The organism is Bradyrhizobium sp. 44, assembly GCF_023073095.1.
In the GTDB taxonomy this organism is placed as follows: Bacteria; Pseudomonadota; Alphaproteobacteria; order Rhizobiales; family Xanthobacteraceae; genus Bradyrhizobium.
Genome location: NZ_JADPIY010000043.1, coordinates 1 through 112,731 on the forward strand (window position 1 = coordinate 1; position 112,731 = coordinate 112,731).

Annotated in this window: 106 protein-coding genes, 1 tRNA gene and 3 pseudogenes (1 of these 110 only partly in view); 47 read left to right on the forward strand and 63 right to left on the reverse strand. The window is 64.7% G+C overall.

The window, feature by feature from the left end:
- From IVB41_RS34975 to sdhC, 11 genes and pseudogenes are all read right to left on the reverse strand, one after another.
- A pseudogene (locus IVB41_RS34975) lies at nt 1-273 on the reverse strand (OmpA family protein); the annotation flags it as partial.
- A gap of 185 nt (nt 274-458) precedes the next feature.
- Entirely contained in the window at nt 459-701 is a 243-nt protein-coding gene (locus IVB41_RS34980; protein ID WP_007604217.1) for a hypothetical protein, read from the reverse strand.
- The gene (locus tag IVB41_RS34985) at nt 701-1,186 is read right to left on the reverse strand and encodes a pyridoxamine 5'-phosphate oxidase family protein (RefSeq protein ID WP_247284959.1); all 486 of its coding nucleotides are present in this window, start codon (nt 1,184-1,186) and stop codon (nt 701-703) included. Before IVB41_RS34985 ends, IVB41_RS34980 begins: the two co-directional genes overlap by 1 nt.
- A 72-nt stretch (nt 1,187-1,258) precedes the next feature.
- Nucleotides 1,259-1,645, reverse strand: coding sequence for a VOC family protein (locus tag IVB41_RS34990; RefSeq protein WP_247439340.1), 387 nt, complete (start codon nt 1,643-1,645; stop codon nt 1,259-1,261).
- A 21-nt stretch (nt 1,646-1,666) separates the two neighbouring features.
- Nucleotides 1,667-2,491 carry an FkbM family methyltransferase gene (locus IVB41_RS34995; protein WP_247439343.1) on the reverse strand — a complete coding sequence of 275 codons (825 nt, stop codon included), beginning with the start codon at nt 2,489-2,491 and terminating at the stop codon, nt 1,667-1,669.
- A gap of 106 nt (nt 2,492-2,597) precedes the next feature.
- Entirely contained in the window at nt 2,598-4,553 is a 1,956-nt protein-coding gene (locus tag IVB41_RS35000) for an ABC transporter ATP-binding protein/permease (protein ID WP_247439345.1), read from the reverse strand.
- A gap of 53 nt (nt 4,554-4,606) precedes the next feature.
- Nucleotides 4,607-6,780 (reverse strand): annotated as a pseudogene (locus IVB41_RS35005) (ATP-binding protein).
- A 189-nt stretch (nt 6,781-6,969) separates the two neighbouring features.
- A complete protein-coding gene (locus IVB41_RS35010; RefSeq protein ID WP_027566351.1) occupies nt 6,970-7,752 on the reverse strand; it encodes a succinate dehydrogenase iron-sulfur subunit in 783 nt (260 codons plus the stop codon).
- A 42-nt stretch (nt 7,753-7,794) separates the two neighbouring features.
- Nucleotides 7,795-9,630, reverse strand: coding sequence for a succinate dehydrogenase flavoprotein subunit (sdhA, locus tag IVB41_RS35015; RefSeq protein WP_247400591.1), 1,836 nt, complete (start codon nt 9,628-9,630; stop codon nt 7,795-7,797).
- A 3-nt stretch (nt 9,631-9,633) separates the two neighbouring features.
- Nucleotides 9,634-10,050 carry a succinate dehydrogenase, hydrophobic membrane anchor protein gene (gene sdhD, locus IVB41_RS35020; RefSeq protein WP_007598776.1) on the reverse strand — a complete coding sequence of 139 codons (417 nt, stop codon included), beginning with the start codon at nt 10,048-10,050 and terminating at the stop codon, nt 9,634-9,636.
- A complete protein-coding gene (gene sdhC / locus IVB41_RS35025) occupies nt 10,047-10,445 on the reverse strand; it encodes a succinate dehydrogenase, cytochrome b556 subunit (protein WP_027566353.1) in 399 nt (132 codons plus the stop codon). The genes sdhD and sdhC overlap by 4 nt, the downstream gene beginning before the upstream one ends.
- Before the next feature lie 517 nt (nt 10,446-10,962).
- On the opposite strand from sdhC, the gene IVB41_RS35030 reads away from it, so the two are divergent.
- Entirely contained in the window at nt 10,963-11,823 is an 861-nt protein-coding gene (locus tag IVB41_RS35030; RefSeq protein WP_027566354.1) for a sulfite exporter TauE/SafE family protein, read from the forward strand.
- 126 nt (nt 11,824-11,949) lie between these two features.
- Here the strand turns inward: IVB41_RS35030 and IVB41_RS35035 are convergent, their stop codons facing one another.
- A complete protein-coding gene (locus IVB41_RS35035; protein ID WP_247439347.1) occupies nt 11,950-13,479 on the reverse strand; it encodes a malonyl-CoA synthase in 1,530 nt (509 codons plus the stop codon).
- Between the two features lie 113 nt (nt 13,480-13,592).
- Between IVB41_RS35035 and IVB41_RS35040 the strand changes: the two genes are divergently transcribed.
- The 4 genes from IVB41_RS35040 (at nt 13,593) to IVB41_RS35055 (ending at nt 16,820) form a co-directional block, all read left to right on the forward strand.
- Nucleotides 13,593-14,354, forward strand: coding sequence for an SDR family oxidoreductase (locus IVB41_RS35040; RefSeq protein WP_247439349.1), 762 nt, complete (start codon nt 13,593-13,595; stop codon nt 14,352-14,354).
- Between the two features lie 301 nt (nt 14,355-14,655).
- Nucleotides 14,656-15,210: a fasciclin domain-containing protein gene (locus IVB41_RS35045; RefSeq protein WP_027566357.1), complete on the forward strand. Its 555-nt coding sequence runs from the start codon at nt 14,656-14,658 to the stop codon at nt 15,208-15,210.
- A gap of 182 nt (nt 15,211-15,392) precedes the next feature.
- Nucleotides 15,393-16,022, forward strand: coding sequence for a cytochrome b/b6 domain-containing protein (locus IVB41_RS35050; RefSeq protein WP_247358199.1), 630 nt, complete (start codon nt 15,393-15,395; stop codon nt 16,020-16,022).
- A gap of 15 nt (nt 16,023-16,037) precedes the next feature.
- Entirely contained in the window at nt 16,038-16,820 is a 783-nt protein-coding gene (locus IVB41_RS35055; protein WP_247439351.1) for a molybdopterin-dependent oxidoreductase, read from the forward strand.
- A 137-nt stretch (nt 16,821-16,957) separates the two neighbouring features.
- Here the strand turns inward: IVB41_RS35055 and IVB41_RS35060 are convergent, their stop codons facing one another.
- Nucleotides 16,958-18,148: a YbfB/YjiJ family MFS transporter gene (locus tag IVB41_RS35060; protein WP_247439354.1), complete on the reverse strand. Its 1,191-nt coding sequence runs from the start codon at nt 18,146-18,148 to the stop codon at nt 16,958-16,960.
- Between the two features lie 131 nt (nt 18,149-18,279).
- On the opposite strand from IVB41_RS35060, the gene leuB reads away from it, so the two are divergent.
- Nucleotides 18,280-19,392 carry a 3-isopropylmalate dehydrogenase gene (gene leuB / locus IVB41_RS35065; RefSeq protein ID WP_247358197.1) on the forward strand — a complete coding sequence of 371 codons (1,113 nt, stop codon included), beginning with the start codon at nt 18,280-18,282 and terminating at the stop codon, nt 19,390-19,392.
- A gap of 119 nt (nt 19,393-19,511) precedes the next feature.
- On the opposite strand, the gene IVB41_RS35070 is transcribed toward leuB, so the two are convergent.
- Nucleotides 19,512-19,898, reverse strand: a complete 387-nt coding sequence (locus IVB41_RS35070; protein WP_027566362.1) for a hypothetical protein — start codon at nt 19,896-19,898, stop codon at nt 19,512-19,514.
- A 156-nt stretch (nt 19,899-20,054) separates the two neighbouring features.
- Entirely contained in the window at nt 20,055-20,843 is a 789-nt protein-coding gene (locus IVB41_RS35075; RefSeq protein WP_247439356.1) for a hypothetical protein, read from the reverse strand.
- A gap of 116 nt (nt 20,844-20,959) precedes the next feature.
- Between IVB41_RS35075 and IVB41_RS35080 the strand changes: the two genes are divergently transcribed.
- Nucleotides 20,960-21,994 carry an aspartate-semialdehyde dehydrogenase gene (locus IVB41_RS35080; RefSeq protein ID WP_247284948.1) on the forward strand — a complete coding sequence of 345 codons (1,035 nt, stop codon included), beginning with the start codon at nt 20,960-20,962 and terminating at the stop codon, nt 21,992-21,994.
- 115 nt (nt 21,995-22,109) lie between these two features.
- Here the strand turns inward: IVB41_RS35080 and IVB41_RS35085 are convergent, their stop codons facing one another.
- Nucleotides 22,110-22,754, reverse strand: a complete 645-nt coding sequence (locus IVB41_RS35085; protein ID WP_247439359.1) for a carbonic anhydrase — start codon at nt 22,752-22,754, stop codon at nt 22,110-22,112.
- Between the two features lie 110 nt (nt 22,755-22,864).
- Here IVB41_RS35085 and IVB41_RS35090 point away from each other — a divergent pair, with 110 nt between their 5' ends.
- Entirely contained in the window at nt 22,865-23,746 is an 882-nt protein-coding gene (locus tag IVB41_RS35090; RefSeq protein WP_247439361.1) for a CoA ester lyase, read from the forward strand.
- Between the two features lie 89 nt (nt 23,747-23,835).
- Here IVB41_RS35090 and IVB41_RS35095 read toward each other — a convergent pair whose 3' ends face one another.
- Nucleotides 23,836-24,807 carry an AraC family transcriptional regulator gene (locus IVB41_RS35095; RefSeq protein ID WP_247439363.1) on the reverse strand — a complete coding sequence of 324 codons (972 nt, stop codon included), beginning with the start codon at nt 24,805-24,807 and terminating at the stop codon, nt 23,836-23,838.
- Nucleotides 24,808-25,331: 524 nt separating this feature from the next.
- Between IVB41_RS35095 and IVB41_RS35750 the strand changes: the two are divergent.
- Nucleotides 25,332-27,007: pseudogene (locus IVB41_RS35750) on the forward strand (PAS domain S-box protein).
- Between the two features lie 129 nt (nt 27,008-27,136).
- Here the strand turns inward: IVB41_RS35750 and IVB41_RS35110 are convergent.
- The 4 genes from IVB41_RS35110 to IVB41_RS35125 form a co-directional block, all read right to left on the reverse strand.
- A complete protein-coding gene (locus IVB41_RS35110; protein ID WP_027566369.1) occupies nt 27,137-27,556 on the reverse strand; it encodes a hypothetical protein in 420 nt (139 codons plus the stop codon).
- A 271-nt stretch (nt 27,557-27,827) separates the two neighbouring features.
- Nucleotides 27,828-28,613, reverse strand: a complete 786-nt coding sequence (locus tag IVB41_RS35115) for a hypothetical protein (RefSeq protein WP_247284942.1) — start codon at nt 28,611-28,613, stop codon at nt 27,828-27,830.
- Between the two features lie 81 nt (nt 28,614-28,694).
- Entirely contained in the window at nt 28,695-29,300 is a 606-nt protein-coding gene (gene leuD / locus IVB41_RS35120; protein WP_247439366.1) for a 3-isopropylmalate dehydratase small subunit, read from the reverse strand.
- A 107-nt stretch (nt 29,301-29,407) separates the two neighbouring features.
- Nucleotides 29,408-29,809, reverse strand: coding sequence for a metallopeptidase family protein (locus tag IVB41_RS35125; protein WP_007598813.1), 402 nt, complete (start codon nt 29,807-29,809; stop codon nt 29,408-29,410).
- A 155-nt stretch (nt 29,810-29,964) separates the two neighbouring features.
- On the opposite strand from IVB41_RS35125, the gene IVB41_RS35130 reads away from it, so the two are divergent.
- The 3 genes from IVB41_RS35130 to IVB41_RS35140 all read left to right on the forward strand — a co-directional run bounded on the left by IVB41_RS35130 (nt 29,965) and on the right by IVB41_RS35140 (nt 31,258).
- Complete coding sequence (locus tag IVB41_RS35130; protein WP_247439474.1) at nt 29,965-30,246, forward strand: hypothetical protein; 282 nt, start codon at nt 29,965-29,967, stop codon at nt 30,244-30,246.
- A gap of 41 nt (nt 30,247-30,287) precedes the next feature.
- Nucleotides 30,288-30,545: a hypothetical protein gene (locus IVB41_RS35135; RefSeq protein WP_247439369.1), complete on the forward strand. Its 258-nt coding sequence runs from the start codon at nt 30,288-30,290 to the stop codon at nt 30,543-30,545.
- A gap of 155 nt (nt 30,546-30,700) precedes the next feature.
- Nucleotides 30,701-31,258: a hypothetical protein gene (locus tag IVB41_RS35140; protein WP_247439371.1), complete on the forward strand. Its 558-nt coding sequence runs from the start codon at nt 30,701-30,703 to the stop codon at nt 31,256-31,258.
- Nucleotides 31,259-31,380: 122 nt separating this feature from the next.
- Here the strand turns inward: IVB41_RS35140 and IVB41_RS35145 are convergent, their stop codons facing one another.
- The 7 genes from IVB41_RS35145 to ffh all read right to left on the reverse strand — a co-directional run bounded on the left by IVB41_RS35145 (nt 31,381) and on the right by ffh (nt 37,320).
- Nucleotides 31,381-31,590: a hypothetical protein gene (locus IVB41_RS35145; protein WP_247439373.1), complete on the reverse strand. Its 210-nt coding sequence runs from the start codon at nt 31,588-31,590 to the stop codon at nt 31,381-31,383.
- A gap of 95 nt (nt 31,591-31,685) precedes the next feature.
- Nucleotides 31,686-33,092 (reverse strand): 3-isopropylmalate dehydratase large subunit, encoded by a 1,407-nt coding sequence (gene leuC, locus IVB41_RS35150; protein WP_247439375.1) that lies wholly within the window; start codon nt 33,090-33,092, stop codon nt 31,686-31,688.
- 325 nt (nt 33,093-33,417) lie between these two features.
- A complete protein-coding gene (gene rplS, locus IVB41_RS35155; RefSeq protein ID WP_007598824.1) occupies nt 33,418-33,804 on the reverse strand; it encodes a 50S ribosomal protein L19 in 387 nt (128 codons plus the stop codon).
- A gap of 110 nt (nt 33,805-33,914) precedes the next feature.
- Nucleotides 33,915-34,670 carry a tRNA (guanosine(37)-N1)-methyltransferase TrmD gene (trmD, locus tag IVB41_RS35160; RefSeq protein WP_247439377.1) on the reverse strand — a complete coding sequence of 252 codons (756 nt, stop codon included), beginning with the start codon at nt 34,668-34,670 and terminating at the stop codon, nt 33,915-33,917.
- 117 nt (nt 34,671-34,787) lie between these two features.
- Nucleotides 34,788-35,345, reverse strand: a complete 558-nt coding sequence (gene rimM / locus IVB41_RS35165; RefSeq protein WP_247439381.1) for a ribosome maturation factor RimM — start codon at nt 35,343-35,345, stop codon at nt 34,788-34,790.
- Between the two features lie 9 nt (nt 35,346-35,354).
- A complete protein-coding gene (gene rpsP, locus IVB41_RS35170; protein ID WP_007598827.1) occupies nt 35,355-35,687 on the reverse strand; it encodes a 30S ribosomal protein S16 in 333 nt (110 codons plus the stop codon).
- Between the two features lie 85 nt (nt 35,688-35,772).
- On the reverse strand, nt 35,773-37,320 hold the full coding sequence (ffh, locus tag IVB41_RS35175) for a signal recognition particle protein (RefSeq protein ID WP_027514978.1): 1,548 nt from the start codon (nt 37,318-37,320) through the stop codon (nt 35,773-35,775).
- Nucleotides 37,321-37,652: 332 nt separating this feature from the next.
- On the opposite strand from ffh, the gene IVB41_RS35180 reads away from it, so the two are divergent.
- On the forward strand, nt 37,653-38,717 hold the full coding sequence (locus tag IVB41_RS35180; protein ID WP_247439383.1) for an MBL fold metallo-hydrolase: 1,065 nt from the start codon (nt 37,653-37,655) through the stop codon (nt 38,715-38,717).
- Between the two features lie 41 nt (nt 38,718-38,758).
- Here the strand turns inward: IVB41_RS35180 and IVB41_RS35185 are convergent, their stop codons facing one another.
- Together IVB41_RS35185 and IVB41_RS35190 are read right to left on the reverse strand one after the other, a co-directional pair.
- Nucleotides 38,759-39,478 (reverse strand): SIMPL domain-containing protein, encoded by a 720-nt coding sequence (locus tag IVB41_RS35185; RefSeq protein WP_247400614.1) that lies wholly within the window; start codon nt 39,476-39,478, stop codon nt 38,759-38,761.
- A gap of 5 nt (nt 39,479-39,483) precedes the next feature.
- Complete coding sequence (locus IVB41_RS35190) at nt 39,484-40,266, reverse strand: GyrI-like domain-containing protein (protein ID WP_247439385.1); 783 nt, start codon at nt 40,264-40,266, stop codon at nt 39,484-39,486.
- A gap of 219 nt (nt 40,267-40,485) precedes the next feature.
- Between IVB41_RS35190 and dapF the strand changes: the two genes are divergently transcribed.
- Nucleotides 40,486-41,361, forward strand: a complete 876-nt coding sequence (gene dapF, locus IVB41_RS35195) for a diaminopimelate epimerase (protein ID WP_247439387.1) — start codon at nt 40,486-40,488, stop codon at nt 41,359-41,361.
- Nucleotides 41,361-42,614: a tRNA (N(6)-L-threonylcarbamoyladenosine(37)-C(2))-methylthiotransferase MtaB gene (mtaB, locus tag IVB41_RS35200; protein WP_247439389.1), complete on the forward strand. Its 1,254-nt coding sequence runs from the start codon at nt 41,361-41,363 to the stop codon at nt 42,612-42,614. Before dapF ends, mtaB begins: the two co-directional genes overlap by 1 nt.
- A 211-nt stretch (nt 42,615-42,825) precedes the next feature.
- Here the strand turns inward: mtaB and IVB41_RS35205 are convergent, their stop codons facing one another.
- The gene (locus IVB41_RS35205; protein WP_247439391.1) at nt 42,826-43,935 is read right to left on the reverse strand and encodes a DUF2336 domain-containing protein; all 1,110 of its coding nucleotides are present in this window, start codon (nt 43,933-43,935) and stop codon (nt 42,826-42,828) included.
- Between the two features lie 136 nt (nt 43,936-44,071).
- Entirely contained in the window at nt 44,072-44,773 is a 702-nt protein-coding gene (locus tag IVB41_RS35210) for an RluA family pseudouridine synthase (protein WP_247439401.1), read from the reverse strand.
- Nucleotides 44,774-44,833: 60 nt separating this feature from the next.
- On the opposite strand from IVB41_RS35210, the gene ftsY reads away from it, so the two are divergent.
- A complete protein-coding gene (gene ftsY / locus IVB41_RS35215; RefSeq protein ID WP_247358180.1) occupies nt 44,834-45,781 on the forward strand; it encodes a signal recognition particle-docking protein FtsY in 948 nt (315 codons plus the stop codon).
- Between the two features lie 3 nt (nt 45,782-45,784).
- Nucleotides 45,785-46,387 (forward strand): septation protein A, encoded by a 603-nt coding sequence (locus tag IVB41_RS35220; protein ID WP_007598838.1) that lies wholly within the window; start codon nt 45,785-45,787, stop codon nt 46,385-46,387.
- Between the two features lie 192 nt (nt 46,388-46,579).
- On the opposite strand, the gene IVB41_RS35225 is transcribed toward IVB41_RS35220, so the two are convergent.
- The 5 genes from IVB41_RS35225 to ccmA all read right to left on the reverse strand — a co-directional run bounded on the left by IVB41_RS35225 (nt 46,580) and on the right by ccmA (nt 49,766).
- Nucleotides 46,580-47,176, reverse strand: coding sequence for a DsbE family thiol:disulfide interchange protein (locus tag IVB41_RS35225; protein WP_247439402.1), 597 nt, complete (start codon nt 47,174-47,176; stop codon nt 46,580-46,582).
- 24 nt (nt 47,177-47,200) lie between these two features.
- Nucleotides 47,201-47,386: a heme exporter protein CcmD gene (ccmD, locus tag IVB41_RS35230; protein ID WP_247439404.1), complete on the reverse strand. Its 186-nt coding sequence runs from the start codon at nt 47,384-47,386 to the stop codon at nt 47,201-47,203.
- A complete protein-coding gene (locus IVB41_RS35235) occupies nt 47,383-48,171 on the reverse strand; it encodes a heme ABC transporter permease (RefSeq protein WP_247439406.1) in 789 nt (262 codons plus the stop codon). The genes ccmD and IVB41_RS35235 overlap by 4 nt, the downstream gene beginning before the upstream one ends.
- A 91-nt stretch (nt 48,172-48,262) precedes the next feature.
- Nucleotides 48,263-48,931 carry a heme exporter protein CcmB gene (ccmB, locus tag IVB41_RS35240; RefSeq protein ID WP_007598845.1) on the reverse strand — a complete coding sequence of 223 codons (669 nt, stop codon included), beginning with the start codon at nt 48,929-48,931 and terminating at the stop codon, nt 48,263-48,265.
- Nucleotides 48,932-49,163: 232 nt separating this feature from the next.
- The gene (ccmA, locus tag IVB41_RS35245; protein WP_027566390.1) at nt 49,164-49,766 is read right to left on the reverse strand and encodes a heme ABC exporter ATP-binding protein CcmA; all 603 of its coding nucleotides are present in this window, start codon (nt 49,764-49,766) and stop codon (nt 49,164-49,166) included.
- A gap of 242 nt (nt 49,767-50,008) precedes the next feature.
- Between ccmA and acnA the strand changes: the two genes are divergently transcribed.
- The 3 genes from acnA to IVB41_RS35260 all read left to right on the forward strand — a co-directional run bounded on the left by acnA (nt 50,009) and on the right by IVB41_RS35260 (nt 54,705).
- Nucleotides 50,009-52,729, forward strand: coding sequence for an aconitate hydratase AcnA (acnA, locus tag IVB41_RS35250; protein WP_247439408.1), 2,721 nt, complete (start codon nt 50,009-50,011; stop codon nt 52,727-52,729).
- A gap of 233 nt (nt 52,730-52,962) precedes the next feature.
- Entirely contained in the window at nt 52,963-53,739 is a 777-nt protein-coding gene (locus IVB41_RS35255) for a thioredoxin family protein (RefSeq protein WP_027566392.1), read from the forward strand.
- A 597-nt stretch (nt 53,740-54,336) separates the two neighbouring features.
- Nucleotides 54,337-54,705, forward strand: coding sequence for a DUF2794 domain-containing protein (locus tag IVB41_RS35260; protein WP_027566393.1), 369 nt, complete (start codon nt 54,337-54,339; stop codon nt 54,703-54,705).
- A gap of 112 nt (nt 54,706-54,817) precedes the next feature.
- On the opposite strand, the gene IVB41_RS35265 is transcribed toward IVB41_RS35260, so the two are convergent.
- The 4 genes from IVB41_RS35265 to IVB41_RS35280 all read right to left on the reverse strand — a co-directional run bounded on the left by IVB41_RS35265 (nt 54,818) and on the right by IVB41_RS35280 (nt 59,923).
- A complete protein-coding gene (locus IVB41_RS35265; protein ID WP_247439410.1) occupies nt 54,818-55,348 on the reverse strand; it encodes a GNAT family N-acetyltransferase in 531 nt (176 codons plus the stop codon).
- Nucleotides 55,349-55,571: 223 nt separating this feature from the next.
- Nucleotides 55,572-56,363, reverse strand: coding sequence for a Bax inhibitor-1/YccA family protein (locus IVB41_RS35270; RefSeq protein ID WP_007598855.1), 792 nt, complete (start codon nt 56,361-56,363; stop codon nt 55,572-55,574).
- A 270-nt stretch (nt 56,364-56,633) separates the two neighbouring features.
- Complete coding sequence (locus IVB41_RS35275; protein ID WP_247439412.1) at nt 56,634-59,204, reverse strand: ABC transporter permease; 2,571 nt, start codon at nt 59,202-59,204, stop codon at nt 56,634-56,636.
- Nucleotides 59,201-59,923, reverse strand: coding sequence for an ABC transporter ATP-binding protein (locus IVB41_RS35280; protein WP_027566396.1), 723 nt, complete (start codon nt 59,921-59,923; stop codon nt 59,201-59,203). Before IVB41_RS35280 ends, IVB41_RS35275 begins: the two co-directional genes overlap by 4 nt.
- Before the next feature lie 55 nt (nt 59,924-59,978).
- On the opposite strand from IVB41_RS35280, the gene IVB41_RS35285 reads away from it, so the two are divergent.
- From IVB41_RS35285 to IVB41_RS35340, 12 genes are all read left to right on the forward strand, one after another.
- Nucleotides 59,979-60,626: an arylesterase gene (locus IVB41_RS35285; protein WP_247439475.1), complete on the forward strand. Its 648-nt coding sequence runs from the start codon at nt 59,979-59,981 to the stop codon at nt 60,624-60,626.
- Nucleotides 60,627-60,800: 174 nt separating this feature from the next.
- Nucleotides 60,801-61,337, forward strand: coding sequence for an RNA 2',3'-cyclic phosphodiesterase (gene thpR / locus IVB41_RS35290; protein ID WP_007598862.1), 537 nt, complete (start codon nt 60,801-60,803; stop codon nt 61,335-61,337).
- A gap of 207 nt (nt 61,338-61,544) precedes the next feature.
- Complete coding sequence (zapE, locus tag IVB41_RS35295) at nt 61,545-62,729, forward strand: cell division protein ZapE (protein ID WP_247439414.1); 1,185 nt, start codon at nt 61,545-61,547, stop codon at nt 62,727-62,729.
- Between the two features lie 201 nt (nt 62,730-62,930).
- On the forward strand, nt 62,931-63,899 hold the full coding sequence (mdh, locus tag IVB41_RS35300; RefSeq protein ID WP_007598869.1) for a malate dehydrogenase: 969 nt from the start codon (nt 62,931-62,933) through the stop codon (nt 63,897-63,899).
- 217 nt (nt 63,900-64,116) lie between these two features.
- Nucleotides 64,117-65,313: an ADP-forming succinate--CoA ligase subunit beta gene (sucC, locus tag IVB41_RS35305; RefSeq protein WP_247439416.1), complete on the forward strand. Its 1,197-nt coding sequence runs from the start codon at nt 64,117-64,119 to the stop codon at nt 65,311-65,313.
- Nucleotides 65,314-65,317: 4 nt separating this feature from the next.
- On the forward strand, nt 65,318-65,797 hold the full coding sequence (locus tag IVB41_RS35310) for a DUF1579 family protein (RefSeq protein WP_247439418.1): 480 nt from the start codon (nt 65,318-65,320) through the stop codon (nt 65,795-65,797).
- A 34-nt stretch (nt 65,798-65,831) separates the two neighbouring features.
- Entirely contained in the window at nt 65,832-66,716 is an 885-nt protein-coding gene (gene sucD, locus IVB41_RS35315; RefSeq protein WP_247439420.1) for a succinate--CoA ligase subunit alpha, read from the forward strand.
- A 137-nt stretch (nt 66,717-66,853) separates the two neighbouring features.
- Nucleotides 66,854-69,823, forward strand: a complete 2,970-nt coding sequence (locus tag IVB41_RS35320) for a 2-oxoglutarate dehydrogenase E1 component (RefSeq protein WP_247439422.1) — start codon at nt 66,854-66,856, stop codon at nt 69,821-69,823.
- Between the two features lie 165 nt (nt 69,824-69,988).
- Entirely contained in the window at nt 69,989-71,233 is a 1,245-nt protein-coding gene (odhB, locus tag IVB41_RS35325; RefSeq protein ID WP_247439424.1) for a 2-oxoglutarate dehydrogenase complex dihydrolipoyllysine-residue succinyltransferase, read from the forward strand.
- Nucleotides 71,234-71,285: 52 nt separating this feature from the next.
- Nucleotides 71,286-72,047 carry an SDR family oxidoreductase gene (locus IVB41_RS35330; protein ID WP_249802903.1) on the forward strand — a complete coding sequence of 254 codons (762 nt, stop codon included), beginning with the start codon at nt 71,286-71,288 and terminating at the stop codon, nt 72,045-72,047.
- A 56-nt stretch (nt 72,048-72,103) separates the two neighbouring features.
- Nucleotides 72,104-73,501: a dihydrolipoyl dehydrogenase gene (gene lpdA / locus IVB41_RS35335; protein ID WP_247439429.1), complete on the forward strand. Its 1,398-nt coding sequence runs from the start codon at nt 72,104-72,106 to the stop codon at nt 73,499-73,501.
- A gap of 33 nt (nt 73,502-73,534) precedes the next feature.
- Entirely contained in the window at nt 73,535-74,065 is a 531-nt protein-coding gene (locus tag IVB41_RS35340; RefSeq protein WP_027566406.1) for a hypothetical protein, read from the forward strand.
- A gap of 144 nt (nt 74,066-74,209) precedes the next feature.
- On the opposite strand, the gene IVB41_RS35345 is transcribed toward IVB41_RS35340, so the two are convergent.
- Together IVB41_RS35345 and IVB41_RS35350 are read right to left on the reverse strand one after the other, a co-directional pair.
- The gene (locus tag IVB41_RS35345; protein ID WP_247284916.1) at nt 74,210-74,800 is read right to left on the reverse strand and encodes a DUF4337 domain-containing protein; all 591 of its coding nucleotides are present in this window, start codon (nt 74,798-74,800) and stop codon (nt 74,210-74,212) included.
- A gap of 99 nt (nt 74,801-74,899) precedes the next feature.
- Nucleotides 74,900-75,865 carry a tyrosine recombinase XerC gene (locus tag IVB41_RS35350; protein WP_247439430.1) on the reverse strand — a complete coding sequence of 322 codons (966 nt, stop codon included), beginning with the start codon at nt 75,863-75,865 and terminating at the stop codon, nt 74,900-74,902.
- Between the two features lie 111 nt (nt 75,866-75,976).
- Here IVB41_RS35350 and IVB41_RS35355 point away from each other — a divergent pair, with 111 nt between their 5' ends.
- Nucleotides 75,977-78,187, forward strand: a complete 2,211-nt coding sequence (locus tag IVB41_RS35355; protein WP_247439432.1) for a primosomal protein N' — start codon at nt 75,977-75,979, stop codon at nt 78,185-78,187.
- 164 nt (nt 78,188-78,351) lie between these two features.
- Here the strand turns inward: IVB41_RS35355 and IVB41_RS35360 are convergent, their stop codons facing one another.
- Entirely contained in the window at nt 78,352-78,861 is a 510-nt protein-coding gene (locus tag IVB41_RS35360) for a septal ring lytic transglycosylase RlpA family protein (RefSeq protein ID WP_247439434.1), read from the reverse strand.
- A 646-nt stretch (nt 78,862-79,507) separates the two neighbouring features.
- Here IVB41_RS35360 and IVB41_RS35365 point away from each other — a divergent pair.
- The 6 genes from IVB41_RS35365 (at nt 79,508) to IVB41_RS35390 (ending at nt 86,398) form a co-directional block, all read left to right on the forward strand.
- Entirely contained in the window at nt 79,508-80,068 is a 561-nt protein-coding gene (locus IVB41_RS35365; RefSeq protein WP_027566412.1) for a F0F1 ATP synthase subunit delta, read from the forward strand.
- Complete coding sequence (atpA, locus tag IVB41_RS35370) at nt 80,068-81,597, forward strand: F0F1 ATP synthase subunit alpha (protein WP_247439437.1); 1,530 nt, start codon at nt 80,068-80,070, stop codon at nt 81,595-81,597. The genes IVB41_RS35365 and atpA overlap by 1 nt, the downstream gene beginning before the upstream one ends.
- 153 nt (nt 81,598-81,750) lie before the next feature.
- Complete coding sequence (locus IVB41_RS35375) at nt 81,751-82,626, forward strand: F0F1 ATP synthase subunit gamma (protein ID WP_027515012.1); 876 nt, start codon at nt 81,751-81,753, stop codon at nt 82,624-82,626.
- 52 nt (nt 82,627-82,678) lie between these two features.
- On the forward strand, nt 82,679-84,121 hold the full coding sequence (gene atpD, locus IVB41_RS35380; RefSeq protein WP_027566414.1) for a F0F1 ATP synthase subunit beta: 1,443 nt from the start codon (nt 82,679-82,681) through the stop codon (nt 84,119-84,121).
- Between the two features lie 86 nt (nt 84,122-84,207).
- Nucleotides 84,208-84,615, forward strand: coding sequence for a F0F1 ATP synthase subunit epsilon (locus tag IVB41_RS35385; protein WP_027566415.1), 408 nt, complete (start codon nt 84,208-84,210; stop codon nt 84,613-84,615).
- A gap of 151 nt (nt 84,616-84,766) precedes the next feature.
- Nucleotides 84,767-86,398 (forward strand): adenylate/guanylate cyclase domain-containing protein, encoded by a 1,632-nt coding sequence (locus IVB41_RS35390; protein WP_247439438.1) that lies wholly within the window; start codon nt 84,767-84,769, stop codon nt 86,396-86,398.
- A 76-nt stretch (nt 86,399-86,474) separates the two neighbouring features.
- Here the strand turns inward: IVB41_RS35390 and IVB41_RS35395 are convergent, their stop codons facing one another.
- The 10 genes from IVB41_RS35395 to proB form a co-directional block, all read right to left on the reverse strand.
- Entirely contained in the window at nt 86,475-86,975 is a 501-nt protein-coding gene (locus IVB41_RS35395; RefSeq protein WP_027566417.1) for an RNA pyrophosphohydrolase, read from the reverse strand.
- A 64-nt stretch (nt 86,976-87,039) separates the two neighbouring features.
- The gene (locus IVB41_RS35400) at nt 87,040-87,543 is read right to left on the reverse strand and encodes an RNA pyrophosphohydrolase (RefSeq protein WP_027566418.1); all 504 of its coding nucleotides are present in this window, start codon (nt 87,541-87,543) and stop codon (nt 87,040-87,042) included.
- Nucleotides 87,544-87,618: 75 nt separating this feature from the next.
- On the reverse strand, nt 87,619-88,851 hold the full coding sequence (locus IVB41_RS35405; RefSeq protein WP_247439440.1) for a divergent polysaccharide deacetylase family protein: 1,233 nt from the start codon (nt 88,849-88,851) through the stop codon (nt 87,619-87,621).
- Between the two features lie 145 nt (nt 88,852-88,996).
- Nucleotides 88,997-90,352, reverse strand: a complete 1,356-nt coding sequence (locus IVB41_RS35410; RefSeq protein WP_018459850.1) for a S41 family peptidase — start codon at nt 90,350-90,352, stop codon at nt 88,997-88,999.
- Nucleotides 90,349-91,695: a murein hydrolase activator EnvC gene (locus IVB41_RS35415; RefSeq protein WP_247439442.1), complete on the reverse strand. Its 1,347-nt coding sequence runs from the start codon at nt 91,693-91,695 to the stop codon at nt 90,349-90,351. Before IVB41_RS35415 ends, IVB41_RS35410 begins: the two co-directional genes overlap by 4 nt.
- Nucleotides 91,696-91,728: 33 nt before the next feature.
- The gene (rlmH, locus tag IVB41_RS35420; protein WP_027566421.1) at nt 91,729-92,211 is read right to left on the reverse strand and encodes a 23S rRNA (pseudouridine(1915)-N(3))-methyltransferase RlmH; all 483 of its coding nucleotides are present in this window, start codon (nt 92,209-92,211) and stop codon (nt 91,729-91,731) included.
- Between the two features lie 96 nt (nt 92,212-92,307).
- On the reverse strand, nt 92,308-92,664 hold the full coding sequence (gene rsfS, locus IVB41_RS35425; RefSeq protein ID WP_007604366.1) for a ribosome silencing factor: 357 nt from the start codon (nt 92,662-92,664) through the stop codon (nt 92,308-92,310).
- A gap of 237 nt (nt 92,665-92,901) precedes the next feature.
- Nucleotides 92,902-93,546, reverse strand: coding sequence for a nicotinate-nucleotide adenylyltransferase (locus tag IVB41_RS35430; RefSeq protein WP_247358160.1), 645 nt, complete (start codon nt 93,544-93,546; stop codon nt 92,902-92,904).
- A 20-nt stretch (nt 93,547-93,566) separates the two neighbouring features.
- Nucleotides 93,567-94,862 (reverse strand): glutamate-5-semialdehyde dehydrogenase, encoded by a 1,296-nt coding sequence (locus IVB41_RS35435; RefSeq protein WP_247439445.1) that lies wholly within the window; start codon nt 94,860-94,862, stop codon nt 93,567-93,569.
- A 227-nt stretch (nt 94,863-95,089) separates the two neighbouring features.
- A complete protein-coding gene (gene proB / locus IVB41_RS35440) occupies nt 95,090-96,211 on the reverse strand; it encodes a glutamate 5-kinase (RefSeq protein ID WP_247439447.1) in 1,122 nt (373 codons plus the stop codon).
- 165 nt (nt 96,212-96,376) lie between these two features.
- On the opposite strand from proB, the gene IVB41_RS35445 reads away from it, so the two are divergent.
- A complete protein-coding gene (locus tag IVB41_RS35445; RefSeq protein WP_247439449.1) occupies nt 96,377-97,342 on the forward strand; it encodes a Bug family tripartite tricarboxylate transporter substrate binding protein in 966 nt (321 codons plus the stop codon).
- Nucleotides 97,343-97,475: 133 nt separating this feature from the next.
- On the opposite strand, the gene IVB41_RS35450 is transcribed toward IVB41_RS35445, so the two are convergent.
- The 3 genes from IVB41_RS35450 to IVB41_RS35460 all read right to left on the reverse strand — a co-directional run bounded on the left by IVB41_RS35450 (nt 97,476) and on the right by IVB41_RS35460 (nt 100,926).
- Complete coding sequence (locus tag IVB41_RS35450) at nt 97,476-99,110, reverse strand: alkaline phosphatase family protein (protein WP_247439451.1); 1,635 nt, start codon at nt 99,108-99,110, stop codon at nt 97,476-97,478.
- A gap of 194 nt (nt 99,111-99,304) precedes the next feature.
- On the reverse strand, nt 99,305-100,345 hold the full coding sequence (obgE, locus tag IVB41_RS35455; protein ID WP_027566428.1) for a GTPase ObgE: 1,041 nt from the start codon (nt 100,343-100,345) through the stop codon (nt 99,305-99,307).
- 101 nt (nt 100,346-100,446) lie between these two features.
- On the reverse strand, nt 100,447-100,926 hold the full coding sequence (locus IVB41_RS35460; RefSeq protein WP_027566429.1) for a MaoC family dehydratase: 480 nt from the start codon (nt 100,924-100,926) through the stop codon (nt 100,447-100,449).
- 272 nt (nt 100,927-101,198) lie between these two features.
- On the opposite strand from IVB41_RS35460, the gene IVB41_RS35465 reads away from it, so the two are divergent.
- Nucleotides 101,199-102,113: a DMT family transporter gene (locus IVB41_RS35465; RefSeq protein ID WP_247439453.1), complete on the forward strand. Its 915-nt coding sequence runs from the start codon at nt 101,199-101,201 to the stop codon at nt 102,111-102,113.
- A 59-nt stretch (nt 102,114-102,172) separates the two neighbouring features.
- Here IVB41_RS35465 and IVB41_RS35470 read toward each other — a convergent pair whose 3' ends face one another.
- The 3 genes from IVB41_RS35470 to rplU all read right to left on the reverse strand — a co-directional run bounded on the left by IVB41_RS35470 (nt 102,173) and on the right by rplU (nt 103,682).
- Entirely contained in the window at nt 102,173-102,766 is a 594-nt protein-coding gene (locus IVB41_RS35470) for a GNAT family N-acetyltransferase (RefSeq protein WP_247400646.1), read from the reverse strand.
- Nucleotides 102,767-102,922: 156 nt separating this feature from the next.
- Nucleotides 102,923-103,192, reverse strand: a complete 270-nt coding sequence (gene rpmA, locus IVB41_RS35475; protein ID WP_018459863.1) for a 50S ribosomal protein L27 — start codon at nt 103,190-103,192, stop codon at nt 102,923-102,925.
- Nucleotides 103,193-103,289: 97 nt separating this feature from the next.
- On the reverse strand, nt 103,290-103,682 hold the full coding sequence (rplU, locus tag IVB41_RS35480; RefSeq protein WP_027566432.1) for a 50S ribosomal protein L21: 393 nt from the start codon (nt 103,680-103,682) through the stop codon (nt 103,290-103,292).
- A gap of 333 nt (nt 103,683-104,015) precedes the next feature.
- On the opposite strand from rplU, the gene IVB41_RS35485 reads away from it, so the two are divergent.
- Together IVB41_RS35485 and IVB41_RS35490 are read left to right on the forward strand one after the other, a co-directional pair.
- Nucleotides 104,016-105,161 carry an ROK family protein gene (locus IVB41_RS35485; RefSeq protein WP_247439456.1) on the forward strand — a complete coding sequence of 382 codons (1,146 nt, stop codon included), beginning with the start codon at nt 104,016-104,018 and terminating at the stop codon, nt 105,159-105,161.
- 451 nt (nt 105,162-105,612) lie between these two features.
- Nucleotides 105,613-105,702, forward strand: a tRNA-Ser gene (locus IVB41_RS35490).
- Between the two features lie 44 nt (nt 105,703-105,746).
- On the opposite strand, the gene IVB41_RS35495 is transcribed toward IVB41_RS35490, so the two are convergent.
- On the reverse strand, nt 105,747-106,658 hold the full coding sequence (locus IVB41_RS35495; RefSeq protein WP_247439459.1) for a LysR family transcriptional regulator: 912 nt from the start codon (nt 106,656-106,658) through the stop codon (nt 105,747-105,749).
- 113 nt (nt 106,659-106,771) lie between these two features.
- Between IVB41_RS35495 and IVB41_RS35500 the strand changes: the two genes are divergently transcribed.
- The 3 genes from IVB41_RS35500 to IVB41_RS35510 all read left to right on the forward strand — a co-directional run bounded on the left by IVB41_RS35500 (nt 106,772) and on the right by IVB41_RS35510 (nt 110,528).
- Nucleotides 106,772-108,412 carry an FAD-dependent oxidoreductase gene (locus IVB41_RS35500; protein WP_247439461.1) on the forward strand — a complete coding sequence of 547 codons (1,641 nt, stop codon included), beginning with the start codon at nt 106,772-106,774 and terminating at the stop codon, nt 108,410-108,412.
- 94 nt (nt 108,413-108,506) lie between these two features.
- Nucleotides 108,507-109,487, forward strand: a complete 981-nt coding sequence (locus IVB41_RS35505; protein ID WP_247439463.1) for a tripartite tricarboxylate transporter substrate binding protein — start codon at nt 108,507-108,509, stop codon at nt 109,485-109,487.
- Between the two features lie 180 nt (nt 109,488-109,667).
- Nucleotides 109,668-110,528: a DMT family transporter gene (locus tag IVB41_RS35510; RefSeq protein WP_247439465.1), complete on the forward strand. Its 861-nt coding sequence runs from the start codon at nt 109,668-109,670 to the stop codon at nt 110,526-110,528.
- 7 nt (nt 110,529-110,535) lie between these two features.
- Here IVB41_RS35510 and IVB41_RS35515 read toward each other — a convergent pair whose 3' ends face one another.
- Nucleotides 110,536-111,750, reverse strand: coding sequence for an EAL domain-containing protein (locus IVB41_RS35515; protein ID WP_247439471.1), 1,215 nt, complete (start codon nt 111,748-111,750; stop codon nt 110,536-110,538).
- 365 nt (nt 111,751-112,115) lie between these two features.
- Between IVB41_RS35515 and IVB41_RS35520 the strand changes: the two genes are divergently transcribed.
- Nucleotides 112,116-112,340, forward strand: a complete 225-nt coding sequence (locus IVB41_RS35520; RefSeq protein ID WP_247358148.1) for a hypothetical protein — start codon at nt 112,116-112,118, stop codon at nt 112,338-112,340.
- Between the two features lie 37 nt (nt 112,341-112,377).
- On the opposite strand, the gene IVB41_RS35525 is transcribed toward IVB41_RS35520, so the two are convergent.
- Nucleotides 112,378-112,731, reverse strand: partial view of a hypothetical protein gene (locus tag IVB41_RS35525; RefSeq protein ID WP_247358147.1) — the 3' end only. Its footprint extends 810 nt past the window's final position; 354 of the gene's 1,164 nt are visible here — the last part of the coding sequence; the start codon falls outside the window, past its right edge; the stop codon is at nt 112,378-112,380.

Consider the following 112,731-nt stretch of genomic DNA (forward strand, 5'->3'; position numbering starts at 1 on the left):
GCGCGGCGGTGCGGCAGCCGGCGGAGGTGCCGCGGGCGGATGGGGCGGTGCAGCTGCGGGCGGCGGTGCGGCCGGGCGCGCGGGCGCCGCAGGCGGCGCGGCCGCTGGCGGTCCCTTCGGCGGCTGCTTCGGTTTTCCGTCAGGGCCGGTCTCTTGTGGCTGCGCCTGCGCGACGACGAGCGGCGGCGCGCCTTGTGCATGCGATGCGGAGCTTGCGAATTGCATCGCGGTCAGAGCCGTGGTGGCAAGCAGCACGAAACGAAGGTTGGTCATGTGGTGAACTTCCCCGGAAGGTTCTTTGACGAAGTGTTGGGATGAACAGCTACGCGTTAGGCCGGATTGTGGCGGACGAAGCGGGCGCGGCCCGATTTATTTCTGCACGCAAATCACCTCACTATGGTGACGTTCATTGCGCATTCAGACGCAGGTTGCAATTGCCTCGGATGTGATGCGTCGCCTCATGCGCGATCCCGCGGCGGACTTGCATCCGTCGCGGGATTCGGCGTGAGCGGTCCGTTCGGTCCGCGTGATGGAATCTCTTCAGGCATGCGGCCCGGCAATTCGTCGGGCGGCGCTGGCGAGCCGGGCTCGCGCACTGGCGGCGCGATTTCAGGCTGCGGATTGCCCGGCGGAATCCCCGGCGGCGGCTCGGTGGGTGTGCCCGGCGTCGACGGCGGAATCTCGGGCGGTTCAATCGGCATTACATCGAGACCTTGCGGTTGTCGCCGAGATCGGGCCGCGTGTTGGTCACTGCCGCGGCCGCCATCTTCACATAGGAGATCACGGTGCCGGGCGAGTCCCAGAACTCGGCATCGTCGGGCGTGACCTTGAGCACGCGGATGTTGGGATCTTCCGCAGAGTCCCACCACGCCTTGGCCGGCGTCGAGAACAGCTCCTTGATCTTCGCACGGTCGTTGGAGACGACGGCAGTGCCGGTCAGCGACACGTATTTCTGGCTGCTCGCATCCGCGAACGACAGGTTGATGGACGGATTGCGCGCGATCTCCTCGTCCTTGTGACGCCGCGCGTCGGTGAGGAAATATATCGTGTCCGCGTTGCGATCGAGATAGGCGCTCATCGGCCGCGCGCGGAGCTTGTCGCCATCGCGCGTCACCAGCATCGCAAATCCGATCGTCTTCATCAGATCCCATACGCGATCGACGTCGCGGGCATTGTCGTTGGCCATGTCGTGCTCCTTCTTGCAAGGGACGACAACGGCGCGCGCGGAACGAGGTTCCGGCCGGAAGATGGAACTTATCTATTCCGGCGCGTGGCAAACCGCCTCGATGTTGTGGCCGTCAGGGTCGAGCACGAAGGCGCCGTAATAGGTCGGGTGATAATGCGCCCGAATGCCGGGCGGCCCGTTGTCGCGCCCGCCCGCCGCGATCGCCGCCTTGTAGAACGCGTCCACCGTGGCGCGGTCCTTTGCCAGGATCGCGACATGCACCGGCTTGTTCAGCGCGCCCTCGCCGCCGATCCAGAAATCCGGCTTGCCATCGGCGCCGAAGCCGGCGGCCGGATCGTGTCCGGTCTGCTCCTGCGTGACCTCCATGATCAGGCTGTAGCCGAGCGGGGCCAATGCCTCGGCGTAGAACGCCTTGGCGCGCTCATAGTCGGAGACCGGGAAGCCCATATGGTCGATCATCGTCACCTCCGTCGTTCGTCGTCAACGCGACAGGAACGTATTGCTCCGCGTCTTGCGCGCAACCACAAAACCGCGCGCGACCATGTCAGCGATACAATCTTCCCGCCAATCCTTTTGTGATAAATGCTCGATCACCACCGCGCGCGGCCATAGCGATTGCGGCGCGTCGCGGAAGAAGCCGATCAGCACGCGATCCTCGAAGCCCTCGACGTCGATCTTCAACGCGTCCACCTTGGTGACGCCGGCTTCGTCGAGAATGCGCGTCAACCGAAGCGAGGACACTTTGATCGCCTCCGTGCTGGCCGTGCCGGTGACGACATGCGTAGCGCCGAGATTGCCGCCCCCGCTCTCGATCATCAGCTCGCCGTCGCTGTCGCCGGCGGCCGCCTGCACCAGGCGCACCTGCGTCGCTTTCGACGCGGCCTGGTTGAACGAGAGCCGTCCAAACGTCATCGGATGCGGCTCGACGGCGACCACTTTCCCCGATGGCCCGACCTGTCGCGCCATCACTAGTGCAAAGGTGCCGACATTGGCGCCAACGTCGACGAATACGCCGCCCGCGGGGGTGTGCTGGCGCAGGAAGTCGAGCTCGTCGAGATTGTAATCGGGATTGAACAGCGCACCGCGCTCGGTCGCGCTGCCCTGATGATAGAAGCGGAACGATGCGCCCTGGTACTGCACGTCGACGGGGCCACCGCCCAGCAGGTTCACCAATCGCGACAGCCAGGGCCGGAACGCGCCGCGCTTCAGCCGCGATTGTGTCGCGAGGCGAATGATCGCGGCCTGCGCCGCGTTCGGCGCAAACGCGCCGAACGGCGCGGACGAAGGGGCATTGTCGGTCGCCAAGTCAAAGTCCTCATTGCAAGCGGCGCATGCATAGCCGGTTTTGCCGAGGACTCCAACGCTCGATCCGGACACAATCGCCGGGACAACGAAGAAAAGAGACCGAACCTCACGCCGCCTTTTTCGGCGGCTTGCGCTGCCTCAGGAAGCGGCCGAGCAGCTTGCGCTTGCCCTTGCGCGGGATCAGCTCGATGTCGCTGACGAGCTTTGCGCCGCCCTTGCGGCGCTCCAGCACGATCTTGCGGCTGTGGAAGGCTTCCAGCTCGACGCGATGCGCGACACTGACGATGGTCGCCTTCGGCAGCTCGTCGGTGATCATCTTCATCATCTTGTCCTGGCTCTTCTCGTCGAGCGCCGAGGTCGCCTCGTCGAGCACGACGATGTCAGGGCTGTGCAGCAACAGTCGCGCGAAGGCCAGGCGCTGCTTCTCGCCGCCGGACAGCGTCTGGTCCCACGGTGCCTCTTCCTCGATCTTCTCCTTGAGATGGTCGAGACCGACCTTGTGCAGGGCCTCGCCGATCTCCTCCACGGTCCAGTCGTCTTCCGCGCCGGGATAGGCGACCGCGCGGCGCAAGGAGCCTGACGGCACGTAGGGTCGCTGCGGCAGCATGAACAGCCGCCGGTCGGGATGGAAATTGACGCTGCCGCCGCCCCACGGCCAGAGCCCGGCGATGGCGCGCACCAGCGTGCTCTTGCCGGTGCCGGATTCGCCGGCCACCAGCAGCCGCTCGCCAGCCTCGACCACCACCTCGGTCTCGCCGACCACGGCGGTGCCGTCGTCGAGCGTGACGGAGAGATCGTTCAGCTCCAGCATGGCGTCGTTGCTGGTCTCGCCGCGCTTGATGCGGCCGATTCCGTCGCCCTGCTCGGCGCGCTCGAGACCGTCGAGCGACATCATCAGCGATGCGATGCGGCGAGCGCAGGCATTCCAGTCGGCGAGCCGCGGATAATTGTCGACCAGCCAACCGAACGCGCTCTGCACGATGGTGAAGGCGGAAGCCGCCTGCATCACCTGACCCAGCGTCATGCTGCCGTCGAGGAATTTTGGCGCGCAGAGCAGAAGAGGGACCACGGGAGCAACGAGGCTCGATCCCTGCGACACCAGCGTGGTGCGCATGTGCTGACCCGCCAGCCGCGCCCATTGCCGAAGCACGTTCGTGAAATTGCGGTCGATGCCGTCGCGCTCTTCCTCCTCGCCGCCGAGCAGCGCGATGCTCTCGCCGTTCTCGCGCACGCGGGTCAGCGTGTAGCGGAAATCGGCCTCGGCCTGGTTCTTGTCCTCGGAGACCTGCACGAATTGGCGGCCGATCACCAGGATCGAGCCCGAGGCGATTCCCGCATAAAGCATCGCGGCGATCACCAGGAAGCCGGGAATGGTCACCGACGATCCCGCAAGCGTGACGGTGAGCGCACCGCCGATGGTCCAGAGCACGACGATGAAGGTCACGGCCGACAGCAGCGCGGACGTCACGCCGGCGAGAAAATCCACCGGCGAATCGGTCGCGACGCGCAGATCCTCCGCGATCCGGTATTCCGGATTCTTGTGGTCGCCGCTGACGAGATTGAGCTGGTAATAGCGGCCATTGCCGAGCCAGCGCGTCAGCACGCTTGCCGTCAGCCAGGCTCGCCAGCGCCGCTGGATGCCCATGCGCGCGAACACTTGTGCCACGCCGAGCAAGATGCTGCCGATCGCGAGCGGGAAGAACACCGCGGTGAGATGGAAGACGGTGGACGCCTCGCGCTTCTCGATCGCGTCGAAGATCGCCCGATTCCAGACGTTGATGCCGTATTGGAAACCGACAGTCAGGACGATCAGCACGCCGAGGCCGATGGAGTAGAGCCATGCCAGCCGGTCGCCGTTGCGGCCCCAGAAGCCGCGCGCGCTGATCCAGAAGCGGGTGAGGAGATAGTCCTTGCGGGCCTGCTCGGCCTCTTCGGGCGACAGCGCCGGGTCGGGCTCGACCAGCTCGGGCGGCGGCGGAGCCACTTCCTCGCCGGTCTCGCCGACGATTTCAACAATGGGCAGCTTCTTGCCCGATTCGCGCTTTCCGGCCGGCTTTTGCATGACCGGATAACGCGAGCTAAATCAAAAGGTTCCCGCGAGTTCCGGGTGTCGGTTCATTCGGCGGCGCCGTTGCGGACCCGGCGGCGCCGCGCGAGGCGGTGCAGCACGCGCGATAGCTGATCGATCGCGTAGGGCTTTTGCACGAGCTCGAAATCGACCTTCCCGTCCTGGGACAGCGCCTCGCTGTAGCCGGTGGTCAGCACCACCGGCACGCCAATGCCGCGGTCGCGGACCGCCTGCGCGAGATCGAGCCCGGTCATGCCGGGCATCACGATGTCCGAGAAGACGACATCGAAGCGATCGGCATCCATGACCAGCTCGGCGAGTGCGTCGGTTGCATTGTCGACCAGCGTGATGCTGTAGCCGAGCTCAGTGAGGCCGTCGGCCGCGAAATTGGCGAGCTCGATATTGTCCTCGACCAGCAGCACCGATATGCCGCTGCCGGCCACGGCCGGAGCCGTGTTCGGTGCCTGCCGCTGCGGCAGCAAATGCGGCGCCACGCGCGGCAGATAGAGCGAGAAGGTGCTGCCGTGGCCCACCTCGCTGGTGACTGTCACCTCGCCGCCGGACTGGCGGGCGAAGCCGAACACCTGCGACAGGCCGAGACCGGTGCCGTGGCCGACCTGCTTGGTGGTGAAGAACGGCTCGAAGATGCGCTCGAGCCGCGCAGCCGGAATGCCGATGCCGGTGTCACTGACGGCAATACCGACGAAGCCATGTTTGCCAGGAAGCTCATGGTGACCTGAAAGATCAGGGTTGCCCGAGACGGGAGCCCGCGTGTCCGCAATTGTCTCCGCGGCCTCGACCTCGAAAACGATCCTGCCCTTGCCGTGCATCGCATCGCGCGCATTGGTCGCCATGTTGATCAACGCCGTCTCGAACTGGCTTGCATCGGCATTGACGAGACAGGGCTCGGCCGGCAGCCGCATCGCGATTTCGATCGCGGGCCCGAGCAGCGTCGCGAGCATGTCGTGCAGTGACTGCAGTCGCGCGCCGACGTCGAACACTTCCGGCTTCAAGGTCTGGCGCCGCGCGAAGGCGAGCAGCTGCGAGGTTAGCTTGGCCGCGCGCCCGACCGCGTCCGCGATGGCGGTGATGTAGCGCTGGCGCCGCTCCTCGCTCAGTTGCGGCCGGTTCAGCAGATCGACCGAGGCGCGAATCACGGTCAGGAGGTTGTTGAAGTCGTGCGCGACGCCGCCGGTGAGCTGGCCGAGCGCCTCCAGGCGCTGGCTGTGCTTGAGCGCCTCCTCGGCTTCGCGCCGCGCGGCGGCCTCGGCCTGGAGATGCTGGGTGCGCCGGAACGCGAACGCCAGCAGCAGAAACAGCAGCGCGGTGGCGGGAATGCCGAACACCAGATGCTGGCCCATGGTGGCGAACCAGCGTGCGCGGATTGCCGAGGTCTCCAATCCCGCGCTGACATAGATCGGATATTCGGCGATGCGTCGGTAGCCGATGCGCCGCTCGACCTCGTCCGATGGCCAGGCGATGGTGATGAGGCCATGCTCGGGATGAGCTGCGATGCTCCGGCCGACCGGCCCGTTAGGATCGAGCCTGAGGTCGCGGTCCAGCCGTGGAAGATGCGCCAGCACCACGCCGTCAGTGCGTCCCATGGCGACGAAGCTGCCGGCATCGGAGCCGATCCTGGCGTAAAAGCTCTCGAAATATTCCGGCAGGACGGAGGCCTGGATCACGCCGATGAAGCTGCCGTCGTCGGAGCCGCGGCGGCGGCTGACCCCGAAGAAGCGCGCGCCCTGATAGGGCTGACGCGGCGTCAGGGGAACACCGATGTAGCTGCCGATGCTCTGATCGACATGGGCCGCAAAATAGTCGCGGTCCGCAAAGCTCTGTGCCGGCGGCGGCGAGGCCAGGCTGTTGACCAGCGACTTTCCGTCCGCATCGAATATCCATGCCGATTTCAGCTGCGGCAGCGAATCGGTCAGCTGCTTCAGGCGGCGGTGCAGGGCCGGCTCGCGCGAGCGGATGATGTCGTCGGGCATGCCGCGCACCACCTCGTTGATCTCGGCGAGGCTGCGGTGATCGTCTCGAACACCTTGAGCGCGTGCTCATGCGCGACATCGAGGGTGCGCTCGATCTCGCGGTCGGCGATGTCTTTGGTCGAGGTGTAGGAGATCGAGGCGGCGATCGCGAACAGCGCAATCGGCAGCGCCAGGGACGCAGCCATCATCCACTGCAGCAATCTCAGCGAATTGCGTTGTGCGCCCTGCACGGTCGCTCCGGTCCCACGCCGGAGAGCTTACTTGAATTTCGCGCCGGGAAGGAAGCGGCTTGTAGCGGGAACCAGAGGTTGCAACCTGCCGGCCTGCTCGTGCAGGGGCGGAGGCAAAATCTGCTCGAATACGCGCCCGCCGTAGAATGCCCCGGCCATTCCGGCCGGGGATCGCAGCATAAGTGACGCCTAGATCTGGCGCTCGACCATCTTGAGCTTGAGCTCGGCGATGGCTTCCGCCGGGTTGAGACCCTTCGGGCAGGCTTTGGCGCAGTTCATGATGGTGTGGCAGCGATAGAGGCGGAACGGATCCTCGAGATTGTCGAGCCGCTCGCCGGTGGCTTCATCCCGCGAATCCGACACCCAGCGGTTGGCCTGCAGCAGCGCGGCAGGACCGAGATAGCGCTCGCTGTTCCACCAATAGCTCGGGCAAGAGGTCGAGCAGCAGGCGCAGAGGATGCACTCGTAGAGCCCGTCGAGCTTCTCGCGGTCCTCGTGGCTTTGCTTCCATTCCTTCTGCGGCGTCGGCGAGGTCGTCTTCAGCCACGGCTCGACCGAAGCGTACTGCGCGTAGAAATTGGTGAGGTCGGGGATGAGGTCCTTCACGACAGGCTGGTGCGGCAGCGGATTGATCTTCACCGCGCCGTCCTTCACGTCGTGCATCGAGCGGGTGCAGGCCAGTGTGTTCTGGCCGTCGATGTTCATCGCGCAGGAGCCGCAGACGCCTTCGCGGCAGGAGCGGCGGAAGGTCAGCGACGGGTCGATGTTGTTCTTGATCCAGATCAGGCCGTCCAGCACCATCGGCCCGCAATCATGGGTGTCGACGTAATAGGTGTCGACGCTCGGATTCTTGCCGTCGTCCGGGTTCCAGCGATAGACGCGGAATTCGCGAGTTTCAGTCGCGCCCGCGGGCTTCGGCCAGGTCTTGCCGCCTGAAATCTTGGAGTTCTTCGGAAGTGCGAATTCAACCATTTCGATAAAGCTTTCGCTGTTCGTTCAGTACACGCGCGCCGTTTAGTAAACGCGAGCTTTCGGCGGGATGTACTGGACGTCGTTGGTCATGGTGTAGTCGTGAACCGGGCGGTACTCGATCTTGACCTTGCCGGAATCTTCCAGCCAGGCGAGCGTGTGCTTCATCCAGTTCTTGTCGTCGCGCTCGGAGAAGTCCTCGCGGGCATGCGCGCCGCGGCTCTCGGTGCGGTTGGCGGCCGAGTTCATCGTCACCACCGCCTGCGCGATCAGATTGTCGAATTCGAGCGTCTCGATCAGGTCGGAATTCCACACCAGCGAGCGGTCGGACACGGCGATGTCGGTGATGCCGCTATGGACCTTCTCGATCAGATTCTGGCCTTCGCTCAGGATGTCGCCGGTGCGGAACACCGCGCAATTGTTCTGCATCACGTGCTGCATGCCTTCGCGCAGCTTCGCGGTCGGCGTGCCGCCGGAGGCGTAGCGGTAGTGGTCGAGCCGGCCGAGCGCCAGATCCGACGAGTTCGCCGGCAATTCCGGCTGGCTGGCGTTTGGCGTGAGCTTCTCGGCGAGGCGCAGCGCAGCGGCGCGGCCGAACACGACGAGGTCGATCAGCGAGTTGGAGCCGAGGCGGTTGGCGCCGTGCACGGAGACGCAGGCGGCCTCGCCGATCGCCATCAGGCCCGGGATGATGGCGTTGTCGTCGCCGTCCTTCTTGGTCAGGACCTCGCCGTGATAGTTCGTCGGGATACCGCCCATGTTGTAGTGCACGGTCGGCACGATCGGGATCGGTTCGCGCGTCACGTCGACATTGGCGAAGATCTTTGCGGATTCCGAGATGCCCGGCAGGCGTTCGGCCAGCACCGCGGGATCGAGATGGTCGAGATGAAGGAAGATGTGGTCCTTCTTCTTGCCGACGCCGCGCCCCTCCCGAATCTCGATGGTCATCGCGCGCGAGACGACGTCACGCGAAGCCAGATCCTTGGCGGAGGGCGCATAGCGCTCCATGAAGCGCTCGCCCTCGGAGTTGACGAGATAGCCGCCTTCGCCGCGCGCGCCTTCGGTGACGAGACAGCCCGAGCCGTAGATGCCGGTCGGGTGGAATTGCACGAACTCCATGTCCTGCATCGGCAGGCCGGCGCGCAGCACCATGCCGCCGCCATCGCCGGTGCAGGTGTGCGCCGAGGTGCAGGACGCATAGGCGCGGCCATAGCCGCCGGTCGCCAGGATAACGGTCTGGGCGCGGAAGCGGTGCAGCGTGCCGTCGTCGAGCTTGAGCGCGATGACGCCGCGGCAGGTGCCCTGGTCGTCCATGATCAGGTCGATGGCGAAGAACTCGATGAAGAACTCGGCCGCGTGGCGCAGCGACTGGCCGTACATCGTGTGCAGCATGGCGTGGCCGGTGCGGTCGGCGGCGGCGCAGGTGCGTTGCGCCTGGCCCTTGCCGTAGTCCATCGTCATGCCGCCGAACGGGCGCTGGTAGATCTTGCCGTCTTCGGTGCGCGAGAACGGCACGCCCCAGTGCTCGAGTTCGTAGACCGCCTCGGGCGCGTTGCGCACCATGTATTCGATCGCGTCCTGGTCGCCCAGCCAGTCCGACCCCTTCACGGTGTCGTACATGTGCCAGCGCCAGTCGTCCTTGTGCATGTTGCCAAGCGACGCCGAGATGCCGCCCTGCGCCGCGACGGTGTGCGAGCGGGTCGGAAACACTTTGGTGATGCAGGCGGTCCGAAGACCGGCTTCGCTGCAGCCGACCACGGCGCGCAGGCCCGCGCCGCCGGCGCCGACCACGACGACATCATAGGTGTGGTCTTCAATCGGATAGGCTTTGCCGTTGGTGGCGGGAGCGCCGTTGCCCTTGCCATTGGTCTCTGTGGCCATGGGTTAGACTCCGGAGGAAAGTTTCAGGATCGCGTAGGTCGAGGCGAGCGCCACGGCGAACGAGAAGAAGTTGTTGAGCATGATCGAGATGAGCTTGAGCTTCTCGTTATGGATGTAGTCCTCGATCACGACCTGCATGCCGATCTTCATGTGCCAGGCACTGGCGAAGATGAAGAGCAGCAGGATCACCGCGATCGGCAGCGAGCCGAGGATCTGCGCGGCGCCGGCCTGGTTGCGGCCGAGCAGCATCATCACGATCACGATCACGGGGATCATCAGCAGCGTCATGGCGACGCCGGTGATGCGCTGGCGCCAGAAATCGGACGTGCCCGAATGCGCAGCGCCAAGATTGCGCACGCGGCCGAGCGGGGTGCGCATGGAGGAGCCCTTCGGAGCGCCGTGGGATTCGTCGAAACTCATCGGCCGCCTCCGATCGCGTAGGCGATGATCCAGACGAGGACCGTGAGCACGATGCCGCCGATCAACGCGCCCCAGGTCAACGCTTCGCGCTCATTGGCCTTGAAGCCGTAGCCGAGGTCCCAGACGAAATGCCGGATGCCGCTGAGCATGTGGTGCATCAGCGCCCAGGTGTAGCCGAACACGATCAGCCGGCCGATGATGCTGCCGGTGAAGGCCTGGACGTGGCCATAGGCGGCAGGGCCGGAGGCCGCCGCAATCAGCCACCAGGCCAGCAGCAGCGTTCCGGCGTAGAGGGCAATTCCGGTGGCGCGATGGACGATGGAAAGCGCCATCGTCAGCGTCCAGCGGTAGACTTGCATGTGCGGCGAAAGCGGTCGTTCGATCCGTGCGGTCATGGGCTTCGATTGCTTTATTGCGGCCCAGCATGGGCGCGCGGGGATCGCGAAAGGTCGGCTCTATTTACGGAGTCGATTTCACCTGCGCAATCACCAAATCGCCATAGATCGAACTTCGGTTCAGCTCTAGGCCCTTGATGTAACAAGGCCAATCGGCGGCTTGGTATACCAGGGCCATGGCGCACCGGCTAAAGAACGAACACAAATTCATGTCTTGCCGCAGAGCTGCGGCGCATTGAAATTACTATTGGAACGGCTCTAAGCCGCCGCAGGCCAACCAGGGTTCGAACCAGTCATCCAAGACATTCGAACCGGCAGGGATGATCGGCGAGCAATCTTCAATTTCCGCGAAGCGCACCGATTTTTCGCGAGACGGGCGGATATGCGCAACCCGCATCCCACCCCAGACCGCCGATGCGGCGGTCGACCCGGCAAATCAGATCGCCTAGAGCATTGCGGGCAGCTGTCCGAGCGATGCATCGGAGAAGCTGCGACCCACCGCCGGGGCAGGTCAGGGGTGATTGCAGGACTCGATATCAAGGAGATCGTCGAGCTCGCGCTGTTGCTGATCGCAACCGGCGCGCTCTCCGGATTTCTGGCCGGCGTGTTCGGCATCGGCGGCGGCGCAATTCTGGTGCCGGTGTTCTACGAGTGCTTCCGCATCGCCGGTGTGCCGCTCGAGGTGCGCATGCCGCTCTGCATCGGCACTTCGCTCGCCGTGATCATCCCGACCTCGATCCGTTCGTTCCAGGCGCACTACAGACGCGGCGCCGTCGATCTTGCGATCCTTCGGGTCTGGTGGCTGCCGATCCTGGTCGGCGTCGTCGCCGGCAGCGTGGTCGCGCGCTACGCACCGGAGCGGCTGTTCAAGATCGTGTTCGTCGCCGTCGCCTGGTCGGCCGCGGTACGGCTGATCTTCGCGCGCGAGAGCTGGAAGCTCGGCGATGATTTGCCGAAGGGGCCGCTGATGCGATTCTACGGCTTCTGCGTCGGCATTTTGTCGACGCTGATGGGCATCGGCGGTGGATTGTTTTCGAATCTGCTGATGACGTTCTACGGCCGCCCGATCCATCAGGCCGTGGCGACATCGTCGGCGCTCGCGGTGCTGATCTCGATCCCCGGCGCGCTCGGCTACATCTATGCCGGCTGGCCTGCGGCCGCGCACTATCCCGACGTTGCAGCCCTGCAAGTCCCATTCGCGCTTGGCTACGTCTCCCTGATCGGCGCCGTGCTGGTGATGCCGATGAGCCTTGTGACAGCACCGCTCGGTGTGAAGGCTGCGCATGCAATGTCGAAGCGGACGCTGGAGGTCGCGTTCGGGTGCTATCTGTTCATCGTCGGCAGCAGGTTTGTGATGAGTTTGTTAGGCGGACAGTGACCGCCCCAAACTCCGTCATTGCGAGCGAAGCGAAGCAATCCAGGGGTCTTTCCGCGGCGGCACTCTGGATTGCTTCGTCGCAAGAGCTCCTCGCAATGACGACGAGAGTGCTGCGAACCACAGCCCCTATTTCTTCGCGTAAAGATCCTTGTACGTATCGCGCAGCACGTTCTTCTGCACCTTGCCCATGGTGTTGCGCGGCAGTTCGTCGACGACGAAGACGCGCTTGGGCATCTTGAACTTCGCCAGCCGGCCGTCGAGCGCTTTCAGCACCGCGGCCTCTGTCACATCCGCGCCCTTGTTGCAGACCAGCACGGCCGTGACGCCCTCGCCGAAATCGGCGTGGGGCACGCCGATCACGGCGGATTCGATCACGCCGGGCATGGCGTCGATCTCGCTCTCGATTTCCTTCGGGTAGACGTTGAAGCCACCGGAGATGACGAGATCCTTGCCGCGGCCGAGAATGTGGACGTAACCCTTGGCGTCGATCTTGCCGAGGTCGCCGGTGATGAAGAAGCCGTCATCGCGGAATTCCGCCTTGGTCTTCTCCGGCATGCGCCAATAGCCCTTGAACACGTTGGGACCTTTGACCTCGATCATGCCGATTTCGTCACGCGGCAGTTCCTTGGCCGTCTCGGGGTCGGTGACGCGCACGGAGACGCCGGGGAGCGGAAAGCCGACTGCGCCGGGCACGCGCTCGCCGTCATAGGGATTCGACGTGTTCATGTTGGTCTCGGTCATGCCGTAGCGCTCGAGCACGGCATGACCCGTGCGCGCCGACCATTCGCGATGGGTTTCGGCGAGCAGCGGCGCCGAGCCCGAGATGAACAGCCGCATGTGCTTTGTGGTTTCGCGCGATAGCGCGGCGTTCTGGAGCAGGCGGGTATAGAACGTCGGCACGCCCATCAGCACCGTGGCGCGCGCCATCAGCTTGATGATCAGATCGGGGTCGAGCTTCGGCAGGAAGATCATCGACGCGCGCGCGAACAGCGTCACGTTGGTCGCCACGAACAGGCCGTGGGTGTGGTAGATCGGCAGCGCGTGGATCAGCACGTCCTTGTCGGTGAAGCGCCAGAAGCCGACGAGCGAGAGCGAGTTCGACGCCAGATTGTCGTGGGTCAGCATCGCGCCCTTGGAGCGGCCGGTGGTGCCCGACGTGTAGAGGATCGCGGCGAGATCGTCGTTTGCGCGCGACACCGTGGCGAATTCGCTGCTCGCCTTGTCGGCGGCGTCCGTCAGCGAGCCCTTGCCGTCAGGCCCGAGCGTCTCGATTTTCGCCTTCACCTTGGCGGCGATGGGGGCGAGGCCCTCCGCCTTGGAGGGATCGCAGACCACCAGCGAGGGTTCGGCATCGCCGATGAAATAGTCGAGCTCGTTCAGCGTATAGGCGGTGTTGAGCGGCAGGTAGACTGCGCCGGCCCGCACGGTGGCCAGATACAGCACGATGTTGGCCACGGATTTCTCGACCTGAACCGCAACGCGGTCGCCGGGCTTCACGCCGCGCGCGACCAGCACATTGGCCATTTGCCCGGCCCGGGCGATCAGATCGCCATAGCTGATGCGCCCTCCGTCATGCGTCTCGATGGCGAGGCGCCTCGGATCGTCCAGGCCGTCGAACAGGCGGGAAAACAAATTGGCGTTGGCAGCTTGGTTCATGCAAGATTTCCTCGACCGCAAGGCTTGACCACAAGGCTCGTCAGACAAGGCCGGTCAAAACCGAGGGCTGGATTAGCAAAAACCGCCCCGATGAAGCAACGGAGACAGTTTGCATGACCAAAAACGGGAAACGCGTGGCCTGGGTGACAGGCGGGGGCAGCGGGATCGGGGAGGCCGGCGCCGAGGCGCTGGCGGCCGACGGCTGGACGGTGGTGGTCTCGGGCCGGCGCAAGGACGCCCTGGATACCGTGGTCGCGAAAATCACTGGGGCGGGCGGAGCCGCTGAAGCCATCGCGCTGGACGTGTCGGTTGCCGCCGAAGCCCAGAAGGCGGCCGATCAAATCGTCGCGAAGCACGGCCGGATCGATCTGCTGGTGAACAATGCCGGCATCAATGTCCCCAAGCGGAGCTGGAAGGACATGGAGCTGGAGGGCTGGGACCAACTGGTCCAGGTCAATCTCAACGGCGTGCTCTATTGCATGCGCGCGGTGCTGCCGACGATGCGCAAGCAGCAGGACGGCTCCATCATCAACGTCTCGTCCTGGGCCGGCCGCCACGTCTCGAAAATGCCGGGCCCGGCCTACACCACGACCAAGCATGCGGTGCTGGCGCTGACCCATTCCTTCAACATGGACGAATGCGTCAACGGCCTGCGCGCCTGCTGCCTGATGCCGGGCGAGGTGGCGACCCCGATCCTGAAGCTGCGCCCGGTGGTGCCAAGCGAGGAGGAGCAGGCCAGGATGCTGCAATCCGAAGATCTCGGCCGCACCATCGCGTTCATCGCGAGCATGCCGGCGCGAGTGTGCATCAACGAACTGCTGATCAGCCCGACGCATAATCGCGGGTTCATTCAGACGCCGCACAACAGGGATTGAGCGGCAGGTAGATCGTCGAGGCTCGTCATTGCGAGCAAAGCGAAGCAATCCAGCGGTGCATCCGCGGTGGCGGCCTGGATTGCTTCGTCGCTTCGCTCCTCGCAATGACGCCCCCTCACGAACACACCCGCACTTAGTTTCACCCATCACAAAGAAGTTTTGTTCGAAACCGCTTCGCAAAACCTCCCGTAATTCGAGCCAACGACGTCGCTGCTGCTTCACGCTCACAGGTCGCAGCCACCGTTGTTGCCCAACTCGAACGCCGGCAATCGCCGGTCACAATCCAATCGGGAGACCCTCCATGTCGAAGCGTATTGCCTATCTCACCGCTGCAGCTTTCAGCGCGCTGGCCATCACCGCGACCGTCGTCGCGCCCGCCCGCGCCGAGGAAAAGACCGTCATGGTCGGCGGCGCCGCGATGTTCCCGTCCAAGAACATCGTCCAGAACGCCGTCAACTCGAAGGACCACACCACGCTGGTGGCGGCGGTGAAGGCAGCCGGCCTGGTGCCGACGCTGGAAGGCAAGGGCCCGTTCACGGTGTTCGCGCCGACCAACGCCGCCTTCGGCAAGCTGCCGGCCGGCACCGTCGATACCCTGGTCAAGCCTGAGAACAAGGCGACGCTGACCAAGATCCTCACCTATCATGTGGTGCCCGGCAAGCTCGAGGCTTCCGACCTCACCGACGGCAAGAAGATGAAGACCGCCGAAGGCGAGGAGCTGACGGTCAAGAAGCAGGACGGCAAGGTCTGGATCGTCGACGCCAAGGGCGGCACCTCGATGGTCACGATCTCCAACGTCAACCAGTCGAACGGCGTGATCCATGTGGTCGACACCGTGCTGATGCCGGCGACCTAACACCGCGCGGCCCGGCTTCATCCCCGAACCGGATGCGACGAAATGGCGAGCCGGGGGTCCCCGGCTCGCTTTATTGTGACCATGATAGCCCGCCGGTATCGATTCGATGCCGGGCAGGGCGTAACGAAAGCGGAAGCATCGGCGTATAATTGCTGTCAGACGACGTTCAGGACGGAACCGCCATGTCGAGCCTCACAGTCACCGACGAGCAGGTCAGCACCACCCCGGCCAAAGTGATCCAACCGGCCTGGGTCCGGGTCATGCACTGGGTCAACGCCCTCGCCATGATCCTGATGATCCTGTCGGGCTGGCAAATCTACAACGCCTCGCCGCTGTTCGGTTTCAGCTTTCCGCGCGACTACACGCTCGGCGGCTGGCTCGGTGGCGGCCTGCTCTGGCACTTTGCGGCGATGTGGCTGTTGATGATCAACGGCCTTGCCTATCTCGTCACCGGTTTTGCCACCGGCCGCTTCCGGAAAAAACTGCTGCCGATCACCCCGTCCGGCGTGCTCCACGATGTCAGGGCTGCGCTGACCTTCAAGCTCGGCCATGCCGATCTCACCGTCTACAATTACGTGCAGCGCGTGCTCTATGCCGGCATCATCCTGGTCGGCGTGATCATCGTGCTGTCGGGCCTTGGGATGTGGAAGCCGGTGCAATTGCACTGGCTCGTGAGCCTGTTCGGCGACTATCCGACCGCGCGCTACATCCATTTCTTCTGCATGGCCGCGATCTGCGCGTTCCTCGTCATTCACGTCTTACTCGCGCTGCTGGTGCCGAAGAGCCTGCGCGCGATGATCATCGGCCGCTAGAGCGGAGTAAGAACCATGGCCAAGCGCTCATTCCTGATTCCCGGCGTCGACAAGCGGCTGCTGATCAAGGATTCCATCAAGACGATGCCCGAGGTCAGCCGCCGCCGCTTCATCGCGGGCGGCGCCAGCCTCGGCGCACTGACGCTGCTCACCGGCTGCAACGTGATCGACTCGTCCTCCGCCGAGGAGATGCTGAAGTCGGTTTCGAAATTCAACGATGCCGTGCAGGCTTTCATCTTCAATCCCGACGCGCTGGCGCCGACGTTTCCCGAGAGCGCGATCACAAAACCGTTTCCGTTCAACGCCTATTACGATCTCGACGACGCGCCTGACGTCGATGGTGCCGACTGGAAGCTCGAAGTCCGCGGCCTTGTCGACAACAAGAAGTCGTGGACGCTTCCGGAATTGTACAAGCTCCCGCAGGTCACGCAGATCACCCGTCACATCTGCGTCGAGGGCTGGAGCGCGATCGGCAGCTGGACCGGCACGCCGATGCGCGACTTCCTCAAGCTGATCGGCGCCGACACCCGTGCAAAGTACGTCTGGTTCCAGTGCGCCGACAAGGACGGCTACAATTCACCGCTCGACATGCGCACCGCGCTGCATCCGCAGACCCAGATGACGTTCAAATACGCCGGCGAAATCCTGCCGCGCGCGTATGGGTTTCCAATGAAGATCCGCGTGCCGACAAAACTCGGCTTCAAGAACCCGAAATACGTGGTGTCGATGGAAGTCACCAACGACTACAAGGGCGGCTATTGGGAAGACCAGGGGTACAATTCGTTCAGCGGGAGCTAGCTGTTGTCGCCCCTGCGAAGGCCGGGACCCATATCGCGAGGTCTATCGATTTTCGCTAGATGCCAATTCCGAACGACCAGTCTTCGCCAAATGCTCCCTGTGGTTATGGGTCCCGGCCTGCGCCGGGACGACACTTGTTATGAGGCCGGCCCCACCTTCCGCTGGCACAGCGCCGCAACCGCGCCCAGCGCCAGCAGCGCCGCCGAGACGTTCAGCGCGTAACTCAAGCTCCCCAGTGCGTCCGTGATCGCGCCGACCACGATCGGGCCGAGCGTCTGGCCGACGCCGAACGAGATCGTCATCGCCGCGATCGCGGTCGGCCACGCCTCGGGCGGATAGTTGAAGCGGACGAAGGCGGTGGTCGAGCCGACCACGGCGAAGAACGCGACGCCGAACACGACGGCCGACACCGCGAGCCATGCCGGCGAATGCCCGAGCATCGGCAGGGCGGCGCCGAGCGCGTTGGTGCCGAGGATGATGGCGGTGGCCAATCCGCCGCGATCGAGCGCGAGCACGCGGCGCCAGGCCCACGGCGTGACGAAGGCGCTCAAGCCGATCAGGCTCCAGAACGCGGCCTGCGCCGCGGCCCCGCCGCCGCCGTCGCGCACATAGGCGATCATGAAAGTCATGTAGGCGATGTAGCCCGCGCCAAAGAGGAAGTAGCCGGCGAGATAGATCAGCACCGGAAAAATGGAGAAGGCGCCGTGGCTGCCTTGCGAGAAACGCACGCCGCTCTCGATGCGGACCAGGAACAGCGGCACGGTCATGACGAGGGACAGCAGTGTCATCGCCCACCACACTATCCACCACGAGCCCGGCCCGAAATATTGCAGCGTGAACGGGGCGATCAGGCCCGATGCGAGAATGCCGATGCCGGGCCCGGCATAGAACAGGCTGAGCAGGAAATTCGCCCGCTCCGGGCGCGACTGCGCGATGGATGCGGCCAGCGCGCCGCCGGCGACGAAACCGGCCGCGGCGCCAACGCCCAGCACGAGACGCGCCAGGCTCAGCGCAACGAAATTCCCGGTCAGCGCGCAAGTCGCGAGCGCGGCGACGCAGGCCAGGGTTCCGCCGCGGATCGCGGCCGACCAGCCGACGCGCTGGATCAGCCGGGACGCCACAAGGGCGCCCGCGAGGTAGCCGACGGCGTTGATGGTGTTCATGAAACCGGCCGCCGAGTAGGACCAGCCGAGGTCCTCCCGCATGTCGGGGAGCACCAGCGAATAGGCGAAGCGGCCGATACCCAGCCCAACTGTCGCAGCCAGCGACAGGGTCAGGATCAACCGTGCGGGGTGGGCATCGGGTGGAGGGCGGTCAGGTGCGTGCAAGGCGTACTCCGGCATGCGCAGTGTGGCAGGCCCTGCCCGCCTTGCACAGAACCGAAGCGGCAATGGTGTCTTGCCAAGCACGCATCGCCGCTCTAGCACTCCGGCCGAAATCGACCTCAGAGGAAACGACCATGGCGACCCACAAACTGCTGCTGCTTCCCGGCGACGGTATCGGCCCCGAGGTGATGGGCGAGGTGAAGCGGCTGATCGACTGGCTCAGTTCGGCGGGGATCGCCAAGTTCGAGACCGACACCGGCCTCGTTGGCGGTTCGGCCTATGACGCACACAAGGTGTCGATCTCGGAAGGCGACATGGCCAAGGCCAAGGATGCCGACGCGATCATCTTCGGCGCGGTCGGCGGTCCCAAATGGGACGCGGTGCCCTACGAGGTGCGCCCCGAAGCCGGCCTGCTGCGCCTGCGCAAGGATCTCGGTCTGTTCGCCAACCTCCGTCCCGCGGTCTGCTACCCGGCGCTCGCGGAGGCCTCCAGCCTGAAGCGCGAGGCGGTCGAGGGCCTCGACATCATGATCGTGCGCGAGCTCACCGGCGGCGTCTATTTCGGCGAGCCCAAGACCATCACCGATCTCGGCAACGGCCAGAAGCGCGCCATCGATACCCAGGTCTACGACACCTATGAGATCGAGCGCATCGGCCGCGTCGCCTTCGAGCTTGCGAAGAAGCGCAAGAACAAGGTGACGTCGATGGAGAAGCGCAACGTCATGAAGTCGGGCGTGCTCTGGAACGAGGTCATGACCCAGGTCCACAAGCGCGAATATCCCGACGTCACGCTCGAGCACCAGCTCGCCGATTCCGGCGGCATGATGCTGGTGAAATGGCCGAAGCAGTTCGACGTCATCGTCACCGACAATCTGTTCGGTGACATGCTGTCCGACATCGCTGCGATGCTGACGGGATCGCTCGGCATGCTGCCCTCGGCCTCGCTCGGCGAGGTCGACGTCAAGAGCAAGAAGCGCAAGGCGCTGTACGAGCCCGTGCACGGCTCGGCTCCTGATATCGCAGGCCAGGGCCTCGCCAATCCGATCGCGATGATCTCGTCGTTCGGCATGGCGCTGCGCTACTCCTTCGACATGGGCGCGCTCGCCGACAAGGTTGACGCCGCGATCGCCGCGGTGCTGGCCAGCGGCCTGCGCACCGCCGACATCAAGTCGGAAGGCACCATTGCCGCCTCGACCACGCAGATGGGCGAAGCGATCCTGAAGGAATTGCAGAAGCTGCACGCCTGACGGCGAGCGCAGTGTTTGTAGGGTGGGCAAAGCGAAGCGTGCCCACCCGACAAGGTCTCTTCAAAACAAAAACGGCCGGGCGCGAGCCCGGCCATTTTGATTCGGTCGATAATTCCGCCTCAGTACAGCGGGAAATTCTGCGGATAGCCGCCGACATCCTGCGGCGTGCTCAGCGGCTGGCGATCGATCGGGCGGTTGAGATTTTCGCGCGCGAAGGTCGGATAGCCCACTGCCGGCGGGAAGGCATAGTCGGAGAACTTGCGGTCGCCCGGATTGACCTCGGTGCCGCCGTCGAGCCAGGAGCGCTTGCTCACATAGATGCGGGTGCGGCCCTGCTGGTAGCTCGCGTTGGGGCCGCTCGGGCCGTAATAGTGACGACCGCTGTCATAGCGCTGCTTCTTGGTGTCGGCCGAGGCGGGTGTCGCGAAGGCTGAGGACATGGCAATCACGGCGCCGGCCGCAAGCCACATCGCCAGTTTGTTCGCGGCAGAGAAATTCGAGCTCATCACGTCCCCTTCAGGCGGCAAGCCGCCAATCAATTTCGCCCTCATACTAACCCGGCCGGGGCGGCTGCAACTAGGTCTATTGGGTCACACCAGCGCTGAATAATCGTGCGCGCCGGCAAAAGTTGCATGGATACAGCCACTTGAGCTTGATGCCGGTCAGAGCGTGCCGCGCAATTGCGCATTGGCGGCGCCGAGCAGCCAGTCCGACGTGCCCGGGAGCGTGCAGGGGCGGCGCTTCAGCTCCGCATGTGCGAACAATTCGGCCAGCCTCGGCTCGTTGCCCGAGGTCAGCAGCGTCAGCCGGTTCAGCGTGCAGGCGATCGCGGCGCGCCGGGCGGGCAGGCTGTCGCCCTGGCAGGAGAATCCGGAGATCTGGAGCGCCGGCTCCTCGCTGCGCTTCAGGTAGCCGAGGCAGGCCCGCGCGCCCTCCGCCGTGCCGGTCGGCTGGAATAGGGCGACGGGGCCGAATTTCGTGTCGATCAGGCCGGCTTGCTCCAGCGGGCTCGCGGTGCCCAGTCCCATCCGGACGGCCAGATCGGCGGCGGCCGGACGGGTGACGTCGAATTCGCCGCCCTCGCGATAGATTTCGAGCTCGGCCATGGCCTTGTCCGCCTCGCCCGCCCAGCGCATCACGTCCCTGCGGCCGCCTTCGGGGTGCCTCAAGATAGTGTAAGAGGCTGTTTTTTCTGACGAATCGAGCCGGCTGAGGGCGAAGGCCGGAGGCGAGCGGTCGGCCAGGGCCCAACCCGGCTTCAGCGCCGGATCGTCGTCGCGCAAGTTTGGCAGCTGGCCGAGTGCCGCAAGCCCGAGGATGGCAAACAGCACCAAAGCCCCCACATAGGCGAACAGGCGCGCCAGCGTGCCGACGACCTCGTCGGCGAAGGCTGCAAGCGCCAGATGGATCTGGGTGGGGGTTGTGGCCGTGCTGGCCTCGGGCGACTGCATCCACGTCCCTAAGGCATGGTCCAACGTTGTCTTGAGGCCGGTTCTCGCATAGAAGCGCTGCTCTTCCTGTTTAAGCCTGAGCTTCAGGAAAGAGCTTTTTCGTCGGAGAGTGAACGATGGGTTACAAAGTCGCAGTCGTCGGCGCGACCGGCAATGTCGGACGGGAAATGCTCAACATCCTCGATGAGCGCAAATTCCCCGCGGACGAGGTGGTGGCCCTGGCCTCACGCCGCAGCATGGGCGTTGAGGTCTCCTACGGCGACCGCACGCTGAAGGTCAAAGCGCTCGAGCATTACGACTTCTCCGACGTCGACATCTGCCTGATGTCGGCGGGCGGCGAGGTGTCGAAGGAATGGTCGCCGAAGATCGGCGCCGCCGGCACCGTCGTGATCGACAATTCCTCGGCCTGGCGCATGGATCCGGACGTGCCGTTGATCGTGCCGGAAGTGAATGCGGACGCCACCGCGGGCTTCAAGAAGAAGAACATCATCGCCAATCCGAACTGCTCGACCGCGCAGCTCGTGGTCGCGCTCAAGCCCTTGCACGACAAGGCAACGATCAAGCGCGTCGTGGTCTCGACCTATCAATCGGTGTCGGGCGCCGGCAAGGATGCGATGGACGAATTGTTCTCGCAGACCAAGGCCGTCTACACCAACCAGGAGCTGGTCAATAAGAAGTTTCCCGCGCGCATCGCCTTCAACGTCATTCCCCAGATCGACGTCTTCATGGAGGACGGCTACACCAAGGAAGAGTGGAAGATGATGGCGGAGACCAAGAAGATTCTTGATCCCAAGATCAAGCTCTCCGCGACCTGCGTGCGCGTGCCTGTCTTCGTCGGCCATTCCGAGGCCGTCAACATCGAGTTCGAGAACCCGATCAGCGTGGACGAAGCGCGCGACATCCTGCGCAAGGCGCCGGGCTGCCTCGTCATCGACAAGCATGAGCCCGGCGGCTACGCCACGCCGTATGAAGCCGCCGGCGAGGACGCCACCTATATCAGCCGTATCCGCGAGGACGCGACGGTGGAGAATGGTCTCGTGCTGTGGTGCGTGTCCGACAATCTGCGCAAGGGCGCCGCGCTCAATGCCATCCAGATCGCGGAAGTCCTGATCAACCGCAAGCTGATCAGCGCGAAGAAGAAGGCGGCGTAAGCCGTGCTGCCGTAGGGTGGACAAAGGCGCGAAGCGCCGTGCCCGCCATCTCTCCGCAGTGGCTATAGAAGTGGTGGACACGCTTCGCTTTGCCCACCCCACAAGAGCTGCGGATCTACGCCACCTCGCGCGCGTTCCTGAATTCCTTGGCCGCCTTGTCCAGCACGAACAGCGATCCCTCCGCGACGCCGAAATAGGCGCCGTGGGTCTGCATCTGGCCGCTCTCGACTGCCTTCTGCACGAACGGGAAGGTCATCAGGTTTTCCAGGCTGCGAAACACCGCGGCCTTCTCGATGCGCTCGACGAATTGCGGCATGGTCTCGTGGTCGCGCTGCTCCACCACTTCGCCCGGCTTGATGAACATCTGCATCCATTTGCCGATGAAGTCGCCGGGGGTGAGCGGCTCGATCTTGTCGACGAAGGCGCGGATGCCGCCGCACTGGGCGTGCCCGAGCACCACGATGTGCTTCACCTTCAGCACCGTCACGGCATATTCCAGCGCCGCCGAGACGCCATGGGCGTTGCCGTCGGGCTGATACACCGGCACCAGATTGGCGATGTTGCGGACCACGAAGAGCTCGCCCGGCCCGACGTCGAAGATCACTTCGGGCGAGACGCGGCTATCGCAACAGCCGATCACCATCACTTCAGGGAACTGCCCCTTCACCGACAGCTCGCGGTAGCGGGTCTGCTCGGTCGGCAGCCGCTGGGTGGCGAAGGCCTTGTAGCCTTCCAGCAAATGCTCTGGGAATGTGTTCATGGCCTATGCCTAATCATATACCGCTGGGACGAACAAGCCTTTCGAATAGGCAGGCCAGATGCTATCGGCTTCGGTCGGAAGTGAGACGAGGAAACGGAAGGAACGCTTGCATGACCCGCCCGCGCCGCAGCCATCTGTTCATGCCCGGCTCCAACCCCCGCGCGCTGGAGAAGGCGCGTAATCTCGCCGCCGACGGCCTGATCCTCGATCTGGAGGACTCCGTCGCGCCCGATGCCAAGGCGCTGGCGCGCGACGGCATCGCTGCCGCGATCGCAGCCAAAGGGTTCGGCAAGCGCGAGATCCTGATCCGGACCAACGGCCTCGACACGCCCTGGTGGGCCGACGACGTCGCGATGGCGGCGAAGGCCTCGCCGGACGGCATCCTGGTTCCAAAGGTTTCAAGTGTGGAGGACCTCGACATGATCGGCCGTCGTCTCGCCGAACTCGGCGCGGCGCCGACCGTGAAAGTCTGGGCCATGATCGAGACCGCACGCGCGGTGCTGCATGCAGAGGAACTCGCTGCCGCCGGGCGCGATCCAGCGCGGCGCCTGTCAGGCTTCGTGTTCGGCCCGAACGACATTTCGCGCGAGACGCGGATCAAGATGCTGCCGGGCCGCGCCGCGATGATCCCGATGATCACGCATTGCATCCTGGCAACGCGCGCCCATGGCCTCGAAATCCTCGACGGTCCCTACAGCGACATCGCCAATTCCGACGGTTTCGCCACCGAATGCGCGCAGGGCCGCGATCTCGGTTTTGACGGCAAGACGCTGATTCACCCCTCGCAGATCGAAGCCTGCAACGCGATCTTCACCCCGCCCGAAGAGGAAGTCGCGCGCGCGCGAAAGATCATCGCCGCGTTCGAATTGCCGGAGAACGTCTCGCGCGGCGCGATCCGTCTCGACGGCGCCATGGTGGAGCGCCTGCACGCTGACATGGCGCGGCGCACGATCGAGATCGCGGACGCGATTGCGGCGATGGGCAAGGGCTGAGGGACGTCACCTGCGCGCTGCTGACTTCGACATGATGCTCGCGGCTTGCGGCCGCGCTTTGCTGTGAATCCAGGAACTGCGTCGTCGCGTCACTGTCTCCGTCTCGCATTCTTCAGCGTTTCGGATGGCAGCTCGCCGACCGCTCGCCGATATTCCGATGCAAAGCGGCCAAGATTTTGAAAGCCACATTTGAACGCGACGGCAACGACGCTGGTCTGCTCATCCGGATGTCGCAAGAGCTCCGTCGCCCGCTGAAGCCGGAAGCGTCGCGCGCACTGGCCCGGTGATCCCCGCCCCGCCTCGGAGAATTCCCGATAAATCGTCCGCACGCTGACGTTGGCGATTGCGGCAATCTTCTCCAGATCGATTGGTTCGTCCCAATGAGCCTCGATGTAGGATTCGACGATGTCGATGACGGACCGGTTGGCGCCCGGCGCCGGGCCCTGAAGCCGATCGGTGAAATTGTGCCGGTGCGCCAGAAGGATTCGAACCATCAACGCCCGCTCAAGTTCGCCGATGGCTATGGGTGAGTAGTCCTGGCCGAACCTGTCCAACTCCTCCGCAAATCTGAAGACGTCCTGACGAACATAAGTCATCACCGCCGGATCGGATTCGTCCGGGGCGAAACGCAGCTCCATGTCGCTATCATCGCCCAGGATTGTCTTTAGCAACCGCTCGAGTGCGCCGGCATCGATCCTCAGCACCAATTGGCGATAGCCCGGCGCAAACTTGAGGTCCAGCCTGGCGTCTCCGGAGATGATCGGACTGAAGGCCCCAATTGGCCCGCTGCTCCCTTTGGTGCTGAAGCTCGCAGCCCCTTGGATGGAGAAGAGCTGGCGGAGAACTTGCGATTCAGGAAAGGAGAGCGACGCCGCACCTTCGTAGCCGCAGAAGGCGAGGCCGATTGATTGCAAGCGAGCAAAATTGGCCTGGATACCGAACTCGCGGCCATGCTTGTCGAAACGGTCTGCGCCATATTCGGCGAATAGGCGGTCGCGCGCGAACTCGCTGTCGCGAGACTTAAGCAACGGATACCGGTCGAGATAGGAGACGGCGCCCAAATCAGAATCCTCTAAGGCTCAAATTACTGTATCGCCATTCGGGCGCTACCAATTGGGATTCCGTGGCATGACCCGCGGACGTCGTTGACGCTTGCCGGAGCGTGAACCTGCACGCGAAGTTCGAGCCGCTGCGACAAATTGTCTGGAGAGCCGACGCAATGCCTAAACGTTTTTCTTGCGCCAACGGATCACCCCGAGCCGAGGTGAGGGCGATCGATGCCGGCCCGTTGCCGAATACCGATAACGATCTTGGGCCGGCGTCCGCAATTCAGGCGCGATGGCCTCCTCGGCGTCTGAGCGAGGCTCGGGATGTCTCCGTCCGGCTATCGCTTTGGCAGAATCCGGCCATTGTGTCTTCGGTCGGACAAATGCCCTGATAATTCGATTCGTATACCTCCTTCATGTGCTGGGTCGCACAGCGGACACACAGTTGGTCCTCTCGAGATCCCGAGCGAAACCATGAATGCTGCAATCGTTTGGAAGCGCATGCGCTGCAGGCGAAGCATCAATTTCGGAGCGATGAAATGTTCGGTCGTAAATCCCGCGTCGATGCACAAGCTCAGATTGAGGCAATCGGCCGCTCACAAGCCATGATCGAATTCAACCTTGATGGGACGATCATCACGGCCAATAAGAACTTTCTCGATGCGCTCGGCTATCGGCTCGACGAGATCCAGGGCAAGCATCATTCCATGTTCGTGCCCGTCGACCAGCGCGACGGCGCCGAGTACAAGGCGTTCTGGGCCGCATTGAACCGTGGCGAGTATCAGGCGCGCGAGTTCAAGCGGATCGCGAAGGGCGGCCGCGAGGTCTGGATCGAAGCATCCTACAATCCCGTGCTCGACGGCAACGGCAAGACAGTGATGGTCGCCAAGATTGCGACCGACATCACCGAGAAGAAGATCCGCAGCATGGCGGACGCTTCGAAGATCGCCGCCGTTGGCCGGGCCCAGGCCGTAGTCGAGTTCAAGCTCGACGGCACCATCGTCACTGCCAACGAGAATTTCTGCAAGGCGCTTGGCTATTCGTTGCCCGAAATCGAGGGCAAGCATCACAGCATGTTCATCGCCGAGGCCGAGCGCAACGGCACGGCCTATCGCGAGCTCTGGGCCAAGCTCAACCGCGGCGAATACCAGGCGGGCGAATTCAAGCGGATCGGCAAGGGCGGCCGCGAGGTCTGGATCCTCGCCTCCTACAATCCGCTACTCGACGAGAACGGCAAGCCGTTCGGTGTCGCCAAGTTCGCGACCGACGTCACGGCGGAGAAGCTGAAGAATGCCGACCTTGCGGGCCAGATCGCGGCCATCGAGAAGGCCCAGCCGTGATCGAGTTCAACATGGACGGCACGATCGTCGCCGCGAACGAGAACTTCCTCGGCGCGCTCGGCTATTCGCTGGCGGAGATCAAGGGCAAGCACCACAGCATGTTCGTCGAGGCCTCGGAGCGCGATGGCAACGGCTATCGCGAGTTCTGGGCGGCGCTCAACCGCGGTCAGTACCAGGCGGCTGAATACAAGCGCATCGGCAAGGGCGGCAAGGAGGTCTACATCCAGGCTTCCTACAACCCGATCATGGATCTCAACGGCAAGCCGTTCAAGGTCGTGAAATATGCGACCGACGTCACGAAGCAGGTGCTGGTCCGCATGGGCAACGAGCGCGTTCGCGGCATGATGGAGTCTGTTGCCGCAGGCTCCGAGGAGCTGAACGCCTCAGTGCGCGAAATTTCGGAAGCCATGACCAAATCCCGCGATACCGCGATGAGCGCGGTGGATCAGGTCGCCGCCGCCGACGCCCAGGCCCAGCGCCTCACCGAAGCAGCGCTGGCGATGAGCGGGATCGTCGAGCTCATCAACAACATCACCGGCCAGATCAACCTCCTGGCCCTTAACGCCACCATCGAGTCCGCCCGCGCCGGCGAAGCCGGTCGGGGCTTTGCGGTGGTGGCCTCGGAGGTCAAGAGCCTCGCTAACCAGGCCAAGCAGGCCACTGACAAGATCGGCGCCGAGATCGGCAGCCTCAACGGCATCTCCGGCGACGTCGTCACTGCGCTTGCTTCGATCAAGACGGCCATCAACAACGTCAGCGAATATGTGACGTCGACGGCCGCGGCCATCGAAGAGCAAAGCACCGTGACAAACGAGATGTCGACCAGCATGCAGCGCGCCGCAGCGGAAGCCGCGGCGATGGCCAGCAGTGCCTGATCTGCGCAGACCGCGTTGACGGTCTGTTACGGGATTTGGTAGGCCGGCAGTCGAGCGCCAGCCGGACGGCTGGCAGCCCTGGAGAGCGGCGCTATCCGTTCGCCCGCCGGCGCAGAAGATCTGCGTGCCTTAGCGATGCGCGTGATCCGCCCGATCTAGCGACTCCAGCGTCGACGCATTGGCGCAGAAGCCGTGGTAGTTCTGCACGGCGGTGCCGTCGGCTAGCTCGCGATCGCACTGACCCTTGTGGCTGCAAAGCGCGCAGACCCGCTCCATGTCGCGCAGCAGCAGCGGATGCGCGCGGCCGAGCCCTTCGGCGCTGATGCCGAGCTGCTCCAGCATCTTCGGCAATTCGTCGGCGGCGTGCTTGCCGTGGCGAACCAGCTCTTCGAGATCGTCAGGCGCGATCCGCAAGTCTTGCGCGATGCGATCGAAATCGGCGCGGTCGAGCTGCCGGATCTCGTTCAGCTCGCGGCGATGCTTCAGCCAGCTTGCAAAGGACTCGATGAGGTCCTGGACAATGGGATAAGGCCTGGTTGCGGTGCTCATGCGAAGCTCCATTCGAACGGCGGAATTGGAGCGAGATTAGGCACAATGGTGCAGGTGCGCGTTGCGCTGGATCAAATAGCGATGAGGGAGCCCCGAGCTCCGCTGCACCTCTCCCGCTTGCGGGAGAGGTCGGCGCGCCCGGGCGATGCGAAGCATCGTTCCGCGCGCCGGGTGAGGGCTCTCTCCTCTAGGAGATTGTCCCGTTGCGTAGACACCCTCTCCCCAAACCTCTCCCGCAAGCGGGAGAGGGAGCGCACCCCTTGCGCGGCAGTCAGCCGAACCGCTCCGCCGCCCACGCATACAGGCTGCCCGGGATCGGTTTCTCGCCGCCGCGGCCCTTGGGCGAGATGTGCAGGCCGATGATCTCGGGGGCGGTTACGAGGCCGAGATAGCTCGAGGGATCGAAGAACAGTTTCGGTTCGGCATGCACGGCGTAGAACGATTGCTTCGGCAAGGCGCAGTGCAGCTCGCCGGTGCGGCGCGCGAGCGCGGTGAGTGCCGCCGGCCCGAAGATCGCGACGCGGATGTCGGAGAGGCGGTTCGAGCCGCCGCGCAGGCGGCGCATCGCAAACGTGACGCGATGGCGCAGCGACAGCCAGTTCGGCGTCAGCTCCTCCTGCTCCATCAGCTCTTCGAAAGCGGCAACGATGCCGTGTTCGGATGGGAGGTAGATCACGGAATTGCCGAGCTGGCGTGGCCGCTCCCACGCAAAGTAGGGCTTTGCCGGATTGATCTCGACGGATTTGAGCAGCAGCACATCGGCGTCGAGCCAGAGGCCGAGGCCTTTTGCCATCAGCTTCATGCGGAAGAAGTCGCTGAACTGGAGCGTGGTCCAATCGCGCCAGCTGCCGTCCGGCTGCGGCGGCCGCAATCGTTCGGAGAACGCATGCGGCAGGATCGCCTCGGCATCCGCGTTGCCGACGCCGGCGGGCAGGCCGGGAATGGTGTCAAAACTGTAGACCGTGACCTTGTGGCCGGCAGCCAGCTGCGAGCGCAGACAGGTCTGGCGCAGGGCGTCCATCGGGCCGTGCCAGAAGGTGACGATGTCAGGCAGCATGGGCGCAAGCTATAGAGGACAACGCTGGCAAAGAAAAAGCCCCGGCGCTGTCAGCACCGGGGCTCAAACAAAAACTTGAGATCAGGCCCAGGCGCGTTCGCGCTTGAGCTTGTCCTCATAGGTGTCGATCGAGGCCTTCTTCTCCATCGTCAGGCCGATGTCGTCGAGGCCGTTGATCAGGCAGTGCTTGCGGAACGGGTCGATCTCGAACCTGACCTTGCCGCCGTCGGGACCGCGGATCTCCTGGTTCGGCAGGTCGATCGTCAGCGTCGCGTTGGCGCCACGCTCGGCGTCGTCGAACAGCTTGTCGAGGTCTTCCTGGGCCACCCGGATCGGCAGAATGCCGTTCTTGAAGCAGTTGTTGTAGAAGATGTCGCCGAACGAGGTCGAGATCACGCAGCGGATGCCGAAGTCGAGCAGCGCCCAGGGCGCGTGCTCGCGGCTCGAGCCGCAGCCGAAATTGTCGCCGGCGACCAGCACCTTCGCATTGCGATAGGCGGGCTGGTTGAGGACGAAATCCGGATTCTCGCTGCCGTCGTCCTTGTAGCGCTGCTCGGAGAAGAGCCCCTTGCCAAGGCCGGTGCGCTTGATGGTCTTGAGGTACTGCTTCGGAATGATCATGTCGGTGTCGACATTGATGATCTTCAGCGGCGCCGCGACGCCTTCCAGCGTGGTGAACTTGTCCATGGTTGCGCTTTCCCGGGGTGGTCTAGGGAACCGGTATTTATCGCGATCGGGGCGGAAATCCTAGGCCGAATTCGGCAGATCTCGTCTGCCTAACCGGGCCTCTCTGCTCAACCCGGCTCTTGAGCCTCGATCGCGGCCATATCGTCGTCCGACAGGCCGAAATGATGACCGATCTCGTGGATCAGGACGTGGCGGACGATATGGCCGAGGCTTTCGTCGTGCTCGGCCCAATAGTCCAGGATCGGCCGGCGGTAGAGCCAGACCATGTTGGGCAGCCGCGCCACGTCGCCAAAACTCTGCTGCGGCAGGCCGACGCCCTGGAACAGGCCGAGCAGGTCGAACTCGCTCTCGCATGCCATCTCGTCCAGGACTTCCTCGGTCGGGAAGTCGTCGACGCGGATGATCACGCCCTCGCACAGCCTTCGAAACTCCGCCGGCAGGCGTTCGAACACTTCGTGCGCCATCGCTTCCATCTCGGCCAGCGAGGGCGCTTTCAATTCCGTCCACATGGGCTTGTCCTAGCGTGGGTTTCGCGGCGATGCATCCGGCTTTATAAGCGCGACGAGGTTGACGGGCGCCGTCAAAACGGGGAGCGTAGGGCCTCGAAGTGGACGTTCAAATGGGCGGAAAAATGCGAGCGAAAACAGCGCTGACGCTACTGTGCATGGGGTTGTTTTCGCAGTTTTGCGTTGGCGCGGAGGCCCAGACCGCGGCTACCGGGGTCAGGCTCGCCCAGGCGGCCTCACGAGACGATCTCCCGCCGCCGCGCAAGCGGGCCCCGGCGCGCCTGCGCGTCACGCCCTATTACAGTCCGGATGGCGTCTATCCCCGTTACAATCCCGGTCCCGATGCGGTCCGCGAGTGCAACGCCACCTATGTGCAGGAATATCGCCCGAGCGGCACGGTGATCGTGCCGCATATGAGCTGCTACTGGCGCCGGGGCTGATACGAGCGCGATGCCGTCGCGCGCCTGAGGCGGAGGTCTTCATGACGAGATGGTTCGCATTGGCGGTTGCCGTCGGGCTTGCCGCAGGCCTGCCTCACGCGTCCGCTGCGCACAGGGTGACGAAGCTGCCCGACGCGTCGGCCGGGCGCGCGGTGTTCGAGGGGCGCCGACATGTGCGGTCCGACGTTGTGCGATACGCCCCGCGTCCTGATCCGCATTACTACGCGCGGCCTGTCTACTACCGTCCTTATCCTTACGGCGTGCCGGCGCCGTTCGTGCTCGGCTTCGGGCCATGGTGACGACGTCGCGGCGCGACGCCGGGCCCGTCGTTCATTCATGAGGCATTCACGTCGCTGTCCCTAATTTAATCTTGGGAGCGACTGCCAATGAACAGGGATGACGCGCGCCGGGAGCGAGCGTCGCAACTCCGCTGTCCAGATTCAGGGAGAAGTCGATGCTGAGAATATTGGGTCTCACGGCAAGCCCGATGCGCTTGCTCGGGATTGCGGCTGCTGCGACGCTGATGCTGTCGGCCGGGACCTCGCGTCCTGCCGAGGCGATGACCCCGATCAATCCGACGGCGTTGCCTGCGGCGAAGGCCGCAAGTGGCGATGTGATCCCGGTTCGCCACGGCGGCGGCGGCGGCGGTGGACATGGTGGTGGCGGTCATGGCGGCGGCTTCCACGGTGGAGGCGGCTTCCACGGTGGCGGAGGGCATATCGGTGGCTTCCGCGGCGGTGGTTTCCACGCGGGTGGCTTCCGCGCCGCGCCCGCCTTTCATGGCGGCGGCTATCGCTACGGCGGAGTTCGCCACTATGGCGGAGGCGGATTCCATCGCTACGGCATCTATCGCCCCGCCTATTACGGCCATCGCCATTTCCACCGGCGCTACTATGGCGGCTACTATCCCTATTACAGCCATCCGCGCCGCTGCCGGGTCATCTGGACCTATTACGGCCCGCGCCGCGTCTGCCGCTGGCATCGCTGGCACCATCCGTACCGCTATTGGTGATGTGAGTTGCTGCTAGCTCCGCACGCGTCATGGCCGGGCTTGTCCCGGCCATCCACGTTATTGGGCTTGTGCAGAAAGTTCGTGGATGCCCGGGACAAGCACGGGCATGACGGAGGATGTGCCTAAATCCAATCCTTCAGTTTCCAGGTCGCCGACGTCCAGCGCGTGAGGTTCTCCAGCTTCCATTGCTTGAACATCGCCGGCGGCCAGCGGCTGAGCTTTGAGGTCTCCTCGACCTCGGGCTTGGCGACCATGCGCAGCGGTGCCGCGCGCCGCCGGTGCTGGGGCGTCGCCGCGCTGACCAGATCGACATATTCAGGCTTGCCGGCCATGAGCTCCTGTCCTCGCAAAACCCTCGCGAGGACGCAGTGTCGGCGCTGCCGATTAACGGCGGTTTGCCGCGATCGCTCAAATTGCAGGGAGCGGCTTACCGCCACTCCCTGATGTCGACGAAGTGACCCGCGATCGCAGCGGCTGCGGCCATCGCCGGCGACACCAGATGGGTGCGGCCCTTGAAGCCCTGGCGGCCCTCGAAGTTGCGGTTCGAGGTCGAGGCGCAGCGCTCTTCCGGAGCCAGCTTGTCGGGGTTCATCGCGAGGCACATCGAGCAACCGGGCTCGCGCCATTCGAAGCCGGCCTTGATGAAGATCTTGTCCAGACCTTCAGCCTCGGCCTGCTCCTTCACGAGGCCGGAGCCCGGCACGACCATGGCGTTGACGCCGCCTGCGACCTGCTTGCCTTCCGCGATCTTGGCGGCGGCGCGCAGATCCTCGATCCGGCCGTTGGTGCAGGAGCCGATGAAGATGCGGTCGAGCTTGATGTCGGTGATCTTCGTCCCCGCGGTCAGGCCCATGTATTTCAAGGCACGGTGCTTGGAGAGACGCTTGGCCTCGTCCGCGATCTTGTCGGGATCGGGCACGCTGCCGGTGACCGAGATGACGTCCTCAGGCGAAGTGCCCCAGGTCACGATCGGCGGCAGCTTCGCTGCATCGAGCCGCAGCTCGTGGTCGAAATGCGCGCCCTCGTCCGAGCGCAACTTCTCCCAGTAACGCATCGCGGCGTCCCAATCCGCGCCCTTCGGTGCCTTCGGGCGGCCGCGCAAGAAGTCGAACGCCTTCTGGTCCGGCGCGACCAGGCCGGCGCGCGCACCGCCTTCGATCGACATGTTGCAGACCGTCATGCGGCCTTCCATGCTGAGCGCACGAATCGCGTCGCCGGCGTATTCGAGCACGTAGCCGGTGCCGCCCGCGGTGCCGATCTCGCCGATGATGGCCAAGATGATGTCCTTGCCCGTCACGCCATCCGGCAATTTGCCGTCGACGGTGACGCGCATGTTCTTTGCCTTCTTCTGGATCAGCGTCTGCGTCGCCAGCACGTGCTCGACCTCGGAGGTGCCGATGCCGTGCGCGAGCGCGCCGAACGCACCATGCGTCGAGGTGTGGCTGTCACCGCAGACGATGGTGGTGCCGGGCAGCGTAAAGCCCTGCTCGGGGCCGATGACGTGGACGACGCCCTGACGCTTGTCGAACTCGTCGTAATATTCGATGCCGAATTCCTTGGCGTTGTCGGCCAGTGCCTTGATCTGCTCGATGCTTTCAGGGTCGGGGTTCGGCTTGGTGCGGTCGGTGGTCGGCACGTTGTGATCGACGACGGCCAGCGTCTTCTCCGGCGAATGCACCTTGCGCCCGGTGGCGCGCAAGCCTTCGAACGCCTGCGGCGAGGTCACCTCGTGCACCAGATGGCGATCGATATAGAGCAGACAGGTGCCGTCCTCGGCTTCGTGCACCAGATGGTCGTTCCAGATCTTGTCGTACAATGTGGTCGGCTTGGACATGAGCGTCAGCTCCAGGAATGTTGTGTAGAGCGGGTTGCGCGGCTGGCGCGCGGGGCAACAAAATCGTCAGCGCAGCTTTTAGGCTGCGCGCGTAAGCTCTGACGTTGCCGAGGTCGCGAAGCGTCCGAAGAACCGGCCGGGCAGCCGCGAGCGATCGTCGATGATGACGCGCTTGACGGGCGAGAGGCTGGTCAAATCTGGAAACATTCCAAGAATATATAGCAGGCCGAACTGGAATCGCGAGGGCTTTGACGCGCACGGCTGACGCAACAAAAAAGCGCGGGGTTTGGCCCCGCGCTCTCGGTAACTCGCCTGTAAGCGGAGCTTACTCGTTGACGGCAGCAGCCGGGCGGTCCTGCTTCTTCTCGACGATGCGGGCCGACTTGCCGCGAAGGTTGCGGAGATAATAGAGCTTGGCGCGACGCACCTTGCCGCGGCGCACCACCTTGATCGAGTCGATCATCGGCGACATCACCGGGAACACGCGCTCCACGCCTTCGCCGTACGAAATCTTGCGCACCGTGAAGCTCTCGTTGAGGCCGCCGCCGGAACGGCCGATGCAAACGCCTTCATAGGCCTGCACGCGGGTGCGGTCGCCTTCGACGACCTTCACGTTGACGATCACGGTATCGCCGGGACCGAATTCCGGAATCTCCTTGTTGGCGGAGAGCTTGTCGAATTGCTCTTTTTCGAGCTGTTGGATCAGGTTCATGGGTAAATCTCCATCGGCGCGCCCAGCCTTGGAAAACGGGGGCTGCGCGAAATTCGTTTATCCAGCCATTGCGGATGTGGCCGCTGCTATAAGGCAAGCCGGAGCGTTTGTCACCCGTCTGTCTTGTTTTTTGGCGTTTTTTGGCGTCCGGCCCGATTCGGGACTTTGCTCGGGATCTGGGCCCACAAATCCGGTCGCCGGGCCGCCGTCAGGGCCTCGGATTCCGCCCGCCGCCAGCTGGCGACCTTGGCGTGGTCGCCGGAGGTCAGGATCTCCGGGATCGGGGTCCCCTCGAACAGCTGCGGCCGGGTGTATTGGGGGTACTCGAGCAGGCCGTCGGAGAAGCTCTCCTCGGTTCCCGAGGCTTCCTTGCCCATCACCCCGGGCAGCAGCCGAACACAGGCGTCGATCAGGGCCAGGGCTGCGATTTCACCACCCGAGAGCACGTAATCGCCGATCGAGACCTCCTCCAGACCCCGCCCGTTGATCACCCGCTGGTCCACTCCCTCGAACCGCCCGCAGACGATCAGGGGACCCGGACCCTTGGCGAGCTCCAGGACGCGGGCCTGGGTCAATGGCCGACCCCTCGGGCTCATCAGCAGTTTCGGCCGGTCCGGGCCAATCCCGGCGGCATCGATGGCCGCCGCCAGAACATCGGCCCGAAGCACCATGCCCGGCCCGCCGCCGGCCGGGGTGTCATCGACGCTGCGGTGGCGGTCGGTGGCCGAGGCCCGGATGTCCCGCGCCTCCAGCTCCCAGAGCCCGCCAGCCAGCGCCCGGCCGGCCAGGCTCACGCCCAGCGGCCCCGGAAATATTTCCGGAAACAGCGTCAGCACCGTCGCGCGCCAGGGTGAGGAGGTGGTCATTGGATCTCAATTATTGTCGTCCCGGACAAGCAGAGCGCAGATCCGGGACCCATAAGCACCGCACTTCGTTTTGCGACGGCTGGAGCGATCAGCTTAGCCAAAAATTCTGGCCTGTGGTTATGGGTCCCGGCCTTCGCCCGGACGACTCGGGGAGGAATCCTCCTCCGTGTCCTCTGCCTCGATTTCCTGCGGCAGCGCGATCACGACGCGGCCGCCTGCGATGTCGACGTCCGGTACCACCGCGTCCGTGAACGGCAGCAGCAGCGTGGTGCCTGTGGGCGGCGCGATCTCGATGATGTCGCCGGCGCCGAAATTGTGGATCGCGAGCACGCGGCCGAGCGCATCGCCGGCCGTGGTGACGGCGGCGAGCCCGATCAGGTCGGTGTGGTAATATTCGCCCTCGTCCGTCGCGGGCAGCTTTTCGCGCGCGACATAGAGCTCGATGCCGTTGAGGCGCTCGGCGTCATCGCGGGTCGTGACGCCCTTGAATGTCGCAACCAGATGATCCTTGGCCGCGCGCGCCGTTGCGACCTCGAACTGGCGCTTGCCGTCCTTGGACGAGAGCAGACCGTAGCTCCGCACGGCAAAGGGATCTTCCGTGAAGGTCCACAGTTTGACCGCGCCGCGCACGCCATGCGCGGCGCCGATCCGCGCGACGCAGACCAGCGCCGGCATGATCTGGCCTTAACCCTTCGCGGCGGCTTCGGCCTGCGCCTTGCGCTCCTTGCGCGGCACCGCCTTCTCGGGGTTGTTGCGCACTTCGCGCTTCTTGACGCCGGCGGCGTCGAGGAAGCGCGACACACGGTCCGACGGCTGCGCGCCCTTGGCGAGCCACGCCTTCACCTTGTCCATGTCGAGCTTCAGCCGGGTCTCGTTGTCCTTCGGCAGCAGCGGGTTGAAATAGCCGAGACGCTCGATGAAGCGGCCATCGCGGGGAAAGCGCGAATCGGCGACGACGACGTGATAGACAGGGCGCTTCTTGGTGCCTGCACGGGCGAGACGGATAACGACGGACATCTAAGTTCTCCTTCAAAGTACGTTTTGTTCGGTTGTTGGTATTCCGCGTTGCGCGAGACCGTTGCGATCTCCCGCGACGAATTCCTCATTTCTTCTTGCCGGGGAAACCGCCGAGGCCTGGCAGCATCGGCTTGCCGCTCAGCCCGGTCAGGCCCGGAACGTTCGGCAGACCCTGGCGCAGCCCGGGCGGCAAATCCTTCGGCAGGCTGGGCAGACCTTGTCCGCCGCCACCCTGCATCTTCTCCTGCAGCGCCTTCATCTCTTCCGGCGAAGGCGGCTTCATACCGCCGCCAAAGCCCATCGCCTGCGCGATGCCGGCGAGCGGACCGCGTTTGCCGGAGCCCATGGCCTTCATCATGTCGGCCATGTTCCGGTGCATCTTGAGCAGCTTGTTGACCTGCTCGACACTCTGGCCGGAACCTGCGGCGATGCGCTTCTTGCGGCTGGCCTTGAGCAAATCGGGATGACGTCGCTCGTCGCGTGTCATGGAATCGATCACCGCGACCTGGCGCTTCAAGATCTTGTCGTCGATGCCGGCGGCCGCGATCTGGTTCTTCATCTTGGCGATGCCGGGCATCATGCCCATCAGGCCGCTGATGCCGCCCATATTGGCCATCTGCGACAGCTGCTCGCGCATGTCGTTGAGGTCGAACTGACCCTTGCGCATCCGCTCGGCGGTGCGCGCAGCCTTTTCGGCATCGATGTTGGCGGCAGCGCGTTCGACCAGCGACACCACGTCGCCCATGCCGAGGATGCGGCCGGCAATACGGTCGGGATGGAAATCCTCCAGCGCGTCGGTCTTTTCACCGGTGCCGAGCAGCTTGATCGGCTTGCCGGTCACCGCGCGCATCGACAGCGCGGCGCCTCCCCGACCGTCGCCGTCGACTCGTGTCAGCACGATGCCGGTGAGGCCGACGCGCTCGTCGAAGGCGCGCGCGAGGTTGACGGCGTCCTGGCCGGTGAGGCTGTCCGCCACCAGCAGCACTTCATGCGGATTTGCGGCGGCTTTGATCGCGGCTGCTTCCGCCATCATCTCTTCGTCGAGCGTGGTGCGGCCGGCCGTGTCGAGCAGCACGACGTCGTAGCCGCCGAGCTTGCCGGCCTCGAGCGCGCGCTTCGCGATCTGCGCCGGCTGCTGGCCGGCGACGATCGGCAGCGTCGGAATGTCGAGGTCGCGGCCCAGGACGGCCAGCTGCTCCATCGCCGCGGGACGGTAGATGTCGAGCGATGCCATCAGCACCTTGCGCTTGTCGCGCTGGACCATGCGACGGGCGAGCTTTGCGGTGGTGGTGGTCTTGCCGGAGCCTTGCAGGCCGACCATCATGATCGGCACGGGCGGCACGGAATTGATGTCGATGGTCTGGCTTTCGGCGCCGAGCGTGTTGATCAGCTCGTCGTGGACGATCTTGACCACCATCTGGCCTGGGGTCACCGACTTGACGACGGTGGCGCCGATCGCCTGCTCGCGGACCCGCTCGGTGAAGCTGCGCACCACCTCGAGAGCCACGTCGGCTTCCAGCAGCGCGCGGCGCACCTCGCGCATCGCGGCGTCGACGTCCTTTTCGGTCAGCGCACCGCGCCCCGTCAGACGATCGAGAATGCCGCCAAGCCGTTCCGACAGATTGTCGAACAATGCCGTTGTCCTTTTTCACCTCTGCCCGCATGCGCGGAGGAGGGAGCAGAAAATCCAAACACCTTTACGCCCGAGGGCGCATAGCGCTGTCGGGCGTTGGCCTCTGGCCTCTGGGGCCAGTGGGCGGGTCGAAAAGAAAGCCTTTCCGAGAAAGTGGCCGGGTTAAACGCCGCTGCCGCCCGAAAGTCAAGGAAAGTTAGGGTGGCCGGGGCCGCTTTGGAAGGCAAGGCCTTGAAAAGATGAACTTTCCGGCGGCGGGTTCCTTTTCATCGGAGGCAGCCCATATGAAAGCTTGATGCCCTCCCCCTCCGACCATCCCTGAAGCCAGATCCGTGCCGATCACCCGCCGCCGCCTTTTCGGACTGCTCGCCGGTGCCGGCGCATTGGTCGGCGTGCCCTCCCTTTGGATGTCCCGCATGAAAACCTATGACGGCCCGGTCTCCGACCATTTCGACGGTCTGAACTTCTTCGATCCGGACGGCGTGCCGCCGAAATCGCTTCGAGAGGTCCTGCGCTGGCAATTTGGCGGCAAGCGGCAGCGCGCGAGCTGGCCGGATTGGGCGCCGAGCCCCCATGCCGACACCCCGCCGGACCGCGTCGACGGCGACAAGGTGCGGCTCTCTTTCGTCGGCCACGCCAGCTGGCTGATCCAGACCGGCGGCCTCAATATTCTCGTCGATCCCGTCTGGTCGATGCGGGTCTCGCCCGTCAGCTTCGCCGGGCCGAAGCGGCACAACGATCCCGGCATTGCGTTCGACAAGCTGCCGAAGATCGATATCGTGCTGGTCTCGCATGGCCATTACGATCATCTCGACATGGCGACGCTGTCGCGGCTCGCCAAGAATTTCGCCCCGCGTGTGGTGACCCCGCTCGGCAATGACGTCACGATGCGCAGCACCGATGCGACGATCAAGGTGGAAGCGTTTGACTGGCACGATCGCGTCGAGCTCGGCGGCGGCATCGCCGTGACGCTGGTGCCGACCCGGCACTGGTCGGCGCGCGGCATGTTCGATCGCAACAAGGCGCTGTGGGCGAGTTTCGTGCTGGAAACGCCTGCGGGGAAAATCTACGTCGTCTGCGATTCCGGCTATGGCGATGGCGGGCATTTCCGCCGTGTCGCCGAGAAGCACGGCCCGTTGCGCCTGGCGATCCTCCCGATCGGCGCCTACGAGCCGCGCTGGTTCATGCGCGATCAGCACATGAACCCGGAAGACGCGGTGAAGGCGCTCGCGGATTGCGGCGCGCAAGCCGCACTCGGGCATCATCACGGCACGTTTCAGCTGACCGATGAAGCAATCGATGCGCCGGCGAAGGCGCTGGGCGAGGCGCTCGACGCCGCAAAGGTGCCGCAGGAGCGGTTCGTGGCGATGAAGCCGGGGCAGGTGGTGGAGATTTAGCTTCGCCCCGACGACAATGGAGTCTGTCGCGGCAGCTGCGCCTACTGCTCTTTCGCCTTGATCGCCCAGCTCACATTCACCGTCACCGCCAGCGTTTCCTCGCCGGGCGCAACGGCCGCGCCGCCTGCGGCCATCGGCGCTGCGGCCATGCGTCCCTTGAACAGCGGCATCGGGGCGCCGCCTTCGGACACGCTGAGCGGCGCGCCGAGCGTGACGCCGGTGGCCTTGGCGTAGATCTCCGCTTTGCGGCGGGCGTCTGCGACGGCCTTCTCGCGGGCATCGTCGAGTAGTTTCGAGGCCTGCGTCACCTCGAAGGAGATGTTGCCGATATCGTTGGCGCCGGCGCCGACCAGCGTGTCGATGATGGCGGCGACTTTGGTCACGTCGCGGATCTTCACGGTGACGCGGTTTGACGCGCGGAAGCCGACCACGGGCGAGGCGCCGGTGGATTTGTTCTGGCCGTATTGCGGCTGCAGTGACAGCCGCGAGGTCTGGTAATCCTTCTCGTCAATGCCTGCGCCCTTCAGCGCCAGCAGCACCTTGCCCATCGCGGCGTTGTTGGCGTCGGACGCTTCCTTCGCAGACTTGGCGTCGTTGGCGACGCCGGCGTCGATCTGCGCGAGATCAGGCGCGGCGGAGATCGTGGCTTCGCCGCTCACCGAAATCGCGGACGGAAAATCGTCGGCAAGCGCAGGCGTTGCCAGCATCGCGGCGGCAAAGGACGTAACAAGGGAGGTCAAAAGGATGGCAGGCTTTTTCATCGGTCTCACTTCAGCGGCACGAATACATTGATCACGAGCTTGTCCTCGGCCGTCTTCAGGGGATCGGTGAGGTATTCCTCGATGAAGGTGTCCTTGGCTTCCAGCTTCTTGTCGTCGAGGTGATTGGTGATCGCCTCATAGGTGTTGTCCATGTTGTCGTAGGAGCCGCGATGAACGAATTTCAGCGCCTTGCCCTCCGGCGATTTGCCGACGCTCATATCCTTGGGCAGGTTCTTCGGGTCCTGCTCGACCGGGATCTCGGCAAGGAAGGTGAAGCCGGTATCGTCGGTCGAGGTGTAGACGATCATCGAATTGCCGGCGTGCTTGATGCCCTGCTTGTCCAGCAGCGTGTTCAGCGCCTTGAAGGCGTCGATCAGCGTGTCGAAGGCCGAGTCCCAATTGGCAGTGCCCTTGACCATCACGACCTTCTTAGGCTCGAGCGTGGTCTCCTGTCCGAACGGATCGGCCGTCTGCACGGGAGCCGGCGTCGCGGCTGCAGCGGGCGGCGGGGCGGGGCTCGGTGAGGCACTGGCTGCGGGCGAGGGCGAGGTTGCAGGGGACGCTGCAGGCGACGTTGAAGGGCTTGGCGAGGTGCTGGCCGCCGGCGAGGGCGCGGCCACGGGTGCAGCGCTCGCGGCCGGGGAGGGCGAGGCCGACGGGGCCGGCGAGGGGCTCGCCGATGCGGCCGGCGCCGGGCTCGGCGTTTGGGCCAGCGTGGCCGACAGACCAAACGACAAGGCCGCTGCCGGAATCAGCGCGGCCAAAGCGAGATGATGAAACCTGAACATTTTTATTCTCCCCAATAGCTTATCCGCCAAAGCCTTACGTCCCCGAGGCCTTAACCCGGCCGCATGTCCCGGTTGCGCGAATTTCGCCGTTCTAACACGCGAGCGCCGAATTCGTCCCATGACAGATGCGTCATGGCAGCGTCCTGGCTCTTGTCGGCAAATCACTGGCCAAGAGGGCCAAGGATCGCCATATAAGGCAGGCGAAATTCGGGAATTTTCATGAGCGCGCTGGCCAACCACGCATTTGCCAAGATGAACGGCATCGGCAACGAGATCGTCGTTGTCGACATGCGCGATTCCGCCACGACGGTCACCCCGGACGACGCCCGTGCGGTGGCATCGGCGCGAGGCGGCGTGCCCTACGACCAGCTCATGGTGCTGCAGAAGCCGCGCTTCGACGGCACCGAAGCGTTCATCAGCATCTACAACTGTGACGGCTCCGAGGCCGGCGCCTGCGGCAACGGCATGCGCTGCGTGGTGCGGCGCGTCTTCGAGAAGACCGGCCAGACCAATGCGACGTTCGAGACGGCCGCGGGCCTGCTCAATGCCTGGCAGGGTCCGGCGCCGGATCTTTATACGGTGGACATGGGCGCGCCGAAATTCGGCTGGCAGGACATTCCGCTCGACCAGGAATTCCGCGACACCCGCTACATCGAATTGCAGATCGGTCCGATCGACGATCCGATCCTGCATTCGCCCTCGGTGGTCAGCATGGGCAATCCGCATGCGATCTTCTGGGTCGATGACGTCAACGCCTACGATCTCGAGCGTTTCGGTCCGCTGCTGGAGAACCATCCGATCTTCCCGGAGCGCGCCAACATCACGCTCGCCCATATCGTCGATCCCCAGCACATCACGATCCGCACCTGGGAGCGCGGCGCCGGCCTGACCAGGGCCTGCGGCTCGGCCGCATGTGCCACGGCGGTTGCGGCGGCGCGGCTGAAGCGCGCCGAGCGCAATGTCGAGATCGCGCTGCCCGGCGGCAAGCTCGGGATCGAATGGCGCGAGCGCGACGATCACGTGCTGATGACGGGCACGGCGACTTTCGAATATGAAGGCCGTTTCGATCCGGCGCTGTTCGCGCCGGTCGGGTGATGAGCGTCGACATCGTCAACTTCGGCTGCCGCCTCAACGCCTTTGAAGCCGAGGTTATCCGCCGCGAGGCCGAGGGCGCAGGCCTTTCAGATACCATCGTCATCAACAGCTGCGCCGTCACCAACGAAGCGGTGGCGCAGGCGCGCCAGTCGATCCGCAAGCTGAAACGCGAGCGGCCGGCAGCGCGCATCGTCGTCACCGGTTGCGCGGCGCAGACGCAAAGCGGCATGTTCGCCGAAATGGCCGAGGTCGATCGCGTCGTCGGCAATGACGACAAGATGCGGCCGTCCGCATGGCGCGAGGCGCGTGCGGCGTTCGATCTCGGTGCGAGCGAAAAAATCGCCGTCAGCGACATCATGGCGGTGAAGGAGATGGCGCCGCATCTCATCGACGGCTTCGCGAGCGGCCTGCCGCGCGTGTTCGTGCAGGTGCAGAACGGCTGCGACCATCGCTGCACTTTCTGCATCATTCCGTTCGGGCGCGGCAATTCGCGCTCGGTGCCGATGGGCGCGGTGGTCGATCAGGTCCAGGCGTTGGTCGCGCGCGGCCATGCCGAGATCGTGCTTACCGGCGTCGATCTCACCAGCTACGGCGCCGACCTGCCGGGTACGCCGAAACTCGGCCTGCTGACGAAGCAGATTTTGCGGCACGTGCCGGAGCTGAGGCGCCTGCGCATCTCCTCGATCGATTCGATCGAGGCTGACAGCGATCTGTTGGATGCCATCGCTGAGGATTCGCGGCTGATGCCGCATCTGCACCTGTCGCTGCAGTCCGGCGACGACATGATCTTGAAGCGCATGAAGCGGCGGCATACGCGCGGCGACGCCATCGCGTTCTGCGACCAGGTCCGTCGCCTGCGCCCGGACATCGCGCTGGGCGCCGACATCATTGCGGGCTTTCCGACCGAGACCGAGGAGATGTTCTCGCGCTCGCTCGACCTGGTCGAGGAATGCGGCCTGACGTTCCTCCACGTCTTCCCCTATTCGCCGCGTCCCGGCACGCCGGCCGCGCGGATGCCGCAGGTTGCGGGCGGCGCAATCAAGGAGCGGTCGAAGCGGCTGCGCTCGGCCGGTGAGGCCGCGCTTCTGCAGCGGCTGCAAGCCGAGATCGGCGCCACGCGTGAGGTGCTGATCGAGAGCGACGGTCAGGGACGGACGGAGCATTATCTGCCGGTGGCGATCGCGGGCGAGCGTATGGGCAGTGTCGTGCCGCTGCGGATCGCTGGTCGCGATGGCGCGCGGCTGACTGCTTAGCCTCGTTGCGGCGAGTGACGACGCGCTGTACCTCCAGCGTCGTCCCGGCGAAGGCCGGGACCCATACCGCGTGATCTATCGGTGATCCGCGGTGCTTGTCCCAACCAAGCAGAGTAACGGACCGTCGTCGCCAAACTTCTCCCTGTGGTTGTGGGTCCCGGCCTTCGCCGGGACGACACCGAGGGTGGAGAAGCAGCGCGCCCCAAACAGCCTACAACGCCCGCACCTGCCAGAACCGCAGCGTCCGCCGCGCATTCTCCGGGGTCATGCGCGCGTAATGGCTTTGAGCCCTTGCGATATCGGCCGGCTTCATCGCGCCGGTCGCAAAGCGGCTTTGGAGCACGGCGGCGGTGGTTTCCCAGCTGAGCTGCGCCGCCTTGCACGGCACCAGCAGGCCGTCCTCGCGGAGGCTTTGCATCAGCGGGCGAATCACTTCGACGGTCGATCCCGACAATGCGGCCAATGCGGCCACCGCTTCTTCATAACGCCGATGCGTTGCGAAGCCGAGCAGCGTCGCTTCGCTGAGCTGGCCGGTCGCCTTCAGGCCTGCGACGGCGCGCTTGGCACCTTCGAAATCGCGGACCCCCGACATCTCGCGCTCGACACCGACGGTGACGGCGGCGATCGCGGTCTGGATCTCCTCGAACAGATGCGGCGGCGCGCGCGACAACAGGCGGGTCCGCACGGCATCGCTCGCCGAGCGCAGCAATTGACGGCGCAGGTCTGACGGCAGATCGACGCGGACGCCAACGCTGACCGCGAGCTCGGGGTCGGCCTCGGCCTGTCCGACGATGACGGCGAATCCGTTGCCGGACACGCGCGCGCCGGGATTGGCGGCGAGCCGGCGGCTGACGCTGGGATAGCGCCGCGCCAGCAATGCATCGGTGACGATCTCCTTCAGCCACCAGCGCCCGGCGACCGCGAGCAGATGCGACTCGCCCCTGCTGGAGGCGATCTGCACCAGCGCGCCGTCGTCGAGGCGCGCGGATTCCTGCAGCACGGGACCAGCGATGCGGATTTCGTCATTGTTGGCGAGCCGGCGAATGACCGATGGCGGCGCCTGCGCGATCGGCGCGAGCTGCGCGCTGATCTCGGCGAGAGCAACGCGCGCGCCCATGTCGGCGATGGCGCGGAGCTCGATGGTGCCGATCAGCCGATCGAGCACGTCGTCAAACAGTGCGATCTGCTCGTCGTCGAAACTGCCGGCGGAGGACAGGAACAGGTCGGTGACGCGGCGGGCTGTTGCCAGGCCCTTTTCCGCCGAGCCAGTCCGAAGCGCGGACTCGACCTCGTCGATGATCGATAACTCGGCCGTGGACATGACGCGCAGCTCGTCCTGAGCAGATTGACGGAAGCTTGTTCTAAGCAACCGCTATCATTAGCGACGAGCACTGAACGTTTCGTAAACTATAGGCAGCGCTGCGCGGCCTCCTCACCATGAGGGGCGAGCAGTTGGGCTACTCCCCGTTCCACCCGCAGGCGCGGAGCCGCTCGTGCATGTGGGGTGGGGCCGGCGCCACCACGCGGACCGGCTCCTTATTGCGGGAGATCGGTACCACGATCTCGCGGGAATGCAGGTGCAGCTTCGGCTCGCCGAAGCGCGGGCCGTTGCCGTAAATGTTATCGCCGAAGATCGGCCAGCCGGTCGCGGACGAATGCACCCGCAATTGATGGGTCCGTCCCGTCACCGGTTCCATGGCGAGCCAAGTGAAGCCGGCGCCCCGGCCCATCACCTTCCAGTTGGTGATGGCCTTCTGGCCCTCGGGATCGGGCTTCTGCCACCAGCCGCGTTCGGCGTTCAGTCGCCCGAGGGGCATGTCGATGGTGCCTTCGTCCTCGGTGGGGCCGCCCTCGACGATGGTCCAGTAGGTCTTGCCGATCTTGCCATGCTTGAACAGCAGGCCGAGCGAGGCCGTCGCCTTGCGGTGGCGGCCGAGCACGAGGCAACCCGAGGTGTCCTTGTCCAACCGGTGGGCCAGCACCGGCGGCCGCGGCAGGCCGAAACGGAGCGCGTCGAAGGAGGTTTCGAGGTTCGCGCCGCCCTTGGGTCCGCGATGCACCGGCAGGCCGGCCGGCTTGTCGATGACCAGCATCAATCCGTCGCGATGGAGCACGCGCGCCAGGATTTCCTCGGCCGTCAATTCGGGAACATCGAGCAATTGCAGGACTTTCGGTCAAGACTTTCGTTTGCGAGCCGGAACGGCTAACACACCGCCACCATGAACGATACCACCCCCGAGACCCCCAAGCTGAGCTGGTGGCGCCGCCTCTCCGACGGGCTGAAGCGCACCTCGTCCTCGCTCGGGACCGCGGTCGCCGACCTCGTCACCAAGCGAAAGCTCGACCGCGCCATGCTCGACGACATCGAGGACGTGCTGCTGCGCGCCGACCTCGGCACCTCGGTCGCGGTGCGGATCGCGGATGCGGTTGGCACGGGACGCTACGACAAGGCGATCTCGGCGGACGAGGTCAAGGACGTCGTCGCGACCGAGGTCGAGAAGGTACTGGCGGCGGTGGCCAAGCCGCTCGAGATCGACGCCGGCAGGAAGCCGTTCGTCATCCTCGTGGTCGGCGTCAATGGCTCCGGCAAGACCACCACCATCGGAAAACTCTCGCAAAAATTCGCGTCCGAAGGCCGCAAGGTGATGCTGGCCGCCGGCGACACGTTTCGCGCAGCGGCGATCGAACAGCTCAAGGTCTGGGGCGAACGCACGAGGACGCCCGTCATATCAGGTGCGCAAGGCTCGGATTCGGCGAGCCTCGCCTTCAATGCGCTGACGGCGGCGAAGGAGCAGGCCATCGACGTGCTCCTGATCGACACGGCCGGGCGGCTTCAGAACAAGGCCGAGCTGATGAACGAGCTCGAAAAGGTCGTGCGCGTCATCCGCAAGGTGGACGCGACTGCGCCGCATGCGGTGCTGCTCGTGCTGGACGCCACCGTCGGCCAGAACGCGCTATCGCAGGTCGAGGCCTTCCATCGCACCGCCGGGGTCACCGGCCTCGTGATGACCAAGCTCGACGGCACCGCCCGCGGCGGCATTCTGGTGGCGCTCGCGGAGAAATTCAAACTGCCGGTGCATTTCATCGGCGTCGGCGAAGGCGTCGACGATCTCGCGCCGTTCACCGCGCGTGATTTCGCCCGCGCGATTGCCGGAATCGAAAGCTGAAGAATGGACAAGACCCAGCCGCACCCGCTGTTCAAGCTTGCCACCGAGCTCGGCCCGCTGCTCGTGTTCTTCTTCGTCAATGCGAAGTTCAATCTGTTCGCCGCGACCGGCGCCTTCATGGTCGCGATAGTCGCGGCGATGATCGCCTCCTATGTGGTGACGCGGCACATCCCGATCATGGCGATCGTGACAGGCGTCATCGTGCTGGTGTTCGGCACGCTGACCCTGGTGCTGCATGACGAGACCTTCATCAAGCTCAAGCCGACCATCATCTACGCTTTGTTCGCCGCGATCCTCGGCGGCGGCCTCTTGTTCGGCCGCTCCTTCATCGCCGTCATGTTCGACCAGATGTTCAATTTGACGCCGCAGGGCTGGCGCATCCTCACGCTACGCTGGGCGCTGTTCTTCGCCGGCATGGCCGTGTTGAACGAGATCGTCTGGCGCACCCAGAGCACGGACTTCTGGGTCAACTTCAAGGTGTTCGGCGTCACGCCGATCACCATGATCTTCGCCATCGCCCAGATGCCGCTGACCAAGCGTTATCACCTCGAGCCGGCGTCGCTGGAGGCCAGCGAGGCCGAGGCGGGCGATGTGAGGAAGGGGTAAGGTCTCTCAAGTCGTCATTGCGAGCCCAGCGCAGCTACATGCGCGACTGTCATCGCCCGGCTTGACCGGGCGATCCAGTATTCCAGAGACAGTCGTGAGGTACGGAGGAGCTGCGGCGTACTGGATGCCCCGGTCAAGCCGGGGCATGACAGCGGTGTTTGGGGTTGGGTCCTTCTCACACTGACGACAGAGCTAGCTCCCGGCCGCCTTCAACGCCTTCTCCATCTGCGGCAACAGCACCGTCCGCAAGTTCTCCGGCGTGATCGGCCCGACCAGCTTGTAGACGATGGTGCCTTCGCGACCGACGACGAAAGTCTCGGGCACGCCATAGACGCCCCATTCGATCGAGGCGCGGCCATTGGCATCGACGCCGACGTGGCCGAACGGGTTGCCGTAGCGCCCCAGGAAGCGCCGCGCATTGTCGGCGGCATCCTTGTAGTTGATGCCGACAAGCTGGAAGCGTTTGTCTTTTGCCAACTCGGTCAGCAACGGCGCCTCGTCGTGGCACGGCACGCACCAGGACGCCCAGACATTGACGAGACTGACCTTGCCCTTGAACGCGGCGGGATCGAGGCCGGGGATCTGCGTGTTGTCGGCCTGCAATCCCTCGAGCGGCGGCAGCGTGGTTTGCGGCACCGGCCGTCCGATCAGGGCGGAAGGGATCCGCGAGGGATCGCCGCTACCGAGCCGGAACCAGAACAGCAGCGCCAGGCCGATGAACGCAATCAGCGGCAGCACCATCAGGAAGGTGCGGCGCTGCGGCGGAGCGGAGGTCGATTGCTCGCTCATGATTGATCTCTCATGCTCGATCTCTCATGGCCGATCCGTCGCGCTACGGCCGGAGCGGCGGGTCACGCCGCTGCGCTCGAGCTCGCGCAGGCGCTGTGTCTGGCTACGATAATCGAGCACGATCCAGCCGATCAGGATCACGACCACAAGGGCGGCCGCGGCATAGGACGTCATGATGAAAGACGCATAGGGACCGAGCGACATGATCATGCCGCCCCAGCTTCTTTTGACGTGCCGTCTTCACGCGAGCCGGTGCCGACTTCTGAAAACGCCACACGGCTCGCCTGCATCATCTGCAGAGACCGTACGCGCCGACGCAAAATCTCGTTGCGCATCGCAGCCAGATGCAGCGTGACGAACAGCAGGGTGAACGCGACCGCCATCACCAGCAGCGGAATCAAAAAGGATTTGTCGAGCGACGAGCCGCCCATCCGCATCACTGACGCCGGCTGGTGCAGCGTGTTCCACCAATCGACCGAGAACTTGATGATGGGCAGGTTGATGGCGCCGACCAGCGTCAGCACGGCGGCGGCGCGCGCCGCGCGGGAGGGCTCGTCGACGGCGCGCCACAGCGCCATCAGGCCGAGATACATCAGGAACAGGATCAGCACCGAGGTCAGCCGCGCGTCCCATTCCCAATAGGTGCCCCACATCGGCCGGCCCCACAGCGAGCCGGTCAGCAGCGCAAGGAAGGTGAAGCTGGCACCGATCGGCGCGGCAGCCTTGGCGGCGACGTCGGCGAGCGGATGCCGCCATACCAGCGTGCCCAGCGAGGCGATGCTCATCACCCCCCACACGAACATCGACAGCCAGGCATTGGGCACGTGGATGAACATGATCTTCACCGTCGCGCCCTGCTGATAGTCGTCGGGCGCGGTGGCGGACTGATAGAGCCCGATCGCGAGCAGGATGATTGTCGCAGCCGCAAGCCACGGCAGCAGCCGCGCCGTCAGCGCGAGGAACCGTGTGGGGTTGGCGAGGTCGATCAGCGTCATGGTATCCTGATAATCACAGGTAAGCGCTCACGCAATCAGCACGAAAGTCCGCAGCGAAAGTTGATCGGGGTCAAGGTCAGTCCAGTCCATCTCAATCCAGCCCATGCTTCAGGCTCGCCGCAGCTGCGAAGGGGCCGATCACGAGGCTGACCAGCGACAGCGCGCACAGGATCGAGAACGGCGCGCCGAATGTCATGGGGCCGACGATCACCGCCTGCGAGGCCGCGACGCCGAAGATCAGCACCGGGATCGACAGCGGCAGCACCAGGACCGCCATCAGCAAGCCGCCTCGATGCAGCGTCACCGCCAGCGCCGCCCCGATCATTCCGGTAAACGTCAGCGCCGGGGTGCCGGCGAGCAGCGTCAGCGCCACCGCGCCGGTCGCGACCATGTCGAGGTTGAGCAGCAGGCCGAGCACGGGAGTTGCGACGATCAGCGGCAGGCCGGCGGCCAGCCAATGCGCCAGCGCCTTCGCCGCGCAGGCGAGTTCCAGCGGCGTCCGGCTCATCGTGATCAGGTCGAGCGAGCCGTCCTCGTGGTCGGCCATGAACAGCCGGTCCAGCGTCAGCAGGCTCGCCAGCAGCGCCCCCAGCCACAGGATCGCCGGCCCGAGCCGCGACAGCAGTGCCAGATCCGGCCCCACCGCAAACGGCATCAGCACCACCACGGTCAGGAAGAACAGCACGCCAATCAACGCCCCGCCGCCGACGCGGAGCGCGATCCGGATGTCCCGGCGAATGAGGGCAGACAGGGCGGTCATGGGGGGCTCCCATCGTGCCTGAGGCACGGTGCGATCCCTCCCCCGTTTGCGGGGGAGGGTTGGGGAGAGGGTGTCTCGACAACGAAGATTCCCCCAGCGGAGAGAACCCTCACCCGGCGCTGCGCGCCGACCTCTCCCGCAAGCGGGAGAGGCGAGGGAGCCCGCGGCGACGACTGCGTCCCGGGTGCGAGAGCGGCGACCGGCCGCTCGAAAAGCTGAGGGTCCACGGGAATCATGCCGTCCCCCCGATCCGCAGCTCCCGCGAATCGATCCCGAGCGGGGCGTGGGTGGCGGCGATGATCAGGCCGCCGTGGCCGAGGTGCTCGCGCATCAATCCGGAAAACATGTCCTGGCCCGCGACATCCAGCGCCGTGGTCGGCTCGTCCAATAGCCAGACCGGCCGGCGGACGGTCAGCAGGCGGGCCAGCGAGAGCCGGCGGCGCTGGCCGGCGGACAGGAAGGCGGCAGGCAGATCGGCGGCATGGTCGAGCCCGACGATGGCGAGGCTGTCGCCGGCGGCGAAACGCTCCCCGCCGAGAAAATCGGCCCAAAATGTCAGATTCTCCGCCACGCTCAGCGCCGGCTTCAGGGCGTCGCGATGGCCGAGATAGTGGCATTGCTCCGGCAATGTCAGCTCGGCGTCGCCTCCGTCCAGCGCGATCGTGCCGCCCGCCGGAATGAGCAGGCCCGCGATCAGCCGCAGCAGCGAGGTCTTGCCCGATCCGTTGCGGCCGACGACCGCCACGGCTTCGCCGGAGACGGCCCCGAAGTCGAGCCTGGCAAACACCTCGCGGCCGCCCCGCACGCATGTGACCCCGCGTCCGGAAAGCTTCATCTCGCCTCGTATCGATCCGCTCAAAGCCAGGCCTCAGGAAAACTTGGGGTAGCGTATGGGAATTTTTGGCTCGCGGATTGCCGCGGCACGTTTGTGGCTGTGGCGGCGCGGTTAGAAAGCTTCTATAAGCCCGGAACTACTTGATGCAGCAACTCAACCTGCCCCTGCAAGCGACTCAGCCTGCCTACGCTGACGGTGTTAAAATACCCTGCCGGGTATAACTAACAATTGGGATTTCCTACATGACCTCGCTCGACAGCTTCAAATGCAAAAAGACCCTCAAGGTCGGCGCCAAGACCTATGTCTATTACAGCCTGCCCACGGCCGAGAAGAATGGTCTGAAGGGAATTTCGAAACTCCCCTATTCGATGAAGGTCCTGCTCGAGAACCTGCTCCGCAACGAGGACGGCCGCTCGGTCAAGAAGGAAGACATCGTCGCGGTGTCGAAATGGCTGCGCAAGAAGTCGCTGGAGCATGAGATCGCCTTCCGCCCGGCGCGCGTGCTGATGCAGGACTTCACCGGCGTGCCCGCCGTGGTCGATCTCGCCGCGATGCGCAATGCGATGCAGAAGCTCGGCGGCGATGCCGAGAAGATCAATCCGCTGGTGCCGGTCGACCTCGTCATCGACCACTCCGTGATCGTGAACTTCTTCGGTGACAACAAGGCCTTCGGCAAGAACGTCACCGAGGAATACAAGCAGAACCAGGAGCGCTACGAGTTCCTGAAATGGGGCCAGAAGGCGTTCTCGAACTTCTCCGTCGTGCCGCCCGGCACCGGCATCTGCCATCAGGTCAATCTCGAATATCTCTCCCAGACGGTCTGGACCAAGAAGGAGAAGATGACGGTCGGCAAGAAGACCGGCACCTTCGAGGTCGCCTATCCCGACTCGCTGGTCGGCACCGATTCCCACACCACCATGGTCAACGGTCTCGCCGTGCTCGGCTGGGGCGTCGGCGGCATCGAGGCCGAAGCCTGCATGCTCGGCCAGCCGCTGTCGATGCTGTTGCCCAACGTCGTCGGCTTCAAGCTGAAGGGCGCGATGAAGGAAGGCGTCACCGCGACCGATCTCGTGCTGACCGTGACGCAGATGCTGCGCAAGCTCGGCGTCGTCGGCAAGTTCGTCGAGTTCTTCGGCCCCGGCCTCGACCATCTCTCGGTCGCCGACAAGGCGACGATCGCCAACATGGCGCCCGAATATGGCGCGACCTGCGGCTTCTTCCCGGTCGACGCCGCCGCGCTCGATTATCTCAAGACCTCCGGCCGCACCTCGGCGCGGGTCGCGCTGGTGCAGGCCTATGCGAAGGCGCAAGGACTGTTCCGCACCGCCAAGTCGCCCGATCCGGTGTTCACGGAGACGCTGACGCTCGACCTCGGCGATGTCGTGCCATCGATGGCCGGCCCGAAGCGCCCCGAAGGCCGCATTGCGCTGCCGTCCGTGGCCGAGGGCTTCTCGCTCGCGCTCGCCAGCGAATACAAGAAGGCCGAGGAGCCGGGGAAGCGCTTCGCCGTCGACGGCAAGAAGTTCGACATCGGCCATGGCGACGTCGTGATCGCCGCGATCACCTCCTGCACCAACACCTCGAACCCGAGCGTGCTGATCGGCGCCGGTCTGCTGGCGCGCAACGCCGCCGCGAAGGGCCTCAAGGCAAAGCCGTGGGTGAAGACCTCGCTGGCACCCGGCAGCCAGGTGGTGGCGGCCTATCTCGCGGATTCCGGTCTCCAGGCCGATCTCGACAAGGTCGGATTCAACCTAGTCGGCTTCGGCTGCACCACCTGCATCGGCAATTCCGGTCCGCTGCCCGAGGAGATCTCGAAGTCGATCAACGACAACGGCATCGTCGCGGCTGCGGTGCTCTCCGGCAATCGCAACTTCGAAGGCCGTGTCTCGCCGGACGTGCAGGCGAACTACCTCGCCTCGCCGCCGCTCGTGGTCGCTCATGCGCTCGCGGGCACCGTCACCAAGAACCTCGCCATCGAGCCGCTCGGTGAAGGCAAGGACGGCAAGCCGGTGTACCTCAAGGACATCTGGCCGACGACGAAGGAGATCAACGCCTTCATGAAGAAGTTCGTGACCGCGTCGATCTTCAAGAAGAAGTATGCCGACGTGTTCAAGGGCGACACCAACTGGCGCAAGATCAAGACGGTCGAGAGCGAGACCTATCGCTGGAACATGAGCTCGACCTATGTGCAGAACCCGCCCTATTTCGAAGGCATGAAGAAGGAGCCGGAGCCGGTCACCGACATCGTCGAGGCCCGCATCCTTGCCATGTTCGGCGACAAGATCACCACCGACCACATCTCGCCGGCCGGTTCGATCAAGCTCACCTCGCCCGCCGGCAAATATCTCAGCGAGCACCAGGTGCGTCCGGCCGACTTCAACCAGTACGGCACGCGCCGCGGCAACCACGAAGTCATGATGCGCGGCACCTTCGCCAATATCCGCATCAAGAATTTTATGCTCAAGGGCGCGGATGGAAATATCCCAGAGGGCGGTCTGACAAAACACTGGCCCGACGGCGAGCAGATGTCGATCTACGACGCCGCGATGAAGTACCAGCAGGAGCAGGTGCCGCTGGTGGTGTTCGCCGGCGCCGAATACGGCAACGGCTCCTCGCGCGACTGGGCCGCGAAGGGCACGCGGCTGCTCGGCGTGCGTGCCGTGATCTGCCAGAGCTTCGAGCGCATCCACCGCTCCAACCTGGTCGGCATGGGCGTGCTGCCGCTGACCTTCGAGGACGGCACCTCCTGGTCGTCGCTCGGTCTGAAGGGCGACGAGAAGGTCACGCTGCGCGGCCTCATCGGCGACCTCAAGCCGCGCCAGAAGCTGACCGCGGAGATCGTCTCCGGCGACGGTTCGCTGCAACGCGTTTCGCTGCTCTGCCGCATCGATACGCTGGACGAGCTCGAATACTACCGCAACGGCGGCATCCTGCACTACGTGCTGCGCAAGCTCGCGGCGTAAGCGCGGATTTGTGAACGGTGGCTCACTGCGAAGTGAGTAGTAGGTTACACGAAGGCGGCCTATCACAAGGCCGCCTTCACGCGTTTGCGGCAGGCTTCGGATGGCCCGCCCGGCGGAGAACCTCACGCCCTGGACGGCTGCTGTGGCGGACGAAGGTGTGAGGCCCGTAAGACTACGGTGACCATCCGGCGGTAAGCTTTCCCTCTCGCGAGCAATGGTGTGCGGCGTTCGACATGACAACAATGACGGCTTCTCATCTGGTTTCACGTTGGTCCGGCGCCCTCTGGTCGGGTGCACTTGGTCTCTGTGCGATCGTCGCCGTCATTCGTCCTGCCGAGGCTGATCCCCGCGCCGTTGTCGAATTGTTTACCTCGCAGGGCTGCTCCTCCTGCCCGCCGGCCGACAAGATCATCGGCGACCTCGCCCGCGATCCCTCGATCATCGCGCTGAGCATGCCGATCGACTATTGGGACTATCTCGGCTGGAAGGACACATTGGCCGATTCGCGCTTCTCTGCACGGCAGCGTGCCTATTCGCGCATGCGCGGCGACCGCGAAGTCTACACGCCGCAGGTCGTGGTCAACGGCTCCACGCATGTCGTGGGCAGCGATCGCACTGGCATCGAAAGCGCGATCGGCAAAACCGACACGGGCACTGGTGTGATGAGCGTGCCGGTGACGATGTCGCTCGCGGGCAAGCAGATCAACGTCTCGGTGGCCGCGAGCAAGGAGCCGACGGCGTCCCACGGCGAGGTCTGGATCTGCTCGATTGCGAAGTCGGTGCCGATCGCGATCAGCCGCGGTGAAAATCGCGGACAGCAGGTGATCTATCACAACGTGGTGCGCAACCTGCTCAAGGTCGGCGACTGGACCGGCCGTCCGGAAAGCTGGACGGTGCCGATCGAGAACCTCACGCGCGACGGCGTCGACGGTGCTGTGGTCTACGTCCAGGACGGCAGCCGTGAAAAGCCGGGCCCGATGCTGGGCGCGGCGTACACGTCGCTGCACTAACGCGCACACTTCGAATATTCCGATTCAAGCGCACTCTCAATCCTCATGGTGAGGAGCGCGCTCTTGCGCGCGTCTCGAACCACGCAGGCCCTGCTGAGGCAGCTCGGCCTCGATCCTTCGAGACGCCACTTCGCGGCTCCTCAGGATGAGGGGAGGGAGTGTTCTCGCTGATGAGGAAGAGATCCGTCGAGGCGAAAACATCCCGGGACAAACAAAACCGGCCCAAACAAAAAAGGACCAACTCGCGTTGGCCCTCCTTGTCGTGCGAACAGACCCGATCCTGACGGCCCCGGGGGGCTGGGGGCTGAGGAATCCGGAACCGAAAGGACCGGGTCAACGCACACAAGTCTTTTCGCAATGCAGGGCGGCAGTCGCTTGGCGGAAAAGCGGCGACACTATGATTCCTGCTAACGATCCCGTGACGGTTTGCCGCGACAGAGTTCCACCGCTACGTGTGGGCGGTTTGCTCCGGTCCAACGTCCTTACAGGGCCCCTTGCAGTGGGGAACAGTTGGCGCGATCATGCAACTGTCATGATCCGCGGTTCCGGGGACGGTCTTCGCGGACGCGGTCATGCTGATACGACAGGAGGCAGCCTATGAGTCTGTCGGAGGATGCCGATCCGAGCGAACAGCGCGCGGCGGCGCGCCCCGCCGCTTCGAATGCGCAACCGAGCCGCGTAACGTTCAACCGGCTCGAGCTGCACCGTATTCTCAATCTCTACGGCCGGATGGTCGCCGACGGCGAGTGGCGCGACTACGCCATCGACTTCCTCAAGGATCGCGCCGTGTTCTCGGTCTTTCGCCGCGCTTCGGAAGTGCCGATCTATCGCATCGAGAAGGATCCGCGCCTCGCGCGCAAGCAGGGCATGTACAGCGTGATCTCGGCGACGGGCCTGATCCTGCGCCGCGGCCACGAGCTGGAGCGCGTGCTCCTGGTGATCGATCGCAAGCTGGCGGTGGTGTAGCGGCGCGCTTGGTGCTGTAGGGTGGGCAAAGGCGCATCGCGCCGTGCCCACCATCTTTCGTCAAACGCGTTGGTGATGGTGGGCACGCTTCGCTTTGCCCACCCAACGAGACCTATTTTGTCGGCACGCTCTTCGCGCCCTCGCCGAGGTCGCGCTGCATCATCACCGTGTCCAGCCAGCGGCCGAATTTCAGCCCGACGCTGGGATGCGTGCCGATCATCCTGAAGCCGCCCTTGGTGTGCACGCCGATCGAGCCGGCATTGGCGGAATCGCCGATCACGGCGATCATCTGGCGGAAGCCGCGCGCCTCGCATTCGACGATCAGCCGCTCCAGCAGGAGCGCTCCGATGCCGCGGCGGTGAAAGGACGGATCGAGATAGATCGAGTTCTCGACCGTGAAGCGGTAGGCCGGCCGCGGCCGGTAGGCGCCGGCATAGGCGTAGCCGGCGACGCGCCCGTCGAGGATGGCGACGAAATAGGGATAGCCGCCGTCGATCAGCGTGCGGTAGCGGCGCGTCATCTCGGCGAGGTCGGGCGGCTCCAGCTCGAATGTCGCGGTGCCCTCGCGGACAGCCTGCTGGTAGATGGCGGTGATGGCGGGCAGGTCGGCCTCAAGGGTGGGCCTGATTTCGGGTGCGGACATGCCGCAAGATTAGAGCCTTCCCGGGACGACTGGAAGAGGCAACGGCCTCCCCACGTCGTCATTGCGAGCGGAACGAATCAATCCAGAAATGCGTCCGTGGAAGGACTCTGGATTGCTTCGTCGCAAGAGCTCCTCGCAATGACGTTGGTTGAGGGAACATCACGCCCAAACCAAAACCCCGGCCTTTCGGCCGGGGCTGGTGTCGTTCGCTCTGGTCTGGCGCTTAGTCGCGCTGGCCGAGGAGCTGCAGGAGCAGCGTGAACAGGTTGATGAAGTTCAGGTACAGCGACAGCGCGCCGGTGATGGCCGCACGCTCTGCGATGTCACCGCCGGCCGAGGCGTAGCCGTAGATGTAGTCGTTCTTCAGCCGCTGGGTATCCCAGGCGGTGAGGCCCGCGAACACCAGCACGCCGACCACCGACACGACGAACTGCAGCACCGAGCTCGCCAGGAACAGGTTCACCAGGCTCGCGATGACGATGCCGATCAGGCCCATGAACAGGAACGAACCCATTCCGCTCATGTCACGCTTGGTGGTGTAGCCGTAGAGGCTGAGCGCGCCGAAGGTCGCCGCGGTGATGAAGAACACCCGCACGATCGAGGTGTGCGTGAACACCAGGAAGATCGAGGACAGCGAGACGCCCATCAGCGCCGCGAACACCCAGAACAGGATTTGGGCGGTCGAGGGAGCGAGACGGTTGATGCCCGCCGAGATCACGAACACCATGGCGAGCGGCGCGAGCATGAACAGCCACTTCAGCGGGCTGACGAACATCGCGTAGCCGAACGGCGTCAGGAACAGCTTGCCGACGCGGACGGCTTCCGGGGTCGGAACATCCGTCACGGCGGCCATGTAGACGCCGAGCGCGGCAAGGCCTGTGATGGCCAGGCCGATGCTCATGTAGTTGTAGATGCGCAGCATGTAGGCGCGCAGGCCGGCATCGACCGTCGCGGCGTCAACACGCCCGGCGGCCCTGCCGAAAGGAGAAGCGTAATTGCGATCTAGGTCCGACATGGTCGAATTCCCGTTGGTTGGTCCGGTCCGGCATGAGGGTCGCCACGCCGCCGGTTCGTCAAATTCTATCTCGGATACCGATGTCTGCCGACTAAATTTTGGCTAACAATCGGGGCTCCGAACCCATTCGATATGTGGGAAACTAACACATCCGCTGCAACCGTCCACGCGCGGCTGAATGTCGCCCTTCCCTGCAATCCAGACGAGCGGACGTGGTTAATCGCCGGAATCGTGCGATTTCGCTCCCGTGCCGCCGCCCGCTACCATTTGTCACAAATTCCGCAACACCGTGGCGGGCTTTTTGTTCAACGCCAGCAGCGTGCCGGCGAGACCCAGGCCGACCGTGACGACCAAGGCAGCCGCGACCACGCCGGCGGCGCTGCCGCCCTGCCAGACGAAGGTGAGGGTCATCAGTCGGGTCACGATCATCCAGGCCGCGACGCTGCCGGCGAAAACGCCGAACATTGCGGTTGCAAGCCCGATCAAGAGGTATTCGAGCGCATAGGCGCCGAGCAGCCGCAGCCGGGTCGCGCCGAGGGTCTTGAGGATCACCGCATCGTAGACCCGGTGGCGATGGCCGGCGGCGAGAGCGCCGCCCAACACCAGGATCGCCGAGATCAGGGTCACCGCGCTGGCGCCGCGGATCGCCAGCGCCAGGTTGGTCACGACCGAGCCGACCGTCTCCATCACCTCGCGCACGCGCACGCTCGTCACCATCGGATAGGTATCAGCGACCTCCTTGATGATCTTGCCGTCGCCGGCCGCATCGCCGCCGGCTTCCGTCAGAGTCGCGATATGGGTGTGCGGCGCGCCCTTGAAGGCGTTCGGCGAGAACACCAAGACGAAATTGATGCCGAGGCCCTGCCAGTCGATGCTGCGCAGATTGCTGATCTTCGCGGGGATGTCGCGGCCGAGGATATTGACCACGACCTCGTCGCCGAGCTTGAGGCCAAGCCCGTCCGCGATCTTCTTCTCCATCGAAACCAACGGCGGGCCGGAATAATCGGCGCTCCACCACTCGCCCTCGACCACCTTGGAGCCCTTCGGCAGCTCGGCGGTATAGGTCAGGCCACGGTCGCTCTGCAGCACCCACTCGGAATCGGTGCTGGGCTTGAGCTCCTCGGCGCGAACGCCACGGGCTCCGACGATGCGCCCGCGCAGCATCGGGACGTCATCGACCGTCGCGCCAGGGGCGATCTGGCGCAGATATGAGTCGAACTGCTCGGCCTGCGTGCTCGGAATATCGATGAAGAAGAACGATGGCGCGTGCTCGGGCAGTGCCGCCAGGAACTGCCGGCGCAGATTGCCGTCGATCTGGGTGATGGTGACGAGCACGGCGAGCCCGAGGCCAAGCGACAGCACGACCGAGGGCGTCAACGCGCCCGGCCGGTGGATGTTGGCGATCGCAAGTCGCAGCATTGGCCAGCGCGTGCGCGGCAGCCGCCGCGCGATCGTCATCAACAGCGCGGCAATGCCGCGCAGCAGCGCGAACACGACCACGGAGGAGGCCACGAACACGGCGGCGATGCGCTTGTCGAAGGACAGCCCGATCACGACCGCGATGAGCAGCGCGATCACGACAGCCATGAAGACGAGATAACTCCAGCGTGGCCGATGCCATTCCGAGCTGATGGTGTCGCGGAACAGGGCGGCCACCGGCACGTCATGCACCCGCCCGAGCGGCCACAGGCCGAAGGCAAGCGCCGTGAGCAGCCCGTAGACGAACGACAGCGCGAGCTCGTCGGCATGCACCGCCGGCACCACCGGCAGCGGCAGTAGCTTGCCGAACAGGCCGACGATCGCGAAGGGCATGGCGGCGCCGAGCGCGAGGCCGATCGCCGAGCCGATCGCGGCGAGCAGGAGCACCTGGGCGAGATAGATGCCGAACACGTCGCGCCCGGTGGCGCCGACGGCCTTGAAGGCCGCGATCACCTCGAGCTTGTGGTCGATATGGGCCTTGACGGCATTGGCGACGCCGACGCCACCGACCAGCAGCGCGGCGAGGCCGACCAGCGTCAGGAACTGCGTGAAGCGGTTGATGTTGCGCTCGAGCTGTGGCGAGGCATTGGAGCGGCTGCGGACCTCCCAGCCGGCCTGCGGCGCGGCGTTGCGGGCGTCCGCGATGAAGGCGTCGGTGGCGCGCTCGCTATTGGCGATCTCCGGCAGCTTCACACGATAGACCCAGCGCACCAGGCTGCCGGGCTGGACCAGCCCCGTGGCGCGCAGGCCCGCCTCGCTGATCAGGAAGCGCGGGCCGAAGCCGATGCCGCCGGCGAGCTTGTCGGGCTCGGCTTCGACGGCGCTGCGGATCTGGAACGTCGCAGCCCCGACGGTGACGCGATCGCCGGTCTTGAGCGACAGCCGCGCCAGCAGTGTCGGATCGGCGGCCGCGCCGAACGCGCCGTCGCGCTCCGCGAGCAGGTCGGACATCGGCAGCGGCGGCGCCAGCGTCAACTGGCCGAGCATCGGATAGGTGTCGTCGACCGCCTTCATCTCGACCAGCGCCAGCTTGCCCTCGGCCGAGCGCGCCATGCCGCGCAGTGTGGCGGCGCCCGAGACGGTGCCGCGCGAACGCAGGAAGGCGACTTCCTCCGGCTTCGCCTCGCGCTGAAACAGGACGAACGACACGTCGCCGCCGAGCAGCGTACGGCCCTCGCGGGCGAGGCCGTCGCTCAGGCTCGCCGAGACCGAGCCGACACCGGCGATGGCCATCACGCCGAGCGCGATGCAGGCAATGAAGACGTAGAAGCCGCGCAGGCCGCCGCGCAATTCGCGCAGCGCGTAGCGCAGCGACAGCGCGACGCCGTTGGGCTTCGCGAACGGTTCGGCAGCGGTGCTCATGCCGGCGCCGACTGCGTGTCGATGCGCCCGGAGCGCAGGCGGATCACGCGATCGCAGCGATGCGCGAGCGACGAATCATGCGTGACCAGCACCAGCGTCATGCCGCGCTCGGCATGCTTGCTGAACAGGAGGTCGACGATCTGTTGTCCCGTGGCTTCGTCGAGATTGCCGGTCGGCTCGTCGGCAACGAGGATCGCGGGATCGGGTGCCAGCGCGCGGGCCAGCGCGACGCGCTGCTGCTCGCCGCCGGAGAGCTGCGTCGGATAATGATGCAGACGGTCGCCGAGCCCGACCGATTGCAGCTCCTGCGCCGCGCGCGTTGCGGCGTCGGGATTGCCCGCAAGCTCGAGCGGCACGGCGACGTTCTCCAGCGCGGTCATGGTCGGGATCAGGTGGAAGGACTGGAAGACGATGCCGACCTGGCGGCCGCGGAAGCGGGCCAGCGCGTCCTCGTCGAGGGCATTGAAAGGCGTGCCGCTGACCACCACCTCTCCGCTATCAGGACGCTCCAGCCCCGCCATCACCATCAGCAGCGTGGATTTGCCCGAGCCTGACGGGCCGATCAGGCCGATCGTCTCGCTCCGGCCCACGCGCAAGCTGATATCCTTGAGAATGTGAACGCGTGCCGCGCCCGTACCCAATGACAGATTGACGTTGGAGATGGCGATGGTGTCGGCCGAACTGTCGGCGAGCGAAGAGGAAGAGATGCGAGTGTCCATGGTCCGGTCATATGGCAACTCCGTACGCGCGGTCGAGAGGCGTTACGGATTGTTCATGCACATAGCCGTGTTGATGTTCGCTTTGATGACGGTCGCAAATCCGGCATGGGCTCCGGCATGGGCCGAGGCGGCGAAGCCGATCAAGCTGGTGGTTCTCGGCGATTCCCTGAGCGCCGGCCTCGGCCTCCCGGCCCAGCAAGCGTTCCCCACCAAGCTTCAAAAAGCTTTGCAAGACAAAGGCATAGAGGTCGATATGACCAATGCCGGGGTGTCCGGCGACACCTCCTCGGGGGGGCGTGACCGGCTCGACTGGTCGGTCCCCGACGGAACCGACGGTGTGATCATCGAACTCGGCGCCAACGATGCGCTGCGCGGCATCGATCCCGATTTGACGCGCGCCGCGCTGACCGAGATCGTCCAGCGCCTCAAGGCGCGCACGATCGCGGTGATGCTGTGCGGCATGCTGGCGCCGCCGAATTACGGCGCGGACTATGCCGCGCGCTTCAATTCGATTTATCCGGATCTGGCGAAAAAATTTGGCGTGCCGCTCTATCCGTTTTTTCTCGACGGTGTCGCGGCCGATGCCAAGCTCAACCAGGCCGACGGCATTCATCCGACCGCGGCCGGCGTCGACATCATCGTCAAGAATATCTTGCCCACGGTTGAGGCATTCATTGGCACGATAGCTGAGCAGCGGCGTTGAAAAGCAGGCAGCGCCGACCGTAATTCCCAGGGTTTTACCGGGGTGAGGCGCGCGATGCTTCGCAGAGTCACACAACTGCGATAGGAATTAAGGTACCGGTGATTCGTCGCCGGCTCTAAAATTTGGATATGATCTTGCCCTGGGATCATGCCCAAGCATCGGGAGTGCGAAACGATGCCGCGTTTGTTCACTGGTCTGGAAATTCCGGCCGAGATTGGCCAGTCGCTTTCCAATTTGCGGGGCGGCCTTCCCGGCGCCCGCTGGATCGATCCCGAAAATTACCACGTCACCCTGCGCTTCATCGGCAATATCGACGGCATGTCCGCCAACGAAATCGCCTCGATGCTGTTTCGCGTCGATCGCAAGCCGTTCGAGGTGAAGGTGCAGGGTTTGCAGAGTTTCGGCGGACGCAAGCCGCGCGCGGTGGTCGCCACCATCGTGCCGAGCAAGCCGCTGATGGAATTACAGGCCGAGCTCGAGCGCCTGATGCAACGGATCGGCCTCGACCCGGAAGGCCGCAAGTTCATCCCGCATGTCACGCTGGCCCGGCTGCACGACGCCACCGACCGTGACGTCGCCGATTATCTCTCGCTGCGCGGCTATTTTCCCAGCAAGGCGTTCACGGCCGAGCGTTTTGTTTTGTTCTCGTCCCGCGCCTCAACCGGCGGCGGCCCGTATGTGGTCGAGGACGCGTACGAGCTGTGTGAGTAGCGAAGCTCTCGTGCCCCGGACGCTGCGCAGCGCGAAGCGGTGCGCTGCAGAGCCGGGGCCCATCGCTCCACGATCGATGTACCAAATGGTGGGTCCCGGCTCTGCGCAGTAGCGTTGCACGCTGTAGCGCGTCCGGGACACCGAACGCATAGCGCCCCGCCCCAATTCACGGCTTGCAATTTCCGCTCATCTCTGGCGGTAAAGAGCATGCTCTCGACCCCCAGTTCCTCATTTCGCGAGGCCTATCAGGCCCAGATCGCGTCCGGCGCGATCGAGCCCGATGCCGCGCAGGCCGAAATCGCCGACGCCTATGCGGCGCTCGACCAGCGGCTCGCCGATTACAAGCCGGCGCGCAAGCAGGGCTTGCTCAGCCGCCTGTTCAGCAACGACAAGGACGAGGCGCCCCACGGACTCTACGTCCATGGCGAGGTCGGTCGCGGCAAGACCATGCTGATGGATCTGTTCTTCCAGCACTCGACCGTCGAGCACAAGCGGCGCGCGCATTTCCACGAATTCATGGCCGAGGTGCACGAGCGCATCTACGATTTTCGCCAGGGCATCGCGCGCGGCGAGATCGCCGATGGCGACGTCATCGCGCTGACCGCGCATGCGATCTTCGAGGAAAGCTGGCTGCTCTGTTTCGACGAATTCCACGTCACCGACATCGCGGACGCGATGATCCTCGGCCGCCTGTTCGCAAAGCTGCTGGAGCTCGGCACCGTCGTGGTCGCGACCTCCAACGTCGCGCCTGACGACCTCTACAAGGGCGGTCTGAATCGTTCGCTGTTCCTGCCCTTCATCAGGCAGATCACCGACCACATGGACGTGCTGCGGCTCGACGCGCGCACCGACTTCCGGCTGGAAAAGCTTCAGGGCGTGCCGATGTGGCTGACGCCGGCGGACACTGAGGCGGACGCCGCGCTCGACCGCGCCTGGTCGAAGATGTCAGGCGGCGCCAAATGCAAGTCGCGCGATATTTCGATCAAGGGCCGCATCCTGCACGTGCCATGCTCGGCCCACGGCGTGGCGCGCTTCGCGTTCGCCGATCTCTGCGAGAAGCCGCTGGGGGCGTCGGACTATCTCAGGCTGGCGCACGATTATCACACCATCCTGGTCGACCATATTCCAGTGATGGATTTCTCCCAGCGCAACGCCGCCAAGCGCTTCATCACGCTGATCGACACGCTCTATGACAATGCCGTGAAGCTGATGGCCTCGGCCGATGCCAACCCGATCTCGCTCTATCTTGCCAACGAGGGCAACGAGGCCAACGAGTTCAAGCGCACCGCCTCGCGCCTGATCGAAATGAGCTCGGAATCCTATCTGGCGCTGCCCCACGGCCGCAAGGATTCCACCGCCAGCGGCTCGACCAAAGGTTTGGTTGAGACTTAAAGGGCTTGGTCGAGACTTAAGTCCTATTTGCCAGCGCTATCATTCCGGGCGCGGCGCTTCCCAAGCCCCGGAATGACGAGTTGCGCTCGAATACGCGGCAAGCCCGACAATTGGGCAACCCGTGACTTGAACGGGGGAGGCGAAAGGGATAACCACCCGTCTCAGTTTTCCCCTCCTTACGTGTCTAAAGGACAGGCTCACATGGCGCGCGACAAGATTGCTTTGATTGGCTCCGGTCAGATCGGCGGAACGCTGGCTCATCTCATCGGCCTGAAAGAGCTGGGCGACGTGGTGATGTTCGACATCGCCGAGGGCGTGCCGCAGGGCAAGGCGCTCGACATCGCGCAGTCCTCGCCGGTCGACGGCTTTGACGCACACTACACCGGCGCCAACTCCTACGAGGCGCTCGACAACGCAAAAGTCTGCATCGTCACCGCCGGCGTGCCGCGCAAGCCCGGCATGAGCCGCGACGACCTCCTCTCGATCAACCTCAAGGTCATGGAACAGGTCGGCGCCGGCATCAAGAAATACGCCCCCGACGCTTTCGTCATCTGCATCACCAACCCGCTCGACGCGATGGTCTGGGCGCTGCAGAAGGCTAGCGGCCTGCCGCACAAGAAGGTCGTCGGCATGGCCGGCGTGCTGGATTCGTCGCGCTTCCGCTACTTCCTGGCCGACGAGTTCAACGTTTCGGTTGAAGACGTCACCGCCTTCGTGCTGGGCGGCCATGGCGACACCATGGTGCCGCTGGTAAAATACTCCACCGTCGCCGGCATCCCGCTGCCCGATCTCGTCAAGATGGGCTGGACCTCGCAGGCGCGCCTCGACGAGATCGTCGACCGCACCCGCAACGGCGGCGCCGAGATCGTCAACCTGCTCAAGACCGGCTCGGCCTTCTACGCGCCGGCGGCTTCCGCGATCGCGATGGCCGAGAGCTATCTGCGTGACAAGAAGCGCGTGCTGGCCTCGGCCGCCTATTTGAACGGCGAATACGGCGTGAAGGACATGTATGTCGGCGTGCCCGTCGTAATCGGCTCCAAGGGTGTCGAGCGCGTCGTCGAGATCGAGCTCGTCGGCAAGGACCGCGAAGCCTTCGACAAGTCGGTCGGCGCAGTGCAGGGTCTGGTTGACGCCTGCAAGAAGATCGCACCGGATCTTCTGGGCCGCTAAGGTCAAATATTCCGCCGAAGACCGAAGCCCGGTCTTCGGCGGTTTCATTTCCGGGGTTCCGCCAAACCTTGTTTAAGGTTGGGGCGGGTCCTGGTCCGCAAGTCCAGAGATCGATGTCAGAGAATCCGGGTTGCAGTTCCTGTGGTATATGGTATGCCAGCCACAAGACTGAGGTGGGCCTACGAGGTCACCGCCCGCGGGTTCAGGGAGCGACCATATGAATATCCATGAATATCAGGCCAAAGCGCTGCTGAACGAGTTCGGCGTCGCGATCTCCAAGGGCGTTCCGGTCCTGAAGGTGGCGGACGCGGACGCGGCGGCAAAGGCACTTCCGGGCCCGGTCTGGGTCGTGAAGAGCCAGATCCACGCCGGCGGCCGCGGCAAGGGCAAGTTCAAGGAGGCCTCGGCCGGCGACAAGGGCGGCGTCCGCATCGCCAAGTCGGCCGCGGAAGTTTCCGAATTCGCCAAGCAGATGCTCGGCGCAACGCTCGTCACCATCCAGACTGGACCCGCCGGCAAGCAGGTCAACCGCCTCTACATCGAGGACGGCTCCGACATCGACAAGGAATTCTACCTCTCGATCCTGGTCGACCGCGAGACCTCCCGCGTCTCCTTCGTGGTGTCGACCGAGGGCGGCGTCAACATCGAGGACGTCGCGCACAACACGCCTGAGAAGATCGTGACCTTCTCGATCGATCCCGCGACCGGCATCATGGGCCATCACGGCCGCACCGTAGCGAACGCGCTGAAACTCTCCGGCGATCTCGCCAAGCAGGCCGAGAAGCTCACCGCGCAGCTCTACGCGGCCTTCGTCGCCAAGGACATGTCGATGCTGGAGATCAACCCGCTGGTCGTGACTAAGCAGGGTCAGCTCCGCGTGCTCGACGCCAAGGTGTCGTTCGACGACAACGCCCTGTTCCGTCACCCCGAGGTGCTCGCGCTGCGCGACGAGACCGAGGAAGACGCCAAGGAAATCGAGGCGTCGAAATACGACCTCAACTACGTCACCCTCGACGGCAATATCGGCTGCATGGTCAACGGCGCCGGCCTCGCGATGGCGACGATGGACATCATCAAGCTCTACGGCATGGCGCCGGCGAACTTCCTCGACGTCGGCGGCAGCGCCAGCAAGGAAAAGGTCGCGGCCGCCTTCAAGATCATCACCGCGGATCCCAACGTGAAGGGCATCCTGGTCAACATCTTCGGCGGCATCATGAAGTGCGACGTGATCGCCGAGGGCGTCACCGCCGCCGTGCGCGAAGTCGGCCTCAGCGTGCCGCTGGTGGTTCGCCTCGAAGGCACCAATGTCGAGCTGGGCAAGAAGATCATCCGTGAATCCGGCCTGAACGTGGTGCCGGCCGACAATCTCGACGACGCCGCGCAGAAGATCGTGAAGGCCGTCAAGGGAGGCTGAGGCCATGACACAGGACCATCTCGCCGCATTATCCCCGCTGCCGGAGCACGCGCGTCTTGCCGCGTTCGCCGGTGAATGGAATGGCGAAGAGGTGGTCTTTCCGTCGCGGTGGACGGAGGGCGGGACGGCGACTTCTCGCGTCGTGGCCCACATGGATCTCAATGGCTTCTATCTGATCCAGGACTCGGTCCAGACCCGCGACGGCAAGCAGAGCTTCGCCACCCACGGGATCTTCACTTTCGACCGCGAAGACCGGACCTACAAATTGTTCTGGTACGATTCGCTCGGCTACACGCCGCCCTCGCCCGCCTCCGGCGGGTGGGTCGGCAAGACCCTGACGCTGGTGCGCGGCTCGCTCCGCGGTAATGCGCGCCACGTCTATGAAATCATCGACGACGATTCCTATTCGTTGAAGATCCAGTTCTCGCCGGACGCGGAAGGCTGGGCCGACGTGCTCACCGGCGTCTACCGCCGCATCCACTGACCTCTCACTCGTTAGTTTCGCGAAAGCAGACCTCATGTCCATCCTGATCGACAAGAACACCAAGGTCATCTGCCAGGGCTTTACCGGCAAGAACGGCACCTTCCATTCGGAGGCCGCGATTGCCTATGGCACCAAGATGGTCGGCGGCACCTCGCCCGGCAAAGGCGGCGCGACGCATCTGGGCCTGCCGGTGTTCGACACCGTGCGCGAGGCGCGTGAGAAGACCGGCGCCGATGCGTCGGTGATCTATGTGCCGCCGCCGGGCGCGGCCGATGCGATCTGCGAAGCCATCGACGCCGAGATCCCGCTGATCGTCTGCATCACCGAAGGTATCCCGGTCATCGACATGGTCAGGGTGAAGCGTTCGCTGGCCGGCTCCAAGTCGCGCCTGATCGGGCCGAACTGCCCAGGTGTCATGACCGCCGGCGACTGCAAGATCGGCATCATGCCGGCCAACATTTTCAAGACCGGCAGCGTCGGCATCGTCTCGCGCTCCGGCACCCTGACCTACGAAGCCGTGTTCCAGACCACCCAGGAAGGCCTCGGCCAGACCACGGCGGTCGGCATTGGCGGCGACCCGGTCAAGGGAACCGAGTTCATCGACGTGCTGGAAATGCTGCTCGGCGATCCCAAGACCGAGTCGATCATCATGATCGGCGAGATCGGCGGTTCCGCCGAGGAGGACGCCGCCCAGTTCCTTAAGGACGAGGCCAAGCGCGGCCGCAAGAAGCCGATGGTCGGTTTCATTGCCGGTGTCACGGCCCCTCCCGGCCGACGCATGGGCCACGCCGGTGCGATCATTTCGGGTGGCAAGGGCGACGCCGGTTCCAAGACGGACGCGATGAAATCGGCTGGAATTACAGTGTCGCCGTCTCCCGCTCGTCTTGGCCACACGCTTGCCGAAAAATTGAAGGCCTGATTCACATCTTCGTAATTTTCCGGGCGAAGTTTCGCAGCAAATAGGGTAAATGGTGCCTGTCGCGCTGGTCCTCTGCCGGGGAGCCCAGCGCCAGCGCCGTTTGTTATGCGCGAACCGAAATCGCCAGGAACTCAAGTATGTCTCGCCAAGACGCGAACGCAGCCTTTGCCCTCTCCTCCTTTTTGCAGGGCACCAACGCCACCTACATCGACGAAATCTACGCCCGCTACGAGAAGGACCCGTCCTCGGTGGATGCCGAGTGGCAGGACTTCTTCAAGAGCCTCAACGACCAGCCGGGTGACATCAGCAAGAACGCCCAAGGCCCGTCCTGGGAGCGCGCCAACTGGCCGCTGACCCCGCAGGACGATCTGACCTCCGCGCTCGACGGCAATTGGGCGGAAGTCGAGAAGACGGTCGGCGCCAAGATCGCCGCCAAGGCGCAGGCCAAGGGTGGCGACAAGGCCGGCGGCCTTTCCTCCGCCGACCTGCTCCAGGCCACCCGCGACTCGGTCCGCGCGCTGATGCTGATCCGCTCCTACCGCATGCGCGGCCACTTCCACGCCAAGCTCGATCCGCTCGGCATCGAAGCCCAGCGCAATCGCGAAGAGCTCGACCCGCGGACCTACGGCTTCAGCGAAGCCGATTTCGACCGCAAGATCTTCCTCGACCATGTGCTCGGTCTCGAATACGCCAGCTTGCGCGAAATCACCGCGATCTGCGAGCGCACCTACTGCCAGACGCTCGGCGTCGAGTTCATGCACATTACGAACGCGGCGCAGAAGGCGTGGATCCAGGAGCGCATCGAGGGGCCGGACAAGGAAATCTCCTTCACCCGCGAAGGCCGCCGCGCCATCCTGATGAAGCTGGTCGAAGCCGAAGGCTTCGAGAAGTTCTGCGACACCAAGTTCACCGGCACCAAGCGCTTCGGCCTGGACGGTGCTGAATCGCTGATCCCCGCGCTCGAGCAGATCATCAAGCGCGGCGGCAATCTCGGCGTGAAGGAGGTCGTGCTGGGCATGCCGCATCGCGGCCGCCTCAACGTGCTGACCCAGGTGATGGGCAAGCCGCATCGCGCGCTGTTCCACGAGTTCAAGGGCGGTTCGGCCAATCCTGATGCGGTCGAAGGCTCGGGCGACGTCAAGTATCACCTCGGTGCGTCCTCGGACCGCGAGTTCGACGGCAACCGCATCCATCTGTCGCTGACCGCCAACCCCTCGCATCTCGAGATCGTCGATCCCGTCGTGCTCGGCAAAGTCCGCGCCAAGCAGGACCAGCACGGCGATCCGCCGGATATGCGCATCTCGGTGATGCCGCTGCTGATGCATGGCGACGCAGCGTTCGCCGGCCAAGGCGTGGTCGCGGAATGCTTCGGCCTGTCGGACCTGAAGGGCTACCGCACCGGCGGCTCCGTGCACTTCATCGTCAACAACCAGATCGGCTTCACCACCTATCCGCGTTATTCCCGTTCGTCGCCTTACCCGTCCGACGTGGCGAAGATGATCGACGCGCCGATCTTCCACGTCAACGGCGACGATCCGGAAGCCGTTGTGTTCGCGGCCAAGGTCGCGACCGAGTTCCGGCAGAAATTCCACAAGCCCGTCGTCATCGACATGTTCTGCTACCGCAGGCATGGCCATAACGAGGGCGACGAGCCGGCTTTCACCCAGCCGGTGATGTACAAGAAGATCGCAGCCCATCCCTCGACGCTCGAGCTCTACGCCCGCCGTCTCATCAGTGAAGGTGTGCTGACCGAGGGCGAGGTCGAGAAAGCCAAGGCCGACTGGCGCGCGCGGCTCGATGCCGAGCTCGAAGCCGGCTCCGGCTACAAGCCCAACAAGGCCGACTGGCTCGACGGCAAATGGGCCGGCTTCAAGATCGCCGATCAGGAAGAAGATGCGCGGCGTGGCGTCACCGGCGTCGACATCACCGCACTGAAGGACATCGGTCGCAAGATCACCAAGGTGCCCGATGGTTTCCGCGTCCACCGCACGATCCAGCGCTTCCTCGAAAACCGCGCCAAGGCGATCGGCGGCGGCACGGGCATCGACTGGGCGACCGGCGAGGCGCTGGCGTTCTGCACGCTGCTCAACGAGAACCACCATGTCCGCCTGTCCGGACAGGATTCGGAGCGCGGCACCTTCTCGCAGCGCCACTCGGTCCTGATCGACCAGGAAGACGAGAGCCGCTACACGCCGTTCAACCATCTCGGTCACGAGCAGGGCCATTACGAGGTCATCAACTCGCTGCTGTCGGAAGAAGCCGTGCTCGGCTTCGAATACGGCTATTCGCTCGCCGAGCCGAACACGTTGACCCTGTGGGAAGCGCAGTTCGGCGACTTCGCCAACGGCGCGCAGGTCGTGTTCGACCAGTTCATTTCCTCGGGTGAGCGCAAATGGCTGCGCATGTCCGGCCTCGTCTGCCTCCTGCCGCATGGCTATGAAGGCCAGGGGCCGGAGCACTCCTCGGCGCGTCTGGAGCGTTATCTCCAGATGTGCGCGGAAGACAACATGCAGGTGGTCTATCCGACCACGCCGGCGAACTACTTCCACGTGCTGCGCCGGCAGCTCCACCGCGAGATCCGCAAGCCGCTGATCGTGATGACGCCGAAGTCGCTGCTGCGTCACAAGCGGGCGGTGTCGCGTCTCGAGGAGCTCGCGAAGGGAACGACCTTCCACCGCATCCTCTATGACGACGCCCAGATGCTGCCGAGCGAAGCGATCAAGCTCGTCCCCGACGAGAAGATCCGCCGCATCGTGCTCTGCTCGGGCAAGGTCTATTACGACCTCTACGAGGAGCGCGAGAAGCGCGGGATGGACGACATCTATCTGATGCGCGTCGAGCAGCTCTATCCGGTGCCGCTGAAGGCGCTGGTGGCCGAGCTGTCGCGCTTCAAGAAGGCCGAAGTGGTGTGGTGCCAGGAAGAGCCCCGCAACATGGGTGCCTGGCACTTCATCGAGCCCTATCTGGAATGGGTGCTGAACCAGGTGAACGGTGTGAGCCGGCGTCCGCGTTATGTCGGCCGCGCCGCCTCCGCCGCGACCGCGACGGGTCTGATGTCGAAGCATCAGGCGCAGTTGAAGGCGTTCCTGGACGAAGCATTGAGCTGAGAAGTTTTTTAGGACGCTGTCATCGCCCGCGAAGGCGGGCGATCCAGTACGCCGTGACGGCCGTGATGACCACGAACGCCGCGGAGTACTGGATGCCCCGCCTTCGCGGGGCATGACACCTGTGAAATTCCCGACCGCATCGGCGATCTCCTTAAGGAAAAGACCATGACTGAAGTTCGTGTGCCGACCCTCGGCGAATCCGTTACCGAGGCCACCATCGGCCGCTGGTTCAAGAAGGCCGGCGATCCCGTCGCCGTCGACGAGCCCTTGGTGGAGCTCGAGACCGACAAGGTGACCATCGAAGTCCCGGCGCCCTCTGCCGGCACGCTGAGCGAGATCATCGCCGCCGATGGCGCCACCGTCGCGGTCGGCGCGCTGCTTGGCCAGATTACCGAAGGTGCCGCCGGCGCTGCCAAGCCGGCTGCCGCTGCGCCCGCAAAGCCCGCGGCTGCCGCTCCTGCTGCCGCCGCTGCGGCTGCTCCCGCTGCGGCGAAGGCGCCGCCGGCGGATGCGCCGCTCGCCCCGTCCGTGCGCAAGCTCTCGGCCGAGACCGGCGTCGACGCCTCGACCGTTCCCGGCTCCGGCAAGGACGGCCGCGTCACCAAGGGCGACATGCTCGCCGCGATCGAGCGTGCGGCCTCGGCGCCGACCCCGGTCAACCAGCCGGCTGCTGCGGTTCAGGTCCGCGCACCCTCGCCGGCCGATGACGCCGCCCGCGAAGAGCGCGTCAAGATGACCCGGCTGCGCCAGACTATCGCGCGCCGCCTCAAGGACGTGCAGAACACCGCCGCCATGCTCACGACCTTCAACGAGGTCGACATGACCAACGTCATGGCGCTGCGCGCCCACTACAAGGATGCGTTCGAGAAGAAGCATGGATCGAAGCTCGGCTTCATGGGCTTCTTCACCAAGGCCGTCGTGCAGGGGCTGAAGGATATTCCGGCCGTCAACGCCGAGATCGATGGCACCGATCTGATCTACAAGAACTACTATCACATCGGCGTCGCCGTCGGCACCGACAAGGGCCTCGTCGTGCCCGTGGTGCGCGACTGCGACAACAAGTCGATCGCCGACATCGAAAAGGGCATCGCCGATTTCGGTCGCCGCGCCCGTGACGGCCAGCTCAAGATCGACGAGATGCAGGGCGGCACCTTCACCATCACCAACGGCGGCATCTACGGCTCGCTGATGTCGACCCCGATCCTGAACGCGCCGCAGTCCGGCATTCTCGGCATGCACAAGATCCAGGAGCGGCCGATGGTCGTCGGCGGCAAGATCGAGGTCCGCCCGATGATGTATCTGGCGCTGTCCTACGATCACCGCGTCATCGACGGCAAGGAAGCCGTGACCTTCCTGGTTCGCGTCAAGGAGAGCCTGGAAGATCCGGCGCGTCTGGTGCTCGATCTCTGATCCCTGATGCTCTGCGAGCGCCGTCGCCTTTCGCGACGGCGCGTGTCGAACCATGGAGGCGCGCGTGACCGATAAAGTCGTTGTCATCACCGGCGGCAGCCGCGGCATTGGCCGCGCGACCGCGATTGCGGCAGCCAAGCGCGGCTTCCGAATCGTCGTCGGCTATGCCAGCAACAAGACGGCCGCCGACGAGGTGGTCGCGGAGATCGCGGCCAGCAACGGCAAGGCCATCGCGGTGAAATGCGACGTGGCCGAGGAAAGCGACATCCTTGCGTTGTTCAAGGCCGCGGACGCGTTCGGCACGCTCGGCGCGCTGGTCAACAATGGCGGTATCGTCGGAACCAGCGGCGTGCGCGTCGACGAGATGTCGGCCGAGCGCATCCAGCGCGTGATGGCGGTCAACGTCACCGGCTCCATCCTCTGCGCGCGCGAAGCGGTGAAGCGGATGTCGACCAGGCACGGCGGCCAGGGCGGCGTCATCGTCAATCTGTCATCGGTTGCCGCCAAGCTCGGCGCGCCGAACACCTATGTCGACTATGCCGCGTCCAAGGGCGCGATCGATTCTTTCACCGTCGGCCTCGGCTATGAGGTTGCCGGCGAGGGCATTCGCGTCGCGGGCATCCGGCCCGGCCTGATCGACACCGAAATCCACGCTGCAGGCGGTGAGCCCGACCGCGCCCATCGTCTGGCCCATATGGTGCCGATGAAGCGCGTCGGTACTGCCGATGAAGTCGCCAATGCCATCGTCTGGCTGATGTCGGACGAGGCCTCCTACGTCACCTCAGCCATTCTCGATGTGTCCGGCGGACGCTGACGCGCCGCGCGGACGCCGACACATCCCTCAACGCTAAACTTACGGGACTTTCTCTCATGGCATACGATCTCGTCGTCATCGGCACCGGACCGGGCGGTTATGTCTGCGCGGTGCGTGCAGCGCAGCTCGGCATGAAAGTCGCCGTGGTCGAAAAGAACGCGACGCTCGGCGGCACCTGCCTCAATGTCGGCTGCATGCCGTCCAAGGCGCTTCTGCACGCCTCCGAAATGTTCGAGGAGGCCGGGCATTCCTTCGCCAAGATGGGCGTCAGCGTCTCCGCGCCGAAGCTCGATCTGCCTGCGATGATGAACTTCAAGCAGCAGGGCATCGACGGCAACGTCAAGGGCGTCGAGTTCCTGATGAAGAAGAACAAGATCGACGTGCTCAAGGGCGCCGGCAAGATCCTCGGCACCGGCAAGGTCGAAGTCTCCGCCGACGGCAAGTCGCAGGTGATCGAAACCAAGAGCATCGTGATCGCGACCGGCTCGGACATCGCGCGCCTCAAGGGCATCGAGATCGACGAGACGCGCATCGTGTCGTCAACCGGCGCGCTGTCGCTGGACAAGGTCCCCGGCAAGCTGCTGATCGTCGGCGCCGGCGTGATCGGCCTCGAGCTCGGCTCGGTCTGGCACCGTCTCGGCGCCGAAGTGGTCGTCGTCGAATTCCTCGACCGCATCCTGCCCGGCATGGACGGCGAGATCGCCAAGCAATTCCAGCGCATCCTGGAGAAGCAGGGCTTTACGTTCAAGCTGGGTGCCAAGGTCACGGGCGTGGACACCTCCGGCAAGACGCTGAAGGCGACGGTCGAGCCCGCCGCGGGCGGCGCTGCCGAGACGCTGGAAGCCGACGTCGTTCTCGTCTGTATCGGCCGTGTGCCGTACACGGAGGGGCTGGGCCTGAAGGAAGCCGGCGTGGCGCTCGACAATCGCGGCCGCGTGCAGATCGATCCGCACTTCGCCACCAGCGTGAAGGGCGTCTATGCCATCGGCGACGTCGTCGCGGGCCCGATGCTCGCGCACAAGGCCGAAGATGAAGGCGTCGCTGTTGCCGAGATCATCGCCGGGCAGGCCGGCCACGTGAACTACGATGTTATCCCAGGCGTCGTGTATACCACGCCGGAAGTATCCTCCGTCGGCAAGACCGAGGAGGAGCTGAAGCAGGCGGGCGTGGCCTATACCGTCGGAAAGTTTCCCTTTACCGCCAACGGCCGCTCCAAGGTCAACCAGACCACCGACGGCTTTGTGAAGATTCTCGCAGATGCGAAGACCGATCGCGTGCTCGGCGTGCACATTATCGGCCGCGAAGCCGGCGAAATGATCCATGAGGCGGCCGTTCTCATGGAGTTTGGCGGCAGCGCGGAGGATCTCGCGCGCACCTGCCACGCGCACCCGACCCGCTCGGAGGCCATCAAGGAAGCCGCGCTTGCAGTCGGCAAGCGGGCCATCCATATGTAGGTCGCGCCCAGCGCCGAATCGGGCGGGAAACACATGCTACGCCGCCTGCTTCAACCGGTCTGGGTCCTGCTTGCGATCATCTTCCTGATCGAAGCCTGGCTGTGGGACCATCTCGAACCGATCGTTGCGCGCGTTGTCGCAATTGTTCCGCTCGCGCGGTTCAAGCAATGGCTGTCGGACCGCGTTGATGCGCTGTCGCCGGCGATGACGCTGATCGTGTTCGCCGTGCCCATCATCCCGCTGTTTCCGCTCAAGCTGGTCGGCCTGTGGCTGCTCACGCACGAATATTGGACCAGCGCGGTCTTCACCATCGTGTTCGCAAAGCTGCTCGGGGTCGGCGTCACCGCCTTCGTGTTCGACGTGACGCGCGACAAGCTGATGGAGATGGCCTGGTTCGAGCGGCTCTATGATCTGGTGCTGAAGCTGCGTGCCAAGGCCGCCGAGCTGGTCGATCCGGTCAAGCGGCGCATCCGCGAGCTGATCGCCGGCAACGGCGAAGGCTGGTCCTCCCGCACGCTCCGCCTGATCCAGCGTTTTCGCAAGAGCGTGCACGAAGCGCGTTGAGCGTCGCCACTTGTTCAGTGTCATTGCCCGCGAAGGCGGGCAATCCTGTATTCCAGAGACAGTGAGGCTAGAATCGAGAGGCCGCGGCGTACTGGATGCCCCGCCTTCGCGGAGCATGACAGCGGAGTATGTGGCCTCATCCCCTCAATGCAAATGCAGCAGATGCGGCGACCATGCGCCGAGCACGGTCATCCCAAGTCCGGCAAGCGACAGCAGGCCCGCGATCCAGGCGAGCGGCAGCATGCCGGTGATGATGGTGGCTGAGGCCAGCACGATGCCGATCTGGAAGGCGGCGGACGCCAGCTCGAAGTGATGATATTTCGCAGTCGCCTCGTCGCGCTCATGCTCGGCGTGCTTGGCCTTTTCGGCCAGCTGCTCGGTGCCTTCGCCGGTCTCCGGCTCGGAGCGGTAGCGCTGCGCGGTCTTCTGCCAGTCCTCGATCTGCTTCTGAGCCGCGGCCTTGGTGGCCTCGTCGGTCGCGGCGCCGAACGTCAGCTTGCCCTGCTCGGCCGCGGTCTGCACCACCGTGCGGCGGATGCTCTTGGCCTGGAAGAAGGCCCAGAGGTTGGAAGCCTCGACGTTCTTGCTGATCGATTCGGTCTGGGCGCCCTTGCCGAGCGTCTCGGAGATCGCCAGGAACAGCGCCAGAACGGCGATCAGGAGCGCGATCTTCTTGTTCGAGCCGGACGCGTGTTCGGCGTGCTCGGCATGCTCCATGCTTTCATGTGCGCTCATAAATCCCTCCTGGCTCGGTTCCCACGATTGACCGAACCGCGGGCGCCGCGCAAGAGGCATGCGCGCCCAGAGGCTTGCTATGACAGCTTCATGTCAGCATCACCGCCGAGGATGCGCGCTGGCATAGACTTCCAGCAGCCGCTCGGAATCGATGCCGGTATAGATCTGCGTGGTCGAGAGCGAGGCATGGCCGAGCAATTCCTGGATCGCGCGCAAATCGCCGCCGCGTGACAGCAGATGCGTCGCGAAGGAATGCCGGAGCGCGTGCGGCGTGGCGCTGTCGGGCAGGCCGAGCGCGCCGCGCAGCCGCTCCATCGCGAGCTGGATGATACGCGGGCTCAAGGGCCCGCCGCGCGCGCCGACGAAGATCGGGCCCTCGGCCGGCAGCGGATACGGGCAAATCGCGACATAGTCTTGCACCAGTGCGAGCACGTTCTGGAGCACCGGCACCATGCGGGTCTTGTTGCCTTTGCCAGTTACGATCAGCACGTCGCCCTCGCCGGGACGCGGCACCTCGCGGCGCGTCAGCCCCAGCGCTTCGGAGATGCGCAGGCCCGAGCCGTAGAGGAGAGCCATCACCGCGGCATCGCGCGCCAAAATCCAGCTCTCGCGATCCTCGCCGGCGCGCTCGTCGGCGTCCGCAAGACGTTTGGCCGACGCCATCGGCAGCGGCTTTGGCAGGCTCTTGGCGACTTTCGGCGCGCGGATCGCCGAGAGCGCCCCGACCTTGCCTTTGCCTTCGCGTTCGAGGAAGCGGCCGAACGAGCGCAGGCCCGCGAGTGCGCGCATCAGCGAGCGCCCGGCAATATCGTCGGCACGGCGCATCGCCATGAAGGCCCTTATATCGGTGGCCTCCAGCGCAGCGAACCGCTTCAGCGTCACCCGCTCGCCCCAATGGCCGCAGAGGAAATTCAGGCACTGCCGCAAATCGCGGGCATAGGCTTCCAGCGTCTTCGGCGACAGCCGCCGCTCCGCGCCGAGATGCGACAGCCAGCGCGTCATCTCCTGCGCGATACCAGGATCGGCGCTGGCGAGCTCGATTTGGGGGGCGGCCGCTTTGCTCATGCGCTCTGGACGTGGTGATTCCACTCAGTATATCGCATCACACTCGTTTATCGTTCGCTAAGGTCGCCTCCGGGCGCTAGCCTTGAAGCCCCGGGTTCCGATTCCCCCTCCATGGATCACACGTCGCGCAGCAACGCCGTCTCCGCCAACGCGACCCGCATGGTCGACGTGCTGGTGCCGGTCGCGCTCGACCAGACCTATTCCTACAAGGTGCCGCGTGGGATGGAGCTGAAGGCGGGCGATATCATCGGCGTGCCGCTCGGCCCGCGCGAGGTGCTCGCCGTGGTCTGGGCCGAAAACGCCAATCCGGATCCGCGCTTGCACAACCGCCTCAAGGAGGTCAGCGAAAAGCTCGACATCCCGCCGCTGAAGCCCGAGTTGCGTGCGGTCGTCGACTGGATCGCCAATTACACGCTGAGCCCGCGCGGCATGGTGCTGCGCATGTGCCTGCGAATGGGCGAGAACCTCGGCCCCGAGCGGGTGCGTGCCGGCGTCCGCCTGGTCGGCGATCCGCCAAAACGTCTGACGCCGGCGCGGCAGCGCCTGATCGAGGTACTGTCGGACCGGCTGCTGCACGGCAAATCCGAGGCGGCCAAGGAGGCCGGCGTTTCGGCCGGCGTGATCGACGGCCTCGTCGACGAAGGCACGCTCACGGTCGAGCCGATGCCGCCGCCTCCGCCGCCACCGGCACCGAATCCGGATTTCAGCCGGCCGGATTTTTCGCCGCTCCAGCGCGCCGGGGTCGATGCCATGCGCGCGCTCGCGGCCAACGGCAGCTTTCACGTCGCGCTGCTCGACGGCGTCACCGGCTCGGGCAAGACCGAGGTTTACTTCGAAGCCGTGGCCGAGGCGATCCGCCGCGGAAAACAATCGCTGATCCTGATGCCGGAGATCGCGCTCACCGGCCAGTTCCTCGACCGCTTCGCGCAGCGTTTCGGCGTGCGCCCTCTGGAATGGCATTCCGAGCTGACGCCGCGCACCCGCGCGCGCAACTGGGCGGCGATCTCCGAGGGCAGCGCGCCGGTCGTGGTCGGCGCGCGCTCGGCGCTGTTTCTGCCCTACGCCAATCTCGGCCTCATCGTGGTCGATGAAGAGCACGACCAGGCCTACAAGCAGGACGAGGGCGTGCATTATCACGCCCGCGACATGGCGGTGGTGCGCGCCCATATCGCAAAGGTTCCGATCGTGCTGGCGTCGGCGACGCCGTCGGTCGAATCCGAGGTCAATGCGCGCAAGAACCGCTATCAGCGCATCGCGCTGCCGTCGCGCTTCGGCGGCCAGCACATGCCGCATATCGAGGCTATCGACATGCGCCGCGAGCCGCCGGCGCGCGGCCGCTTCATCTCGCCGCGGCTGGCGTCCGAGATCAGGACCGCGATCGAGCGGCGCGAGCAGGCGCTCTTGTTCCTCAATCGCCGCGGCTATGCGCCGTTGACGCTGTGCCGCGCCTGTGGCCATCGCTTCGCCTGCACCATCTGCGACGCCTGGCTGGTCGATCATCGCTTCCGCCAGCGCCTCGTCTGTCACCATTGCGGTTTCTCGATGCCGCGCCCGCAAACCTGCCCGCATTGCGCGGCGGAGGAATCGCTGGTCGCGGTCGGGCCCGGTGTCGAGCGCTTGCAGGAGGAGGCGGCGGCGCTGTTCCCGGAGGCGCGCACCATGGTGCTGTCGAGCGATCTCATCACCTCGGTCGAGACGATGCGCTCGGAACTCAATGACATCGCGGAGGGCCGCGTCGACGTCATCATCGGCACCCAGCTCGTCGCCAAGGGCCACAATTTCCCGCGGCTCAATCTCGTCGGCGTGGTCGATGCGGATCTCGGCCTGTCCAATGGCGATCCGCGCGCCTCGGAACGCACCTGGCAATTGCTCAACCAGGTGATCGGCCGTGCCGGCCGCGAGCAGGGCCGTGGCGTCGGCTATCTCCAGACCCACCAGCCCGATCATCCCGTGATGAAGGCGCTGATCGCCTGCGACCGCGAAGCCTTCTACGACAGCGAGATCGATTTGCGCGAACGCACGCTCTATCCGCCGTTCGGGCGGCTCGCGAGCCTGATCATTTCCGCCGGCGACCGGCCGAGCGCCGAAGGCTTTGGCCGCCACCTCGTCGCGCTCGCGCCGCGCGATGAGCGCGTGGTGGTGCTGGGCCCGGCGGAAGCCCCGCTCGCGGTCATCAAGGGCCGCTACCGCTTCCGCATTCTGGTGAAATCCGCGCGCGGCTTCGACCTGTCGGATTATCTGCGCAACTGGCTTGCCGCATGCCCGAAGCCGAAGGGCAATCAAAAGCTCGAAGTCGACGTCGATCCGCAGAGCTTTTTGTAGGCCACCGCTCTCTCCCCGTCGCTGCGAGGAGCCCTTGCGACGAAGCAATCCAGTCTGTTTCCGCGGTGACAGACTGGATTGCTGCGCTTCGCTCGCAATGACGAAAGAATAGAAAAAGCCCGCCGTCCCCCAAGACGGCGGGCTTGTTTCACGCGTCGCGCGTCTTAGGAGACGACTTCCGCGGTGACGCGGCCGACGCCGGCGCCGGTGAGGCCGATGGCGCGGGCAGCGCCCGCGGAGAGGTCGAGGACACGGCCGCGAATGAACGGGCCACGGTCGTTGATGGTGACGATGACGCTGGAGCCGCCATGGGTGACCCGCAGCTTGGTGCCGAACGGCAGCGAACGGTGCGCCGCGGTCATGGCGTTCTGGTTGAAGCGCTGGCCCGAGGCGGTCCTGCTGCCGGACTCGTTGCCGTAAAAGGAAGCCATGCCGGAGAAGGAACGTCCGGTGCCCTGCGACGGCGTCATCGACGCATTGGCGTTACGCCAATCGGAGGTCGTGTTGGCGTCGTTCTGGGCGTGGTGGCGGTGATGATGGTGGGAATACCGATGGTGATGGCGGGATTTGGCGGAAGCTTCGGTGGCAGTTCCACCGATGAGAAGAGTTGCGGCAACAAAGGCGATCGCCTTACGCGGCCGGGTCACAGAGCCCAGCGTCTTCAAACAAAGCATATATTGGTCCCTAAGCTAGTATTGCCACATATGTGGCAAGTGGAGCCCCCGTAAGTTTGCGAGCGGGACCGCGTTTCGATTCCTAATGAGGCGTGAATTGGGCAGTAAATCCGTTCTGTGTCTTCATGTAATATCTTGTTACCGGCGGGGATATTCGGCCGATATTCCGTAATCTTGGATTTTAACGATTCATTAACCTCTATATTACTTACAAATACTGTAAAACGAAGTTATCGCTTCCCGCATTTAGAATTGGGTAAGTATTCGGCGAGTGAAGCGAATGTGCTCGGAATCACGCCTCAGCGATCTGTGTTCATGGCCGCTATGCGCTGAGGGCAGGAACAAATCGCCGGCCTCGACTCATGGGCTGGCTTAAGCGCTGTGGCAATTCCGCGGCGTGGCAGGTCGTCGTCGCGTCGTCGTGGACTGCGACGAACTGGCGACAGAACGTCATGCCTTTAATTTGGCGTCATGTTGCACGTGCGCGCCTGCTATGTTAGCAAAGCCGCGATTTTAACGAGCCCGGCACTTCCGTGCGGGGTCGAAAATCGAAGTCCCGCTTGAATTCCAAGGGCTTGGATCGCTAGGCGCCGCTTTGTGGCGACGGTTTTTCCCTTGCGAGTTTGACAGCAAAAAGAGCATGTCTGTGGCTGCAGAAGATACGTCCGTTTCCGGTGTGTCGGGCCGTTATGCAACGGCCTTGTTTGAACTGGCCCGCGACCAGAAAGTGGTCGACGAGGTCAAAGCCGATCTCGAGAAATTCGAGGGCATGCTCAACGAAAGCGCCGATCTGAAGCGCCTCGTTCGCAGCCCGGTTTTCGCGGCCGACGCCCAGTCCAGGGCCCTCTCGGCCGTGCTGGACAAGGCGGGCATCGCCGGCATCTCCGCCAATTTCCTGAAAGTGCTGACCGCCAACCGCCGCCTGTTCGCGGTGGCTGACGTCATCCGCGCCTATCGCGCCCTGGTCGCCAAATTCAAGGGCGAGGCCACGGCCGACGTCACCGTGGCGGAGGCGCTCTCGGACAAGAATCTCGACGCCCTCAAGGTTGCCCTGAAGTCGGTGACCGGCAAGGACGTCGCGCTCAACGTGAAGGTCGATCCCTCGATCATCGGTGGCCTCGTGGTCAAGCTTGGCAGCCGGATGATCGATAGTTCGCTTCGCACCAAACTCAATTCGATCAAGCACGCGATGAAAGAGGCAGGCTGATGGACATCCGCGCCGCGGAAATTTCCGCGATCCTCAAGGACCAAATCAAGAATTTCGGCCAGGAAGCTGAAGTCTCCGAAGTCGGACAGGTGCTGTCCGTCGGTGACGGTATCGCCCGCGTTTACGGTCTGGATAACGTCCAGGCCGGTGAAATGGTCGAGTTCGAGAACGGCACCCGCGGCATGGCGCTGAACCTCGAAACCGACAACGTCGGTATCGTTATCTTCGGCGCCGACCGCGAGATCAAGGAAGGTCAGACCGTCAAGCGCACCCGCGCCATCGTGGACGCGCCGGTCGGCAAGGGCCTGCTCGGCCGCGTCGTCGACGCGCTCGGCAATCCCATCGACGGCAAGGGCCCGATCCAGGCCGACAAGCGCATGCGCGTCGACGTCAAGGCGCCCGGCATCATTCCGCGCAAGTCCGTGAACGAGCCGATGGCGACCGGCCTCAAGGCGATCGACGCCCTGATCCCGATCGGCCGCGGCCAGCGCGAGCTGATCATCGGCGACCGTCAGACCGGCAAGACCGCGATCGCGCTCGACACCATCCTCAACCAGAAGCCGCTCAACGCGCAGCCGGACGAGAACATCAAGCTGTATTGCGTCTACGTCGCGATCGGCCAGAAGCGCTCGACCGTTGCCCAGTTCGTGAAGGTGCTGGAAGAGCAGGGCGCGCTCGAATATTCGATCATCGTCGCCGCCACCGCGTCCGATCCGGCGCCGATGCAGTACATCGCGCCGTTCACCGGCTGCACCATGGGCGAGTACTTCCGCGACCACGGCATGCACGCCGTCATCATCTATGACGATTTGTCCAAGCAGGCCGTCGCCTACCGCCAGATGTCGCTCCTGCTGCGCCGCCCGCCGGGCCGCGAAGCCTATCCGGGCGACGTGTTCTATCTGCATTCCCGCCTGCTCGAGCGCGCGGCGAAGCTGAACAAGGACCAGGGCTCGGGCTCGCTGACGGCTCTGCCGGTCATCGAAACCCAGGCCAACGACGTGTCGGCCTACATTCCGACCAACGTCATCTCGATCACCGACGGCCAGATCTTCCTCGAAACCGACCTGTTCTTCCAGGGCATCCGCCCCGCGGTGAACGTCGGTCTGTCGGTGTCGCGCGTCGGCTCCTCGGCGCAGACCAAGGCCACCAAGAAGGTCGCCGGCAAGATCAAGGGCGAGCTGGCGCAGTACCGCGAAATGGCGGCGTTCGCGCAGTTCGGCTCCGATCTCGACGCCTCGACCCAGCGCCTGCTCAACCGCGGCTCGCGTCTCACCGAGCTGCTGAAGCAGCCGCAGTTCGCGCCACTGAAGATGGAAGAGCAGGTCTGCGTGATCTGGGCCGGCACCAACGGCTATCTCGATCCGCTTCCGGTCAACAAGGTGCGTGCGTTCGAGGACGGTCTGTTGTCGCTGCTGCGCGGCAAGAATGTCGAGATCCTCAACGCGATCCGCGACAGCCGCGATCTCTCCGACGACACCGCCGCCAAGCTGAAGTCGGTGGTCGAAGGTTTCGCCAAGAGCTTCGCATAAGAGAACGGTCGCAAGGCCGGGCTTCTTGTCCCGGCCTTCCGTGCCTCACTGCATGGAAACGAAGACGTGGATGCCCGGGACACGCCCGGGCATGACGACTGGGATAGGCTAGCGGCTTGATCCAAGGGATCGAACCGCCGGGGTGAACGAAGAATGGCGTCACTTAAAGACATGCGCGTCCGCATCGCCTCCACCAAGGCGACGCAGAAGATCACCAAGGCCATGCAAATGGTCGCGGCATCCCGATTGCGACGCGCCCAGCAAGCAGCCGAGGCGGCGCGGCCCTATGCCGACAAGATGAGCGCGGTGATCTCCAACATCGCCAGCGCTGCCGCCGGTTCGCCCGGCGCGCCGGTGCTGCTGGCCGGCACCGGCAAGGACCAGGTTCACCTGCTGCTGGTCTGCACCGGCGAGCGCGGCCTGTCCGGCGCCTTCAACTCCTCGATCGTGCGCCTCGCGCGCGAGCGCGCCCAGTCGCTGATGGCGCAGGGCAAGGAGGTCAAATTCTTCTGCGTCGGACGCAAGGGCTACGAGCAGCTCCGCCGCCTGTACGACAAGCAGATCGTCGAGCATCTCGACCTGCGCGGCGTTCGTCAGCTCGGCTTCGTCAACGCCGAGGACATCGCCAAGAAGGTTCTGGCCCGCTTCGACAACGGCGAATTCGACGTCTGCACGCTGTTCTACGCGCAGTTCAAGTCGGTAATTGCCCAGGTCCCGACCGCGCAGCAGATCATTCCGCTGACCGTGGAAGAAAAGGCGGCGAACGCGCCGTCGACGTCCTACGACTACGAGCCGGAGGAAGACGAACTCCTCTCCGGCCTGTTGCCGCGGAATATCGCGGTGCAGATTTTCCGTGCGCTGCTGGAAAACAACGCCTCGTTCTACGGCGCCCAGATGAGCTCGATGGACAACGCCACCCGCAACGCGGGCGAAATGATCCGCAAGCAAACCCAGATCTACAACCGAACCCGTCAAGCCCAGATCACCAAGGAGCTGATCGAGATCATCTCCGGCGCCGAGGCGGTCTGACGCACGAACCAAACGACGGTCGTTCAAGTAAAGAATTTCGAAGGAGAGCTTCATGGCTACAGCAGCTACCCAGGTCGGTCGTGTCACCCAGGTCATGGGCGCCGTCGTCGACGTTCAGTTCGAAGGCCATCTGCCGGCCATTCTGAATTCGTTGGAAACCAGGAACGGCAACATCCGCCTCGTGCTGGAAGTTGCGCAGCATCTTGGTGAGTCCACCGTGCGCACGATCGCGATGGACGTGACCGAAGGTCTGGTCCGCGGCCAGGAAGTGACCGACACCGGTCAGCCGATCTCGGTTCCCGTCGGTGCGGGCACGCTCGGCCGCATCATGAACGTGATCGGCGAGCCGATCGACGAAGCCGGCCCGATCCAGTCCGAGGGCACGCGCGCCATCCATCAGGAAGCGCCGAGCTACACCGACCAGTCGACCGAAGCTGAAATTCTCGTCACCGGCATCAAGGTCGTCGACTTGCTCGCGCCCTATGCCAAGGGCGGCAAGATCGGCCTGTTCGGCGGCGCCGGCGTCGGCAAGACCGTGCTGATTCAGGAGCTGATCAACAACGTCGCGAAGGCGCACGGTGGTTACTCCGTGTTCGCCGGCGTGGGCGAGCGTACCCGCGAGGGCAACGACCTCTATCACGAGTTCATCGAGTCCAAGGTCAACGCCGATCCGAACAATCCGGATCCGAGCGTCAAGTCGAAGTGCGCGCTGGTGTTCGGCCAGATGAACGAGCCGCCCGGCGCCCGCGCCCGCGTCGGCCTCACCGGTCTGACCGTCGCCGAGCACTTCCGTGACCAGGGCCAGGACGTGCTGTTCTTCGTCGACAACATCTTCCGTTTCACCCAGGCCGGTTCTGAAGTGTCGGCGCTGCTCGGTCGTATCCCGAGCGCCGTGGGTTACCAGCCGACGCTCGCCACCGACATGGGCGCGCTGCAGGAGCGCATCACCACCACGCAGAAGGGTTCGATCACTTCGGTGCAGGCCATTTACGTTCCGGCCGACGACTTGACCGACCCGGCGCCCGCCACCTCGTTCGCGCATTTGGACGCCACCACGGTGTTGAACCGCGCGATCTCGGAAAAGGGCATCTATCCGGCGGTGGATCCGCTCGACTCGACCTCGCGCATGCTCTCGCCGCTCGTCGTCGGCCAGGAGCACTACGACACTGCGCGTCAGGTCCAGCAGGTGCTGCAGCGCTACAAGTCGCTGCAGGACATCATCGCCATTCTCGGCATGGACGAGCTTTCGGAAGAGGACAAGCTGACGGTGGCCCGCGCCCGCAAGATCGAGCGCTTCCTGTCGCAGCCGTTCCACGTCGCCGAAATCTTCACCGGCTCGCCCGGCAAGTTCGTCGACCTCGCGGACACCATCAAGGGTTTCCGCGGCCTCTGCGAAGGCAAGTATGACCACCTGCCGGAAGCCGCCTTCTACATGGTAGGCACCATCGAAGAGGCGATCGAGAAGGGCAAGAAGCTGGCGGCCGAGGCGGCCTAAGCTGCGAAGGGCGAGTAGGGAGTAGCGACTAGTCGCGCTGCTCCCGCTCCATTCGCAATTCGCTACCCACCATTCGCAGGTTTCCAATGGCCACCTTCCACTTCGATCTCGTCTCGCCGGAAAAGCTCGCCTTCTCGGGCGAGGTCGACCAGGTCGATATCCCCGGCGTCGAAGGTGACTTCGGCGTGCTGGCGGGACATGCGCCGGTCGTGGCCGCGATCCGGCCCGGCATTCTCACCGTGACCACCGGCGGCAAGCACGAGAAGATCATTGTGCTCGGCGGTATCGCCGAAGTTTCCGACAAGGGCCTGACCGTGCTCGCCGACGTCGCGACCTCGCTGGCCGAGCTCGACCGCGCCCAGTTCGCCGCGACCGTCTCGGAGATGGAAGAGGGATTGAAGGAGCACGAAGGCAACGAGCTCGATCAAGCCATCGCGCGGCTCGACCACTTCAAGAGCATCCAGCAGCAGCTCAACAGCACGGCGATGCACTAAGCCCCGGTGCACTGCGCCGGGGCTCAAGCTACAAATTCCTGAATAAGTTCAGCGCTCGTCACGGAAGTGGCGGGCGCTGAAACTTTGTTGCACCGCGCCGCCGATAGCGCCATTCTGCGCCCGCGAACTTTGTTCCGGGGGCCGGCCGCAGATGAAACGCAAGATCGCAGCGATTTTCGCAGCCGATATTGCCGGCTATTCACGACTGGTCGCGGAAGACGAAGAGGAGACGCTGCGGCGTCTCGCCTCCTATCGCGAGGTCGTCGACGATTTCATTGCCAGGGCGGGCGGACGCATCTTCAATACCGCGGGCGACGCCGTGCTCGCGGAATTTCCAAGCGCGGTCGACGCGGTGCGCTGCGCGATCGACATCCAGGAATCCTTGCGAACCCGCAACATGGCCTATCCGCCAAGCCGGCAGATGTCGTTTCGCATCGGCATCACCATCGGCGACGTGGTCGAGCGCGACGGCGATCTGCTCGGTGACGGTGTCAATATCGCCGCCCGGCTCGAGGGCCTCGCCGAGGTCGGCGGCATCTGCGTCTCCCGCGCCGTGCACGAGCAGGTCGCCAACAAGCTGTCGGTGCAGTTCGCCGATATCGGCGCGCAGGAGGTCAAGAACATCCCGACGCCGGTGCACGCCTACATGGTGGCGATGCGGCGCGGGGACGGCAGCTACGCGACGCCGCAGATCAAGAAGGTGACGAAGGCCGCGCCCGCGCCGAACTGGATGTGGCCGCTGGTGGTCGGTGTCGTCTCCATCGTCGCCATCGGCGTCGGCGGCTTCCTCTATTTCACCAAGCTCGAGACCACGAGGGCGCCGGCGATCGCAGCGACCGTGCCAAGCCCTGTATCGAGCCCTGCGCCCAGCGTGGTTGCATCAACAGCGCCAAGCCCATCAGCCACCATGGCGGCGAAAGCGCCGATGCCCATGCCGGCACCATCGGCTTCGCCGATGGCCGGCAAGTTTCCCGCCGACAGCGTCCCCTTCATCAACGAGCGCATCCGCAACTACCTGGCGGGCGACTATTCCGCTGCCGGCGACTACAAGGCGTTCGCGCTCAATGTCGGCGGCTTCACCGGCGCGTCGTTGAATCAGCCGAACGAGGAAGCCGCGCGCAACGCCGCACTCGATCAGTGTCAGAAGCGCGCCGATGCCGCGCAGTCGCCGCGGCGCTGCGAGCTCTATGCGGTCGGCAACAACGTCGTCTACACGCACGGCAAGCCGCCGATGCCGCCGCAACCGTTCGTCCGGCATGATGCCATGACCGAGCGCGCCTTCGCCTCGAAAGACTTTCCGATGGTGCGCGATCCCGCCAAGGTCCGGCTCGAGAACATGTACGTGCCCGCGGCAAAATCCCGCGCGGTCGCGCTCGGCCCGGGCGGTCAATATTTCATGGTGATGGGCGCATCATCCGCCGACGATGCCGCGCGGCGTTCGCTGGAATCGTGCGGCGCGATCGCCAGCGTCGCCTGCCTGGTCGTTGCGGTCGACGAGAATTTCGTCGTGCCGATCCCGACCCTGCTCCGGATCACCGGCTTCTTCCACGCGGCGTCCAACGCCTCGATTGTCGCCGATGCGCGCGACGAGGTGGTGCGCAAGCTCGCCGATGGCATGGGCTGGAACGCCGTCGCGGTCGGCACCGCGGGCCGGCCGGGCCTCGGTGTGAGGGCCGCCGACGAGCAGTCCGCCGTCAATTCCGCGCTCGTCGACTGCGCCAAGCGCGACGGCGATTGCCACGTCATCGCGATCGGCCCGTTCACGGTGGGACCGATCAACTAGGCTCACGCAATTTCCGGGCAAAGTTCTCTAATGATTTCAACCCCGTTCTACTGTGCATGGGGTTGTTTTCGCGTTTTCAGTTTGCGAACCGCGCAAACTGCTGCGCCACGGCGCTGTAGACGTGGCGGCGGAACGGCACCACGACGTCGGGGACGCGGTCGAGCCGCTCCCAGCGCCAGGCGTCGAACTCGGCGGGCTGCCCGTTGCGCGGCGTCAGCGGATCGATCTCGTCATCCTTGCCGGTGAAGCGCAGCGCGAACCACTTCTGGCGCTGGCCGCGGAATTTCGCCAGCCGATGCGTCTGCGGCCCGTCATAGGGCGGGAATTCGTAAGTCAGCCAGTCGGTCTCGCCGAGATAGGTTGCGCTCTTGACGCTGGTCTCTTCCCAGAGCTCGCGCAGCGCGGCGTCGCGCAAATCCTCGCCCTCGTCGACGCCGCCCTGCGGCATCTGCCAGTCCAAGCCCGGAAGGATGATCTCGGGGCCGTCGCCCTTGAAGCGGTGCCCGATCAGCACGCGGCCATCGGCGTTGAACAGCGCGATTCCGACATTGGGACGGTAGGGTTTTTCAGTTGTCACGCGTGGATCTCTCGTCGTCATTTCAGGCGATGCATTAGCATCAAGCTGGAACGGCGACTTGAACTTAATCCTGCGCCAGCGGGGAAAATTCCTTCACCACGCGCTCGTAGACCGGGCGCTTGAACGGGACGATCAGCCCAGTCAGGTTCCTCATCGGCTCCCAGCGCCAGCTCACGAACTCGGCCTTGTGGCCGCCGCCGGGCTTTTCGACGTTGATCTCGCTGTCCTTGCCGGTGAAGCGGACCGCGAACCATTTCTGGCGCTGGCCGCGGTAGCGGCCCTTCCAGGTGCGCCCGGCGACCGTGCGGGGAATGTCGTAAGTGAGCCAGTCCGGAACCTCGCCGAGCCGCTCGACCGAACGCACGCTGGTCTCCTCATAGAGCTCGCGCTTGGCGGCCTCCCAATTGTCCTCGCCGGGATCGACGCCGCCCTGCGGCATCTGCCAGACATGGGTGTCGTCGACATGCTCGATGCCGCCGGCACGCCGGCCGATGAACACCAGTCCGTCCTTGTTGAGCAACATCACGCCGACGCAGGTCCGGTAGGGCAGATCCTCGTAACGCGCCATTCCGCCAGACCTCTCGCATGCTGTCGGTAAGGCTGAAGCAGGCCCCGCGGGTCTGTGCCGTACCAATCCGTTGATTTAGCTGGATTTTGATTTCAGCATCGCGGTTGTCAATGGCACCAAAAGGATACCTCGGTCGCCCAATGTCTTGGTCCAGGCGCCAATGCGCTCGATCGAGACCGGGAGGGCGGAGGCGGTGCCCACGGCCACGCCGCGCTCGCGCGCCGCCGCTTCGAGCTTGGTCAGGGCGCGATCGATCTCGGCCGGGGTCGGCACCGCGTCGATCGCGATATCGCCCTTGCCGAACGGCATCGCCAGGCTGCCGGCGGCCTGGGGCGCAATGCTGCGCGGCGAGGAGCCGTCGTCAAAGAAGCCGAGGCCGCGCTTGGCCGCCTCGCGGATGATCGGCTGCATCGCCGGCTCCGTTGCGATGAAGCGGGCGCCCATGAAATTGGTGAGGCCGGCATAGCCCTGCATCCGGCTCAGATGCCAGTACAGCCGGTCCATGTTCTGGTCGGCACTGAGCGACGTCAGCAGCGTCTGCGGCCCCGGATCGTTGTCGGGGAAGTCATAGGGCTCCATCGGGATCTGGAGGAAGATCTCGTGGCGCTGGGCGCGGGCGCGCTCGGCGAGTTTTCCTGGATCGGACCCATAAGGCGTGAAGGCCAGCGTCACCGCCGCTGGCAGCCGCATGATGGCATCGGTAGTCTTGGCGGCGCCGACGCCGAGGCCGCCGATCAGGATCGCGACCACCGGCATCTTGGCGGCCTTGGCGCGGTCGGCATCCGCCGCATAGACGTTGAACGGCTTGATGTCGCCGGAAATCGCGGGGATCATGCCGTAGCGCGATTTCTCGAGAAGTTTTGGGTCGATCCCGGCCATGACGGGCGGCGGTGCGGAGGCCGAGGCCGCCTCGCTCTTGCCGGCGGGATCGCCGCCGATCACCACGTCGTGGCGCGTGCCGGTGGAACCGTCGATCATGGTGACGGTCTTCTGCTCGCCCGCCTGCTTCGGCGCCTCCTTGGTCTCGTGCTTCGTCTCCTGCTTGCTGTCCTGACCGTGGCCGGAAGCGGCCGGCTTGTCATCACCCGCCTTGTCTGCGGCATTGGGCTCGCGGATCGCGAGCCGCGTCATCGGCTCGCCGCCGAGCGGATCCTTGTTGAAGATGGCGAAGCCGGCAAAGCTGACCAGGAACAGGCCGAGCAGGACAGCGAGCAGCTGCATGGCCGTGAACGGCAGCCGCAGCCGGCGTTTCCGGCGCGGCTTGTCCCGTCCGAGCGGGGCGCTCAGATCATCGGCCGTTTCAGTCATGCGCGATCCCGAATCACTCGAGACGACGATACCACGCCGAGGTCAAGCGGCGGCAGGCCGGGATAGGCCGGGGATAGCAGGAGTTCCAAGCAAAAAAGGGCGGCTCCGGGAGCCGCCCTTTTTCGTCAGATCGTGATGCGCCGACTTAGTTCGCCGCTTTGGGCTTGTCGGTCGTGGCCTTGTCGCCGCCCGGGGTGGGCGCCGCGGAGGCGCTGTTCTTGATGCCGTGGAGCAGATCGTCGGCGAGCTTGAGCGCCTTGTCGTCCTTGGCGTCCGGCGGAACGTAGGACTGCGAGCCGGTCTTCTCGTCGCCGTCGTTCTTGAGATGGCCGCGCAGCGAAGCTTCGCCCTTGGTGTCGGTGCGCGACTTCAACTCGTCCGGCACGTCCTGCAGCACTTCGATGTCGGGCACGATGCCCTTGGCCTGGATCGACTTGCCCGACGGCGTGTAGTAGCGCGCCGTGGTCAGACGCAGCGCGCCGTTGCCGCTTCCGAGCGGAATGATGGTCTGCACCGAGCCCTTGCCGAACGAGCGCGTGCCGACGATGGTCGCACGCTTGTGGTCCTGCAGCGCACCGGCGACGATCTCCGACGCCGAAGCCGAGCCGCCATTGACCAGCACGATGACCGGCTTGCCCTTGGTGAGGTCGCCCGTATGCGCGGTACGGCGCTGGGTCTCCTCGGCATTGCGGCCGCGGGTCGAGACGATCTCGCCCTTCTCCAGGAAGGAGTCGGAGACGGTGACCGCTTCCTCGAGCAGGCCGCCCGGGTTGTTGCGGAGGTCGATGACGTAGCCCTTCAGCTTGTCGCCGATCTGATTCGAGAGGTTGGCGACCTCGCGCTTCAGGCCTTCGGTGGTCTGCTCGTTGAAGGTGGTGATGCGGATATAGGCGATGTCGTCGGCTTCGACGCGGGCACGCACCGAGCGGACGCGGATGTTGTCGCGCACCAGCGTGACGTCGATCGGATTGTCCTGGCCCTTGCGGATGATCTTGAGCTTGATCTTGGTGTTGACGGGGCCGCGCATCTTCTCCACCGCCTGGTTCAGGGTCAGGCCCTGCACCGCCTCGTCGTCGAGATTGGTGATGATGTCGTTGGCCATGACGCCGGCGCGCGAGGCCGGGGTGTCGTCGATCGGCGAGACCACCTTGATCAGGCCATCTTCCATCGTGACTTCGATGCCGAGGCCGCCGAACTCACCGCGGGTCTGCACCTGCATGTCGCGGAAGCTCTTGGCGTCCATGTAGCTCGAATGCGGATCGAGACCGGTGAGCATGCCACTGATCGCGGATTCGATCAGCTTGGTGTCGTCGGGCTTCTCGACATAGTCCGAGCGCACGCGCTCGAAGACGTCGCCGAACAAATTGAGCTGGCGATAGGTGTCCGCGGTGGCGGCTCGCGCGCTGGAGCCCATGAAGACTGCGCGCGGTTGCGTCACGAACAGCGTCAGCGCCGCACCGGTGGCCGCGCTGAGGAGGATAACTGAAGTCTTGCGCATCATCCGCGAACCTTCTCGCCTTCATTTGCGGCCCACCATGGGCCTGGATCGATTGGAGTGCCGTCTTTGCGGAACTCGACATAGAGCACAGGTTGACTCGCGTTCGTGGCGAGAATGGAGGCGACTTGAGAAGTCGACCCCATGGTCGCGACAGGCTCCCCCGTGAGCACAAACTGACCGATGTTGACCGAAATGCGCTCCATCCCGGCGATCAGCACATGATACCCGCCCCCGGCATTGAGGATCAAGAGTTGTCCATAGCTGCGGAACGGGCCGGCATAGACCACCCAGCCGTCACACGGCGTCGTGACCTGGGAGCCGGGCCTGGTCGCCAGCGAAATGCCCTTCTGGACCCCGCCGAGCCCGTCCGAACCGCCGAAATCCCTGATCTTGTTACCGTTAACCGGAAGAGGCAGGAGACCCTTGGCTGCGGCGAAGGCCATCGCCGGGGTGGTCCGGGAGCGGTCCTTGAAAGCGCCGGGGCCGGTCTTGGCGCTGGCGGCCGCGTTTGCAGCCGCCTTGGCCTCGGCCTGCCTGGCCGCCTCGGCCGCCTTCTCGGCTGCCTTGGCGGCACTTTGCAGATCCTGCTCCATCTTGGCGATCAGCCCCTGGAGATCGCCGACCTGTCGTGAGAGCGCGACGGCGCGCGCATTCTCGGCGTCGAGGTCCTTTTCGCGCGACGCCTGCTGGCGCTGCCGCTCGTCGACCAGAGCCGCGAGCCGGGTCTGGTCGTTACGCACCTTGTCGCGGTCGGATGCGAGCTGGTCGCGCTCGGTCGCGATGGTCTTGCGCAAGGCCACGAGCTCGCCGAGCTCGCTTGCGATCTTCTCGGCACGACCGCGTAATTCCGGCACGACGGCACCGAGCAGCATCGCCGTGCGCAGCGATTGCAGGGCATCCTCGGGCCGTACCAATAGCGCCGGCGGCGTCCGCCTTCCGGCGCGCTGCAAGGCCGCCAGCACCTCGACGATGTCGGCGCGGCGTAAATCGAGCGAGCTGCGCATCGCCTGCTCGCGGCCGTTCAGCGATCGCAGCCGCACTTCGGCCTCGTCGATCTTGATCTCGACAGTGCGCACATTGGCGGCGGTGTCGATCAATTGTTGATTGAGCTGGGTGCGGTCCTGGCCGAGCGAGGTGATCTCGGCCTTGAGCTTGGCCTGCGCTTCCTCCGCGCTCTTCTTGCTGGCGCGCGCGGCTTCGAGCTCCTGCTCGCGCTGCTTGATCGCATCGGGCGCGACGGCCGCAGTCTGCGGTGCAGGCGTCTGAGCTTGCGCGAGGCTTGCGCCCAAAATACTTGAGCCCAAAACGCCGGCGATCAGCAGCAGGTTGAGAATTGGCGCTCGCATCGCTTTAAGCAAAGGTGCTCGTTGTGGCGCGGATCACGCGCGGTGATAGGGGTGGCCGGCCAGAATGGTGGCGGCCCGATAAAGCTGTTCCAGAAGCATGACGCGGACCATTTGATGCGGCCAGGTCGCAGAGCCGAACGCGATCGCGAGCTTGGCCTTACGGCGCAATTCGGGCGAAAGTCCGTCCGCCCCTCCGATCATGAAGATAGTATGACCGGCACCCTCGTCGCGCCAGCGCCCGAGATGCCGTGCGAATACGGTCGAATCCAGATTCTGGCCGCGCTCGTCCAGCGCCACCAGGACCGATTTTTCGGGAACATGCGCGGAGATCGCCGCCGCCTCTTCGGCCATCCGCGTCGCGGTATCGCGCGCGCGGCTTTCGGGCAATTCGTGGATGGCGAGCTCGCGGAATCCGAGCTTGCGGCCGGCCTCGTCGAAGCGCTCGAAATAGCGCTCGGCAAGCTCCCGTTCGGGGCCCTGCTTCAGCCGACCCACCGCAATGACGGCTATGCGCATGATATGTTCAGGGTCGTGTTTTCTGGGCCGCGCGCGATCTGCGCGCGCACGACGCTAGCATGCGCGTCAGCCGATTCGAAATCGGCCAGCAGCCTCTCAGATCGCCTTCGCCGCCCCTGGGCCCTGCGTGTACAATCTCTCGAGACTGTAGAACTCGCGGACCTCGGGTCTGAACACGTGCACGATCACATCGCCGGAATCGATCAGCACCCAGTCGCAATTGGGCAAGCCCTCGACGTGGATGTTCTTGATGCCGTTTTCCTTGAGGCCTTTGGCGACGTTCTCCGCGATCGCGCCGACGTGCCGGTTGGCCCGGCCGGTGGTGACGATCATGTAGTCGGAGTAGGCCGATTTGCCGCGAAGGTCGATGGTGACCGTCTCTTCCGCCTTCATGTCGTCGAGGCGGGAGAGGATCAGGCTCAGCGTCTTGTCGGCGTCGGGTTGCGCCTTCAAGCCCGCAGCTTTGGTCGATGTTTTACGCGTCGGCTTGGCAACCTTGGGTAAAACAGACTTCGGTGAAGCCGTCTTGGGTGAGGCTGTCTTGGACAATACAGATGTGGTCAGGGACCATTCCTTTCACTGTATCGCGAACGCCGAATCCGGCGCTCACTGGTTACACTACATCATGTGGGGTTAAGGGTTTCAATATGCCAGAGAGCCCGAAGCCACATGGCGTTCGCACAATCTGACTCACTTCGTACCTTTCCAGCTTCCGTCCGGGTTCCGTAAGCCGGTCGACGAGAGATTCAGCTTCATTCCGGTCAGGAACACCCAGGCCGGGGCGGCCCGATCCGCAAGCAATGGCGCCTCATTCTCCGGCATCCGATAGCGCCTGAGCGCCTGGGCGGCGGGAGAGGCGAGGGCGCGAAAACTCTGCGGCGGGCGGTCGATGACCGCGATCGGTACCTGACCGGCGATGCGCCGCCAGTGCTGCCAACGATGGAATTGAGCGAGGTTGTCGGCGCCCATGATCCAGACAAAGCGCAAGCCCGAGAGGCGGCGGCGCAAGGTGTTGATCGTGTCGATAGTATAGCGCGTGCGAATGACGGATTCGAGACAGCTCACCTCGATCCTGGGATCGTCGGCCATTTCGCGTGCCGCCTGCATGCGCTCGCCGAGCTCATGCAGCGCGCCGTTCTCCTTCAGCGGATTGCCTGGCGTCACCAGCCACCACACGCGATCGAGCTGGAGACGTTTCAGCGCGAACTGGCTGATAGCGCGATGGGCCTGGTGCGGCGGATTGAACGAGCCGCCGAGCAGGCCGATGCGCATGCCAGAGGTATGGGTCGGTATGGCCTGCGCGAAGAAACGTGGCGCGACGAAATTGTTGCTCAATGCCCCGCGCCCTGCGTCGTCTACGGCCGCGTCTGCCCGGTGCCGTGAACGCGATATTTGAAGCTCGTCAGCTGCTCGGCGCCTACCGGGCCGCGGGCATGGAATCTGCCGGTGGCGATGCCGATCTCGGCACCGAAGCCGAACTCGCCGCCGTCGGCGAACTGCGTCGAGGCGTTGTGCAGCACGATCGCGGAATCGACCTCGCTCAGGAATCTTTTCGCAACGGTCTCATCGGCGCTCACGATCGCATCGGTATGGTGCGAGCCGTGGTTCTGGATATGCGCGATCGCGCCGTCGACGCCGTCCACCACCTTCGCTGCGATGATCGCATCGAGATATTCGGTGTCCCAATCGTCCGCGCTCGCGGGTTTGACGCGCGGATCGGTCTTTTGCACGGCGTCGTCGCCGCGCACTTCGCAGCCGGCCTCGATCAGCATCTCGATCAGCGGCTTGAGGTTTTTACCGGCAGCGGCGCGATCGACCAGCAGCGTCTCGGCGGCGCCGCAGACGCCGGTGCGGCGCATCTTGGCGTTGAGCACGATCGACTTCGCCATGGCGAGGTCGGCGCTGCCGTCGATATAGACGTGGTTGACGCCTTCGAGATGCGCGAACACCGGCACGCGCGCTTCCTGTTCGACGCGTGCGACGAGGCTCTTGCCTCCGCGCGGCACGATCACGTCGACGGCGCCGTTCAATCCCGACAGCATCTGGCCTACCGCCGCGCGGTCGCGCGTCGGCACCAGCGTGATTGCGGCCTCGGGGAGGCCCGCTTCGCGCAGGCCCTGCACCAGGCAGTCGTGGATCGCGCGGCAGGAGCGGAAACTGTCGGAGCCGCCGCGCAGGATCACGGCATTGCCGGACTTCAGGCACAGAACGCCGGCGTCCGCCGCAACGTTCGGCCGGCTCTCGAAGATCACGCCGACGACGCCGAGCGGCACGCGCACGCGCTCGATGGTCATGCCGTTCGGCCGTTGCCAGCTCTCGGTGACGATGCCGACCGGATCGGCAATGCCGCGCACGATATCGATGCCCTCGGCCATGCCCTCGACCCGCGCCGGCGTCAGCGTCAGGCGGTCGATGAAGGACGAGGTGGCGTTGCCTGAGGCGCGGGCCTCGGTGACGTCCTCGGCATTGGCGGCAAGGATCGCGGCCGCGTTGTCGCGGATCGCCCGTGCCATGGCCTCGAGCGCCCGGTTCTTCTGCTCCGGCGGCGCCAGCGCCAGCACGCGCGCGGCAGCGCGGGCACGGGTACCGAGATCGGTCATCAGCGCCTGAAGATCGGCATTGCCGTCGACGGCTTTGAGGGGGGCGGCCATGGGAGTTTCAACCTTCTGCTAAGGCAGTGTCCTAGCACGGAAATCCCGCTTTTGCGAAGGGCGGGGCGGGTATGGCAGGTCTCCCGGTGTTGTGCCACCTCGGCCACTGGCCCAGCTCCGACGTCATGCCCGGGCTTGTCCCGGCCATCCACGCCTTACCGCCAGCAAGAAAGAACGTGGATGCCCGGGACAAGCCCGGGCACGACGGTTTGGGCGCCTGCCGAGCGTTACCCGCCCATCACCAGATCGTCGCGGTGGATCATCTCGGACCTCCCGCTGATGCCGAGGATGGCCATGACATCCGGGGAGGAGCGGCCCTTGATCCGCTCGGCATCGTCGGCGTCATAGGCGATCAGGCCGCGGCCGACCTCGCTGGTGTCGGGGCCGCGCACGATCACGGCATCGCCGCGGGCGAACTGGCCCTCGACCTTGATCACGCCGGCCGGCAGCAGGCTGGCGCCCGCGCGCAGCGCCGCGACCGCGCCGGCGTCGATCGTCAGGGTGCCCTTCGGCTCCAGCGAGCCCGCGATCCAGCGCTTTCGCGAGGTGATGGGATTGGCAGGCGTCAGGAACCAGGTGCAGCGGCCGCCATCGGCGACCGCCTGAAGCGGATGCTCGATCTTGCCCGAGGCGATCAGCATATGCGTGCCGCCGGTGGTCGCGATTTTTGCGGCTTCGACCTTGGTGCGCATGCCGCCGCGCGATAGCTCGGACTCGGCGTCGCCTGCCACAGCCTCGATCTCCGAGGAGATGCTGTCGACGACGGGAATGAGCTTGGCGTCCGGGTTGTTCTTCGGCGGGGCGTCGTAAAGCCCGTCGATGTCGGACAGCAGCACCAGCAGGTCGGCGCTCGCCATGGTGGCGACCCGCGCGGCGAGGCGGTCGTTGTCGCCGTAGCGGATCTCGTTGGTGGCGACCGTGTCGTTCTCGTTGATCACGGGGATGGCGCGCCACTCCAGCAGCTTGCCGATGGTGGAGCGCGCGTTGAGATAGCGGCGGCGCTCCTCGGTGTCCTGCAGCGTCACCAGGATCTGGCCGGCGCCGATGCCGTGGGCGCCAAGCACCTCCGACCAGATGCGGGCCAGCGCGATCTGACCGACGGCGGCGGCCGCCTGGCTCTCCTCCAGCTTCAGCGGGCCGCGCGGCAGTTTCAGGCGGCTGCGGCCGAGCGCGATCGAGCCGGAGGACACGACGAGCACGTCACGTCCGTCGCGATGCAGCTTGGCCATGTCGTCGGCGAGCGCGGCAAGCCAGGACGCGCGCACCTCGCCCTTGTCGGAATCGACCAGCAGCGCGGAGCCGACCTTGACGACGATGCGGCGGAATTGACTGAGTTCGGGGCTGGCCATCTGTGTATGTGGTGTGTGTATGTGCTGGAGAGCGGCGCCGGTAAGGCCCGCTTTTGCAGCAGGACGATGGCCGGCGCAAGGCGGCAGGTCCGGTAAACGGCGCTTGTCCGGAGCGCTCGTCTGGCTCTCACTGTCGCCAACCAAAATGGGCTCAAGAGGAAACCAATGGACCGCCGCAACTTCATCGCCGGATGCCTCGGGTTGCCGTTGTTGGCGCAGGCGGGCGGGTCGCAAGCTCAGGCCGGGCTGACAAAAATGATCTTCCCGTTCGCGGCGGGAGCGGGCGGCGACACGCTGTGCCGGCTGATCGCGCAGGAGATGGCGCCGGCGCTGCAGCGGACAATGGTGGTCGAGAACCGCACCGGCGGTGACGGCCTGATCGGCATCAAGGCGGTGAAGGGCGGCAGCCCCGACGGCAGCATGGTGCTGGTGACGACCGGGCCCACGATGTACCTGCTGCCGATGGTGGAGACGACCCCGAGCTTCGAAACCACCAAGGATTTCGTCCCGGTCTCGCTGCTGGCGCGGTTTGAGTTCGCCGTCGTCATCGGTCCGACGATCGATGCCGCGGATTTCAAGGGATTCGTCGCCTGGCTGAAGGCGCATCCGGACAAGGCGTCGTTCGGCGTGCCGAGCAACGGCACCATCCCGCATTTCATGGGCTCCAAGCTCGAGAAGGACCTCGGCGTTGCCATGACGCGCGTGCCCTATCGGGGCAGTGCGCCCATCCTCAACGACATCATCGGCGGTCATGTCTCGTTCGGCATCGTCACGTTGGCCGACGCGCTGCCGCAGCATCGTGCCAAGGGCGTGAAGATCATCGCGGTCGCGAGCGCCGAACGTTCACCCTTTGCTTCGGAGGTGCCGACCTTGAAGGAGAGCGGCATCGATCTCGTCGCCGACGCCTGGTACGGCATGTGGCTTCCTGCCGGCAGCTCGCCGGAATTCGCGAGCAAGCTCGGCGCTGCCGCAAGCGCCGCGCTCGCCAAGCCCGAGGTGAAGGAGAAGCTGACGGCGATCGGGCTGATTCCGGTCGGCAGCAGCGCGGAAGGTCTGACGAAGGAGCTCGCCGCAAACACCGCCTTTTGGCAGCCGATCGTGAAGGCGACGGGATACAAGATCGAGAATTAGTTTCTGTTTTCCGCTCTACGCCGTCATGGCCGGGCTTGTCCCGGCCATCCACGTGCACCGCCACTTGACGCAAGACGTGGATGCCCGGGTCGAGCCCGGGCACGACGAGCCGAGAGAGCGTCGTTCCGCTCACCTACAGCTTCGCGCGCTGTTCAATTCCGTCCTTGATCGACGCCAGCTCGGCTTCGTCCCAGATCCCGATCAGGATCCCGCCCTTCACCTGGAGCTGGTTGTCGGCATAGGCCGCGATCTTCTCGCGCGACGTGGTGATGTGGTCGTTGGGATGCAGCGCCCAGTCGAACAGCTCAGCTTGCAACCGCGCGCTGATGCCGGCGCACTCGGGGTCGTCGCCGCGATCCAGAAACTCTTCCGGATCGGTTTGGAGGTCGTACAGCATCGGGCGGAAGCCTGAGGCGTGGATGTATTTCCAGCGGCCGTCGAACACCATGAACAGGCGGCAGCGCTCGATCGGCTGGTTCAGCTTCAGCCGCACGTCCTGCATGACATAGTCGTATTCGGAGAACGCTACCTTGCGCCAATCCGGCGGAGTCTCGCCCCGCAGCAGCGGCAGCAGCGAGCGTCCCTCGAGGATATGGCCCGGCACCTTGCCGCCGAAATAGTCGACGAAGGTCGGCGCGAGATCGATGGCTTCGACCAGAGCATCGTTGCGCGTGCCGCGCGTCGCATCCGCCTCCTTCGAGGGATCAATGACAATCAACGGAATCTTCGCCGACTGCTCGTGGAACAGATCCTTCTCGCCCATCCAGTGATCGCCGAGATAATCGCCGTGATCGGAGGTGAATACGATCATGGTGGTGTCCAGCAGATCGCGCTCCTCCAGGAACTTCATCAGCACGCCCATCTGGTCGTCGATCTGGGTGATCAGGCCCATATAGGTCGGGATCACCTTCTCGCGGGCATCGTCGCGCGCCATGTTGCGGGAGTAGCGCATGTCCATATAGGCGCCGAACACCGGATGCGGATTCTGCCGCTCGCGCTCGGAGCGGATCACCGGAATCATGTCGAATGTCGAATACATGCTGGCGTACGGTTCGGGCGCGATGTAGGGCCAGTGCGGCTTGATGTAGGACAGATGCAGGCACCATGGCCTGCCGTCGGTCTCGGCCTCGGTGATGAAGTCCATCGCGCGCCGCGTCATGTAGGGCGTCTCGGAATGCTCGTCCGGCACGCGCGCGGCCTTGTCGGCATGCACGAGTAACCAGCCGTTCTGGAGCGAGCCGTCCTCGGCCGCGCCGGAATTGGCCCAATGCTCCCAGGGATTGGGCGCATCAAAACCCTGCTGGCGCAGATATTCGTCGTATTTCGGACGCGGCCTTCCGGTGGGATGAAGGCCGTCGTCACGCTCATAGGGCTCGAACCCGCATTCGGCGACATGCACGCCGATCATCGATTCCGGCGGGATGCCGAGCGCCGTCATGCCTTCGAGATCGGGCGCCATGTGGGTCTTGCCGACCAGCACGTTGCGCACGCCGAGCTTCTTGAGGTGATCGCCGAGGGTGGGCTCGCCGATGCGCAACGGCCAGCCGTTCCAGTGCGAGCCGTGCGAGCGCATGTAGCGCCCGGTGTAGAACGACATCCGCGAGGGACCGCAGATCGGCGACTGCACATAGGTCTTGCTGAACAGCACGCCGCGCTTCGCCATGGCGTCGATGTTCGGCGTCTTCAGCGTGGGATGGCCGGTGCAGCCGAGATAGTCGTAACGAAGCTGGTCGCACATGATCCAGAGAACGTTCTTCGCGCGCGCCATGAATCATCCCTGCCGTTTCTTGATTGCTGGATGCTGCGCTATCGGAACGCCGGTGACAACCTCTCCCAACGTCGTCCCGGCGAAGGCCGGGACCCATACTCCTCAGCAGAAGTCGTGGCGCAAGACGGCAATGACCAATCTTCGCCAAATCGCGTTCGGTGGCTATGGGTCCCGGCCTTCGCCGGGACGACGAATCACACCGACCAAGGCTCCGCTTCGGCCGCGCTCTTCGCTTTCGCAGACACCGGGCTCTCGCCGATCACGTCCGCCAGGGCGCGCAGCGCTTCCTGCACGCCGTCGCCGGTGACCGCGGAGAGCAGCAGCGGCGTCTTCTTGGCGGCGCGCTTCAGCCGCTCCTTCTGCTTCTTCAACTCGTCCGGCTCGACCGCGTCGATCTTGTTCAGCGCGACGATCTCGATCTTGTCGGTGAGCTGTCCGGCATAGGCGTCCAGCTCGGTTCGCACGGTCTTGTAGGCCTTGCCGGCGTGCTCGCAGGTCGCATCGATGAGATGCAGCAGCACGCGGCAACGCTCGACATGGGCGAGGAAGCGGTCGCCGAGACCGACGCCTTCATGCGCGCCTTCGATCAGGCCGGGAATGTCAGCCAGCACGAATTCGCGGCCGTCGGCATTCACGACGCCGAGCTGCGGATGCAGCGTGGTGAAGGGGTAGTCGGCGATCTTCGGCTTGGCCGCGCTGACCTTGGCGAGGAAGGTCGATTTGCCGGCATTGGGCAGACCGACGAGGCCGGCATCCGCGATCAGCTTCAACCGCAGCCAGATCCAGCGCTCCTCGCCGGGCTGGCCGGGATTGGCATTGCGCGGCGCGCGGTTGGTCGAGGTCTTGAAATGGGCGTTGCCGAAGCCGCCATTGCCGCCTTCGGCCAGCACGAACTTTTCGCCCACCGTGGTGAAATCGTGGATCATGGTCTCGCGATCTTCGTCGAAGATCTGCGTGCCCAAGGGGACCTTCAGCACGATCGACTTGCCATTGGCGCCGTGGCGGTCCGAGCCCGAGCCGTTTTCGCCCTTCTGGGCCTTGAAGTGCTGCTGGTAGCGATAGTCGATCAGCGTGTTCAGGCCGTCGGCGACCTCGATGATGACATTGCCGCCGCGGCCGCCATTGCCGCCGGAGGGGCCGCCGAATTCAATGAATTTTTCGCGGCGGAACGCCACGCAGCCGTTTCCGCCGTCGCCGGAGCGGATATAGACCTTTGCTTCGTCTAGGAATTTCATGGGCCATAGGTAGGCCAGCCGGTCCCGCGCGGCAACCCGGATAGACCCGCAAATCGGCCGAAACTCGGCGATTTGTGGCCGTGCTTAACCACAGGACGACGTCAGAGGGGCCGGCGCCGGATCAGGAATTTCTGCGTGCCATCCAGCACCAGCTCCTTGCGCTGGTTGAACACGGTGCTTTTGAGCGTCACGGCGCCGGTCGAGCGTCCCGGCACCAGCTCGGTGACCTCGAGCGCGGGATAGATTGTATCGTCGGCGAACACCGGTTTGAGGAACCGGCTGGATTGCTCGAGGAAGCCGACCAGGGAGTCCTCGACCATGAACGGAAACAGGCCCGCGCCGGGTGCGGTGTGGATCAGTGTCTGGAAACCGTGGGCGAGCAGATGCGGCATGCCGCGGCTGCGGCAATACTCCACATCGTAATGCACCGGATGGGTGTCGCCGCTCGCTGTCTGGAAGGCCGCGAACACGGCCGTCGTCTGCGTGCGGCTCGGCAGCACGAAGCGCTCGCCGACTACGAAATCCTCAAACCAGCGTTGCGCGGGGATCATGCGATGCCGGGCCGGGTCGAAGTCGGTCATGGCTAAGCTCTTTCCTGGCTCTTTCGTTCGGTGGCGCCTATCGCTACCGCGACGCGAAGAGTGCGGCAATCCGTTCAATTCGGCTTGCCTGGGCTTGTCGCGGGCGCTCACGTCATTAAAACGACCGCAAGCGACTCTGGTCGCCGTTTCGACGCTCTCTCCGCTCGTCATTGCGAGCGAAGCGAAGCAATCCAGACTGTCTCCGCGGAGACAGTCTGGATTGCTTCGTCGCAAGAGCACCTCGCAATGACGAGTTTCCACGAACGACAGCAATGCCCCTTTTCAAAAATCTCTCGGCCTATGACGAACGCTCGGCGCGGCTGGCCGGGATTGCACTCATGGTGCTGTCGATCTTCATGTTCTCGTTCGGCGATGCCATGGGCAAGTTCCTGGTCGGGACTTATTCGGTGGGGCAGCTGCTGTTCCTGCGCGCCTGCGCGGCGCTGCTGCTGCTGTCGCCGCTGGTCTGGCGGCAGCGTCACCAGTTCCTGCATCTGGAGCGCCCGGGCCTTCAGCTCTTTCGCGTCGTGTTGTCGACGCTGGAAGTGGCGGCGTTCTTCCTGGCTACGGTCTACCTGCCGCTCGCCGACGTCATCACCTATTATCTCGCCGGGCCCATCTTCGTCACCGCGATGTCGGCGATCTTTCTCGGCGAGAAGGTCGGCTGGCGGCGCTGGACGGCGATCCTGGTCGGCTTCTGCGGCGTCCTGATCGCGCTGCGGCCATCGGCACAGACGGTGAGCCTGCCGGCGCTGATCGCGCTTGGTGGCAGTCTTTCCTTCGCAACGCTGATGCTGATCACGCGCAGCCTGCGCAAGACGCCTGACATCGTGATGGCGTCGTCGCAATTCGTCGGCACGTTCTTGCTGGGTGCGGTGCTGTCGGCGTTCCACTGGGTGCCGCCGACACCGGGCAGCCTCGTGATCTTCGCGCTGGCGGGATGCGTCTCGGTCACGGCGCTGTTCTGCGTCAACCGCTCGCTCAAGCTCGCGCCGGCCAGCGTCGTCGTGCCCTATCAATATTCGATGATCGTCTGGGCGGTGATCTTCGGCTTCGTCGTGTTCGGCGACGTGCCCGAGATCGCCACCATCATCGGCGCCGCCATCATCATCGGCGCCGGGTTCTATATTTACTTGCGTGAGCGCGATCTCGGGCGTGGAGGCGGAGAGGTGAATCCGCCGGCGTAACCACGCTGTCGTCCCGGCCTTCGCCGGGACGACGCTGAGAGCGTGGCGCCGCCTCCGCCCTACCTCACACGCCTCGCACTGCTCCAGCTCTTCAGCGAAGCCCACACGCCGCGTGACAGCCGGAAGCAGTCGACCGGCGTGGACGAGCCCAGCGCCAGGAAGCGATGCAGCTGGACGCCGCTCCACTGGAAGCCGCACTTCTCCAGCACGTTGCGCGAAGCCGGGTTGGTGACGCGCGCGCCTGCATAGAGATGATCGTCCTCGAACTCCTCGAAAAAGAAGTCGATCGCGCCGCGCGCGGCCTCGGTGGCAAAGCCGCGGCCCCAATGCTCGACTCCGAGCCAATAGCCGAGCTCGGCATTGCCGGGCGTCGAGCAGTCGATGCCGACCATGCCGATGGGGCCGCTGTCATGCTCGATCAGGAACACGGTCTCGCCGCCGGGCACGGCGGTCGTGCGGACGAAGGCGACGGCGTCGTCCTGCGAATAGGGATGAGGGAGGCGCCTTGTGTTTTCGGCAACGCGAGGATCGTTGGCGAGGAGGGCGATGGTCCTGACGTCGGCGAGAGTCGGCCGCCGCAACGTCAGCCGCTCGGTGGCGACGACGCTCGGTCTCGCCTCCCGCAAGGTCACGCTCGAAAAATCCTGCAACATGTCCGGCTCCGTCGAAGTCACTAAAGTGAAAAGTGAGCACGCAAACGAAAGGGGAGGCCGGTTTCCCGCCTCCCCTGGAGCCTTCGATCTATTTTGATCTCAAGGACTCCGCCGGTTCGGTCTGGGACCCGGCGGACTCCAAATTTGATCCACCGTCTATTCAGCCGCCTCTGCGAGCGGGAGCACCGAGATGAAGGTGCGGCCGTTGGCTTTGGCCTGGAACGTTACGCGGCCCTCGATCTTGGCGAACAAGGTGTGGTCCGTGCCCATGCCGACATTAAGGCCGGGATGCCAGGTGGTGCCGCGCTGACGCGCAATGATGTTGCCGGGAATCACAACTTCCCCGCCGAACGCCTTGATACCGAGGCGCTTGCCCTTGGAATCGCGACCGTTGCGCGATGAACCGCCTGCTTTTTTGTGAGCCATGGCTCGTCTCCGAAATCCTGAGTATTTCTAGATCAATTCCTTGACGGAATCATTTCACAATTTCTCACGCATCAATTCGTGATGGCGCGTGATCAAATTATGCGGCGGCCTCTTCGGTCGTGGTCTCTGGCTTGACGACCTTTTCCCGCTTCGGACGCGGCCCCTTGGTGGGCTTGGCGCCGTCCGTCAGGATCTCCGAGATGCGCAGCACCGTGATCTCGTCGCGATAGCCGCGCTTGCGGCGCGAATTCTTGCGGCGGCGCTTCTTGAAAGCGATGACCTTGGGACCGCGCTTGTGATCGAGCACCTCGACCGCGACGGAGGCGCCGGCGACCGTGGGCAGACCCAGGATCGGCGTGTCGCCGCCGACCAGGAGAACTTCATTGAGCTGCACGATCGAGCCGACTTCGCCTTCGATCTTGCCTACTTCCAGGACATCATCCGGAACGACGCGGTACTGCCGGCCGCCGGTTTTGATGACTGCGAACATCGTTGTTTTCCTTCGTGTTCATTCCCGGCCTCGCGACATAGTGTCGGGGCCGGCTTTTTGTCAGTCGTTATGGGTTTATGCGAGTTTTGTGCGGGCGGGAGTTATCCCTTTGAAAACCCACACAAAAACAAGCGGCGCGAGAAACGCCCCGCGCCGGTTGCGGGATTTATAGCCGCTGATCCCCTGGAGTCAAGGAAAAGCCGGCGAAAAACGGCCCGATTTGAAGCATTTAGGCCCGATCCGGCCCCGCGGCGAATTTCGGACCGCGCCGCAACCAACAGGTTCCCCCGCCGTTGTCCCGGCGAATTCGGTCACACGGGCAAGGGGCTTACCATGGCAACAGACGAGCTGGTCAAGACGACGACGGGCATTGCCCATCACGGCGCGGAGCGGCTGCCCTCGGTGGATATCGACAGCTTCAACATCGAGATGAAGGACGAGGACGGGTTCATCGGCGACCGCGCCAGCAAGGGCGCGTTCCGCGAGATTCTCGAGCGCTGGCGCAAGCCGCTGCGCAAGTCCGGCGAGGACCCGTTCGGCAAGGAGCCGTCCGACGAGATCAGCAAGAAGACGCTGGACGCCATCCTGGTCGGTGACGACACCGAGGCCTGGGCGGTGGTGCATAGCGCCATCGAGGACTTCGCCCAGGAACTCGCTTACGTCACCCGCCGCTTCCTCAAGTCCAAGGCCTGGGCCAAGACCGAGCGCATCGTGGTCGGCGGCGGCTTTCGCGATTCCCGGCTCGGCGAGCTCGCGATCGCGCGCACCGAGATCATCCTCATGTCCGAGGATTTCAAGATCGACATGGTGCCGATCCGTCATCATCCCGACGAAGCCGGCCTGATCGGCGCGCTGCATCTGGCGCCGTCATGGATCTTCGAGGCCCATGACAGCATCCTCGCCGTCGATATCGGCGGCACCAACATCCGCTGCGGCCTGGTGGAGACCAGCTGGAAAAAGGCAAAAGACCTGTCGAAAGCCAAGGTCGTGAAGTCCGAGCTGTGGCGTCATGCCGACGACGAGCCGACGCGCGAAGGCGCGGTGAAGCGGCTCACGAAGATGCTGAAGGGGCTGATCACCGAGGCCGAAAAGGAAGGCTACAAGCTGGCGCCGTTCATCGGCATTGCCTGTCCCGGCGTGATCAACGCGGACGGCTCCATCGAGAAAGGCGCGCAGAACCTGCCGGGCAATTGGGAGAGCAGCAAGTTCAACCTGCCGGCGAGCCTGCTCGAGGGCATTCCGCAAATCGGCGAGCACGACACCGCGATCCTGATGCACAATGACGGCGTGGTTCAGGGCCTCTCCGAGGTGCCGTTCATGCAGGACGTCGATCGCTGGGGCGTGCTCACCATCGGCACCGGGCTCGGCAATGCCCGCTTCACCAACCGCCGCAAGGACAGCGGCAAAGACAAGGACAACGGAAAAGACGGGGATTCCACGGGCAATGGGAAGAAAAAGGGCAAGTCCGACAAGGAGTAACCTTGACTGGTTAGGTTAAGGACCGGATTGCGTTGCGGTGCACGGGCCGCACGCTACGGTCGGAACCGTCGCCTCACCTGGCCGGCGAAGCCGCCCTTCCCGGCCAGAATTTTAATGAGCGGCACCGGGACCGCCAGTGTTTACCGCGTCTGGCGGTCCCACCCCTTTTCGGGTTCGCGCTTGGGGCATCCATGGGCTTTCCGGGAGACCGGTGATTCGGGCCTCGATGGAGCCGCCCCGGGCTTTACGCGGGGGCATTGGCAAACGGCTCACGCCCATTTCCACGCAAACCGCCGCCGAAATCCGAGGGTCGTCCCCGTCGCCACCGCGACATCGTGGGGTCCACCCGGGAAACCGGCCTGATTTTCGTCTCGCGCGCCTTGTCTGGCCCGCCATCCTCGCCTATTAACGCCCGAACCACAGGGGCCCTGCTCCTTACTTGGCGCCTTCAGGAGAGGTGGCAGAGTGGTCGAATGCACCGCACTCGAAATGCGGCATAGGTGCAAGCCTATCGGGGGTTCGAATCCCTCCCTCTCCGCCAACATCATCCGCCACAACAAAACGGCTTACAGAAAGCTCGGTAGATCAGTCTGATCTTGCAGGCTCTCGCTCCGACAGCACCGTCCGCGCCGTCGCCACAAACGCCTGCGCGGCTGGCGACAACGTCCGCCCCTGGCGCTGCAGCAGCGACACCGGGCGGGTGATGGCAGGGCGTATCAGCGGCTTTGCGATCAGAGTCGGAAATTGATCCGCCGGCAGCATCGTCGCAGGAAGGATCGCGAGGCCGAGACCCTGCGCCGTCATGGCGAGTGCGGTATTGATCAGCGTCACTTCATAGGTTGGGTTGAGGTGCTTGCCCTGGGTGCCCAGCGCCTGATCGATCTGCATGCGAATCCGCGTCTCGCCCCGCATTGCGATCGTGGGCATCTGAGCCAACTCGTCCCATGTCAGCGAGCGGCGTGCCGCGAAGTCGGCGGTGCGCCGGCCGATGGCGCTCAGGCGGCCGCGGGTCAGCGTCTCGATCGTCAGCTCCGCGAAGTCTCCCTCGACGCTGCCGATCGCGAACTCCGCATCCGTCGCGCTCAGACGCGGAACGAGATCGTCGGCGGCGACGTCGCGCATGTCGATTTCGATGTCGGGATAGCCTGCCCGGAATTTAGCGAGCACCGAGGGCAGCAGTGCCGATGCGGTACCGGCTGAGGCGAGAAACGCGACCCGGCCGGCGCGCGCCTGCGCCAGGTCGCGCATGCGCCGCGACAGGCCCAGCGCATCACCCAGCATGCGTTCGGCGGCGTGAACTGCCTCGTCAGCAGCCAGCGTCGGCTGCACCGAACGCGTGGAGCGATCGAACAGTTTGACGCCGAGCTGCGCTTCGAGCTGCTGGATCAATAGGCTCGCCGCCGATTGCGTGATTCCCAGCTCGCGCGCGGCCCGCGTGATGCTGCGCGTCCGGTACACGCCGGTGAAGGCCTGCAATTGCCGCAAAGTGACATTCATAGGCAAAGCTCATGAATTGATGAGTTCTTTCCGACTTATCACATAAGCGAGCATGCAATAAAATGCATGCCGTGGACGGTGAAGCCGCAATCGCCAACGGATCGGAAACGAACATGAGAACACAGGTGCTGGTGGTGGGCGCCGGGCCCGTCGGGTTAACCGCGGCGATGGATCTGGCTTCCCGTGGGATCGACGTCGTGGTCGCGGAGATCCGCCATGCCGGCGATCCGCCCAGCGTCAAATGCAACCACGTCTCGGCGCGTTCGATGGAGATCCTCCGCCGGCTTGGCGTCGCCGCAAAGCTGCGCGACGCGGGCCTGCCCGCGGATTTCCCGAACGACTGCTCCTACCGGACCACGGCGACCGGCATCGAGCTGTGCCGCATCGACATTCCCTCGCGCGCACGCCGCTACAGCGCCACCGGCGGTCCCGACACCTGGTGGCCGACGCCCGAGCCGCCGCACCGGATCAACCAGGTCTATCTCGAGCCGATCCTGTTCAGCCATGCCGCCGCCCAGTCGCGCATCACTATTCTGCCGCGCACGGAAATCACGGACATCGAGCAGAATGATGACCATGTGGTTGCACTGGCGCGCGACCTCGACAGCGGAAGCTCGCTCCGCATCGAGGCTTCCTTTGTGATCGGTTGCGATGGCAGCCGTTCCCTGGTTCGCAAATCGATCGGTGCCAACCTGTCCGGCACGCCGGTGATCCAGCGGGTGCAATCGACCTTCATCGAAGCGCCGCAGCTCAAGGAGCTGATGGGCGCGCACAAGCCAGCCTGGATGGTGCTCTCGCTCAACCCGCGACGTTCAGGCACGACGGTGGCGATCGACGGTCATGACCGCTGGCTGATCCACAATCACCTGAAGGCAGACGAACCCGAATTTGATTCGGTCGATCGGGATTGGGCGATCCGCGCCATTCTCGGCGTCGACGAGCGCTTCGAATACCGCGTCCTCAGCAAGGAGGACTGGGTCGGCCGCCGGCTTGTCGCCGATCGCTTCCGCGACCGCAGGGTCTTCATCTGCGGCGACGCCGCGCATCTGTGGATGCCATATGCGGGCTACGGCATGAATGCGGGCATTGCGGATGCCGTCGACCTGTGCTGGCAGGTGGCGGCGCATCTGAACGGGTGGGCGCCGGCTTCGATCCTCGATGCCTACGAGGCGGAGCGTCAGCCCATCACCGAACAGGTGTCGCGCTTTGCCATGGAGCATGCGATGAAGATGATGGCGCAGCGTGGCGGAGTCTCCGCGGAGATCGAGGACGACACGCCGCGCGGCCACGCGGCGCGCGCAGCGCTGGCCAGGGCGGCCTACGATCTCAACGTGCAGCAATATTGCTGCGCCGGATTGAACTTCGGCTACTATTACGATGCCTCGCCGATCATTGCCTATGACGGCGAGACGCCGCCGGCCTACGCGATGGGCAGCTTCACGCCCTCCACCGTGCCGGGCGCTCGCGCGCCGCACCTGTTTCTGCGGGACGGGCGATCGCTCTACGATGCCTTCGGCGCCGGCTACACTTTGCTGCGGTTCGATCCGGCGATCGATGTGGCGCCACTGAAGTCTGCCGCAGAGCAGCGCGGCATTCCGCTCGCGCTAGTCGACATTGCGCCGGACGAAGCGAACGGCGCGTATGCCGAGAAGCTGGTGCTGGCGCGGCCCGATCAGCACATCGCCTGGCGCGGGCAGGCCGCGCCCGCGGACCCACAAGGCTTGCTGACGCGCATTACTGGCGCTTCGGCGTAAGGCGATTTGAAGCGGACGGTCTCGCGGCGAAGTCCGTCAGGACGTGGTTTACAAAGTCGTGGTTCACAAACAAGAACGCACCGGGGAGGGAAACGTGTTTCACGTTGCAAGCCGCCGCATTTTGGCCGTGCTGACGGCCGCGAGTTTCGCCGTGCTGCCGTTGGTAGCGAGCCGAGCGGCCTATCCCGAGCAATTGATCAAGATCATCGTGACCTTTCCGCCCGGCGGCAGCGCCGATACCGTCATCCGCGCGCTCGAACCGCTGGTCACTGCCGAGCTCAAACAGGGTCTCGTGATCGAGAACCGCGCGGGTGCTGGAGGCAACATCGGCATGGCCGCGGTCGCGCAGGCCAAGCCTGATGGCTATACGCTCGGCGTCGCGCCGGCAGGTAGCCTGACGGTGAATCCGCATCTCAATTCGTCGATGCCGTTCGATCCGAAGGATCTTGCGCCGATCACCCTGCTCGCGGAAATTCCCTTCGTGCTGGTTGCGTCAGCGAACGTGCCGGCGCATACGGTCGCGGAAACGATCGCGCTTGCCAAGGCCAAGCCGGGCGCATTGTCGATCGGGCATGGCGGCAATTCGACCGCCATGCACTTGACCGCGGCACTGTTCACGCAGAAGACCGGGATCGCCATGGAGCTGGTCCCTTATCGCGGGACCGCGCCGGCGACGGTCGACGTTCTCGCAGGCCATGTCCCCTTCGCGGTGCTGGATATCCCCGCATCGAGACAACTGATCCTCGAAGGCAAGCTTAACGCCATCGGTGTGTCGTCTGCCCAGCGTCTTTCGTCCTTGCCCGATGTGCCGACACTCGCCGAGAGGGGGATTGCGGGTTTCGAATCCGTTGGCTGGTTCGGGCTGGTTGCTCCGGCCGGCACGCCAGCCGATATCGTCGGCCGGTTGAACGAAGCCTTCGGAAAAGCCCTGAAGGACCCTTCGGTGGTCGAGAAGATCCGGACGCTTGGCGCAGAGCCTGCGCCGACCTCGCCCGAGCAGTTCAGCCGCTTTATCCAAAGCGAAAGCTCGAAATGGGGAAAGCTGATCAGTGAAGCGGGCATCAAGGCGAATTAAGTGTCGCCCAGTCAGACGATTCCGCCCCGCGTAAGTCATTGATCTTGCAGCCCCGGTCTACTGTGCATGGGGTTGTTTTCGCTCTTTTTGTTGTTGGGCGTTGGAAAGCTTACAGGTAATCGTCACGCCGCCCCCGGCTGGTCTCTCCAGTTGGGATCCACCGACAAGGGCGAGACGGGCATGCAATCTTCCGGCAGCGGCTGGGGCAACGGGCTTCTTGGCGTCATCATCTTCAGCGGCTCGCTGCCGGCGACGCGCGTGGCGGTCGGCGGGTTTTCCGCGCTGTTCCTGACCTCGGCGCGCGCGGTCATCGCGGCGCTGATCGGCGTGGCCGTGCTCGGCCTGCTCCGTCAGGCGCGGCCGGCGCGTGGGGATCTGGTCTCGCTCGCCATCGTCGCCATCGGCGTCGTGGTCGGTTTTCCCTTGCTGACGGCGCTCGCGCTCCAGCACATCACCTCGGCGCATTCGATCGTCTTCATTGGCCTGCTGCCGCTGTCCACCGCGATCTTCGGCGTGCTGCGCGGCGGCGAACGGCCGCAGCCGATGTTCTGGCTGTTCGCGGTTCTGGGCAGCGCCACCGTCGCGGGCTTTGCCCTGTCCAACGACGGCACCGCATCGCTCACCGGCGATCTGCTGATGGTCGCGGCGATCGTGCTGTGCGGGCTCGGCTATGCCGAAGGCGCCGCGCTGTCGCGCCGGCTCGGCGGCTGGCAGGTGATCTCCTGGGCACTGCTGCTGGCGCTGCCGCTGATGGTGCCGATCATGATCCTGACCTGGCCGTCGAGCTGGAGCGGCGTCGGTGTGCCCGCCTGGATCGGGCTCGCCTACGTCTCGATCTTCAGCATGTTCGTCGGTTTCATCTTCTGGTATCGCGGGCTCGCGCTCGGCGGCATCGCGCGTGTCGGCCAGTTGCAGCAGCTTCAGCCGTTCTTCGGTCTCGCGCTGGCAGGCCTGCTTCTGCACGAACCGGTGGCCTGGAGCATGATCGCGGCGACTGCGCTGGTGGTCGCCTGCGTGTTCTTCGCGCGGCGGTTTGCCTGAGGCCGCCTCACGCGCCCCCCATCACAGTCCGCGTCAGCGTACTCCGCGCAAACTTCTTCAGCGGCATCGGCTTGCCGAACAGAAAACCCTGCACGAGGTCGAAGCCGAGCTCGTTGGCGGTGACCAGGTCGGCCCGGCTCTCGACGCCCTCGGCGACGGCGCGCACGCCATAGCCATGCGAAAGCTCGACGATGTGGCGGCACACCGTGCGCTTGAGGCGATCAGTGCCGCTGCCGGTGACGAAGTGCCGGTCGGCCTTCAGCTTGATGAAGGGAATTTTGCCCAAGTCCATCAGTGACGGCCAGTTGGCGCCGAGATTGTCGATCGACAGGCCGATATTGTGCAGACGCAGCTCGCGGGCGACCTCGACCAGGAGATCGAGGTCGCGGATCGCCTCCTCGCTGTCGATCTCGATCGTCAGCCCGCCGAACGCCGGATGCGTCGGCATGCGGCGGCAGAGATCCCGCACGGCCTGCGGCTCCTTCAGATATGACGCCGGCAGGTTGATCGCGAGATCGACCGGGCTCTGCTGCTCCAGCAGATAGTGCCAATCCTGCACGGCGCGCTCGATCACGAATTCGGAGAGGTGGCGCAGATTCGGGTCGTGCTCTTCGGGGATGAAATAGGCCGGCGGCACCACGCCCCAGGTCGGATGCCGCATCCGCACCAGCGCCTCGGCGCTATTGCGGATCAGCGTGCGCGCGTCGATCTTGGGCTGGTACCAGAGTTCGAGCCAGCCGGCGTGCAGGGCCTCGCCGACATGCACGGCCGGGCTCGGGGCCGGCTCCTCGGGCAACAGCATCGCGACGCGGTCGCGCAGCGTCTCCGCGGCAAAGGGCGTGGTCAGCGGCGGCAGCATCTTGAGGCCGTATTCCTCGCCGACCTGCTGCACGGCCCTGACGATGATCGACTCGCGGGCGCCCACTGTCAGAACCCTGCCGTCGAAGGCCTCGCGCACCAGCGTCTCCAGAAATTTGCCGGGCTCGATGCCGTCGGCGGCGATGCCGAGCAGGATCAGGTCGGGCAACTCGCTCGTCAGCACGCTCTGCAGCTCATCGGCGCTGGCGCATTCGGTGGTGACGAAGCCGAGATCCTCCAGCACTTCCGCGAGAAACGCGCGAAGATGGCGCTTGCCGTCCGCGACGCATGCGCGCGGCTTCACCTTTCGCCGTCCGAAGGTCTTCGGCCTTCGTTCGGCGAGTTCTACAATTTCGTCGTTCATCGCAAGCACTCCCGTTCCGTGCCGGTGTGTTAGCGACGTGAGCAGTTTCAAATATGGAAGGCTTCAGTCGATCGTCGAATTATCTGGGTAACGTTAAAGCACCCATCATGTCTAAAATTGTCTGGGTCTCGTTCGAGAAGTTTTTACGTCTGCCCGCGCATCGGGCGCAGGGTTGCGACAATCACGAGAGATTTCGCGACGTGCAGTAAGGCTGCATGCGCGCGCACTGTCCTGCAATTGGACCAAGCCGCGCGCGCCTCGCCCAATTGAATAATGGAGCGCCTCAATTGCGCGTCATGCGCGCATTTTTCCCGGTTCGCTCGTGACGGTTCTGCGACAATGCGTCGGTGCGCGCTGGCGCCAATGTGAAGCACATCACAAGCGGATTGCTGCAGGTGCGCTATTGCTCTGGCAGCCGGTGGTGGGCTGTCGAGGATCGCAGCAATGACGTCGCGGCGAATAATGTATTGGTGGTTCAGGTTCGTGCTGTCAGGACGATTTCTCGATCGCTTCCTGTGCCTGCCGCGCGCGCACTGAGCATGATCCGGAAAAGTGTGCAGCGGTTTTCCGACAAGATCATGCTCAACTGACAAGCTAAAGCGCGCCAGGCGCGCTTTAGTCGCGGGATCAGGTTTGGCCGATCAGCTTGCGCAACGCGGCCGCGCCGTCCTCGATCACATCGCGTCCCTTCCAGGCCAGATAGGACAGCTTTCCGCCGAGCGTGTCGTGGCTGCGTAGCCGGCGCGAGCCGAGAATGTGGCCGACATTGGAGGGGAAGCGGCTCACCTCGGCGGACACCAGCGCCGCGATCGCGTCCATCAATTGCTGGAGCCGAATGCCCCATTCGCAATGTTCGATGCCGTCGATCCGCACCTTGAGCGCATATTCGGTGTCGTAGATCTCGGCGAGCAGGTCGCGCGCAATCAGCACCCGGTTGTGCCGGAGCGCGATGCGCAAGGCGAGGCGCCTGTCGTCGAGCTG

Bases quoted from the DNA above. Each gene is read 5' to 3' on its own strand.
- IVB41_RS34980 (WP_007604217.1), bottom strand. From the start codon at position 701: ATGCCGATTGAACCGCCCGAGATTCCGCCGTCGACGCCGGGCACACCC.
- IVB41_RS34985 (WP_247284959.1), bottom strand. From the start codon at position 1,186: ATGGCCAACGACAATGCCCGCGACGTCGATCGCGTATGGGATCTGATG.
- IVB41_RS34990 (WP_247439340.1), bottom strand. From the start codon at position 1,645: ATGATCGACCATATGGGCTTCCCGGTCTCCGACTATGAGCGCGCCAAG.
- IVB41_RS35000 (WP_247439345.1), bottom strand. From the start codon at position 4,553: ATGCAAAAGCCGGCCGGAAAGCGCGAATCGGGCAAGAAGCTGCCCATT.
- IVB41_RS35010 (WP_027566351.1), bottom strand. From the start codon at position 7,752: ATGGTTGAATTCGCACTTCCGAAGAACTCCAAGATTTCAGGCGGCAAG.
- sdhA (WP_247400591.1), bottom strand. From the start codon at position 9,630: ATGGCCACAGAGACCAATGGCAAGGGCAACGGCGCTCCCGCCACCAAC.
- sdhD (WP_007598776.1), bottom strand. From the start codon at position 10,050: ATGAGTTTCGACGAATCCCACGGCGCTCCGAAGGGCTCCTCCATGCGC.
- sdhC (WP_027566353.1), bottom strand. From the start codon at position 10,445: ATGACCGCACGGATCGAACGACCGCTTTCGCCGCACATGCAAGTCTAC.
- IVB41_RS35035 (WP_247439347.1), bottom strand. From the start codon at position 13,479: ATGAACCAAGCTGCCAACGCCAATTTGTTTTCCCGCCTGTTCGACGGC.
- IVB41_RS35040 (WP_247439349.1), top strand. From the start codon at position 13,593: ATGACCAAAAACGGGAAACGCGTGGCCTGGGTGACAGGCGGGGGCAGC.
- IVB41_RS35045 (WP_027566357.1), top strand. From the start codon at position 14,656: ATGTCGAAGCGTATTGCCTATCTCACCGCTGCAGCTTTCAGCGCGCTG.
- IVB41_RS35050 (WP_247358199.1), top strand. From the start codon at position 15,393: ATGTCGAGCCTCACAGTCACCGACGAGCAGGTCAGCACCACCCCGGCC.
- IVB41_RS35055 (WP_247439351.1), top strand. From the start codon at position 16,038: ATGGCCAAGCGCTCATTCCTGATTCCCGGCGTCGACAAGCGGCTGCTG.
- leuB (WP_247358197.1), top strand. From the start codon at position 18,280: ATGGCGACCCACAAACTGCTGCTGCTTCCCGGCGACGGTATCGGCCCC.
- IVB41_RS35070 (WP_027566362.1), bottom strand. From the start codon at position 19,898: ATGAGCTCGAATTTCTCTGCCGCGAACAAACTGGCGATGTGGCTTGCG.
- IVB41_RS35075 (WP_247439356.1), bottom strand. From the start codon at position 20,843: ATGCAGTCGCCCGAGGCCAGCACGGCCACAACCCCCACCCAGATCCAT.
- IVB41_RS35080 (WP_247284948.1), top strand. From the start codon at position 20,960: ATGGGTTACAAAGTCGCAGTCGTCGGCGCGACCGGCAATGTCGGACGG.
- IVB41_RS35085 (WP_247439359.1), bottom strand. From the start codon at position 22,754: ATGAACACATTCCCAGAGCATTTGCTGGAAGGCTACAAGGCCTTCGCC.
- IVB41_RS35090 (WP_247439361.1), top strand. From the start codon at position 22,865: ATGACCCGCCCGCGCCGCAGCCATCTGTTCATGCCCGGCTCCAACCCC.
- IVB41_RS35110 (WP_027566369.1), bottom strand. From the start codon at position 27,556: ATGAGCACCGCAACCAGGCCTTATCCCATTGTCCAGGACCTCATCGAG.
- IVB41_RS35115 (WP_247284942.1), bottom strand. From the start codon at position 28,613: ATGCTGCCTGACATCGTCACCTTCTGGCACGGCCCGATGGACGCCCTG.
- leuD (WP_247439366.1), bottom strand. From the start codon at position 29,300: ATGGACAAGTTCACCACGCTGGAAGGCGTCGCGGCGCCGCTGAAGATC.
- IVB41_RS35125 (WP_007598813.1), bottom strand. From the start codon at position 29,809: ATGTGGACGGAATTGAAAGCGCCCTCGCTGGCCGAGATGGAAGCGATG.
- IVB41_RS35130 (WP_247439474.1), top strand. From the start codon at position 29,965: ATGGGGTTGTTTTCGCAGTTTTGCGTTGGCGCGGAGGCCCAGACCGCG.
- IVB41_RS35135 (WP_247439369.1), top strand. From the start codon at position 30,288: ATGACGAGATGGTTCGCATTGGCGGTTGCCGTCGGGCTTGCCGCAGGC.
- IVB41_RS35140 (WP_247439371.1), top strand. From the start codon at position 30,701: ATGCTGAGAATATTGGGTCTCACGGCAAGCCCGATGCGCTTGCTCGGG.
- IVB41_RS35145 (WP_247439373.1), bottom strand. From the start codon at position 31,590: ATGGCCGGCAAGCCTGAATATGTCGATCTGGTCAGCGCGGCGACGCCC.
- leuC (WP_247439375.1), bottom strand. From the start codon at position 33,092: ATGTCCAAGCCGACCACATTGTACGACAAGATCTGGAACGACCATCTG.
- rplS (WP_007598824.1), bottom strand. From the start codon at position 33,804: ATGAACCTGATCCAACAGCTCGAAAAAGAGCAATTCGACAAGCTCTCC.
- trmD (WP_247439377.1), bottom strand. From the start codon at position 34,670: ATGACCACCTCCTCACCCTGGCGCGCGACGGTGCTGACGCTGTTTCCG.
- rimM (WP_247439381.1), bottom strand. From the start codon at position 35,345: ATGCCGGCGCTGGTCTGCGTCGCGCGGATCGGCGCCGCGCATGGCGTG.
- rpsP (WP_007598827.1), bottom strand. From the start codon at position 35,687: ATGTCCGTCGTTATCCGTCTCGCCCGTGCAGGCACCAAGAAGCGCCCT.
- IVB41_RS35185 (WP_247400614.1), bottom strand. From the start codon at position 39,478: ATGAAAAAGCCTGCCATCCTTTTGACCTCCCTTGTTACGTCCTTTGCC.
- IVB41_RS35190 (WP_247439385.1), bottom strand. From the start codon at position 40,266: ATGTTCAGGTTTCATCATCTCGCTTTGGCCGCGCTGATTCCGGCAGCG.
- dapF (WP_247439387.1), top strand. From the start codon at position 40,486: ATGAGCGCGCTGGCCAACCACGCATTTGCCAAGATGAACGGCATCGGC.
- mtaB (WP_247439389.1), top strand. From the start codon at position 41,361: ATGAGCGTCGACATCGTCAACTTCGGCTGCCGCCTCAACGCCTTTGAA.
- IVB41_RS35205 (WP_247439391.1), bottom strand. From the start codon at position 43,935: ATGTCCACGGCCGAGTTATCGATCATCGACGAGGTCGAGTCCGCGCTT.
- ftsY (WP_247358180.1), top strand. From the start codon at position 44,834: ATGAACGATACCACCCCCGAGACCCCCAAGCTGAGCTGGTGGCGCCGC.
- IVB41_RS35220 (WP_007598838.1), top strand. From the start codon at position 45,785: ATGGACAAGACCCAGCCGCACCCGCTGTTCAAGCTTGCCACCGAGCTC.
- IVB41_RS35225 (WP_247439402.1), bottom strand. From the start codon at position 47,176: ATGAGCGAGCAATCGACCTCCGCTCCGCCGCAGCGCCGCACCTTCCTG.
- ccmD (WP_247439404.1), bottom strand. From the start codon at position 47,386: ATGATCATGTCGCTCGGTCCCTATGCGTCTTTCATCATGACGTCCTAT.
- IVB41_RS35235 (WP_247439406.1), bottom strand. From the start codon at position 48,171: ATGACGCTGATCGACCTCGCCAACCCCACACGGTTCCTCGCGCTGACG.
- ccmB (WP_007598845.1), bottom strand. From the start codon at position 48,931: ATGACCGCCCTGTCTGCCCTCATTCGCCGGGACATCCGGATCGCGCTC.
- ccmA (WP_027566390.1), bottom strand. From the start codon at position 49,766: ATGAAGCTTTCCGGACGCGGGGTCACATGCGTGCGGGGCGGCCGCGAG.
- acnA (WP_247439408.1), top strand. From the start codon at position 50,009: ATGACCTCGCTCGACAGCTTCAAATGCAAAAAGACCCTCAAGGTCGGC.
- IVB41_RS35255 (WP_027566392.1), top strand. From the start codon at position 52,963: ATGACAACAATGACGGCTTCTCATCTGGTTTCACGTTGGTCCGGCGCC.
- IVB41_RS35260 (WP_027566393.1), top strand. From the start codon at position 54,337: ATGAGTCTGTCGGAGGATGCCGATCCGAGCGAACAGCGCGCGGCGGCG.
- IVB41_RS35265 (WP_247439410.1), bottom strand. From the start codon at position 55,348: ATGTCCGCACCCGAAATCAGGCCCACCCTTGAGGCCGACCTGCCCGCC.
- IVB41_RS35270 (WP_007598855.1), bottom strand. From the start codon at position 56,363: ATGTCGGACCTAGATCGCAATTACGCTTCTCCTTTCGGCAGGGCCGCC.
- IVB41_RS35275 (WP_247439412.1), bottom strand. From the start codon at position 59,204: ATGAGCACCGCTGCCGAACCGTTCGCGAAGCCCAACGGCGTCGCGCTG.
- IVB41_RS35280 (WP_027566396.1), bottom strand. From the start codon at position 59,923: ATGGACACTCGCATCTCTTCCTCTTCGCTCGCCGACAGTTCGGCCGAC.
- IVB41_RS35285 (WP_247439475.1), top strand. From the start codon at position 59,979: ATGCACATAGCCGTGTTGATGTTCGCTTTGATGACGGTCGCAAATCCG.
- thpR (WP_007598862.1), top strand. From the start codon at position 60,801: ATGCCGCGTTTGTTCACTGGTCTGGAAATTCCGGCCGAGATTGGCCAG.
- zapE (WP_247439414.1), top strand. From the start codon at position 61,545: ATGCTCTCGACCCCCAGTTCCTCATTTCGCGAGGCCTATCAGGCCCAG.
- mdh (WP_007598869.1), top strand. From the start codon at position 62,931: ATGGCGCGCGACAAGATTGCTTTGATTGGCTCCGGTCAGATCGGCGGA.
- sucC (WP_247439416.1), top strand. From the start codon at position 64,117: ATGAATATCCATGAATATCAGGCCAAAGCGCTGCTGAACGAGTTCGGC.
- IVB41_RS35310 (WP_247439418.1), top strand. From the start codon at position 65,318: ATGACACAGGACCATCTCGCCGCATTATCCCCGCTGCCGGAGCACGCG.
- sucD (WP_247439420.1), top strand. From the start codon at position 65,832: ATGTCCATCCTGATCGACAAGAACACCAAGGTCATCTGCCAGGGCTTT.
- IVB41_RS35320 (WP_247439422.1), top strand. From the start codon at position 66,854: ATGTCTCGCCAAGACGCGAACGCAGCCTTTGCCCTCTCCTCCTTTTTG.
- odhB (WP_247439424.1), top strand. From the start codon at position 69,989: ATGACTGAAGTTCGTGTGCCGACCCTCGGCGAATCCGTTACCGAGGCC.
- IVB41_RS35330 (WP_249802903.1), top strand. From the start codon at position 71,286: ATGGAGGCGCGCGTGACCGATAAAGTCGTTGTCATCACCGGCGGCAGC.
- lpdA (WP_247439429.1), top strand. From the start codon at position 72,104: ATGGCATACGATCTCGTCGTCATCGGCACCGGACCGGGCGGTTATGTC.
- IVB41_RS35340 (WP_027566406.1), top strand. From the start codon at position 73,535: ATGCTACGCCGCCTGCTTCAACCGGTCTGGGTCCTGCTTGCGATCATC.
- IVB41_RS35345 (WP_247284916.1), bottom strand. From the start codon at position 74,800: ATGAGCGCACATGAAAGCATGGAGCATGCCGAGCACGCCGAACACGCG.
- IVB41_RS35350 (WP_247439430.1), bottom strand. From the start codon at position 75,865: ATGAGCAAAGCGGCCGCCCCCCAAATCGAGCTCGCCAGCGCCGATCCT.
- IVB41_RS35355 (WP_247439432.1), top strand. From the start codon at position 75,977: ATGGATCACACGTCGCGCAGCAACGCCGTCTCCGCCAACGCGACCCGC.
- IVB41_RS35360 (WP_247439434.1), bottom strand. From the start codon at position 78,861: ATGCTTTGTTTGAAGACGCTGGGCTCTGTGACCCGGCCGCGTAAGGCG.
- atpA (WP_247439437.1), top strand. From the start codon at position 80,068: ATGGACATCCGCGCCGCGGAAATTTCCGCGATCCTCAAGGACCAAATC.
- IVB41_RS35375 (WP_027515012.1), top strand. From the start codon at position 81,751: ATGGCGTCACTTAAAGACATGCGCGTCCGCATCGCCTCCACCAAGGCG.
- atpD (WP_027566414.1), top strand. From the start codon at position 82,679: ATGGCTACAGCAGCTACCCAGGTCGGTCGTGTCACCCAGGTCATGGGC.
- IVB41_RS35385 (WP_027566415.1), top strand. From the start codon at position 84,208: ATGGCCACCTTCCACTTCGATCTCGTCTCGCCGGAAAAGCTCGCCTTC.
- IVB41_RS35390 (WP_247439438.1), top strand. From the start codon at position 84,767: ATGAAACGCAAGATCGCAGCGATTTTCGCAGCCGATATTGCCGGCTAT.
- IVB41_RS35400 (WP_027566418.1), bottom strand. From the start codon at position 87,543: ATGGCGCGTTACGAGGATCTGCCCTACCGGACCTGCGTCGGCGTGATG.
- IVB41_RS35405 (WP_247439440.1), bottom strand. From the start codon at position 88,851: ATGACTGAAACGGCCGATGATCTGAGCGCCCCGCTCGGACGGGACAAG.
- IVB41_RS35410 (WP_018459850.1), bottom strand. From the start codon at position 90,352: ATGATGCGCAAGACTTCAGTTATCCTCCTCAGCGCGGCCACCGGTGCG.
- IVB41_RS35415 (WP_247439442.1), bottom strand. From the start codon at position 91,695: ATGCGAGCGCCAATTCTCAACCTGCTGCTGATCGCCGGCGTTTTGGGC.
- rlmH (WP_027566421.1), bottom strand. From the start codon at position 92,211: ATGCGCATAGCCGTCATTGCGGTGGGTCGGCTGAAGCAGGGCCCCGAA.
- IVB41_RS35435 (WP_247439445.1), bottom strand. From the start codon at position 94,862: ATGGCCGCCCCCCTCAAAGCCGTCGACGGCAATGCCGATCTTCAGGCG.
- proB (WP_247439447.1), bottom strand. From the start codon at position 96,211: ATGGCCAGCCCCGAACTCAGTCAATTCCGCCGCATCGTCGTCAAGGTC.
- IVB41_RS35445 (WP_247439449.1), top strand. From the start codon at position 96,377: ATGGACCGCCGCAACTTCATCGCCGGATGCCTCGGGTTGCCGTTGTTG.
- IVB41_RS35450 (WP_247439451.1), bottom strand. From the start codon at position 99,110: ATGGCGCGCGCGAAGAACGTTCTCTGGATCATGTGCGACCAGCTTCGT.
- obgE (WP_027566428.1), bottom strand. From the start codon at position 100,345: ATGAAATTCCTAGACGAAGCAAAGGTCTATATCCGCTCCGGCGACGGC.
- IVB41_RS35460 (WP_027566429.1), bottom strand. From the start codon at position 100,926: ATGACCGACTTCGACCCGGCCCGGCATCGCATGATCCCCGCGCAACGC.
- IVB41_RS35465 (WP_247439453.1), top strand. From the start codon at position 101,199: ATGCCCCTTTTCAAAAATCTCTCGGCCTATGACGAACGCTCGGCGCGG.
- IVB41_RS35470 (WP_247400646.1), bottom strand. From the start codon at position 102,766: ATGTTGCAGGATTTTTCGAGCGTGACCTTGCGGGAGGCGAGACCGAGC.
- rpmA (WP_018459863.1), bottom strand. From the start codon at position 103,192: ATGGCTCACAAAAAAGCAGGCGGTTCATCGCGCAACGGTCGCGATTCC.
- rplU (WP_027566432.1), bottom strand. From the start codon at position 103,682: ATGTTCGCAGTCATCAAAACCGGCGGCCGGCAGTACCGCGTCGTTCCG.
- IVB41_RS35485 (WP_247439456.1), top strand. From the start codon at position 104,016: ATGGCAACAGACGAGCTGGTCAAGACGACGACGGGCATTGCCCATCAC.
- IVB41_RS35495 (WP_247439459.1), bottom strand. From the start codon at position 106,658: ATGAATGTCACTTTGCGGCAATTGCAGGCCTTCACCGGCGTGTACCGG.
- IVB41_RS35500 (WP_247439461.1), top strand. From the start codon at position 106,772: ATGAGAACACAGGTGCTGGTGGTGGGCGCCGGGCCCGTCGGGTTAACC.
- IVB41_RS35510 (WP_247439465.1), top strand. From the start codon at position 109,668: ATGCAATCTTCCGGCAGCGGCTGGGGCAACGGGCTTCTTGGCGTCATC.
- IVB41_RS35515 (WP_247439471.1), bottom strand. From the start codon at position 111,750: ATGAACGACGAAATTGTAGAACTCGCCGAACGAAGGCCGAAGACCTTC.